Consider the following 115,343-nt stretch of genomic DNA (forward strand, 5'->3'; position numbering starts at 1 on the left):
CACCGTAAACATTCAGCCCTAAACTACCAAAGTCCAATGGAATATGAAAACCATTACTTTTATTCTTTAACCTAAGCAAGTCAACTGTTCATCAAAACCGGTACACCTCAACTGGGCCTTATACCTTTGGTGCCACCAGAAGCCTTGTAATGATAACTGCTGGACTGCAGTGAAGACCAGGCGAGCAACTTGCTGACCGCCACGCCTCTGCTTCGATAAGCACCTACAAGCCCTTGCGCCTCCTGTCGTGGGCATCGCTTTTTTTTAAAAGCTCTGTTTTGAATTCCAGTTCCAGGGCCTGGTTGCCAATAATCTTTTTAAGCCTGGCATTTTCCTCCTGCAAGGCTCTGAGTTCAGGATCAACCTTGTGATACTGGGGTTCTAATAGCGAGGCTCCACCTGCATTAAACTGGCGCTTCCAGCGCTGATATACACTGTGGGACAAATTGTGTTTGCGAAGCGTTTGGGTGATGCCATATTGGTCGGCTTCCCCAATGATCTGTAGTTTCTGCTCAGCAGAAAACTGCCTCCTTGCATTTGACATAATCCTAAATTTAAGTGACTTAATCAATTTAATAAATCACTCCAGCCATTTAGGGGGCTAAGACAGAAGGGAAAGGGAACTAAGATCATGGTACTTGCGGATGAAAAGAGTCGTCCTGTATCCATAGTGATTGCTTCGGCATCCATTCACGAAGTAAAACTGGTGGAGCAGGTCATCGCGGAGCGTGCAAGCAGGCGAAAACCAAGACGCATCACAGGTGACAAGGCCTATGACTCGGATGCGCTGGACAAAACATTGAAAGCAAAGGGCGTTGAACTGAATGCGCCACACCGAAAAGGCAGGCGTAAACCACCCTCGCAGGACAGAAGAAAGCTAAAAGCATACAAAAGAAGATGGAAGGTGGAGCGATTTTTCGCTTGGCTGTTCAACTTCAGGCGTTGCGCCTCCAGATATGAGTACAAAGCCCAAAACTTCAAAGCATTCCTGCTGCTCGCTTCAGCCATTATCCTAATCAGATAATTTTAAGACAACCTCTAAACTGTTATTGAAGCCATAACCTTGGTACTGTTCAACACTTAGAGTGCTCTGTGTAGATGAATAGGTGAGCAAAAAAATTAAATGTAAATCATGAAGGAAATAGCAGAAATAGTTACCGGGCATTTAAGCAGCATCATTGAGTTATTGGCTGCTTTGGTTATATCGGTAGCACTGATCAAGTTTTTGTATAAATATATCAAGCATATCGTTCATCCAAACGAAGGCGTTACCAATCAAACCATACGGATACATTTTGGCAGTGCACTAACGGTTGCACTGGAACTGCTCCTCGCTGCCGATATCCTGGCAACGGCTATTGCGCCAACCTGGGACGATATCGGAAAGCTGGCCGCAATAGCTGTTTTGCGGACTGCATTGAACTACTTTTTGGAAAGAGAGCTCAAGAACAATGAATCAGAAATGAGGAAAGCGAAAGATTGATTACTGTGGTGATTAAACTGTTTGGCGTTAAATGTGAGCGCCTTTTTCAAATTGTTCTATTCCTACTCATCCGTCAAAGATTGCAGGCAACTCACAGGATTGATAACGTGAGTTAGTCATTTCAACCGGTCTTTAGATTCATGCTTATAATTGCCCCAACGAAAATTATCCACACTGTAAATCAACACCAGTCAGAACCTTTTCCTTTTCCCGCTGTTAATTTACCAAACGTGGCTTTAATTTACGCAAAAACGGACAGGGCAATGGAACGGGGAAAGAAGCAATTAGCGATTATTGGCGGTGGCCCTGCGGGTCTTTTTTTGTACAAACGTTTGGTGGCGGCGAATGACACCGATTGGGAAATTCATATCTACGAAAAAGGCAGCCAGTTGGGTGCCGGCATGCCCTACAGCCACGAAGGTGCCAATGATGAACATGTGACCAACGTGTCGGACAACGAGCTACCCGGGCTGGTAACATCGATAGAAGAATGGATCAAGACAGCACCCGAAAACCTGCAGCGGCGGTTTGGTATCCATGCCGGTAATTTCAATGAGTATAAAGTGGTGCCCCGGCTCCTGTTCGGCAGTTATTTGTCGGCGCAGTTTCAATTGCTGCAAGAAAAGGCAGCAGCACAGGGATTGGTCACCGAAGTTTTTTTGCAATGCAACGTCACCGATATAGCGCCCATACCCGGTTCGGAACAACTGGCCGTGCTGACGGCGGCCAACCGGCACATTTATGATGCAGTGATTGTTTCCACCGGTCACAATTGGCCTATCAAACACGAAGGAAAAATTCCCGGCTATTTCGATTCGCCTTATCCACCTGCCAAACTGCAGCAAAAGCTGGCCCACCCAGTGGCCATCCGCGGGGCATCGCTTACGGCGTTCGATGCGTTGCGTACGCTGTCGAGGAAAGCAGGTACTTACCATCGTCGCGACGACGGCATGCTGTCGTACACCCTCAACCCTGAATGCGCTGGATTTAAGATAGTGATGCATTCGCTTTATGGTTTGCTGCCCGCCATCCGTATTCATTTTGACGACGCCAGCCTTTCCCGTGATGCAGGTATTACGGAAGAAGAACTGCAGCAAAACAAGGAAGCCAACGAGGGATTTGTATCGCTGAATTTCCTGTTCGAACGAAATTTTAAAGCGCCGTTCCGCGAAAAAGATCCCGGGTTTTATGACCGGATCAGGGACATGCGCATCGAGGAGTTTGTGGACGCGATGATGGATTTGCGGGAACGACTCGATCCATTTACCCTGTTCAAAGCGGAATACGCCGAAGCCGAAAAAAGTATCCGCCGGCAGCAACCGGTACATTGGAAAGAAATGCTATCGATTTTATCGTTTACGATGAATTACCCGGCCAAACATCTTTCTGCCGAAGATATGTTGCGCCTGAAAAAAGTGCTGATGCCCCTGATCTCGATCGTGATTGCTTTTGTGCCGCAAAGCTCCGCCCAGGAACTGATTGCACTGCATGAAGCAGGCGTACTGGATCTAATTGCCGTTGACCGCGACAGCGAAGTGATTCCGCAGGAAAAGGGCGGCGTTATTTACCGGCACACAGACGAAAGTGGCGCACAGCAGAAAGTATATTACCCCGTTTTTGTAGACTGCATTGGCCAACCACAGCTTTCCTACGACCAGGTGCCATTTCCGGCGCTGCGCAACACCGGTGCTATTTCGCCGGCAAGGCTTCGCTTTCGCAATGTGGAAAAAGCAAAACAACTAAAAGAAGAAGGCACGATGAAGATCGAGGAGGACAGCAGCGGCAATTATTACCTGCCGGTGCCGGGCATTACCATCAATGATCATTTCCAGGTGTTGGACCAGTACGGCGCTTACAATCCGCGGCTCTACATGATGGCCGTGCCTTATATCGGCGGGCTCAACCCCGACTACTCCGGGCTGGACTTTTGCGAAGCCGCATCCCAACGCATCGTGGCGGCGTTGTTAAAAACAGAAGTCGTTGCTTAAATGTTGCGGATGGTTTTTAAAGGGTGTTTGACACCCTTTTTTAGTTGTCGTCTACTTCTTTCGGCGTTACTTCCTGCGGCGCCCATTTGTCCACCGTATCGAGTTTAAAATAACCCAGATGGATCACATCTTCTGCAACATCCGGCGCTGCCGCGTCGATGGCCAGGCTGTATTTCCCTTTCACCGATGCCGGTAAAATATCGCGGATGGCATAAATATCGTCTACATCCACACCGTACTTGTCATCGATGTGGGCATTGGCGCCTTTGAAACCGGTATGGCGAAAAAACGCTGTTTGCTTGGCGGCCTTTACGGCTTCGCCTTTATCCGGCGCCGCCACGATCATTTTATAATGAAATTCTTCGAACTCACCTTTTTTATAGCCCCCCAGGTTTATAAAAAACAGTTGCACGTTGCTGTTATGTTCAGGGTCGGACGTAACGCTAACCGAGTAACCATTGACCAGTGTTACTTCCCGCCAGGCATCAAGGTGCAGGCCCCTTTTTGCCTCCGGCCAAAACTGGAGTACCTGCGGCACCAGGTCGCGGATGGTTTCGCCAATGCCAAAAAATACATCATGCTGTTCGGTGTGTCGTCCGGGTGGCGTGGCACCAACAAGTAACATAAAGAGTTTTGCCATAAATAAGGAAGCGATAAATTTCGGGCCAAAGCGGTAAATGGTTTATATCAATAAAAGTCAACAATGCATTTACACTTGTAGTTCATTTCAATGAGCCCTCGTTTTTCGATTTCAATGCTGTTCTCGAGGAAATTTTACTGATTTCGATTGATCCATAATTCATCAATCCGCATTCAACCATTCCGGCCCCTACCTGTTTCTATTTTGGAGGATCCACGAATGACGATCGTATGGTTTCGCAGGGATTTAAGGCTGCGCGATAATCCAGCGCTGGCTGCAGCGGTGAAAGCCGGTGCAATACTGCCCGTGTATATTTTGGAGGAAGAAAACGGTTGTACCATTGGTGGCGCCAGCAAATGGTGGCTGCATCATTCACTCAAAAAACTTGATGAATCACTTGATGGAAAGCTCCATTTCTTTCAAGGTCGCGCCGAGGTGGTTTTGCCCAAACTGGCAAAAGCAGCCAGGGCAATAGCGGTGTGCTGGAATGATTGCTACGAGCCCCATTTTGTTGCCAAAGACGGGGCGGTAACTACCGCACTGGAACAGATGGAAGTTGCGGTTCACCGGTTCAATGGCACCATGTTGTGGGAACCCAACCAGATCATGAAAAAAGATGGAACGCCGTACAAAATATTTGCGCCGTACCTGCGGGCAGCACTGGCCGAAAAGCCCCCACCACCGCCTGCTGCAGCACCGCGTTCCATTCAATATGCCGATGAAACAACGCCCGGTGCGGTAACCCTGGAAAAACTAAAGCTCATGCCCGGGATCGAATGGTATAAAGGCATTGAAGCATCCTGGGAACCCGGCGAGGAAGCGGCACAAAAACTACTGCGCAATTTTGTAACTAAAAAGCTGCCGCATTATGCTGCCGACCGCAACTATCCTAGCCAGGATATCCTGTCGCGCCTGTCGCCGCATTTGCACTACGGCGAAATATCGCCGGCTACAATTTGGCATGCCATACACAAAGGCACCGGTCACCGCGACAGCGTGCAAAAATTTACCAGCGAGTTTGTATGGCGCGACTTTGCCTGCTACCTGCTGTACCATTTTCCGGAAACCGCGGAAGAAAGTTATAACGAGCGGCTGAAACATTTGGCCTGGAAATACAATGGCCGGCTGCTGCGCAAATGGCAAAAGGGCCAGACCGGCATCCCGATTGTGGACGCAGGCATGCGGCAACTATGGCAAACGGGCTACATGCACAACCGGGTGCGCATGATCACTGCTTCTTTTTTGATTAAAAACCTATTGACCGACTGGCGCACCGGCGCTGCCTGGTTTATGGATTGTCTTGTGGATGCCGACCAGGCAGTGAACACCATGAACTGGCAATGGGTGGCCGGTACCGGCCTTGATGCTGCACCGTTTTTCCGCGTGTTCAACCCGGTGCTGCAATCAAAAAAGTACGACCCCGATGCAACGTACATCACGACGTATGTGCCCGAGCTTAAAGACCTGCCCAAACGATATATCCACGAGCCGTGGTTGCTGCCCAAAAAGATCGCAGAATCTGCAGGTTTCACACCGGGTAAAGATTACCCACTGCCCTGTGTTGATTTGCAGGAGTCGAAGGATGCGGCATTGAAAGCATTTCGGGAAACGAAGCGTTGACTTTATTGAATTGATTACGTGTTTCAATTGGTGAAATATTAGTGGATCGTTTGCCCTTCTTGCAAAGCACCAATGGCATCAAATAAAAGGGCCTGCAAATATGATTATTTGCAGGCCCTTTTATTTTTACGAAAATCTATCGATAGTTAGTTCATTATAAAACCGAATAGGCGGCGCATTTAATACCCAATCCTTTTACCCACGATACTCCGGCACCGATACCGGGTCCAACAATTGGTGAAATAAGGTCACCATCCGTTCGGGTTGTTCCTGGAAAAACGAGCTGCGTATGGAGAGCGGCACCAGTTTTACCGTGGCCAGAAACTCCGAGCCAGCGGAAAATATTTGTTCGTCGTTGAAACGCCCATGTAAGTTCAGGCCCTTTTTGAAAAACGTGGTTTGCGATACGCACTCTTTAAACAAGAAAGCGATCAACATTTCTTGGGTGGGAAACACTAATTGCACCAGCTTCATGGAAAATGTTACTGCAAAAGATATTCCAAGGTGCATTGAATGCAGCGAAAGGGAACATTTTCCAGGAAAATAAGCGCAACTGCCGCGGCAAATGCCGCTAAAAAAAAGACCCTTAACCGGCAATTACATCGGCAGATATATGGAAAACACAGACCCTTCGCCAGGTGTGCTCTGCGCCTGGATAAAACCATTGTGGTTTTCGGCCACTTTTTTTGCGATCGACAACCCCACTCCTGTCCCGGTATATTCCGACTTGCCGTGCAACCGCATAAACATCTGGAAAATGGTTTCCTTGTATGTTTCATCAAATCCAATCCCGTTGTCTTTTACAGAAAATACATGGTAACGAACACCATCTAATGCTGCATCGGATGCGGTTACTTCAATTTTCGGTTGCACACCCGGTTTGCTGTATTTAATCGCATTGCTCAAAAGGTTTTGAAACAATTGCTGCAACTGCCTTTTGTAACCCTGCACCACCGGCATTGGCCCCACTTCAAACACTGCGCCTTTCTCCGCAATGTGCAGTTCCAGGTCTTCCAATACGCGGCTAATGATGTTGTTTACATCAACACTATCTTTTTCGTGCGGCCGCTGGCTGATATGCGAGTATTGCAACAGGTCGTCGATCAGGTTGCTCATGCGCTGCGAAGAACCTTCGATGCGTTCAAACGAACGGCGCTGCACATCGTTGAGGTGTTCGCCCAACTGGTCTTTCAACAAGGATGTAAAAAAGTGGATCTTGCGGATGGGTTCTTTTAAATCATGCGAAGCTGCATGTGCGAACTCTTCCAAATTTTCATTGGAACGTTTCAACTCCGTGATGTTCCGTTCCAGTTGCAATTGCAGTTGCTTCAACTTGGTGTAATCGGTCAGGTGTACAATCACATCGCCGTTCATTTGCACGGCGCCCATCTCATTGTGGATGTTCAGGCCATCAGCCTCGTAGTGATTGTCCCAAAGTTTTGCAACACCAGTGGTAGCAACTTCCTTGATGTATTTGTAACTATCGGTTTGGAAATAGCCGGGAAAGAATTCACTAACCCGTCGCCCTTCCAGTTCTGCAGGTTTTTTACCCGCATAATTGGCATAAGCTTCATTAGTCAACTTGTATTTAAAGTCAACTATTTCACCGCTTTCAATAATGGGCTCCAACACCTGCAACGGCGTGGTAAATATGTTGATGATGTTTTGCAAATAAGCGTACGACGCCATCAGTTGCAGGTGCGCATCCTGCAATTCTTCGGTTTGCTCTTCTACCTGCCGCTCCAGTTCTGCTGCAAACTGTTTTTGCTCGGTAATGTCTTGCACCACTGCCAGCATTTTTAGCGGCTTTTTGTCGGCATCCATCGTCACCGTTCCTTTCAGCCTGATCCAGCGCTCCGTTCCATCTGTATGATAGATCCGTGATTCATATTCAAGGCGCCCATCCTGGTAAGCCTTTTGGTAAGCCTGTTCGCGCAGCACCAGGTCGTCGGCATGCATCTGCAATAAAAAGTCGGTGCGCTTACTGCCCGAGTTTAACCCGAACATGTTTTCGATCCGCGACGAGATCACAACTTCCTGGGTCTGCAGGTCCACTTCTACAACACCCAGCTCACCGGATTCAATGGCCAGTTCCGCCTTTTCATTGGAGTGCTGCATTTGCTGCACCAGCACCACATTATCTGTTGTTTCGGTACAGGTTACAAACACACCCACCGGCTGGCTAAAATCATCCAGCACCGGGCTGTAACTATAGGTCCAGTAAACGTCTTCCATTTTGCCGTTCCGGTAAATGGGCAGTAGTTGATCTTTATACCAGGTGGCCTCGCCGCCGTTCATCACCGAGGCAATTTGCGGCTTAATATCCTTCCATGTCTCGGGCCACACTTCGGCAGCGGGTTTGCCCAGTGCATATGGGTGTTTGCCGCCGTTACCCAAGCTTGGGCGGTAAGCATCGTTGTAAAAGCAAATGGAATCGGGGCCCCAAAAAAGAAACATGGGAAATTTGGAATGGAGCAAAATACCAAGCGTGGTGCGCAGTGTGCCCGGCCACTGGTCGGGTGTGCCAAGCGGGGTATCGGCCCAATCATAAGCGCGGATCAACGCCCCCATTTCACCGCCACCTTGCAAGAAAGAAAAGGTCTTTATCGTGGCTTGCAGCTGCTCCAAATGCTCAAAATATTTTAAAAATAAAAATGAATGTAATGTATTTCCGTCAAGCGTTGGTTCGGCGCAGCGCAAGCCCGGCAATTACACCTGGTTTATAAAGTTTTACCAATATGATTTTTTCACCAATTCTTGTTGAGCAAAATGGCCGGCGTGGCATATTCTGGCTCATTCGATCGACTACCAATTCGCTATTAACTTCTCCATTATTTCTGCTCCACATCGCCTTCTAAAAAGTTCCGCTATCCCACACAAAGGAATTAGCAAAAATCGCCTACATACCATCCGCCATCACAATTCATTATTCGATAATAATAGGATAACTCACCGTTGACACAGGCCGTTTATCTATGGGGTTCAAAATCATTGAATGAAACGAAACCACCTGCTGGCTGCCTGCTCCTTGGCAGTGCTTTTATTTGCCTGTAAAAAAAATGACCTACCGCACAACGAGCCCAAAGAAGACCCTGCAACATTTGCCGAAATCGGCAGCATCGACATTGGCGATGCAGGCGCCGCAGAAATTACTGCCTACGATCCCACCACCCAAAGACTGTTTGTGGTTAACAACAGTTCAGTCAACAAAATTGATGTACTCGATTTTTCAAACCCTGCTGCGCCGGCTTATATCCACAGCATCAGCATGGCGCTCATTGGCGGGTTTGTCAACAGCCTTGATGTAGACAAAGGCGTGCTGGCCGCCGCCGTTGAAGCAGTAAACAAACAGGAACCCGGTAAAGTGGCCCTGTTCAATACCACCACTTATGCGTTGATCAAAACCGTTGCGGTAGGTGCACTCCCCGACATGGTTACGTACAGCCCCGATGGTAAATACATCCTCACCGCAAACGAAGGCGAGCCCTCATCCGATTATTACAACGACCCGGAGGGAACGGTGTCTATTATTTCGGTAAAAGATAATTACGCGGTTACCACCATTGGCTTTGGTGTATTTGCCAAACAACAGGCTGCGCTGGTGGCAAAAGGGCTGCGGGTATTTGGCCCCAACGCCAGCTTTGCACAAGATATGGAGCCGGAGTACATCACCGTTTCCGACGACAGCCGCACGGCATGGGTAACCCTGCAGGAAAACAACGCCATTGCAAAAATTGACCTGCAGGCAAAAACGGTAATCGACATTTTTCCCTTAGGATTCAAGCATTACAACAGCGCAACAAATGCTATTGATGCAAGCGACCGCGATGGCGCCATTGCATTTAACCCGCAGCCCGTTTGGGGCATGTACCAGCCCGATGCCATTGCGTTTTACCTGGCCGGCGGCACGCCCCTGCTCTTCACTGCCAACGAAGGTGATGCACGGGAGTATGATGCTTTTGCCGAAATAAAGAGAGTAAAAGATTTAAAACTAGACGCAGCAGCATTTCCGGATGCAGCCATTAAAACAGATGTACGACTGGGCCGGCTGAATGTGACCAGCACGCTGGGCGATACCGATGGTGATGGCGATTATGATGCCTTATACTCGTTGGGTGCACGCAGCTTTAGCGTATGGAATGGCAACACCGGCGCACAGCTATACGACAGCGGCAACGACCTGGACCGCCGTGCCGCTAATGCAGGCCTGTACGATGACGGCCGCAGCGATGATAAAGGCGTGGAACCCGAAGGCCTGACGATTGGCGAGATCAACAGGCGCCCGGTATTGTTTGTGGGATTGGAACGGGCCGATGCAGTGGCCGTTTATGACCTGACCAACACCGGCACACCCAGGTTTTTGAAAATGCTGCCCTGCGGCGATGCACCCGAAGGCGTTTTGTTTATTAATGCTAAAGACAGTCCCACACGCAAAAGCCTGCTGGTGGTGAGCAGCGAAAACGATGGAGTGATTAAAGTGTACAGTACGAAATAAAGCGATACAGTTAGGCCATTGCAAGAGATAACATTAAAGCAATGATTGCTTAACAATGCGGTAAAATTGGACGCCCAACTTTAACCCATAATTCAAATAAATACTTCTCATTACGATCCCTGTTTCTACAGGGATCTTTTTGTTTTTAAAGTGTATGCAATCTAAAAATGATCCGCAGATATAACATTGTTTTTCTGTAAAAAAAGAAAATTCACATCACTGCTATGGCCGCATCTGCAGGCATTTGAGTGGCGTGAGTACAATGATCACATTGCTTTTTAAACGGCTGTGCTTTACAACAAGTTATGCACAGCCCGTGCAAAACATATTGCAGTCCGCAGCTACTTAAGTCCTTACTTCACTGCCTGATAATTGGTTGCAGGTACCCACAGGTACTGCATTAATAGGGAATCCGGTGCAAATCCGGAACTATCCCCGTAGCTGTAAGCTCCGTTTCTGTTGTTTTCACTTCATGCCACTGCCCCGCTGCGGGTGGGAAGGCGGGAAACAAAGGAGCAAGTCAGAAGACCTGCCAATCGTCGATTTAGTAACAATGCTTTCGGGTGAAAGGCACGGTACTGACGGATTTCCGCACAGCGTATTTTGGTGCACCCAATACGCATGATTGCCGATTTGCACCTTCAGCACTACCCCTTTGCCTGCAAGTAAATAAACCCATTTACCATGCAAGCAAACGACGAATTATTGCTCCGCGAAAACAAAGACCGCTTTGTTATTCTGCCCATCAACTACCCGCAAATTTGGGAGCAGTACAAAAAACACGAAGCCAGCTTTTGGACCGCCGAAGAAATTGATTTGAGCAGTGACCTCAAAGATTGGGAAACACTCAACAGCGGCGAACGACATTTTATTGCGCATGTGCTGGCATTTTTTGCTGCCAGCGACGGAATCGTTAATGAAAACCTCGCCGTGAATTTTATGAGCGAAGTGCAATTGCCCGAAGCCCGCTGTTTCTATGGCTTCCAGATCATGATGGAAAACATACACAGCGAAACCTATGCACTCCTGATTGATACCTACATCAAAGACGCCGCAGAAAAACATCGCCTCTTTCATGCCATCGACACCGTTCCGGCCGTGAAGAAAAAAGCAGAATGGGCCCTGCGCTGGATCACCAATGGCTCATTTGCGCAGCGGCTTGTGGCGTTTGCTGCAGTGGAAGGCATCTTTTTCAGTGGTTCGTTTTGTTCCATCTTCTGGTTAAAAAAACGGGGCCTGATGCCGGGACTCACGTTCAGCAATGAGTTGATCAGCCGCGACGAAGGCATGCATTGCGAGTTTGCCTGCCTGCTTTATAGCATGCTGCAACACAAGCTGTCGCAGGAAGAAGTATATGCCATTATTACCGATGCGGTAGCCATCGAAAAAGAATTTATTACTGAAGCATTGCCTGTTGATTTAATCGGCATGAATGCAAGGCTGATGCAGCAATACATTGAGTTTGTGGCCGACCGATGGTTGTCGGACCTGGGCTACCCTAAAGTGTACAACGCTACAAATCCTTTTGATTTTATGGAAATGATTTCGCTGCAGGGAAAGACCAATTTTTTTGAAAAACGCGTAGGCGATTATCAAAAGGCCGGTGTGCTATCGGGCAAAGACACACAGGTATTTTCTACCGACGAAGATTTTTAAACGCTTTAAAACAACACCATGCTGGTAATAAAAAGAAACGCGAAAAAAGAGCCGGTTAAATTTGATAAGATCACGGCCAGGTTGCAAAAGTTAAGCTACGGGCTCAACCCATTGGTTGATGTAATTGACGTTGCCAAAAAAACTATTGAAGGCGTGTATGATGGCGTGCACACCACCGAGCTCGACAACCTTGCAGCGGAGGTATCGGCATCGCTCACCACAACCCACCCTGACTATGCCACACTTGCTTCGCGTATTGCCGTGAGCAATTTGCATAAAAACACAACAAAGAGTTTTTCAAAAACAATGCAATTGCTGCATGCATACACCGACCGCACCACAGGCAGGCATATGCCGCTGATTGCCGACGATGTAATGGAAGTGATTGCGGCCAACGCCGACCTGCTGGACAGCACCATCATTTACGACCGCGACTATGCCTTTGATTATTTTGGATTCAAAACGCTTGAGAAATCGTACCTGTTGCGCATCAATGGGGCCATTGCCGAACGTCCGCAGCATATGTATATGCGTGTGGCCGTGGGCATCCACAAAAAAGACCTCGAGGCTGCTATGCGTACCTACCATCTTATGAGCGAACGCTGGTACACGCATGCTACGCCAACACTGTTCAATGCTGGAACACCCAAGCCGCAAATGAGTTCCTGTTTTTTGCTGACGATGAAAGACGATAGCATTGACGGTATTTACGACACGTTGAAGCAAACCGCGAAAATATCGCAAAGTGCAGGCGGCATTGGACTGGCCATACACAATGTGCGGGCCACGGGCAGCTACATCAGTGGCACCAACGGCACCAGCAATGGCATCATTCCCATGCTGCGTGTATTTAACGATACAGCACGGTATGTAGACCAAGGCGGCGGCAAACGCAAAGGTGCCTTTGCCATTTACCTGGAACCCTGGCATGCCGATGTGTTTGAGTTTTTGGAACTGCGCAAAAATCATGGCAAAGAAGAACTGCGGGCCCGTGATTTGTTCTTTGCACTTTGGATTCCGGACCTGTTTATGAAACGGGTGGAAGAAAATGGATCGTGGAGTTTGTTTTGCCCACACGAAGCACCGGGATTGGGTGATTGCTGGGGACCGGCATTTGAAAACCTGTACCTGCAATACGAAGCAGAGCACCGGGCACGCAAAACCGTAAAAGCGCAGGAATTGTGGTTTGCTATTTTGGAAGCACAAATTGAAACCGGCACGCCTTACCTGTTGTATAAAGATGCGGCCAACAGCAAAAGCAACCAGCAAAACCTGGGCACCATTAAAAGCAGCAACCTGTGTACCGAGATCATGGAATATACAGCGCCGGATGAAGTGGCGGTGTGCAACCTGGCTTCTATTGCGTTGCCGCGGTTTGTGCAGGATGGCGTGTTCGACCACAACAAATTGTACGAGGTAACTTATGAGGCCACACTCAACCTGAATAAGATCATTGACCATAATTATTACCCGGTGCCCGAGGCACAACATTCCAACCTGCGCCACCGGCCTATTGGCATTGGTGTGCAGGGCCTTGCCGATGTTTTTATCCTGATGCGGTTACCCTTTGAAAGCGACATGGCGCGGTTGCTGAATAAAAACATTTTTGAAACGATCTATTTTGCTGCCATGACAGCCAGCAATGACCTTGCAAAAAAAGAAGGCTCTTATTCAACCTTCGCTGGCTCACCGGTGTCAAAAGGTATTTTTCAATTCGATATGTGGGGCGTTGCGCCAAGCGACCGATGGAACTGGGATAACTTAAGGGCAAGTGTGCAACAACATGGCGTACGCAATTCATTGCTGCTAGCACCAATGCCTACTGCATCCACCTCGCAAATTTTTGGCAACAACGAATGTTTTGAGCCCTATACCAGCAACATGTACACAAGGCGTGTATTGAGCGGCGAGTTTATTGTGGTAAACAAACACCTGCTCAATGACCTGGTGGCATTAGGCCTATGGAACAGCGACATGAAAAACAGGTTGCTCGCTGCAAATGGTTCGGTGCAGGATATTCTGGGCATACCAACCGAAATCAAAGAGTTGTACAAAACCGTTTGGGAAATAAAACAACGTAGCCTTATTGACATGGCGGCTGATCGCGGTGCATTTATTTGCCAGTCGCAATCACTCAATCTTTTTGTAGATGCGCCATCCGCCACTAAGCTTACGTCGATGCATTTTTATGCATGGAAAATGGGCCTCAAAACCGGCATGTATTATTTGCGTACACAAGCGGCCGCACAGGCAGTACAGTTTACTGTAAATAAAAATGCTGCGCAGCAAGAAACAACTGGAACAAGCGACCCGGCCGCAACAGGCGCTACTTGCAGTATGCAGGATGGATGCATAAGCTGTGGCTCCTGATGTTTGTATTAAATTGAAAACGCATTACATGTATTATTAAAATGAACAGCCGCCAAAGGTGCACTTTGTCGGATGTTCATTTTAATACTAAAAAAACTTTCTGCATTTCAATCTATGCATTGGAATTGCATGAATGCGCAGTTCTTGACAACCACCAGTTGCCGATATGTGCATAAACGATCAACGCTATGCCACCGCCTTTCAGCAGCACTTCCGCTGCTTCAGTTGCAACAAAGTTGGCAGCAATCATCATGACCAAACCCAGCGCAAATAAAACAGGAATCACAGGTTTGCGGTGCTGTTGCAGGTAACCACGCCAAATAGCCCAGCCGCCTACAAAAAGAGAGATAAGCAAGGTCAGCAACTCAATCAAAAAATGATGCAGCAACTCGATGTTCCATATGGAAAGGGTACTGAAAAATATGGGCAGCACAATGCAATGCACCAGGCACACCAATGCCGAAATAATCCCTGTTCTGTCGTAAATAGATTTATATGCCGCCATAAATATTAAATCGCATTAAATAATTTCTTTGTGAAACATTGATCAAAATGCTGCTTCGATCAATTCCCTGTTGATGGCCGCCCCGGCCTTCATGCCGGCAGCAACCGCCACAGCCACCGACCGCATTGGCGTGGTGTTATCGCCTGCGGCAAAAACTCCGGGTATGGTGGTTCGTTGCAATTCATCCACATGGATAAAGCATTGCTCCGTGAACGTGCAACCAATTTGCGCCGGTAAGGGTGTGCTTTGATGAAAAGGCAGTCGGGTGAACATCGCCGTTAGTTTTACCGGCGCTGTGTTTTCCAACACCACCTCTTCGATCTTGCCCTTGTTGTGCTGTAGCGCTGTCACTTTGTGCTCGACAATCGCAATGCCATGTTGATTCATTTTCGCCTGCTGTTCCGGCGTTAGTGAGTTGGGTCCATTGGTAAACAATGTTAGGTTGGGCGACCAGTGATGGATGAGGCGGCACAGGTCAAATGCGGTATCTCCATTGGCTAAAATGCCAATGGGCTCATTGCGCACCTCATATCCATGACAATACGGGCAGTGCAGCACAGAAATCCCCCAACATTCCGCAAGCCCGGGAATGTGGGGCATTTCATCCCTGATGCCCGTGGCAAAAAGCAGCTTTTGCGCAATAAAGCGATCGCCGGCCTGGGTCCATACTGCGAAACCCGCATCAAATTGTTGCACTTCGGTCACCAACCCACTGTGCAGCGAAACAGTTGGATAATGCAGCACTTCTGCCCTGGCCCGGTTGGCTATTTCGGCTGGTGTATTGCCATCGTTCGTCAAAAAATTATGCGAATGCGGCGTTTGCCGATTGCATGGTTCGCCACCGTCAATAATCGCTACTCGCCGCATTGATCGTCCGAGTGTTAATCCGGCCGCCAGGCCGGCATAGCTGCCGCCGATGATAAGAACTTCAACCTTGTTTATTTCTGCCATGCCAGGAAAATAGATGATGCTTTAAGATTTGGTTGTAACCAGTACATTCCCTTTTGGGTGTTTTGAGACACGTCGGGAAATTGGTCACGCCGGGTGCGAAGATAACCGAAAATCTATTTTTTGCAACATAGTTGCAAAAAATAGATTTCACAGCGTTTTGCTTGCTTAACAATTACAGTGCATTTACAGGCCCCATTGACCGTTCCCTATAATAGCAAAGTGCACGTTGTTGTTTAGGATCGCAGGAATTGTAATGCTGCTCCAGGTGCGCAAGAAATTGATTGCTGAAGACCACGAGTTGATCAGGACATAGAAGAATCACCTGTCACCAATAAAGGACATGTCAAAACTTGTAAGAAGAAGTAATTAAGAAACGAGTCAATTATCGTACGAGCATCACCGTTCCTTTTTCGTGGCGTACATCAGCGCCCTGCAATTGGTAGGTGCAGGTCCAAACAAATGCAGCAGTTTTATCCACTATGCCTTTATAGCCGCCATCCCAACCCCTGCCCGGCTCATCCGATTCATACACTTTTTGGCCCCACCGGTTGTAGACTGCAAAATGATATTTTATGATATCTCCAAAAATCAGCGGCCGAAACAGGTCGTTGCGGCCATCGGTGTTTGGTGTAAATGCGTTGGGTATGTAAAAACCTTCCATGCACTGCTGTGCTGCGAGGAAAATAGAATCAACACCAGTGCAACCGAACTGGTCGGTCACCTTTAGCCAATAATAACCCGGCTGCTCAATGGTAACGGCTTTACTGGCTGCGCCTGTGCTCCACTGGTAAGTGTTGAAATTTCCGCTTGGACGAAGTGTCAATTTTGAATAGCGGCAAAGCATAGTATCTTTTGGCAGGAATGCGCTGGGTAACGGCACTACTGTTTTGATGGAAACAGAGTCCCCTCCCCTACAGCCATGCTCATCTTCCACAGCCACGGCATAAAAGCCAACCTTACTTACCTGCAATGTGCTGCGGTTGCTTCCGTCATTCCACAGGTACTTGGTGTAGCCGCTTCCTGCATCCAGGGTTCGTGTGGCACCGGCGCATAGCAAACTGTCCCTGTTCAAGTGAACTACAGGTTTTTTATAAAGATCCAGGATTGTTAGCGTATCCGACGATTTACACCCAACTGCATCCCACGCATTGATAATATAATCACCACTGGCCTTAACCACCAGTTCCGGCGTAATGTGGCCTGTGTTCCACTCATAATGGTCAAATCCATTGGCCGCCCGTAGCCTGACCGAATCGCCTGCACAAAAACTGGTATCCCTACCCAGGTTCACTGGCGCTGCATAACGTACCATTACAGTGATCGAATCGGTTGCAAAACAGCCCGGCGCATATTCGGCCGTTGCTTTATACTGCGTGGTAATTGCGGGGAAAGCCAAAGCCGTACGGTCGTCTTTTGCAACAAGGCTTTTCGAAGGCGTCCATTTAAAATTTGTAAAACCAGCGGGCAGGGAGATCTGCACCGTATCGCTGTTGCATTTCAATAGATCCTGTCCTAAATCGAAAGGCACAACAGCGGCTGCTTTAATGTCAATCGTATCCGCAAATACGCGGCCGCAGCCATCCGTAGCTGCAACATAGTACATGCCGGGGGCCTTAACCGCAAAAATAGAATCAGTACTGTTATCCTGCCAGCGATAGCTGGCAAAGCCGGCCCTGGCATTGAGGTGTACCGTGCCGCCCACGCAAATGCTGGTATCGGCACCAAGGTTTAAAGTGGTTGATTGAACTTGCGAAACATAAACCTGCAGGCTATCGAAATAGGTAGTGCACCCGGCAACGAGGCCCGCCTTTATCCAATGTGCACCCTGCTGTTTGAACCGGAATACCGCGGTGGAATCGGTGGTTTGGTGCATTGTAACTTTAGCGGTATCGTATTGCCACATGGGCTGCTGCGTGCAACCCGGGTTGGTTGTAAACCGAACGGAATAATTTACCCCTAACCCGCATACAGAAGCAGCGCCCGCAATTTTTAATTGGTTGCATTCAGGCTTGCTGCTGCACAACAACTCACTCACCACTGGGCCGTACTCAGCGGCCGCAACCCTGATGTCGATATTGGGGCTATTAAACGTTTTCGACACCGGCGTAAAACTGATTGCCCTGGCCTGCGGATCGTGGTCAATGATTGTAGGTGTTGCTTTTGTGTACGTACAAGTGCCCAATGCTCCATCGCTGGTAAACTTCATCAGGAACGGGTTGTCGGAGCTATTGGTGATCAATCTTCCCCAGGCATATACATTGCCTTCGGCACTCACAGCCAGGGAGTGTGGAACATTCCACTGCAACAACTGGTATTGGTTAAATGCAAGTATGTTTAAGGCAGTATCTGCTTTTAATAACACATCCTTGTATCCATTGCCATCAAAATGTCGGCTCCAACCATAAAATAAGCCATCACGCATGGCGCCGGCCCTGAAGATTTCCAGTTGCTCAATGGAGCGTATTTTAATGGGCCGCCCCAGCGTATCAAAGCTGGCCATCATAAAACTTGAATTCCGGTCGCCGCTGTAAATAAAATGGTTGCCTTCTTTTTGTGCAAACCGGCTGTATGCCATACCGCTGCCACTGTTTTGGTACAGGTAGCCATTCAATACATTGCCCGTGGTTTTATCAAACCGAACGGAAATGCTACCGTGCATGTTTCCTTCTGCTATTACAATAAGCGTCGACTTTGTGGATACCGCTTTTACGGTGCCCAGGTTGGTATTTGCATTTGCGCTAAATGTTTTGAACCATTGCGGCGCACCCTTGCTGTCCATTTTATAAACGCTGATCTTGGGTGGCTCCATAAAGCCAACTGTGGAACCGGCCAGGTAATAATTGCCTTCATCATCCCGGTGTATGTCCATGCCATCAAACACGCCGCTGGAATAAAACTCGTTTCCTGCTTGGGGCTCAAATGTGCTGTTCCAAAGAACCTCCAGATTGTCGGAAACCAGTGAGAACGTGTAGCGCCGGCTCCCATTATTCAGCGAGCTGTAGGTCAGCAGCATAATGGTACTGTCGGTCATTTTTCGGGAGATCATCGCAGCATTGCTCATGCCGGTAATAATCTTTACGCCCCTGATAAATGAGCCGTTTTCTGAGAATAATTTCAGTCCCCCTTCGCTTTGAACTTCCGAACCGATGATCCTATCCTGCCGGCCGGTTATTGCAATATGCCTGTTGCCCCGCATCAGGTAGCTTCGTACAACAGCATCTACATAGCTGCCGGAGCGATATGTTTTGAAAAATGATTGGAGGCACTCGTCTTCGATGGTCGCCGGCGGACAATAGTTTTCGCGGCACTTGAATGCCTGGCCCAGGGTAGTGTTGGCTTGTACCAAATTTGTTGATTGCACTCCAATGACTACGGGCACTGATTGCGGTGTAGCAGCAGGTTGGTGTACCCGGCTTATTTCTTCGGAGAAAAGAATGGGCAGTGTATTGTATTGGCAACCGGCCAAAATGCCGGTGCTGTCTGTTTTGATCAACACCAGCGTATCGCCGTTCCGGGTATTTAGGCCAAACAAAAATCCGCCGTCAAATGAGCGGGCGACCGAAGCAATGGCGGCACCCACCGGAACATCGTAGGAGCGGATATGTTCGGGGCTGGTTTGATATGCTGCAAAATGACGGAGGAACAACAGTTTGCCCCGTTCCGGAATAGAAAGGCCCAACACATCGCCGGCATTGTCCATTGCGGCACGTGCCGTAAAATCTATGGGCTCGTTGCCGGGATAGCGATGCTCCGCCTCGGCGCTTTCAGAAGAATAAAAAACATTGCGCAGGAATTTGAACTTACCGCTTCCGTCTTTAATGATGCCCGCAAGCCGGCCCCTGCCGTCGAACTCGGTAATGGCGGTAGCCATCATTTCCTCGCCTGCCCCGTTTACCGTATGTGCCGATGCGACGGCCCCTGTTGTTTTGTACACCCCGATAATCCTTGCTTCCTTTTTACCGTTGCCGGTGCAGTTCGCCGCTAACCCTAAGGTTTCGGAATTAATGCTATGGAAACCGCCAAGGCCAGTCATATCGTTGATCTCGATTTGCTGGCTCCAGCGAACAATGCCATCGCCCTGCAGCATCGCCAGCACCACATCCCGCCCGGCATGTGCCGCCACCGCAATGCCATTTTCACCGAAATAATCCATTGCAAAGGCATCGGGCACAAATGGCAGGGAAATCGTTTTTACCCAATCGGTAGTAAAGTCGCTGCGCAGCTGCGCAACAAAAGCCCTTTTGCTACCATCCCTGAAAACGCCGCCAACGATAACGTTTCCATTCAGCAACGCTTCGCCGCTGGCAATAGCAACATCGGCGCCGGCAATGCGCAGCCTTTGCTGGCTGATGATATCGCCACCGTTGGTCATCTTTACCAGGAGCCCTTCGTGCACACCTGTTGCAGTGGTAATATTTCCAATCATGACAAATTCGCGGCTTGGCAGTGTTTGCAGCTTTTTCAATTCCAGTTTGCCACCGGCGGCTGCAGGAATATTTAGGTAAAATGTAGAGGTTTGGCAAATGGGTGCCTGGCTATTTGCTCCAATGAACAGTAAAAGAAATGCAAGCAACCAGACATAGCAATGCAAAACACGCCGGGAACAGCATTTGATTAATGAGGTAAATACAGCGAAGCAGTAGCGGCCAAACAAGGGAGTTAGCTATTGGTTACCAGATGATATAAGCACAGCAATATAGACAAAATTCGACAAATTCTGCGCCGGGCATCGCGGCGCGGACTGTGCAAATGCTGTTGGCTGCTATCGCATTTATGATTCAATCGTGGTTGGTAAAACCGAAAGTGTATTGCTGTATAGCTGTGGACAATTAGGAAATATTATAGTCCGGTTTTTACGACCTGCAGTTATTTGCCCCTTTTGCATCAAATAAATTTGCAATTGAAAGAAAAGATAAATATCAAACACTGTTGCCTCAACTGGCATTTTTGTAAGCATCGCAAAGGAGTAATCGCTTAAGCCAAACACCTTAGATTTTACACGCATACATCCTTGTTTTCCTTTGCCACATGCAGCTTACACAACTTTCCCACCCCGTGTTATACGGCACAAGCACCCATCATTTTTAAACAAAATTTCCCTATTAATACCGGAAATCTCCCCCTCATTCGGCAGCCGGATTTTATGTTGCGCATGAAATTGTTCGACCTTCGGTCGGCAAAAAAGAGCGCAGAAAATAACCGTTGCAGCCAGCATTTTACAGCAGGCCACTCCGGTACATTTTGATACAAAACAAAGCCTGGCGGTGCGTAGCAAAACCATCCCAGCATCTTAACCAGTTATGAAGAGACATGCATCCGGACTGAGCGGAAGAACATTGATTGGCCTGTTTACGCTCTTGGCGCTTTTTGCGGCAAGCGGGGTACAGGCACAGAGCAAGGCGCCCCAGCAAAAAGCAGCGCAGAAATTTGTACACAAGGCCCCAGGCAACCCCTACCTGCCGCTGTGGGAGCACCTGCCCGACGGCGAGCCCCGGGTTTTTGAAGACCCCGACCGCCCCGGCAAGTACCGGGCTTACATCATCGGGTCGCACGACCTGCGGGTAACCAGCTATTGCGGCCCCGATATCCGCGCATGGTCAGCACCGGTGGAAGACCTGACCAGCTGGCGTGATGAAGGACCCATTTTTACCTACGAAATTGACGGGCAGTGGGACGTAATGTATGCCCCCGACCTGGTGGAGGTAAAACGGAAAGACGGCACCAAGGAATATTACCTGTACCCGCACAGCCGCGGCCCCAACCGCGAGGCAATGGTGTGCAAAAGCAACCGCCCCGATGGGCCGTTTAAACCCATCAACCTTACGGAAGATGGCAAGCGTACGGTTCCCGGCAGCATCCTGGGTTTTGACCCGGCGGTGTATATCGAGTACGTAACTGACCCCAAAGATCCCGACTATGAGATCGGTTTCCGGGCCTACGGCTTCTGGGGTTTCCAGCGTTCGTCGGCTGCGCAGCTCGATCAAAAAACCATGTATTCGATCCGGCCCGGCACCCAGCCCATCAGCTACCTGCTGCCCGCCAGCTCCCGCTATGGCGTGATCCGCGAACCGCAGGGCACGCAATACCCACAGATCTATCCCGGCGAAGACCTGGGCACTTTCAACTTTTTCGAAGCTTCGTCCATCCGCAAAGTGGGCAATAAATATGTAACCGTGTTCAGCGGCTACTCGGGCCCCGAGTATGGCGTGGGCAGCTCCAACTCCACCCTGCGTTATGCTTACGGCGATTCGCCGCTGGGCCCCTGGAAAAGCGGCGGCGTGGTGGTCGACTCCCGTGCGCCGGTGCTAAACAAAGACGGCTCCGCCGTGCAAACGACTTATTCAGGCCACAACACCCACGGCAGCATCGAGCTGATCAACGGCCAGTGGTATGTATTTTATCACCGTCCTCCGCGGGGTTTTGGCTATGCCCGCCAGGCAGTGGTAGCGCCGGTAACTGTAAAATGGGATGAAAAACCGGTGGCACAAGGCGGCACCGTTTCCATCCGTGGCTTTGATCCGTATGCGCCGGACAGCGTTTGGTCGGCTAAAGACAGCCAGGGCCGCGAATACAAAGGCGCCGAGGTAACCTCGGAAGGCTTCCATTTTTACGGGCTTGATCCGTACCAGTATTATTCTGCCGGTTATGCCTCCTATTTGTCCGACAACAGCATCCAGAAAGATTCCTGGGATATTTGGGATAACCACATGCCGATTGAGCAGGTGAAAGCCGGCCACATCATTGGCTATAAATACTTTGGTTTTGGCGGACTGAAAAAAGCGGCGCATGGTTTGAAGGCATTTGAAGGAACATCGAAAGGCGCCAACACGCAGTTCAACCTTTTCTTGACGCCGAAAACCGACAAAAGCTTTAAGGTGTCCGTTTGGTTGGATGGCCCCTGGGACAATGCAACCTGGAAAGGCAAAAAGATAGCCGAGATTGTAGTGCCGGCCAATGCTAAAAAAGAAGTAACCCAGTTTACCGCCGATGTAGCCCAACATGTAGATGGCCTGGATAAAAAACACGCGATCTTCCTGGTGGCCGATGGCCCCGAGTCGGAAGAATTGTTCAACCTGGCCGGTCTTGGTTTTAGCTCCAAGAAAAAGAAGATCGTTCGGCCAGTAGTGCCTACCGTGAGCATCTTGGTAAACGGGCAACCGGTAACCATTCCTGCTACGCCGGTACGTTCAACCAACGCCAATGGCATTGTGGGTTATGATATTTACGAAACAACCTACCAGGTTCCTGCAGGCACCAACGGTGTGCCCAAGGTAACGGCATCATCCAACAACCCGAAAGTAAAAGTATCAGTAACGCAGGCGGAGTCGGCCACCGGCACCGCACAGGTACAGTTCGACTACAACGGTATGGTGAAAACCTACCGGGTGGTGTATAAAAATTAAAGCAACGGCTGCCGCACAGCGGCTGTTGAATCTATTTTAATATGAACAAAAAGAGCGATTCTCCGGAATTGCTCTTTTTGTTTGCCCATACGGCAATGGCTGCATTGTTAACCTTCCGCTTACATGGCACGACTTGTGTCTTTTACCTACAACCAAATGCACCTTCATTTGTAAAAAATAAGTACTGCAACGATTGCAAACAGAATTAATAAATGCCAATCATCCATGCGCATCATTTTATTCATCATAAGCATCTTCATCATGTCCAATGCAGCAGCACAGTTTTCGAAGAAAAGAGCCCTGTTCATCTTTGGCGATCCTAAAAGCGAAACGGTAAAAGAGCAATTGGCGTTGCTGAAAAAAGAAGCGGCCGGCGTGAACGATCGCGACCTGAACATAACAACCGTAGCCGGCGAAGAAAAATGGCTCAAAAAATACGAAGTGGCGCCCGGCACTCCATTTACCATCATCCTGGTCGGTAAAGACGGCGGTGAAAAATTCCGCTCCGAAAAACTGACACAGCCATCTGAACTATTCAATATCATTGATGCCATGCCCATGCGCCAGTCGGAAATGCGCCGCAGCAAAAATGAGCAATAGTTGCATGGTAAAAAACATCTCTATCTAATAGGTTCATCAGGCATCACTCCACGTTTTACAGTACTTTCTCTCACCAAGCAATTTGTCCAAGCGCCCCTACCGTGCAGCTTGCAACCCTTCACGCCGATCGTTATCTTAACCGTTGAACTCCATTGCCCTATTTATTTCAACCGCCGACATAATAGTATTGGTAAACAAAAATTCAATTGAACCCGATGAGCAATGCAACGCAAGATGTGATTTTTATTTCCAACGGTGCAGGTCCATGTGTTGGCATCGCCGGCGGCATGTACCAGACCATTATTTCCGGAGCACAAACAGGCGGCAGCTACGCAATGATCCACATGCAGGTGCCACCCGGCGGCGGGCCTGCACCGCATGCCCACCCGCAGATGCAGGAGTCGTTTTATGTATTGGAAGGCACGGTTGAATTTATAACCGAAAAGGGCAGCCAGCTGGCGCAAAAGGGCGATTTTATCCAGATCCCGCTCAATGGGCCGGTGCATTGTTTCAAAAATAAAGGCAACGAAAATGCACGCCTCCTGTGCACCGTACTGCCTGCGGGACTGGAAGCATTTTTCGAACAGGCAGGCCAGCCACTGGTTGGTGGCGAGCCAAGCCCTGCACCGCAAATGGACGAGGCCGCGCAACAAAGGCTTGCAGCATTGGCCAAACAATATGGGCAAGTATTGTACCCGCCCGATTATTTCAGCAAACGCTGAAACGGCTACACCTTGCCACAGGTAATTTGATATAAAACAATCAACCACCTGCTCAGCAAAGAATTTCCAAACGCAACAAGGGCCGCTCCGCCAGGCGCCATATCACCGTTTACCAACACGCTGAATTATTTGCCCAACTGCTGCACCGCTTTTTGCAGGCCAACGCCCAAGAACAACAGCAGCGGCCCGCCCCTTTTCAGCAGCTGCGCTGCCAGTTAATATCATTGGGTTTTTAGCTAAAATAAGCCCATAAAAAAACGGGTGACTGGCCTAATTTCATGGCGCATTTTCCGAACAATTTTTCTTTATCAAATAGATTGTTTTTCAAATGCTTACCGGCGGTTGTGCAAACAATATTATAATGCAAGCCAACGGCAAAAGCAGGGAAATGCGCATCGGGCTAAAACGTTTGGAACCATCAATAAGCGGCCCGCATCGGGCCCTTTGTGAAATTTACTGACACATGAACATGCTTACCACCTTTTTTCGGATCACCCTCTTGCTCTTATTCATCGGCGTTGCACCGGCCAGCGTACGAGCCCAGAACGGCGACCAGATCCTCGACGGCATTGGCGAAACCGGCATGATAGCACGCTATGTTTTTAACGGCGATGCCCGCGACTGGTCGCGCAACAACCTGCATGCAAAGCTGCAGGGCAGCGGCGCCCAGTTTGTAACCGATACGCGTTTTGGCAAAGTACTATCGCTGCCCGGCGATGGCGGCTCTTTTGTGTCGCTCCCTGCCGAAGCGCTGCAGGACCTGGAGTCGATCAGCATTTCGGGCTGGGTACAACTGCGCTCTGCTGGCACCAGCCAGCCGCTGTTCGATTTTGGCCGCGACGGCGGACAGCATTTTTTTGCCACCCAAAACAGCACCAGTGGGCAGGATGGACTGCAGGCAGCAATTGCCACAGGCAAAGGCCCAGCCAAAGCCGCCGTTGCGCCGCCGCTGTCGCTGAACAAATGGGTACACCTGGCCATTGTAATTGATGTGCCCTCCAAAACACTCACTACTTACGTGGACAGCAAACAGGCAGGTGAAGCAAAAGGCATTGCACTGGAACTGACCGATGTGTTTGGTGCGCAGCCCTCCGATAAGCGTCAATTGTTGATTGGTAAATCCTTGCTGGCGGGCAATGCCAGCCTCAATGCGCTGGTGCACGATTTTCGTATTTACCGGGTGCCCCTGAGCCGGGCCCAGGTAGCCGGTATTTTCAGCAATGCACAACAGGGCATCAACCAGGGAGCCGTAAACACTACAGCCAAAAAAGAAGACGAGCTGCCGAAATTTTCACCAACCGAATCACAACTGTATAATGCTTACTTGGTGGGCGTCTCTGATGTGCAGGTGGAAACCGAAACCGGCCACCTGCCCCGTTTTCCCAGCCATGTTTCCGGCACTTATAAAGGCGGTGTGAAAGGCCCGCAGGTGCGGGTGATATGGCCTGCCGATGTGGACAACACCGCCGTTTTGAAACAGGGCAAATACACCGTAACCGGCCGCGTTGCCGGAACCAGTTTTGCACCCAAAGCAACAGTTGTTGTAAAAGACGCCGGCAAAAAAGCGGCGCCCAATGCAAAGCTCGAAGCATTCCACCTGAGCCAGGTTTCGCTGCAAACCGATGCGCATGGCCACGCCACCAAGTTTGTGCAAAACCGAGACAAGTTTATCAACACGCTGGCCCAAACAGATCCCAATTCGTTCCTGTATATGTTTCGCCATGCGTTTGGCCAGCCGCAGCCCGAAGGCGCCAAGCCCTTAGGTGTGTGGGACAGCCGCGATACCAAGCTGCGTGGCCATGCCACCGGTCACTATCTTACGGCTATTGCGCAGGCCTATGCCGGCACGGGTTACGATAAAAAACTGCAGGAGGCTTTTGCGCAAAAAATGACCTACCTGGTCAATACGCTATACGACCTGTCGCAACTATCCGGCAAGCCCAAACAAGCCGGCGGCACGCATGTGGCCGATGCGAAAGCAGTGCCGCATGGCCCTGGCAAGACCGAATACGATTCGGACCTGAGCGATGCAGGCATCCGCACCGATTACTGGAACTGGGGCACCGGCTACATCAGCGCCTATCCTCCCGATCAATTCATCATGCTGGAACAGGGAGCTAAATATGGCGGACAAAAAAACCAGATCTGGGCGCCTTATTATACGCTGCACAAGATCATGGCTGGACTGATGGATGTGTATGAAGTAAGCGGCAACAAAAAAGCGCTGGACATTGCCAATAACATGGGTACTTGGGTGCATGCCCGCCTGAGCCAATTGCCCAAAGACACACTGATCAAAATGTGGAATACCTATATAGCCGGGGAGTATGGCGGCATGAACGAAGCCATGGCCCGCCTGTACCGCATTACCAAAAACGAGAACCACCTGAAAACAGCGCAATTGTTCGATAATGTAAAGGTGTTTTTTGGCGACACTGCCCATGTGCACGGACTGGCCAAAAACGTGGACCTGTTTCGCGGGCTGCATGCCAACCAGCATATCCCGCAAATTGTGGGCAGCATTGAAATGTACGCCGTGTCGAAGCAGCCGGAATACTACCGCGTGGCCGACAACTTTTGGCACAAAGCCGTGAACGATTATATGTACAGCATTGGCGGTGTGGCCGGTGCCCGCAACCCGGCCAACGCGGAGTGTTTTATCAGCCAGCCGGGCACCTTGTATGAAAACGGTTTTTCGTCGGGTGGACAAAACGAAACCTGCGCCACCTACAACATGCTGAAGCTGACCACCAACCTGTTCCTGTTTGACCAGCGCGGCGAGTTGATGGATTATTACGAGCGGGGATTGTACAACCACATATTGGCATCGGTGGCGGAAAACAGCCCTGCCAATACCTATCATGTACCGCTGAAGCCCGGTTCAGTAAAGCAGTTTGGCAATCCCAATATGACCGGATTTACCTGTTGCAACGGCACTGCCATTGAAAGCAGCACCAAATTGCAAAACGCCATTTACTTCAAGAGCATAGACAACAATGCGCTGTATGTAAACCTGTATGTGCCTTCAACCCTCAACTGGACCGAACGCAACATTACCGTGGAGCAAACCACCAGCTTTCCTAAAGAAGAAGGCACGAAACTAGCGGTAAGGGGCAATGGCAAATTTGATGTGCATGTGCGGGTGCCGTCATGGGCTACCAAAGGTTTTTTTGTACAGATCAATGGCCGCGAACAAAAGTTGGAGGCCAAACCCGGCAGCTACCTCAAGATCAGCCGCAGCTGGAAAGATGGCGACGTGATCTCCATTAAAATGCCGTTCGGCTTTCACCTCGACCCGGTGATGGACCAACCCAATATTGCCAGCCTGTTTTATGGGCCGGTGCTGCTGGCGGCACAAGAGCCAGAGGCGCGGAAAGAATGGCGCACCGTTACGCTGGATGCAGCCGATATCAGCAAATCCATTAAAGGCGATGGGCAAAAACTGGAATTCACTATTGGCGATGTGGTGTTCAAACCTTTTTACGAAACCTACGGCCGCCACTCGGTTTATCTCGATGTGCGATTGAAATAAGCCCTTTGGGCAAAAGGTAAAAAGGGCCGTTGCATTTTAGTGCAACGGCCCTTTTCTTTTTGAGAAAAAAATGCACTCTTCATTCGCCAGCACGATCATGCCGAACTTGTTTCGGCAGCTTCACGATAAGATGCATTTTGAAAAGACGGAAGCCAGTCGTTGAAAGAAGCGTTTAAAGTGAAGAGGTATGCCGAATCAAGTTCCGCATGACATTTACCTGGTGCAAAAACATTTTGCATACAAACTTCTAACGAGGTTTCACTTCCCACACGGGCTTCCCAATCATCCGCCCCAATGAATGTGCAATCTTCCGGATCACCTGGTTGTGCACCTGGTTGCCTGACGGTTCCACCTGCAGGCTACCATTTACCTCCCTGATCGTGCGGTCGCTGTCCAGTTGCTTTTCTATGTCGCCGTTCATAACGGTTACGCGGTACTCGGTGCCTTCGCTTTTTGGTTTACACAAAACCAGCGAGTAATGAAATGCTTCGCAAAACTCAAAACCAATAACAAGAAACCTGCTCATTGTTTATGTTTTAAGGTGATGGAATATTGTTTCGATGCTGGTGGCGAACTGCTTAACGATGGCGGTGCCTGGGCTCGTAAATCAGGCGCATAAACGTGCTGAAGCGCTGGTTTTCGCGGCTGATGGGCACACCTGCCACAATGCCTATCATCAGGTTATCGGCCATGCTTAAGCGCAGTTGCGGACGGATGGTCATGTCGAAATCGCCATGCCCTACTTCTTTGTTGTACTCCACGCCAATAAAGTTGCGGGTGCCCGGTATCATGTAGTGGAAATTGGTGTTGATCTGCCACCTTGTGACTACCCCGCTGTGGTCGAAATGCTGCATAAAATACGGCCCGGTGTACAGCAGCGTATGAACATTATTGCCCCACCTTTTGGCCGCCACAAAAAACGGGTTGTACACGTTGCCGGTCCACAAGGCACCCTTGCCATAATCGGCAAACGGGCTCAACTCAAACTCGTGGATATATCCCAATGCCAGCGAGGTATTGAACCGCTCCGAAACCAGGAACGTGTATTGCCCGGCCAGCTTTAAACTGTTTAGCCTGTTGCGCGGGATCGAATCCTTGTGCGTTTTTCCGTTATTGCGGTAATAAAAAGTAAAAGGCAATTCCACTTCCAGGCCCAGCCTGTCCACTGGCGCAAACTCGTATTCAACCAACGCCGAGTACCGGTCAAAGTCGTTGTTGTCGGTAAGGCCCAGGCCCACGTTCCACTCCTGCTCTCCTTTCCGTGCACCAAGGTCGCGGATGAGGTCAATATACAGGGGCTCGGCGTGCAGCACTTTGGCCTTTTTGCCCTTGCTTTCTGTTTCCAAAATATACAGGCTATCGGTTTGCCGGTTGCGTTGCTGCAGCGTATCCTGTTCCTGTGCGCTGGCATTTACGAACAAGAAAACAAAAAACACGGGAAGCAGGCAGCGCTTCATTTTTCCAAAAAAACACATGTTCAAAGCAGTTTGAAATATGGCTATGGGAGTGTGCAGTGAAGGGCACGCATTGCATCAAGCAGCCGCAAAACGCCAGGCATAAATGCCCAGGCCAATTTGGCTCATGTGATCAATACAGCTATGCATCAACGGCACACTGCGTGGATTATGTTGCAGGCATTGGCCCGCACTAATACTAATGGTGGGGAAAAAGGATCAGGCCGCTTTTGGAGGCGGCGACACGGGGTCTTGGTGCACCGAAGCGTAACTGCTGGTGTAAAAAGAAATATGCGAAGTATGATATGCCAGTGACGGCAATTCGATAGCACTGCGCGGTTGAAAGAACAGCACGATTCCAGAAGTGGTGGAATCTACTTCCTCCTCGTTGCTTTCGGGTACATTATGATCAAACAGGCCTTCCGAAACGAGCTCGTAAACGCTTTCAATGTCATTAACGGAAAGGTCTTCGGTGGGCAGAATAGCGCCCTGCCTGGTGCGGTAAATATCCGGCGGGTTGATGGATATATTGATCATTTGCAGGAGTAAAATCCAGCAAACAAAATGTTGTACAAAGCGTTTTATGTTTTGATACGACCGCACAGGGCAAATATATCGCGATGCATTTTAAGTGTGGTTAATATTGTGTTATACGCAGCTATATAGATGAGTGAAAAATGAATAGAACCATTATCAATAAAAGAAAAGCGCATGGTGGCAAGTTACCGATGCGCTTGTGCTTTTAGTTTTTGCTAATGGCTACTTCCATGATATTTGCCGGGCTTCCTTTGCCCCGCTCGTTGGAAATAAACACCCGCCCCGACGGATCAAAGGTGATGCCCTCGGGCTGCGCAAATTTTGAACCTAGGTCCTGGTCGGCCACAAGTTTGCCCGATCCGTCCACAATTACCAGCCGCGATTTAGGCCCGTCCACCACGTAATAATGACCGGTTTTGGGATGAATGCCCAGCGCTGCCGGCCTAATGCCTTTGCCTTTTTTACCACCGCCATTAGGTATAACCAGCACCGGCTTAGCAGCCAGGCCTTTTGTAGCCAGATCAAAAGCATACACGCCTTTTCCATCCTTGTTGCCCGAAGGATCTTTGTCCTTGGGCGCCAGCAACAAGCGGTTGTTGTTGCGGTCGAACGTGAGGCCTTCTATATTATGGTCGGCCGATAGCGGCGTTTTGTACTCCGTTACTTTGGGCTGTGCGCTGTTGTAATTGGCCACTTCATACAACCTGCCATCCGACCGCACTACATAAGCCGTATTGCCAGCAAGGGTAATGCCCTCATAATCGCCGGGGCCGGCAAACGGGATCTTTTTTTCAACCGTTGCGGCAGCAGTGTTGTATATAAAAATAAATCCATCTTCATCCTGCACGCAGGCAAAGCGGTTGGCGGCAATCCATGCAATGCCCGAAACCTCCCGCAATTCATCGGGCAGGTTCCACTGCTGCACAATGGTTACATCAGCGGCAGCATCAATCTTCTTATTCTTGTCTTCCTTAACATGCAATGCATTGTTGCTCCGCTCCCTGCCTGCTTCACTTGCAAACAAATGCCCGATATCTTTCGAAAAGAACAACAGGAGCGCTGCTGCCAGCACTCCTGTTGTGATCAGCTTCCATTTCATATCTTCCTTTTTAGCCGTATCAATATCTATTCCTGTTCTTATTTTTTATTAATCCCAATAGGCCGTGCTGCTTTTTGCGCCATTTGCATCAAACACCAGTTGCACATCTTTTTTACCCCGCGGCGCTTCCAGCTCTACCTGATAAAAAATGGTGCCGGCTACTTCCACTTGTTCCATATCATCCAGCTCGTAGTCTTTATATTCCGCAGTGATGGCCTGTGCAATTCCTGCAGGCAATTGTGCTAGAGTAAGGTCGTGTTTCTGGCGGGTGATCTTCCCGGTTGCATCCACTTCCACGGTGTATTCCACACTGTCTTGCGTAAACTCCGCTTCGTACATCTTGTCTTTTTTCTCCCAATCTATTTTGGTGGCACCGGCAAATTTGGCCTGCACTGCATTGGTTACAACCGATGGTACTTTATCGGCAGCAATATCCTGGCTGCATGCAGTAAGTGTAATTCCCAAAAATGCTACACAAATTCCTAAGAGCTTCATATCAATTTGTTTTTGTGGTTAAATGATAGTGCAAAGCTCCGGCCCAAATTTGGAAACATTTGGGAATAAGGCGGTGTAAGCGGGTGCAAAAACGTTAAAGAATTTTGAAGAAATATCGCAGCACGATTGATGCTACTTCAATTGAATGGTGAACACATGCAGGCCGGTATATGAATACTGTATGGTATAACCATGCAGGTCGGCAATGGCTTTAAGTATAGCCAGTCCCAGCCCAGTTGAAGCCGCCGATGGATTCTTTTTATAAAACCGGGCAAACAATAAGGTCGTATCCAATGGTGTATCGTCGCCGGTGTTTTCCACTACTACCTTTTTATCGCCAATGCGGATGTGTATGCTGCCCCCGGCGTGGTTGTGCACCAGCGCATTTTTAATCAGGTTGGTAAATAAAATAGTAGCCAGGCCGCGGTTGATGTGCACCACGCAAGGTGCCTCATCTGTTATGGCAATGGTGATATTGCTGAACTGCGCCTGGTCGGAAAAATCCTCCACCAGCTGCCGCACCAGCCCATTTATATCCACCGTTTCGGTATCGTTAAACTGTTTGTTTTCTATGCGCGACAACAGCAACAGCGACCGGTTGAGCCGGGTCATTCGCTCCAAGTGATCCAGCGCACTGCCCAGGAGTTGCAGTTCTTCTTCATTCATGTGGCCCCGGTCTGCCAACGATTCCAGCTTGTTGATGCTGATGGCGAGTGGCGTTTGCAGTTCATGCGCTGCGTTTTCTATAAACTGTTTCTGGCTGTTGTACGCCAGCTTATTCCGGTGCAGCAATGCGGTGATGTTTTCATTGAGCAGCCGGAATTCTTCGATCCGTGTTGGTGCCGTGTTGATATTGCTTTGCGCATCGAGCTGGTACTTTTTTAACTGTTGGAGCAAATGATAAAACGGTTTCCAGATGCGGCCCAGTAAAAATTTGTTTAGTAAAATAATGGAAAGCACCAGCCCGAAAAACAGCCACAACAAAGAGTAGAGCAGTTGCGCCACCAAATCGTCTTCTTCAACCATCGAAGTAATGACTTGCAATTGGTAATAGGCACCATTTTGCCGGAACATAGTGGTAAGCATCCGAACCGGCTCGTTGTCGTCTTCGTTTTGCATGTACAACGAAGTGTCTACATATCGATCGGTAAAGTTGATGCCGGCTGCAGGCGATACCTGCTTAATCGAATACCCGCTTTCCCGAAACTCACTATGCTGCAGTACGGTACTATCAAATGCTGCACGCTGTATAATGAGCTGTTTTTGATTGTCGAGCCCATCGTCGATGCTGTCATAAATTTCGTTGAGCAGCGCAAAATAAAAAATGGTTGCCCACACCGAAATGAGCAACACCAATGCGGCAACAAACCATGCGGTAGTAATGTTTTGCAGCTTCATGCGGTTAGTTTATACCCAATGCCGTACACGGCTTGTATTTCCACTTCGGCACCATGCTCTTTCAATTTTTTACGCAGGTTTTTTATTTGCGAGTACACAAAATCAAAACTGTTGGCCTCATCTATGCGGTCGCCCCACACATGCTCGGCCAGCGCATTTTTATGCACCAGCCTGTTTTTATTAATGGCCAGGTACAGCAACACGTCAAACTCTTTGCGGTTAAAGATCATCGGCGTTTCATCCACTCTCGCCCATCGGTCAATGGGATCAATCAGGAGGTTGTTGAGGGTGATTTGGCTGTTGCCGTTCAGCGTATTGCGCCGCAGCACCGACCGCACCCTGGCGTGCAACTCGGCCATGTGAAAGGGTTTTGCCAGGTAATCATCGGCGCCGAGGTTGAGGCCGGTGATCTTGTCTTCCAGCGAATCTTTTGCCGACACAATGATCACACTGCCATCCTTGCCTTCCCGCTTCAATTGGGCCAGCAGCTCGAGTCCGTTGCCGCCGGGCAAACCTATGTCCAGCAAAATGCAATCGTACTCATACACCATTATTTTATCCAGCGCCGCATCGAAGTTCGATGCTGTTTCCACGGTGTAGCCTTCCTGCTGCAGCGATTGTACCAGCCCGTTGCGCATATCCTGTTCATCTTCGATCACCAGTATTTTCATGACAAGGTTACTGCTGTAAATTTCCAGGCCAGTCTTGTCTGTAGCCGGAATTTTAACCATTATAAAGAGCCCGTCTAATTTTACTCCGTGTTAAAGAAATATTGCCAACTGGAAATTTAGTGGTGCTGCTAAAAGCCATTATAGATGAAATGAATGGTTGTCCCGGCATTCATCGTGGTACACTACTGCGACAATAAACTCTGCCGGCGATAGCAACGAAATACTTTTAATAGATAAGGAGTGGTAATAAGCTCAGAGCTTTATTACCATTGATATAGAAGCATAATTCTTCGTTGCCACAAAAAGGTGCGCAACAGAAAATTGTTAGACTATTCCGCACATATTAAAACGAATGCTCAATTCTTAAAAAATGTTAAAAGGACATTGCATTTCATTACAGGCATAATTGTTGGCAAAGCAGTCCCATTCTTAACCAACCACCAGGTTGATGGCAGGTCAACCGGTTATTTATTCATTTAAAAATCTAACGGTATGAAAAATACGAAACTGGCCTTGTTAGGTCTTGTAATGGCATCTGCAGGTATCCTTTCTTTTGATACTATTCAGAAAGTGGGCATCAAAGGCAAGGTAACCCCGGCCGAAAGTGCAAAGCAGGCCTGGGCCATTTCTGCAACGGATACATTGAAAGCAACAATTACTGATGGCGCTTTCCAGTTCAGTGATGTACAGGAAGGTGTATACCGGATTATTGTAGAGGCAAACGCACCTTATAAGCATGCTGCAAAAGACAGCGTGGTGGTGAAGGCTGCCGAAACTACTGATGTAGGCGAGATCGCACTGCAGCAGTAATCATCCAAAACAAAAGCAGCAGGCAACTGCTGCTTTTGTTTTTAGTACAATAAATAAATCCGGGAAAATTCTTTTCGACTATAAAGCTTCCACTTTTTTGCATCTGCAAAAACCCAATAAGACCTCAACTAGTTATCATAATTTCCTATTATTCTTGCCGCTGTCGCCATTGTAGATGTTTGCATCTGCACACTATCAACCAACGCCCCTTTTGATTGTTCACAGTTCAAGCAGGCATGTGTTTTGCCTACGCTTACCGCAACCTTTTATTTTTTAACCAGAAAGGAATAAATATGAAAAGATTGTTGACCGCAGCATTTGCAGTGGCATTGCTGAGTTGTAATAACGATAGCGCTGAAGGAGATGCAACGACCACCGATACGAGTAGCACAATAATGATGCAGGATACCGCAACGAGCTATCCCGGTGATGATACAACCGCCCTGAACGTTGGCGCCGCACAACCGGTAGATTCTGCCAACAGCCTGCGGGAGCCCATGCCACCCGAGCCCGGCGCCAGCCGCAGCGGCGTGAAGTATAAAATAAACGGCGGCGATACCCAGCAACAACAATAAGGGCACAAAGTTTCGCTAATAAAAAATGTATTATAAAAGCGCATGCAAGGCATCGATCCCTGCATGCGCTTTTGTGCGTTGATGGAATTCTTGCTTCCATTTATTCAGCCAGTAAAAAAACCTTTGGAGCAACGCACAAATTTGTGTGCCGCTACAAAAGTTTTTTAACTGGCTGCTTTCACTCGCCTTAGTCTTCCACTTCTTCTTTCAGCGACTGCATATCGATGACATAACGGAAACGCACCTCGCCTTCCTGCATTTTTTTGAATGCCTTGTTGATGTCCTGTATGGGAATCATTTCCACTTCTGGCATGATGTTGTGTTCGGCGCAAAAGTCCAGCACCTCCTGTGTTTCGGCTATGCCGCCAATAAGCGAGGCCGACAGGCTGCGGCGCTTCATGGCCACTTCCATGTTTACCACAGGCTTTTTGTATGGCCCCAGCAAACCTACCGTAACGATGGTGCCGTCGCGTTTGAGCAGGCTTACATAAGGGTTCACATCAAAGGGATCAGGGATCGTAATTAAGATCAAATCAAACGAAGCCTCGGCTGCCGTCATCGCGTCTTTATCTTCCGACAATAATATGTTGTGGGCGCCCAGTGCTTTTGCTTCGCTTTCTTTTTCCTTACTGGTGGTAATCACCGTAACCGATGCCTCCATGGCTTTAGCCAGTTGCACCCCCATATGGCCCAGTCCGCCGAGGCCCACAATGGCCACCTTGCTACCGGCGCCCACTTTCCAGTGGCGCAGGGGCGAATAGGTGGTAATGCCGGCACACAAAATCGGTGCGGCACGACTGATATCAAGTGCCTCCGGTATGCGCAGCACAAAAGATTCTTTTACCACGATATTGTTGGAATAACCGCCAAATGTGTTGGTGCCATCGGGTTTGATGGGGCCGTTGTAAGTTGCAGTCCAGCCCTTCGGTCCTTCGCAGTATTGTTCCAGTCCATCACTGCACGAGGGGCAGGTGCCGCAGGAGTCGATCATACAGCCCACACCCACAATATCGCCCGCCTTGTATTTGGTTACCGATGCACCGGCACTCACCACCCGCCCAATGATCTCGTGGCCGGGAATACAGGGATACACGGTGTTGTCCCAGTCGTTGGCCACCTGGTGCAGGTCGGAGTGGCACACGCCACAATACAATATATCAATGAGCACCTCGTCGGCGCCGGGTGCCTGCCGCTCAAAATCAATGGGCTTCAGGCGGGTAAATACGGAGTTCTTGACTCCATAACCCCTGCTTTTGATCTGTTCCATGCTTTGTATTTGGTAGAATGAAGCGCACCGTAGGTGCAGGGGTATGCTGTCAAAAATGCGCCCAAGATTACTGGTAATGGGTTAGGCGCATTTTGTTCGATACTACACCAACTTGTGGGCAACAATCATCCAACAAAACGGACCTATTGGGGTGATGGCGGCTGCAATAGTGCCGCAGCTGTTGTGGCAATAGGGCAACAAAACGGGTTTAAGCGGTAGTTGATGCGAAGACGGACAATGGCTTTTAGCTACATGCATTGAAGGCCGCAGCCCGCTATTTTTCACTGTTGCATAATTCCCATCAACTGAAAGACCAACGGAGTTGGTGTCTTTTGGTTTTTATAAAAAAATGTATTGCGTTATTGTGCAGCTTTTGCAACCTGCTGCTCCACCCTAAAAAGCACTATTTGCTTGATCAGTTCGAACGGAATGGGCTGGTTGAGCGGGAACTGCACCGAGCCCCTTCCCTGTTTGTACGGCGCCAGTTCTGCTTTGAATGCCTCGTGGCCGGTTGGCGTGGCGTAAAAACCAATGTGCTTTTTAAACGCAGCAAAATAAACCAGCGCCTTACCGCCCATTTTGTAAGCCGGCATGCCGTACGCAATACCTTCCGTTGCACCAGGCGCATGGGTAGTGATCACGGCCCGCACCTGTTGCAGCAATGCCTGTACCTCATCGTTAAACATGCTGATGTATTCGTCAACCGTTTTGATGTCCGTATTCATGCGTTTCATGGCGGTGTTCATGGTCTCAATGTTTTAGGCTAAGCCCTTTGCAGGCTGGTTACACAATTTTTTTGAAAAAATTTCACGCAACAGATTTCGTTGTTCAGTCACCATCGGCCCAAACGCTATCATCCACTCAATGCCAAGCGGCCGCATAAAACGCCAAAATAATAGCGCATTGTTCTGATTTCAAACCTAGCTGTTTGCTCCAAAATAAAGGGGTTGCAACTGCGACGAAATGAGGGCTGTTTCCGACTACATAGTGGCCGCACTTCACTGCTGCATCCCGTTTACCAATATATAAACACTTGCCGCACCAAAACCTTATCATACAAAAAGGGCACTACCAGCAGGTAATGCCCTTTTTATTTTGGTAAAAATGATAACGCCACTACAGTGTTAGGCCGCTTTTGCTTTCAGGAAGCGGTTTACTTCGAGCCAGTACATAAACGCATCAAACCAACGGTTGCTGGTGCGGTCGGGGTTGCCCAGGCCAAAGCCATGGCCACCGTTTTGGTACAAGTGAAACTCCACCGGGATGCCGGCTTTGTGCCAGGATTCGATCACGCCAAACTGCCCGCGGAACAGGAAGTCGTCGGTGGCAATAACGTTGAACATCGGAGGTGCATTTTTGGGCACATCCACAGGGCCCATGCCGCCATACACCGGCCCGATAAAGGCCAGCTTCATGGTCTTGGAGTTGAGCGTAGCGTGCATGGTGAGTCCGGCGCCGGCCGAAAACCCGATCATGCCGATCCGGGCAGTATCCACGCCCCATTCTTTAGCCCGTTTGATGATCATGGCATAAGCCGCTTCGGCATCGGCCAGCTGGTTCGACAGGTCGAGCTGCTGTGCTGCTGCCGGCGCTGCGCCACCGGCTGGGTTGGGTGTGGCTGCAGGGCGGGGCCGGTTCATCCAATCGGTAAAATCTTCCAGTTTTTCCGGCGTTGGGTGCAAGCGGTATTTAAGCACAAAAGCGGCAATGCCTTTGTCGGCCAGCGCCTGTGCCACTTCCCAGCCTTCGTTACCCAGCGACAGCCAGCGGTAGCCGCCACCCGGCGCCACAATTACAGCAGTGCCATTGGCCTTGCCGGGCTTGGGTAAAAACGGGGTGAGTGTGGCTGCGGTAATGTTGCGGGCCATCGGGTCGCCCCACTGCTTGAACCAGGTTTCCTTGGCGGGCTGGTTGGCCACGCCACCGGTATTGAGCGGAATGGCATTTTTCTCCACCGGTGTTTCCATCGGGTAAATGGTTCCGTCCTGCGCCATAGCCGGTGCGGAAAGGCTCAGCGCGGCTGCTACAACGAGGGCAGCAGCAAAGTTTTTTCTTGTGTACGTCATGAAGGAGGTTTGCAGGTTTGAAGTTTAAAAGTATGGGGTGTTGATGTTAGCAAACGTTATAGGTTCGTGGTCTGCTGGCCGACCTAGTGCGACCGGGTGATGCATTGTTGCTTTTTTTCACATGGCGGCACAAAGCGGAGTTGGCAAACCTGGCAGCGCAATAACGGTTTGTAAAGCAATAGAAACGGCCTATTGTAGTGTGGCAAAAAATGTGAAAAAAGGAGCACAAATGTTGAACGATTCGGTAGTTGAATCTAGTATATAATTCTGGAGGTGGCTTGTAGGCAGGGTTGCTGTTGACTAGCTGAAAAATTTACATCCTTGTCTTGCTCATCATCGGTGTAGTGGTTGCATTTCAATGTTTATAAAATTGATGGCGGCAAATTTGAATTTGCACTGCACATCCCATTGCCTAGCATCTCACCACAAATCCGTGCACGGGCCTCAAGCGAAGATCCCGGGCGGACTAAGAAATTTGGCTAAAACGAGCTTTCAAACACATTAATATCCCCGGCGAACCGGTAAGCTTTCTCCCAAAGAACGCTGAAAGACCGTGGACGATCGTCTCATTCAGCATTGCAAACAAGCACAGCTAAACATTTGTGCTACTAAAAAGCAGCGTCCTTGCCCCGTACATCCTGCCAATAGCGGACTTTTGTTCGGATCCATACCTTAAATTGCTGCCGGCTTGCCAACTCATCAGCAATTGGGCGTGGGCCACACACCAAACCAATACGATCATTGCACTCATTTTTTTTGTAAACCAAGTTCATGAAGCATTTATTTTCTTTCGCCGCATGTGCCTGCCTCCTTTTATTTGCCCCAACCCTTTTTGCACAAGATGCCGTAGTACTGAGCCCCGATAAGCAACTGCAACTGGCGGTATCGGTTGCCGATGGCAAACCGGTGTATTCCGTTACCTATATGGGCAAAAAAATGTTGGACGCTTCGCCACTGGGACTGACCACCAACGAAGGCGATTTCAGCACCGGCATGAAGTACCTGGGCAAGACGGAAAATGTTGTGAATAAAACCTACAGCGAGGAAAAAATCAAAAAATCGCAGGTCCAATACACTGCCAACAAGCTGACCTGCCTGTTTGAAAATGCTCAGCAGAAAAAGATCAGCATCGTGTTCCAGGTAAGCAACAATGATATTGCTTTTCGCTACGAGCTGCCCTCCTGGGGCGAACGCATGGCCTGCGTGGTGGAAAGGGAAGCAACCGGCTACCGGTTTCCCTCCGTTACCACCACTTTTCTGTCCAACATGATGAGTCCCATGACCGGCTTTGCCCGCACCGCACCCAGCTACGAAAGCGGTTATGTTGCCGATGCGCCCATGACCCGTACCAACCGCAACGGGGAAGGTTTTGTATTTCCCGGCCTGTTTCGCGTGGGTAACGATGGCTGGGTGTTGTTGTCGGAAACCGGTGTGAGCAGCCTGTACTTAGCTTCACACTTAAGCGAATACAAAGATGGCTTGTACACCGTCGAATATCCCAATCCAAAAACCAACAACGGCTTTGGCTCGTCTACTGCAGCCCTTGCCCTTCCCGGCGTTACGCCCTGGCGCACCATAACGGTTGGGGCTACCCTAAAACCCATCGTGGAAACCACGATCCCGTTTGACGTGGTGGAACCGCTGTACGAAGCATCGCAAAAATATAAGTATGGAAAATCAACCTGGAGCTGGATCCTGTGGCAGGACAACAGCATGAACTACGACGACCAGGTAAAGTTCATCGACCTTGCCGCCGCCCTGAAATACGAGTACATCCTGATGGATGCGCTTTGGGATAAAAACATTGGCAAGGAGCGCATGAAGGAACTGATCAACTATGCCCGTTCGAAAAAAGTTGAGGTGTTTTTGTGGTACAATTCCAACGGCCCCATTAACGATGCACCGCAGGGACCGCGCAATAAAATGTACACCGCCATTGAGCGGAAGAAGGAAATGAAGTGGCTGCGCGAAGTGGGCGTAAAAGGTTTGAAGGTTGACTTTTTTGGCGGCGACAAACAGGAAACCATGCGGCTGTATGAGGACATCCTATCCGATGCCAATGATTACGGCCTGATGATCATTTTCCATGGCTCTACTTTGCCGCGGGGCTGGGAACGCATGTACCCCAATTTTGTGGGTGCCGAAGCCGTGGTAGCATCCGAGATGCTGGTGTTTGTGCAGGGCGTTCGGGAAACAGAAGCATACAATGCAACCATGCATCCATTTATCCGCAACACGGTGGGCAGCATGGAGTTTGGCGGCGTATTGCTCAACAAGTACCTGGTAAAAAGCAACCAGGGCCGCAACCAGCGCCTCACTACGGATGCATTCCAGTTGGCTACGGCGGTGCTGTTTCAAAACCCGGTACAAATGTTCGGACTGACACCCAATAACCTCACCGATGTGCCCGCTTTTGCCATCGACTTTATGAGAACGGTGCCTACCACCTGGGATGCAACCCTGTACATTGACGGCTATCCCGGTAAGCATGCCGTGATTGCACGGCGCAATAAAGCGCAATGGTATGTGGCCGGAGTTAATGCAGGCAAAGAGCCGCTCAAATTAAAGCTGAACCTGCCTATGCTTGCGGGCAAGAAGGTGCGGCTGTATGGCGATGATGCTAGCAAAGCGGCCATTATGAAAGAAGTAATCGTAGATAAAAACGGCGCAGTGGAAATAGAAATGCAGGCAAGCGGTGGATTTGTGATCAAATAGTATTACGCCTGCGGAATTGGGGGCTTCCAATTGCCATAGGGTCTCGCTACAGGCTGTGCACATGTCCTGCAGCGAAGACCCGGGACGGACAACTGAAAAAAAGCCGGTCTCATTGGTTTGAGACCGGCTTTTATGTTTTTTTAGTCCTGTGGTTAAGGCGATTACTTTTTGACCACCTATTTGCGTTGTTGCTGCCGCACTCCTACCATGGAATAGCTCCGGTTTCGGGGTTGGTTTCTTCACTAAAGTATTGTCCCGTCGGGCCGCTCTGGTCAATGAGGACATACTTCACCACACGGGCCGCGGCGTCTTCAACGGTGCCGGTTCCCTGGTGGTTGTTGAAATCGGTTTTGGTATAGCCCGGGTCCACCACGTTTACTTTAAACGCTGTATCCCGCAGCTCGTAAGCAAGCGTAACGGTGTACATATTCAAAGCCGATTTGGAAGAAGAATAAACAGCAAACTTTGCATGGTGGTAAAACGGCCACGCGGGATTGCTTTGCAGCGATAGCGAACCCACGCTGGAGCTCACATTCACAATCCTTGGCTCGGGGGATTTTTGCAACAGATCAAAAAATGCCTGCGTTACCCGCACCACGCCAAACACATTTGTTTCATACACTTGTTTGAAATTGTCGATGGAAGCGTCCAACGCTTTTTGCGGCACCACACCACTGATGCCTGCATTATTGATCAGCACATCCAGCACCGGTGTTTGTGCACCAATGGTTGCCCGTGCCGCAGCCACCGATTGGTCGTTGGTCACATCCAATTCAATGGCGGTTACATTGTTTAATCCTTCGGCTTGCAATGCCGCTGCGGCTTGCTGCCCGTTTTCCAAACTGCGGCTTCCTAAATAAACATAATAGCCTTGTTGCAACAGTTGCCTGGCCGCTTCCAATCCAATGCTCCTGTTTGCGCCGGTAATCAATACTGTTTTCATTGTTGCTTGTTTTTATTACCGCACAAAAATGGGCTGCGCAAAAATGGAATCGTTTGCCATTTGGCAAAAAGCGGTTTACTGTATATTTTTTCGGATACGGCTGAGCGATGATTGGGTAATGCCCAGGTAAGAAGCAATGTATGCCAGCGGCACACGGTTCACGATGTTGGGATAAATTTCGAGAAACTTCAGGTAGCGTTCGGTAGCGTCCTCGGTTACCAGCGGGCTTCTGCGCTCTACTTTCTGGATTAATGCCTTGGCTACCATGCGGTGTACCATGGCGTCCCAACCAATAATGGTGTTGAGCAGTTCCTGCCAGTCCCTTTTATTAAAACAAAGCAGCGTACAATCGGTAATGGCCTGCACATACGCCGAGGAGCAAATCTCGTTGTCGAAGCTCTCAATGTCGACCACAAGATTGTTTTCGTCGATAAAATACTTGGTGATCTCTTCGCCCTTGTTGTTGTAATAACATACCCGCACCACGCCATCCAGTACAAAACCAACCTGCCGGGAAATCTTGCCTGCTTCGGAAAAATACTGGTCCTTGCGCAGCTCCAGCACAAATGATTTACGGTGATCAGCTCGGTTTGTTGCTGGTTGAGATTGCCAAACTGCAGCACATAATTGATAAAGGCATTCATGATTGCAAGTTAGCCGAAGTTGGGGCTGCCCTATTTGCCATTTGGCAAAAAGTGTGCAAGGCATGATACTGGCCTTTTCCGCCCGGGGTCTCATATGTCCGCCCGGGGTCTTCGCTGGAGGCCTTGTGCATAGCCCTGTGGCGAGACCCCGGGCAACCCACCAGACACATTACTTAAGCGATGAAAACAACGCTGTCAAGTCCGCAACATTTCTAAAGTCAACATCATGTTGGCTCAGGTACCGATCAATCTGCGCCGTCCTGGAAGGAAACGCTTTGGACAGATTCTTTTTCGTAGCCGGTAAATAGCGCCCCTGCGCATCCGCAAAAAAATACTGCGACCGCAGCGTCAACGTTATTTTTTCATTCACCTTCAGGCTGCGCGATACGCCACCGGTGCGGTCGGTTAAATTATCGTAAGCCGAGATGGCCGAAAGCGAAGTGAACTGGTTGTAAGCGCCCATTTTTTCCCGGTTGGTGAGCAGGTACATTTGCCGCTTCAACAATTTTCCAAATGCATGCTCCGCTACCAGTTCATAGTACACCTCCTGGTGCACATAAGCATGTTCGTTGACCAGGATCTTGTTGATGGTTGCCAACAGCTCTTTGCCAATGACCAGCGTATCGCCGTTTGGCCCAATAAACTCCAGGCTGCCACTCAGGTTGTTGTAATTGAGCAGTGCCTCGGTTTCGGTGCCGTTCCGGTACAAAACCTTACCCAGCGCAAATTGCGGGTGCTGGTAAATCTTTTCCGGCGTTAATACCTCAGACACTATTGAGCCGACCGGAATAATGATCTCCGGGGCATTCTGCCCGGCCGCCGCTTTTACCAGCAGCACCAAAGCAAAAAAGAAGTATATTTTCATAAGCCTGTTTTTTTATGGAACGGGTAGTTGGTTGCTTTGCTTAAATATTGTTTGCGCCGGTTTCCGCTGCGGCGTTGTTGGCCGATGCGCTTCATCGCCGCGGGGTCTCGCCACAAGGCTCTGCACAGGCCTGCAGCGAAGACCCCTGGCAGACTGGAATAAAGGGCAACCAAGGCGGCAGGTACCGGCCAGCCAACATTGCAGTAGGCACCCGCCGTTGTTGGTGTGAAGGGATAGCTTATGTGTGTTGGCCCACCAACAACTTTGCGAGCCACTTACCTCCTACACCTTGCTGTTGGTGTTGCTACGCACAGAACTGCGCAGAACACCAACAACGGCGGAAAGAACTCACACACACTGTTGTTGGTGGGCTAAGCTACATGCCTTCGCCTCACACCAACAAAGGCAGCGAACGGCAGGGAACACCTGCAACGTCGGAAACCACCCTTAATTGAGGCCTGTTCTTTCTTTTACATAAGCCCGGAAAGCTTCCACCCCGGCCTCGTTGTGCAAAGCTCTTTTGGGAATGACAAATGCCATATTGTTATCCACGTACAGGTAAAATGCTTTTTTGCTTTCGGTCAGCTTTTTTACTGCCGACCAATTATATCGCCCACTCGCATCTTTATCTGCACACAGTATTTCATGTTCAGTAAAGTCATATTCTTTTACACCCAAAAAAGCCCCGTTTTCAGCCGGGATTTTTCGGGTATTGCGTAAAGGGAAATAGATCAGCGCAGCATAAATAACGCAGTACACCGCCGCAGTGATCAGATTGATGCCAAAATCAAAGTCCGGTTTATCCTTGTTGGAAAAGTACAGCAAACCAATCAGGCAGGCAAGCCCAATAGCTACTGTCTTACCCAGCCTGTTTTGAACGAAATGATGCATCATAAAATCCGAAAAGTCTTGCCGGGTAATTTCAACTTGCAGTTTCATAGTGGTTAAATATTTTTTGAAAGGGGTTTGCCACGTGGTCTCGCCAAAAGGAAGTGCATATGGGCCGCAGCGAAGACCCCTGGGCGAACAAAAAATATGAACAGAGTAGATATTCTAAAGACGTTTCTATTGAACTTCAAGGAAATCGAGATTCAAAATTTTTATCTTTTGCTCCTTAGTACCAAGGGGAATTGACCACCGCTTTTCCATAAAATCGAGAAGAATTAATCCTCTGTTAAGAATATCTTTTGGTGTCCAACTTTCCAACTTACTAATTGCATTTTCTGAGTAAGATCCGAACCGGTATCCTATTTGATTTTTATCATTGTCAACCTTAAGATGGAAACACTTATTCTGCAAACTTGAGTTTTTGGGCTTTGAAAGCGGCAGAAGATTCCCCAAGGAATTGTTTAAAATCTTTCTCTGTTTGAGTGGGTATTTATTAAAATCTTTCTTCCAACAATTTTCTCTTGCTGTCTGTGGATAAATATGCTCAACGGTCACAAAATCTTCCTGCTCTGAATTAAAGCTCCTCCAATCGATTTTAATCTTTTTTGTCTTACTAGATCCTTTCAAAGACAGGTCATATTCGAATAAAAAGTATCGAATTCCACTCCATTCATAAAAGCCTTCGTTTGAAAACTTTTTAGTTACATCCGAAATAAAATCCTTGTCATTCACAATTAAATTTGTTCTCTCTGCTAATTGCTTCTCCAACTCAGCAACACTTAAAGTTCCATTTGTAACCCTTAAGGCAAATAAATTGAGATCCCACAGGGGTATCACATATCGATGCGAATATATATGTACCACGAAGCCAAACCTTTCCAACGTTGTTAGCAACTTAAGCCTAAGATTTTTATTAGGCTTTTTTAAATAGCATGACAAAAGCAGTGGAGCAAAGTGGTTTAAGCCGATTCTAAAAAGCTTCTCTAATAATGCTTTCTCATCATCCTCGTAGTCATTAGATAGTGTTGGGTTATATATATTAAACCATATTTCTACACTTTTCTGTAGACTTTCAATATAATTGTTTACATCCTTGATTGTAAGTTTTCCATCTTCTGAATCTGAAGACTCATATAGGTTTTTTAAATTAAACTTCTTTTCTAAGAGAAAAACCTCATAATTATCTCGATAGAAGTTGTTAATCCTTCTGGCCTTCATAGGACTGAAATCTTCCGCCACATCTACCTCTTCACCAAAATAAATCATATAGTGGTTCATCAAAAAGAAATCATCTTTCAATGGCCTTTCTTTATTTCGACCTAAGAAATGGTAAACCGCCTTCCAAGAATCATTGATTCTTTTACGTAATTGGTTCCGCTCATTTTCATCAGCTTCAAACTTTGTAGACAGGTAAATCAAACGATTCTTAAGCAACTCCAAATTAGAAAGTGGCTTTCCTCTGTTATTCATTGTTTCAAAGGCAATAAAGACATCTATATCTGATGTAATACTATAAATATTAAATAAAAGGCTTTGGGTAATTTTCCTAAAGACAAGCTCCACAGCTTCCTTACTTAATTCTTGTAGCCTTTCTTTAAAATACTCCTTAGCATAAAGAAGATTGTGTGTATAAATGGTTTCTTCTTTCAAATAGCCGCTAGAAGAATTTTCTAAAAAAATTCTTGTTTTTAAAAACTCATAGCTAGGGTTATCCTTTTCATATCCGAAAATGTATGACCGGGAAATACCGCCATCCTTGGAGTCAAAAATGTATCGTTTGCGAATTTCATCAATTGTTGAATAGTTTAGTTTTTCGTCAGACGGAATAATTTCTGTTATTGCTTGAATTAAAATTATAGTCGTAGTAAGCCTTTGCTGGCCATCAACCACATAATAGGGTTCAAAGCTTTTTGAAACAATAATCCAGTCATCATCTGTCCATTTTGAACAAGTTTCCTTAGGCACTTTCTCTAAGGTCAGCACACCAACGTAGTGGTTCTTATCGTCCTCAAGTTGCATTATGTCATTCCAAAAGTCTTTCAATTGCTTTTCTGTCCAAGCATACCCACGTTGATAGTCGGGAATTCTATATAGCCGCTCTGTAAATATTTTAGAGATCGATTGTAGTTGATTATCCATAGTCCGTTACAGTTTTTTATTTATTTAATAGACAAGAATTTAAATACTGGTCCTTCATTTAGTTGCATTATAAATTTTCTAATAAGCCAGTCGCCTTCTATTTTTTACTGCTCTCTTATAAAAAAAGCAAACGACATATATGACTATGTTCCTACTCACCCCAACAACTCCAACCCCTTCTCCTTCTCGCCTTCTTCCCCTTTCACCTCTTTAGCCGTGGTGCCCAAATACTCCGGCAGCCCCATGCCCGCCATATCAAACATATCTTTCAGCGGCGGCACGGCTTTGTAGAGGCCGGAAACAAAGTTGGCCGTGGCGTTTTTGCCATCGCCGCCTCCGCCGTTTTCCCAAACGGTTACCTTGTCTATTTTCAGGTTCTTGATGGCTTCGGTCTGCATCCTTACCAGCTCGGGCAACTTGTCGGAGATCAGCAGCAGCACGGCATCTTTGGGGTTGTTGCCGGCGGCCTTTACAATGCGGTCCAGCCCCTCGGCCTGCTTTGTCAGCATTTCGTACATACCGCGGGCTTCGGCTTCCAGCTTGGCATAAATGGCATCAGCTTCGCCCTTGGCCTTTTCGCGGATGCGTTCGGCCTCGGCCTGCGCTTCAATGATGGCTTTTTGCTTCGCAATTTCTGCACTTACCACAATGTTGGCATTTTGCGCAGCACGTTCCCGCTCGGCACGGGCTTCCTCGGCGCGGCGCTCTGCGGAGTAGGCTTCTTCCAGTGCCCTGGCCGACTGCACTTTTTCGGCGGCAATGGCCCGCTTGTTGGCTTCGGCTTCCCGTTCGCGGCGGTCGGCTTCGGAGGCGGCAATCTGTATGCGGGAAAGGTTTTCGCCCTGCACCGCAATGGCGTTCGCTTCGGCGGTTTTGATCCGCGTATCCCGTTCGGCTTCCACCTTGCCAATCTGCTCGTCGCGTTTGGCCGAGGCAATGATCACTTCGCGGTCTTTAACGGCCAGCGCAATCTGCGAGTCGCGGTCGCGCTGCGTTTCGGCAATCTGCACATCACGGTCTTTTTGCGTTTGCTGGATGATGATGTCTTTTTCCCGCTCGGCCGATGCCTTGCCGGTTTCGCCCACTTTGTCCTGCTCGGCCACGCTTTTCTTGGCTTCGTTGATGGCCTTGGCAGCGGCTTCTTTACCTAACGCTTCTATATAACCGCTTTCGTCCTTGATGTCGGTGATGTTTACGTTGATCAGTTTCAGCCCGATCTTTTTCAGCTCCGCTTCCACGTTGGAGGCCACGTTGCTTAAAAACTTATCCCTGTTGTTGTTGATCTCCTCGATGTCCATCATGGCCACCACCAGGCGCATCTGGCCCAGGATGATGTCGTTGGCCAGCGAATGGATATCGGCAGGCTGCAGGCCCAGCAGGCGTTCGGCGGCGTTCTCCATCACACCGGGTTCGGTAGAGATGCCCACGGTAAACTTGGACGGCACATCTACGCGGATGTTTTGCTTGCTCAGCGCCTTGGTGAGGTTTACTTCGATGGACATCGGCGTAAGGTCCATGAATGCAAAGTCCTGGATCACCGGCCACACAAAGGCGGCGCCGCCGTGGATACATTTGGCACTGAGGTTGCCTTCGGTGCCCTTGCCCACTTTGCCGTACACCACCAGCACCTTATCGGAAGGGCAGCGTTTGTACCGGCTGATCATGGACAGCACGAGGATAAAAATGAAAATTACCGCAACAGCGACGACGATGAGTAGGTAGGACATGTTAGTTGGGAGTTAGTAGTTGATAGTTAGGAGATGGTGGATGATTGATGGTGGATGATGGTTGGGAGTTGGGAGTGATTATTGGATTATTGATTATTGAAGCCAACAGTGATTATTTCTAAACCAATAATTAATAATCAGTAATCAATAATTTCCTCATTCACCATTCACGATTCACGATTGACGGTTCACGTTTCAGGCCGCTTCAGCTCAGCGAGGACGTCACGATCAAAATGCGTTCATTCAGGGTGCTCACCACTTTAATGGGGCGGCCCGAGGCAATGTCGGCGGAGTCGTCGGTCATGGCATCGAGCTCCACCAGGCGGCCCTGCACCTGCACCTGCACTTTGCCCATGCCGCTGCGGCCGGCGGGGATGCGCAGGTAGGTTTCGCCCACCTGACTTACGGCGTTTTTTAGTTGCAGCGTACCGCTTTGGCGCATGCCTGCAGCCCGTTTCATGATGAGCAGCAGCAGGGCCACCATGGCCGTACCGGCCAGCAGCGCAATGAGCACCACCAGCACAGGGTGCAAGCCGGCTTTGTGGGCCGCCAGCCCGCTCCAGCCAAACATGGTAAAGAACACAATAAGGTTGCGCACCGTAAAAAACGAAGTGGCATCACCGTCGGCGTCCCCATCGAAGTCGGAACTGTCGCCGCCAATGAAAAAGGATATGATTGTTTGTACTAAAAACAAGAGGGAAAAAAAGAGGGCAATACACCAGAGGATAAGCTCAAACCCCTGTAACTGAAGCAACCACCTGAGCAGATCGGCAAGCATGTTGTGTGTTTTGGTCTGCAGCCAAGATACTGATTTTTTCAAACCCATCAATAAGAGGCAGAGCGCAAAATAGACGCAGAGCCCAATTGGGCGGGCAAAATGGTTGAAAATTGTTTAGGAAAAAAAGGAAAAATGCAACGATGCAATCACCATTTTGCACAGCTTTGATCCCGGTCTTAATTTAAAATTTGACCCAAAACATTAGCAAATGCAATGTAGAGGGTGATCATATTATTCGTGACACAACGCCATGAAACGCCTGTGTTTCTAATTGCCGAACAATGCTCTGCTGCCCTTCACCACAGTAGTACCAAAGCTCCATCAAGGCGTTATCCCGAGATCAGGCTGTCATTTGATCTCGGGCCTGCTTTTACTTTTTTGCAGGAGCAAAAAAGTAAAAGCAAAAACCAACAACCAAGAAGGACGCTACGCCCTACAACATCCCAAAAATTCCACGACACAAAACAGCAACAATCCTTTATGCGCATCCGCCCCTTTCCCCTACATTTATACAAACCCCCAAAACCCCCATGAACGAAAACCACGAAAAACTCCGCGACCTCTTCAACCGCATACCACGGCGCCACACCCCCGACAACGTCAAAGAAATTTACAGCATTGTAGATGCCTATGAAGACGTGTTAAAAGAACTGGAAGCCGACGAACGCTATGGTGCCGAAGTGAACCCCTTGTTTGATACGCTGGACCCCATCCGCGCCACCATTAAAAAATCGAACGACAACAAGGCGTCCAAAAAAGTAAAAGACACGCTATTCGATGAAGCCTCCGGTGCCCTGAAAGACAGCATCGAAGCCGCCATGCAATTGTAGCGGCCGAAAAGTTGCCCAGTACAAAAATCGACAACGGCCCCTTCAACCAGCAAGCGCTTTCACAAGGCGCTCCGCCCGCCACACATGTAGCGAATCCCCTATTTTTGCGTTCTAATAAATTGACCATTGCCCTTACCCACAGCCGGCACGCAACCGGTTCACTATATCGACCAGCCACACCTGTTGGCACCCTGCCTGCAACAACTGGCACAAAGCAATACCCTGGCCTTTGACCTTGAATTCGACAACAACCGCTATGGTTACGGCGTTACGCTTTGCCTGGTGCAGGTAGCCACGCCGCAGGCCTGCTATGTCATCGACCCGCTTGCCGGCCTCGACCTGGCCGAATTGTACGTGCTCTTTGAACAGCCGGCCATCCAAAAAATTGTGCATGCACCCGGCGAAGACCTGCGCTTGTTGCACAGCCTGGGCTGCTATCCCAAAAACCTGTTTGATACCGAAGTAGCGGCACGGCTGCTCAACTACGAGCAATCGTCGCTAACGGCGCTGCTGCGCGATAAGCTGCAGTTCCAGATGGATAAAAAACAGCAGAAAAGCAACTGGCTGCGCCGCCCGCTGTCGGATGAACAGGTGCAGTATGCCGCCGACGATGTGCTGTGGCTACACCCGCTGAAAGCGTTGCTGGAAAAGGAAGCGGAGGAACGTGGCGTGCTGCCGTATGTGCGGGAAGAACAGGAGCTGCTCAGCACCACCATCCACGGCAATGGAGCCAAAACGAGTTTTTTAAAACCCGCCGACCTGCTCTACCTCAGCCCGCTGGAGCAATACATCACCAACGAGCTGTTGCGCTACCGCGATGAGCTGGCCCGCGGCATGGGCAAACCCGCTTACCAGGTAATGGGCGAAGAGCTGGTGCGTGACCTGGTGACGGGCAAAATACAAGCGCAGGATATTCCGTACGAAACCAGTGTGCATCCCCGCTATCGCAACGGCCGTTTTGCCACGCAGCTGGCGCAGCAGCTACGCCGGTTGAAGGAAGCCGCCGAAGATCAAAACCTGTCCGATGATCCACCGGGCCGGCCGCGGCTCACGCCGGAGCAGCATGCCGCCATCCGCCAGGCAGCCCACGACCGCGACCATCTTTTTGCACCCATCCAGCAGGCCCTCGTGCAGCGTTTTGGACAACACACCACCGTGTTGCTCCTGAGCAATAAAATGGTGAACGATATTGTAAAAGGCGCTATGCCGCTGCGGAATTTGCCGCGGTACCGGCAGCAGTTGATCCGGGAAATTGCAGGCGAGTTGGGATTGGATGTGGGAAGGTATGAGTAGGCGGGTGATGTGATTTTTTTTGAAATATCATCTTTCCAAAAATTCAGCTTGCGTTTGCATTCGCTTAAAAGTTTGCTTTTACTTTTTTGCTCCTGCAAAAAAGTAACAAAAAAGCAGGCCCGAGATCAAATGACAGCCTGATCTCGGGATTGCGCCTTGATGGGGCTTTTGTACTACTGTGGTGAAGAACTGTGGATTATTATTCGGCATTTTAAGCGCATACTGGTTGCACCCATCCAATATGTAAGATTATGTACTCAAACACTTCATGCCTGCTTTCATTACAGCACACAAATACCTTCTTCGGTATTTAAATCAAACACGATTTTCGCCAGCACTGTTTTTGCATATTTGTACCATCCAACTGAACCATTCATGAAAATTGCTACTTACAATGTCAACGGCATATCGGCACGGCTGCCGGTGCTGCTGCGCTGGCTGGAAGAAACGGCACCTGATGTCGTATGCCTGCAGGAGTTGAAAGCACCGCAGGAGAAGTTTCCCGAAACTGCGCTTAGGGATGCCGGTTATACTGCTGCTTGGCTGGGGCAGAAAAGCTGGAATGGCGTGGCCATACTTTCGCGCAACCTGCCCATCGAATCGGTACAAACCGGCCTGCCCGGCAATGATGCCGATGAACAAAGCCGCTACATCCAGGCGGTGGTGGGCGGCATCACCATTGGTGGTTTGTACCTGCCCAACGGCAACCCGGCACCGGGGCCCAAGTTCGACTACAAGCTGGATTGGTTGGCGCATTTCGAACGGCATGCGGCTGCATTGGTACAATCTGATCGGCCGGTGGTGCTGGCCGGCGATTACAACATCATTCCCACCGAAGCCGATGTGTACCGCCCCGAACGCTGGGTGGACGATGCCCTTTTCCGGCCCGAAAGCCGCGCCTCTTTCCAAACACTGTTGCAGCAGGGCTGGACGGATGCCCTGCGTCACTTGCACCCGGGTGAAACCGTCTATACCTACTACGACTATTTCCGCAATGCATTTGGCCGCAATGCCGGCCTGCGCATCGATCATTTGTTGCTCAACCCAAAGCTGGCCAGCCGCCTCACGGCCGCCGGTGTCGACCGCCACGTACGTGGCTGGGAAAAAAGCAGCGACCACTGCCCGGTTTGGATTGAAGTAAAAGATGAGTGAAGAGACGGCTAACAGGAATGCCCAGCCGAAAATTTTAAATAGTTATGCGTTGCGAAAAATAGGGAGTTGGCAATTGTGGCTTTTGAAAAATGTTTGGGATACAGTCATCTAAATGCTTGCGCCAAATACTCACGGTGTTTTCGAAAATGCGCAAGTCCCAACACAAAGGTAATGAAAGTTTGAGCCGGTTAAAATTGCCGAACAATGATCCACTGCCCTTCACCACAGTACCACCACAGCCTAATCAGGGAACTATCCCGAGATCAGGCTGTCATTTGATCTCGGGCCTGCTTTTTTGTTACTTTTTTGTAGGAGCAAAAAAGTAAAAGCAACAACAAGAAAAGGTGTAGCAAATCCGTCCTAGTCCAAGCTTTAGACACACCTTTCCTCCTAAATACTTTATTGCAAAAAACAAGACGGTGCTACGTCCAGAACAGAGTCTTATTCAAAAAAGTAACAACCTTACAATCGCACTGTCCTCGTGCATCGCTTATAATAATCCTGCCGCGGCGCAGGCTGCTGCTGCATTTTAGCTTGCGCCACAGGCTTCTTCCCCAGGCTAATCGGCACACCCAGCGTCATGCCCCACGCCGATGCTTTTGGGTTCATTGCCGTAACCACCGGCTTGCCACCCGACACGCTGGTAACTTCTTCCGACGCCATATCAAACGGACGGGTATAAAACACGGTGAGGGTAAACAGTTGCTGCAGCCCTTTGCCAAAACTTACGCCCATGGCGGGTACCAGCGCCGTGTTCCATGCATCGGCAAAATAGCGGTAGCCATCCGCGTGCCGCACCAGCGTGGGGTTATTGGCCGACAGGTAAGCCAGTGCCAGCGACGGCTGCAGTTGCACATTCCAGGCTTTTTTTGCCGGGGCTTGTTTTGCCAAAACTTTTTTATCGCCGCACGACGGGCGGTAATAACCGCTGCCGCAGCCTTTGCGTTGGCCATAAGTATATGTTTTATTTGCTGAAGGCTTTGCAACGGCGATGGTGCTGCCTTTACCCAACCGTATGGGTTTGCTGGTATACTGGTATCCGGCTTCCATCCGCAGTTGCAGGTCGCCCGCCCTTTTGGGTTTCGCGGCAGCCAATGTGCCATCGTTATGGAACAGGAAACCAACCGGCGCAGGTGCTGTACCTACGTTGATAAATGGGCCGTGCCCGCCCTTAAAACGGATATCGGCTTTTAAGCCGGTCCGCAGGTGTGCGGCTACATGAGCACCGGAAAATGAATTAGCCGCCAGTGAAATGTTCGATCGTTCAAACCCGATCTGCGGCAGCAATGAAAACTGGGCCCATCCGCAAGCCGATGCCAACAGGGCCATGCAGCAAAGTAGCGTTGGTTTCATACACAAGGTTTTCATTAAATTAAAAACCTTGCATCACCAATCATAGCTCATGCGGGCAATAATGGCCAATTTGGGCACAGCGCTGTTGCTCCTTTTTTTACAAAAAACCGGCACCAACGCAATCAACAAAACAGGTGTAACGTAAGGATAAGGGTGAAGTGTAAGGGCACTGGTGCAACGAACAAATGCTGTTGCAATGCACCGTTGAAACCGTACCGAAAAGCAGACAGGTTGAATGCACAACAACCCGCTGCTTCAAGGTATGGGCCTGTTTGTGTGTGTAACTAACTATGGACGGGTATTCAATCAGCGATCACAAAAGTTCAGCACTATACCACGCGCCACAACCAATGCCTGCAAGTTCCGGCTTAATGTGGCGCTGACCGCATTTATTGCATTAGAATAACATTAAAATCTACAGCTTCTTGAGGGTGGATGCGCCTGGCAGGCGGATGGTAAACGTAGTACCCCTGCCTTCTTTGGAAGCTACAGCGATGGTGCCCTTGTGCAGTTTGATGATGCGGTCGGCCAGTGAGAGCCCTAATCCAAAACCCGTTGCCGGCTGTGCGCCACCGGCCCGGTAAAAAGGCTGGAATATCTGGCCTAGTTCCTCCGCTTTTATGCCGGGTCCTTCGTCGTTAATAGTGATGATGATGTATTGCTGCGCCTCTGTTGCCAGCACCACGTTGGCGGTATGCTGCGGCGAATATTTGCATGCGTTGAGCACTATGTTTTTAATGGCGGTAAACAGCAGCGGCTCATTGCCGAACACTAATAAGTATTCTTCTTCCTCGGGCAGGTTTTCAAAATCAATCCGCACGGTGTAGTCGGGGTGAATGGCCGTGGCTTCCGCAGGCAGCCGCAAAATAATTTCGTCCATGCGGATCAGCGTGATCTCCAGCCCGCCGGGGTTGCCCGATGCTTTGGCAAACTCCAGCAGGGCCTGCGTGAGCTTACACAGGTGCTGCACGTCCTGGAAAATGGAGAACATGACGCTGCGGTAACTTTCGGCATCACGTTCACGGCTAAGCGAAATTTCCAATTGGCTGGAAATGGCGGTCAATGGCGTGGACAATTCATGCGATGCATTGGCAATAAAACGGCGCTGCATTTCAAAGCTTTCCTGCAGCCGGTCAAGCAACGAATTGAGCGTGGCCGCCAGCTGGTGCCATTCGTCGTTTGATGCACCGGTATCGATGCGGCGGGCCAGGTTTTGCGCTGAAATATCCCGCACATCATTGGAAATGCGTTTGAGCGGCACCAGCAGGCTGCGCGAAAAAAAGTACCCACTGATGAGCACCAGTATATTGCCCGCTAAAAAACCGGCCAGCAAGATGTTGCCCAGCTGGCGCAGGCTTTCGCGGCCCACACGGTCTTCGGCTGCGGCAAAAACAACAATGTCGCCGCCGCCCGTTTTGTAATGATGGCCTACCGCTTCCTTGCCGCCCGTTTCGTAAAAAATCTTGCCCTTTTGCCGCACCTGTTCTATTTGCGCAGCGCCGATAGCTAACGTATCGCCGGGCACATCGCTGTATTGATACACCCGCTTGTCCTTGCTGTTGTACGCCACCAGTGTTTTATTGGCCAGCGAAATGGTGGTGGCTGCATCAATGCGCTGGATGAGGCTCCTATCGAACAGCTCGTGCTGGCTCAGCAGCCGTGCCGTGGTAATAGCGCGGTTAGTGAGCCGCGTTTTGATGTTAGCAATGCGGGTTTGGTACGAATAATAATAAATGCCCGAGCACATCATGGCCAGGATGGCCAGCACCACCAGCGAAAATATCAGTGTGATCCTTAGGCGTACCGGCATGTTATGAATGATCTTTTAAAATATAGCCCATGCCCACCTGTGTTTCGATGAGGCGGGTATCAAAAGGTTTGTCCACTTTGTTGCGCAGGTAATTGATGTACACATCAATCACGTTGGTATGCGTATCAAAATCAATATCCCAAACATTGATGGCGAGGTCGGCCCGAGATACGACGCGGTTTTTATTGCGCAGCAGGTATTCGAGCAGTTGAAACTCTTTAGCGGTGAGCTGTATTTTTTTACCATCGCGTTTTACTTCCTTGCTTTCCACGTTCAGCTCCAAGTCGGCCGCTTTCAATACCGTACCCGTGGGCACCTGCTGGTTGATGGTGCGTTTGAGCAACACCCTTATTTTCATCAGCAGTTCCCGAAACTCAAACGGCTTAATGATGTAATCATCGGCACCGGCATCGTACCCTTCAATCTTATCATTCAATGCACTCAAAGCCGTAAGCATAATGATGGGTGTGTGCTGGTCGCGGGCCCTGATGCGGGTGCACAACTCATAACCGTTCATGCCGGGCAGGTTGATATCGAGCACCACCAGGTTGTAGCTGCCTTGCTCAAACATGCGCCAGCCAATGTTGCCGTCATACGCCGCATCGGCCTGGAAGCCCGCTTCTTCGAGCCCCATGCGCAGGGTATCGGCAATCTTTTTTTCGTCTTCCACCAACAGTATGCTGCGTTCCTCCATGCACTAAAATTTAAGGTGTATATAATCGTATTGCAAATTAAGCCCCAGGGCTGCTGCTACTCCATTCTAATGTTATTCTAATTTCTTATTAATGCCGGCCTAATACCCCGGTGGTAGCTTCGTGAACGTGATGCAGCAAACATTCAGCAACATATTAATACCGGTTGATTTCACCCAGAATACTGAGGTAGCAATAGCCCGTGCGCTGGATGTGGTGGACAAAAGCGGTGGCACACTGCACCTGCTACATGTGCAGCAATTGTTGTGGCGGCAAAATGCTGCAGCCAACAAACAAATGGCGCAAAAGCTGGCCACATGGAAAGGCTTGCTGGAAGAATCGACACCCGGAGTTACGGTGCACAGCATTTTAAAATGGGCAACCAACGTGCAAAAAAGCATCGTGGCCACAGCAGCAGCCGTTAATGCCGACCTGATTGTGATAGGCAAACGGACGCCGCACAAATGGCCGCGACTCATTGGTGCTGTCAACCCTTCTAAGCTGGCAGCTACATCGGGCATACCGGTGCTCACCGCAAGGCCGGGCTCGCTGCACCAGCCTATTAAAACCATCGTGGTGCCGGTGTCCGATTCGCTGCCCGAAACAAAAATGCAAACGCTTACCGCGCTGTGCGGCAGGCTGCGGCCCATGGTACACCTGGTGGCATTTGGCAGCGGTGCGGCTATTTCAAAAAAAGCCACCAACACGCTGCTCCACCTGTACGAGTGGGTGCAAAAATCCCTGCTCTGCCCGGTTGAATTTACACTGCTGGAAGGCAAGCCGGGGGCAAAACAACTGCTGCGGTTTGCAGCCCGCATTGATGCCGACCTGGTGCTGGTTTACCCCGAAAATGAAACGGGGCTGGATTTCTGGAACCGCCCTATCCAGGATGCTCTACCGGCTCATTCAAAGGTTGAGGTGCTGGCGGTGCGCCGGCCAATTATAACAACAACAGAAAAACAACAACATTATGAATAAACTAACCACCACACTGGGTGCATTGCTCCTGATTACAGGACCGGTGCTGGCCCAAAACATCGAGGATGCGAATAAAAGCCTGTATTACGAACGCTACCAAAGCGCCCGGGATGCGTTTAGCCAAATAACGGCGCAACAGCCCGAAAATGGCGAAGCATGGCTGGGACTGACGCAGGCCTTGCTGGCACAGGACAGCACTGCGGCAGCAAACGGGGCATTGGCTGCTGCGCCACAAAGCGTGGCCGGTCAGCCCATGTTCCAGGTAGCTAAGGGTGCTGCGCTGCTGGATGCCGCTAAAAAAGACAGTGCCACTTACTATTTTGAGCAGGCATTGAATAAAACAAAACAGAAGGATGCTGCCGTATTAAAAGCCGTTGCCGCTGCACACTTACAGGCAGAAGGCGGTGATGCGGCCGTGGCTGCCGACCTGTTGCAAAAAGCCATCAAACGCGACAAACGCGATGCAGCACTGTACACCCTGTTGGGCGATGCGTACCGCAAACTGGGCAAGAGCGGTGAGGCCTTCCAGATGTACCAGGAAGCCATTGCAAAAGATGCTAAACATGCACGGGCACATTACCAGTTAGGCGACATTTTCTTATCGCAGAAAAATGCCGAAATGTATGTGCAGCATTTTGAAAATGCACTGGCCGCAGATCCTAATTACGGGCCTGCGCTGGAAAAACTGTATGCCTACGAATTTGCCCGCAACCCGGCCAAAGCAAAGGAATACTACAACCGTTTCCTGTCCAACACCGATACTTCGGTGGCTAACCAATACGACCTTGCCGACCTGTTGTACCTCAATAAAGAATACAACGAGGCCATTGCCAAAGCAAAAGGTTTGATCGGGCAGGAAGGGGATGCCGTGCAGCCAAGAATCTTCAAACTGATTGGTTATAGCTATGCAGGTTTGAAAGACACCGCTCAGGCCCTGACTTATTTCAACCAGTATTTTGAAAAGGCCCCCGACAGCATGGTGATTGCGCAGGATTATATGGCCATGGGCGATTTTGTAATGGCCGGCAACAGCGCCGATAAAGATTCACTGGCATCGTTATACCTTACCCGCGCCGTAGCGCTGGAGCCCGATTCGGCGGCCCGGTACCAGCATTACCGCAAACTGGCCGATATGGCCGGTGCACGTAAAGCATATGCGGAGCAAGGCAAATGGCTGCAGCAATATTACACCGGTAACAATGCTGCTACCAACCTCGACCTGTTCAATACCGGCCTGGCTTATTTCCGCGCCGAAGACTATGCCATGGCCGATTCGATCTATGGCATGTACACCCAAAAATATCCGGAGCAAAGTTTTGGATATTACTGGCTGGCCAAGAGCAAGGCCCTGCTAGATCCGGAAATGAAAGAAGGCCTGGCGGTGCCCGTGTACCAGCAACTGATTGAAGTGCTGCAAAAAGACACCAGCGATGCAAACTACCAGAAATGGATGGTGGAAGCTTATGGTTACCTGGCGGCATACGAGGCCAACAGCCAGAAAGATTACACCGAAGCCATCGGGTATTTTGAAAAATTGCTGGAGGTAGACCCGGGCAATGCCGATGCTAAAAAATACATCGAGATCCTGGAGAAAGATACCAGCAGTAAATAGCCTTTTTCATAGTGTTTGTTTTTTGGTGGATTTCAAAAATGCCTCCCGGTTGGGAGGCATTTTTATTTGAATACCTTTTTTAATAGCTCTTCTGCTACATGCATGAACCACACCGCGGCTTGTCATGCTGCACTTGTTGCAGCAGCTCACTACCGCTTTTTTTAAAAAAATCTGTACTTTAAATAAACGGGCAAAACTGAACATGGCACTAACTAGCGGTCACCACTAAACGCTCCACCAACAGGTGCAACTTTGGTGCTATAAAATCGGGTGGTGGCGCCAGTGGGTAAGCCATTTGCTGCGGCCGCTGAATGAACGCCGTTTTCATACCGGCATAATGCGCTCCTGCCACATCCCAAGGATGCGCCGTTACCAGCAGGCAATCGTCGGTGGGTACCGCCATTTTTTGCGCAGCCCATTGGTACACTTCGCAGGCGGGTTTGAATTTTTTGATCTCCTCCCCGCTCATTACGCCGTCGAAATAAGAAATCAACCCGGTGCGTTCCATGCGTTCCTGCACCACCTGCGCCGGTGCATTGGTGAGTGCCGCCAGCCGGTAGCCGGCATCTTTCAACGCCGACAAAGCTTCAGGCACGCCATCGTGCAGCGGCAGGTGTTTCATCAGGTGCAGCATATCGTCCACCTCGTGGCCCGGCACTGTTTTGCCCAGGCTTTTGGCACTCATGTGCAGCGTGGCTTTGCAGATGTCGGGGAAGGGGTGAAATTGGCCAACACAATTATCGAGAAAACAGTATTGCATGAGCAGTTCAAACCAAATGGTGAAACCCCGCTTGCTATCCAGTACCGAATTGATGCGGCGCTGGATGTTGCTCATGTCCATCAGCGTTTCATACACATCGAACAAAATGAGGCCGGGTTTAAAATCATCTTTATCCGTTGCCATGTAATGCTGGTAATTTGTTTGTTTATAAAAAAAATACTGCTGGCAAATGATCAATCAACGAGCAAGCAACTACACTTTACGGAACAGCCTTTTCCATAAACGGCCGGCTTTGCTTACCTGCGCCACGCTGTCCGAAATAGTTTCGGCCAGTGAGCCATCTACAAACTGCACATCATCCATTTTTATACCCCGCTCCACCTGCTGCGGGTACAGCATGATAAAGCTGTTGGAGCCAAAATAATTGGACAGGTAATAAGGCAATTTTTCCAGCGAAGGCTGGTACGAAACATGGTCTTTGCGCGACGACACAATCACCAGCAGGTCGTCTTTTTTAACCTCTCGGCTAAAGATGAGAAAGTCGTCCCAGTTGCTGAACGCATGACAGGATATTTTTACTTCTGCTTTCTGCGCCGCTTGCTGATCCTGCAATTCCTTGATGGTTTCGGGAGTGGCAAAAAAGTCAATGGGCAGGCCTGCTTCTTTGGCAATAGTCGTCAGTTTCGAGAACCAGTGTGCAAATCCCGGTTCCAGTTCTGCCTTGATTGTTACCACCACCACCAGGCGCTTGAGTGTATTAAACGGCTGAACCGATTTATAAATAAAAATAGTTTCCGATGTGTGGCGCAAAATGCTATCGGCGGTGGCACCCAAGAAATTGTGCTGGTTGGCCGAACGATGCAACCCGATAATCAGGTCGGTAATGTTTTGCTCTTTCAACGTATAAATAATGCCATTGCTTACATTAACATCAAAACGGGTAAGGGGTAAAATGGTTTGCTCCGTAGCAGCAGCATGATGCACTGCTTTGTCCATCATTTTTTTTGCTATCGTTTTTGTTTTACCGTTATCCGATTCATCGGAAATAATATTCAGCGCATATACGGGCACGTTACTATGACGGGGTTTTAGCATCATGCCAAAGTCAATGAGTTCGGTTACCGTATCAGGATAAGCCAGTGAAATCAGGATCCGTTCATTGCTATCGCCTTCATCGCGGGGAACATTTTCTTCCTGCAATGCCAGTTGTTGTGCAGTACGTTCCACTACAAACGAAGAAATAGTACAGGTAATGAGGATCATAATGATAGTACCGTTCAATACATCTTCGTTCAAAAGCCTGATGGGTTCACCGGTGGGCGTTTCGCCGATGATGATATTATAGCCCACCAACACAATAGCCAGCGTAGCGCCTACCCGGGCGGTGCTCAGCCCATAAATCATACCCCGCTCCAATGGCGACAGCCGAAAAGTTTTTTGCGTCAACAGCGCTGCCAGGTATTTGGTCAAAACGCCCAATACCGTCATTACCGCCGCAACCTTTAATGCACCGAGGCCTTTAAACAACACACTGAAATCGATCAGCATGCCTACACTGATCAGGAAAAATGGTATAAAAAACGCATTGCCTACAAACTCAATACGGTTCATCAGTGCCGAACTGTGTGGAATAAAACGGTTGAGGGCCAAGCCCGCCAAAAAAGCACCGATGATGTGCTCTAAGCCTGCCAGCTCGGCCAGGAATGCGCCAAGGAAAACCATCGCCAGCACAAAAATGTACTGCGAAACCGCATCTTCGAATTTTTTAAAAAACCAACGGGCAATAAGCGGGAACACAAAAAAGATAATGGCGCCAAACACCAGTGTAGAAATTGCCAACTGCACCCAAAACGTAGCATCAATGTCGCCGCGTGTAGTGCCAATTACCGCAGCCAGCACCAACAGGGCCAGGATATCGGTAATGATGGTGCCGCCAATGGTTAACGTAACCGAACGGATGCGGTTGATGCCGTATTTGCTGGCAATAGGGTAAGCCAGCAATGTATGGGTGGCAAACATACTGGCCACCAATATGGCTGTGGGCCAGCTAAAGTTCAACACGTAATAAACGGCTACACTTCCGAGGCCGATGGGCAGCAGGAAGGTAAACAGTCCAAACACCAGACTGGTTATGCGGTTTTTCCTGAACTCTTCCAGGTCTATTTCCAAACCGGCCGTAAACATGATATAAAGCAAGCCCACCGTGCCAAAAAGCACAATGCTGCTATCACGCAGCAACAAATTCAACCCATACGGACCTACAATCATCCCGGCGAGGATCAGGCCGATGATGTGTGGCACTTTGATCTTATTAAACAGGATGGGTGCAAAAAGTATGATGAACAATACCAATGAAAACACAACAACCGGGTTGCTCAGTGGTAACGAAAAATCCAGATCGCTTAATAAATAAATCATTCGGCGGCTTATTTGGTGGAGGCGTCCAGTTGCAGGTTATAAACAATGCGGCAATCTTTTTCACGGATGATTTCACGTTTGCCCTCGATGCGTGTCTTGTTGATTCTTTTCAATTGCACCGACATCTTCACAGGTGTAGTGGCCGTGCCGGTGGCCTGTTCTTCGGTCAGTGTAATAAGGCCGTCGGTAAAGCCGCCTGTGTACACCCGAACCAATTGATCATTTACAAGTGCCCGTGCAATGATGGTGTTTGCCTGTTGCACTATTTCCCACTGCTCGGTCTTTATATCACCCACCGCCGAACCTGGACAGGTGGTTTCGGTACAGGTCATTTGCACATTCCATTTGCCGGCTATATCGGGGTTGGCCATCCAGGCGCTGTCCAATTGTATGGTGCTGTCTGCTTGTATGGTGCTGTCCATTTTTCGTTCTTTCAGCACCAGCAATTCTTCCCTGATGGCCAGCTCCTGTTCGCGGCTGTTCAATGCCCGCTCTTTTTGTTGCACGGCCAGCTCCCTGGCTTGCAGTTCTTTTTGTTTGTTGGCCGATCCACATCCGGCAAAAAGGGCACCGAGACAAATAATACAAAGAAATAGGCGCATAATGATCCAGGTTTAAATATGATACAACAACGGCCATCAAAAGTATTCCAACTGTGAGGCACACAAACGCTCAAGTGTTATTTTAATACTTTTCTAATCAAAAAGGTACTGTAATAAACCTATTTGTTGTAACAACTGAATGTGGTACTTGCAAAATGCAAACCAGTTGGATAGCAAGGTAACCACCATTCAATGCATCAATATTTAATTATAAAAACAATGAGTACGCAATGCGTGTACTTTTCTTGTGACGCAATACAAGTATGCAATAAATGAATTGGATTGAATCTTCATTGTTACAAAAATCCAACGGAATAGTTACATCACCCGCACCAACCTGTCGATACCATTTTTAAAAAAACAACATTGCAGTTGCACCCAGATCCAACCAACATTTTACCAATAAAAAAGAATACATAAAACGCCGCATGCAGCGGCGCTTTATGTATTTTGAATTTGACAGTACACGATTATATACCGATGCTTTGGCTCCATGTATCGGTGCCGGTGTTGCTGTGATCGATGCGCAATCGGTTGGTAACATTCGACACGCCAGCAATGCGTTCCGCAAGGTCTTCGGCGCGGCGCTTTTCTTCCTTGCTGTGCACCTTGCCCGAAAGAATCACCTCGTTGTCCTGCACCTCCACTTCCACGTCCGATGCATCCAGCCTGTCGTCGTCACTCAGCCGGTGGCACACATCTTCTTTAATGCGCTCCTGCGACCGCTGGTAACCACGTGGTCCTTTGCCATAGTGTGGCCCAGAACGATCCACCCGGTCCATATCACGCCGGCGTTCGGCATCGTCATCGCCAAACCAGGAGGACACTTCGTCGCGGGAACGATCCCACCAGCTGCGGTCGTTGCGGTCGTGGCCTTCGCGGTTGCCGGTGTGGTATTGGTTGCGGCCGCTGTTGTAGTTGGAGCCATAGCCTCCGGAATATGGGCGTTGCTGCTGGTTGCCGCTTGCAGCACCATAGCGCTGGCCCCAGCGACTGCCGGCATTATCTTCGTGGCCGTAGCCGTACGCATTATTGCTATCCCGGTCGCGGTACTGGTCGTTGATGTTTTGGCCGCGGTATTGCTGCCCGCCAAACGATGTGTTGCCATACCGGCTGCCTTCGTTGCGGCTGTTGTATCCGCGGTCGTTTTCATACATCCCAAAATCGGGTTGATGCCCGTAGCCGCCCTGCTGGCCCCGGTTGTGGGCACCCGTGTATTCGTTGCCATAATCATTGCCACCCGAGCCGTGGGCTACGCGGTTTTGCTGGCCGGTGCCCCAGCCGCGGTCGTCATTCCAGTCGTTTTGCTGCCCATAGTTCTGATTATCGTGCTCACTGTTCCATTGCTGGTTCCGGGCATTGTAGCCGCTGTTCCGCCATTGATTTTCATGTTCCATAGCAAACAATATTTAAGTGAATAAAAATTATTGCGAGAAAAAACTATGCCTTTTACGCAGTGCGCTGCAAAACAAAATGGCTACGGATGACCCTGTTGTTCCATTACAAAAGACCTTGCGTTGCAGCTGCAACCGATGATGCAACGCAGTAGTATGGAACAATCTTTTTACGCCTGCATATGGCCGCTGCAATTATTGATGGCCTTTGGCTATATGAAAGACCTTTTGTATAAACTGAACAGGGGATTGCTGTTGCTGGTGCTGCTGACCGTGGTGCTTTTTTACGGCAAGCAGATTTTGATCCCGCTGTTCTTTGCCATCATGTTGGCCATGCTGATGGCACCACTGGTGCGCCGGCTCGATGGCAGGGGTTGGAAGCGCATCTTTTCGAGCCTGCTCAGCGTTTTGATCCTGCTCGTGATCTTTCTACTCATCATTGGGATCGTGCTGGGGCAGTTTTCCGGCTTTATCCGCGACATGCCCCTTTTTGAACAAAAAGCCAACGAACTGATCGTTGGGCTGCACCAATACATCGAACGAAAGTTCCGGATACCGGTGGTAGATCAAACCGCATTTTTAAAAGAAGAAACGGCGAACATTGGTGCGTTTGTCCGCGGCTATATGACCGGTGTGCTGCGCAGTTCCGTAGCCCTTGTGGCGGGGCTTATCATTACATTGGTGGTTACGTTCCTGCTGCTTTTGCACAAGGAAAAATATTACGCATTCTTTCTAAAATTTGCCGCCAACGGCAGCAACGAGCAGCGCGAAGATGTGCTCAGCCGCATTGGCATGGTGGCGCAGCATTACCTTACCGGGCGGGCCATTTCCATTATTTTCCTTTTTGTGCTGTATGCCGTTGCCCTGCTCATTATTGGCATCGACAATGCGCTGATCCTGGCCGCGGTGGCGGGCATTTTCAACATCATTCCTTACCTGGGACCCGTGCTGGCAGCGGGCTTCCCCGTGCTGGTGGCGCTTGTTACCGAAACGGGTTACCAGCCGGCAATCTGGGTGCTGATCACCTTTTGCCTGTTCCAGGCGCTGGACAATTACTGGGTCACGCCTTATTTCCTTGGCGGCGAGGTTAGCCTCAGCGCCCTATCGACGATCCTGGCCATGCTGGCCGGCGGTTTCCTGTGGGGCATCTCCGGCATGATCCTGTTTATCCCCATGCTCAGCATTGTAAAAATCATCCTCGACAATATCCCCGGCCTGCAACATTACGGTGCCCTTATTGGCGATACCGGTAACACCCGGCCCACGCAAAATTTAGGCGCATGGTTCCGCAAAATATTTTCCAGGAAATAGCGCCCATCAGCCCAGCTGTATAAAAAGCATTGTGTGCCAAACAGAACGGCATGGTTTTTTACCGTAATACCTCATTATTCACTAACCAAAAATTTGGGTTATGGAAGACAACAGAAATCAAGGCCAAGGCGGCCAAAGCGGAAATCAGGGCCAGCAAGGCGGCAACATGGGCAACCAAAGTGGCCAACAGGGTGGCAATATGGGTAACCAGCGCGGCCAGCAAGGTGGACAACAATCTACCGGCAACCAGGGCGGTATGGGTAACCAAAGCGGCAATATGGGCAACCAGGGCGGCCGCCAGGACGACTCTTCCCGTTCCGGAAGATCGGATGATGATCAAAACCGCAGCGGCGGAAACCGCTAAACGATTGTAAGCTTACAACAGCTTTTCACAAAAATGCCCGGCTGAGCCGGGCATTTTTGATTTGGAATGCGCTTTAGTTAAAACAACAACGTCATGATAGAATGCGGCTGCGACAACGTTTCGGCTGCCTGCCCTTTTACCCAGAGCCGGTACGGCAACGCCTGATCGGTAGTGTTGAGCACCACCACTACCACCTGCCCGTTGGGGTTTACAAAAGCCGTGGTTTGCAGCACATCTCGGTTGGACGAAGCTGCTACTCTTTTGGCACCGGGCTGTATGAATTTTGAAAAATGGCCGAGGTAGTAAAAACTGTTGGTGTAGTGCACCTGGCCGTTGCGGGTATCGGCAATGATGGGCGCATAGCAAAAATTGCCCACGTGGTTGGGGCCGCCCGTTTCATCGAGCAGCACGTTCCAATCGGTCCAGGCTACGGTGCCGGCATTAAAATCGTTCACCAGCGAGGTGCCGTAGCGTTCGCCCAGCGACCAGTCGCCAATTTTGCTAAAATCAAATTTTTCCACCGTGCCTTCGGTAAAAATGAGGTTGGTAGCCGGGTAAGTTTCCTGCACCCGCTCCAGGTTGCCGAATTGCATGGCGCTGCCGGTCCAGGTTTCGTACCAGTGGTAGCCAATGCCCCACACGTATTTTGCAGCCCCAGGATCATCCAAAATGGTGCTGGCACGCTGGTAAATCAGGTCGCGGTTGTGGTCCCACGCAATCAGCTTTTTACCCCGCATGCCGGCCCGGTGCAGGGTGGGCCCGAGGTAGTTTTTGATAAAATCACGTTCTTCTTCGGCAGTAAAAATGCACGACTCCCAGGTTTGTTTGGCCATCGGCTCGTTTTGCACCGAGAGGCCCCACACCGGGATGCCCCTTTTTTCCAAAGCCTGTATGTATTTGATGTAATAGTTGGCCCATGCCTGCCGGTACCCGGGCAGCAGCTTGCCGCCCTGCAGCATGCTCTTGTTGTCCTTCATCCACGCCGGCGGGCTCCACGGGCTTACGTACAGTGTTAGCTTGCCACCCGCTGCAGCCATTGCTTTTTTGATCATGGGCAGGCGGTATTGTTCGTCGTGGGCAATGGAGAATGTTTTCAATTCCTTATCGCCGTCGGCCACATAGGTGTAAGAGCCGCTCGAAAAATCGCAGCTGTGGATGGTGGTGCGGGCCAGTGTGTAGCCAATGCCTTTTGTGGGGTTGTAGTAGGCATCAATGATTTCCTGCTGTTGTGCGGCGGGCAATTTAGCCAGGGTTTCGGCCGAAGCATCAGTAATGGCGCCGCCAATACCAAGGAAGGTTTGAAAAGTTTTGGACGGATCTACAAACACGCAAATCTGGGTTTCCAGCGGCTGGCCAAACGGTGTAAAGGGCACACTGCTGCCTTGCGATAGCCGCTGGTCCGTGCCTTTTGCTGTAGTGTACACAGCCACCTCTTTGCTGGTAAGCGTGTATGGCCGCAACGTTACTTTTTGGGCCCCGGCCGGCCGTGCCAACACAGCCGCCAGCAACAGCGCAGTTCCTAATTTTTCATGCATCCGCTCATTGTTTTAATGTATGTAAATAGGCCTGCACCACGCCAATCAACGCGATTTTTGCGGTAGCGCATTTAAAGGTGTTGAGTAAAAAATGCCGGTGTGGGCCATCCGGGCAAAGCTATCCCGGGCGGTTGTGGCAAAACACGATTAAAGTCAAGGAAAGCAGCCCGCGGGCATGACTTTGAATAGTGCCGGTTTCGCTGTATTTCTTTATCAATAGAAATGCTGGCGACAGCCCGCCGGGCAATGCGCAGCATTTATCCCCAATGCCCTTCCCGCACCATAGCCGCTGGCTGCTCCATGAAATTGTTGTAGTAATTTGCCCCACTAAATGCACCTGCAGATGTATGAAGTTTTTTTCCAGTCGCTGCGTTCAAAAGTTCCGTTTACCGACGAAGAGCTGGAACAGATCAGGCCATACCTGACGCCCAAAAAGCTGCGCAAAAAACAATACCTGCTGCAGGAAGGCGATGTGTGCAAATACGCCTGTTTTGTGGAGCGGGGTGCACTCCGCTCCTACGTGGTGGACGATAAAGGCACCGAACGCATTGTGCAGTTTGCACTGGAAGGCTGGACCATTGCCGACCTATATAGCTTTATTACCGGCGAACCGTCTACGTATAACATCGATGCGCTGGAAGATTCGGAGTTGGTGCTCATCAGCAAAAAAGCACACGAAGAATTGCTGGAAAAAATACCGCGTTACGAAACCTATCACCGCCTACAGATCACCGGCGCATACCTTGCACTGCAGCGCCGCCTGGTGTCCATCACCAACCTTTCGGTGGAAGAACGCTACACCAGTTTCATGAACCTGTATCCCAATATTGCGCAGCGTGTGCCACAGCACATGATCGCGTCCTACATGGGCCTTACACCGGAAACGTTGAGCAGGGTACGTAAAAAACTGATCCGCAGCTAACGAATTTTTACCCGCCTTTTTCATTGATTTAGATCAATGCCATTTCTTGCCCAAACGCAATGGCCCACGCCCTTGTGCCGGTATACCTTTGCGGTATCAATTTAAATAAACAACACCCAAAGAGTATGAAGAAGTTAACCCTTGCACTTTCCGCTTTTGTGCTGCTCACCGCATTTACCGCCACTACCGGCGTATGGAAAAGCGACAAGCCTCATTCGCAACTAGGCTTTACCGTTACCCACCTGGGCATTTCCGATGTGTCGGGAACATTTAATGATTTTGACGTAGAAGTTTCGAGCTCGAAACCCGATTTCAGCGACGCAGCTTTTACCCTCACTGCGCAAGTGGCCTCGATCGATACCCGTGTGGAAGCAAGGGACAATCACCTGAAAAGCGCCGACTTTTTTGACGCTGCAAAATTCCCTACCCTGCAGTTTAAAAGCACCGGCCTTACCAAAACCGGTAAAGACACCTACAAGGTTAAAGGCGACCTCACCATGCACGGTGTAACCAAGCCGGTAACCATGGACCTGAAGTACCGCGGCACTGTAGAAAACCCAATGAGCAAAAAAGCAACTGCAGGTTTCACTGTTAGCGGTGTGATCAAGCGCTCCGACTTTGCACTGGGCAATGGTTTTCCTGCACCGATGATCTCTGACGAAGTACGCATTAAAGCCGACGGCGAATTTGCACAGTAATAAAATATAAAGCATACGCAGCACCGTGTGATGGTTTGATGTAATGGCGTGCTGCGTAGCCTTTATCCTGCTTAAATAATTAGAAACAGAAGTGATGAAAAAGATTTTGAGTCCCGGCAATAATTCCAACACAGTTGATATAGCGCTGTTGGCTGCACGCATCGGCATTGCCGCCCTGATGCTGGTTCATGGCCTGCCCAAGTTGGGCATGTTGTTCTCCGGCGACCCGGTACAGTTTCCGCCCGTGTTAGGCATGAGCCCTGAAATGTCGCTGGCCATGGCCGTTTTTGCCGAAGTGGTTTGTTCCCTGTTTATACTGGTGGGCTTTGCCACCAGGCTGGCTACGCTGCCGTTGATTATAACCATGCTGGTTGCGGTGGTTATGATCCACGCCGCCGATCCGTTCTCGGCCAAAGAGCTGGGCATGCAATACCTGCTGGCTTACCTGGTGCTCCTGTTTGCAGGCCCCGGCCGCTACTCGGTTGACCAGGCCATTTGGGGTAAAGGCACAGCGCCTGCGTTTAGCCCCGCTGCTGCCAACAGCTCGATGCCCGCCTACCGCTAAAAGCTTTGGATGTGTGTTTGGTGAATAAATAACAACCCGCAGCCAGCTATGTAAATTGTATGCGGCTGCGCAGGTTGTAACATTGGTACCCTGTATAAAACGGTTTGTTCATTGACCGGTATCAGCAAATGAAACGCCTGGCCTTTTTGGCCGGGCTTTTTTGTGCCCTGCAGTATTCGGTAGCAAACAATTGTCGCAAAATACAACGCAACAATTTGCCGGGCTTGATAGCTGCCAAGTGTTTTATCCACCCCAATAAAGTGCAATGGCGCAAATAGGTAACCAATTTGCAGTTCTTTTGTTTAACAATTTTGTCAAACAAAAAATTCAATGGCTGTAAAAGATTCCAAAACCGAGCAACTCATCAAGGAAACGGCACAGCAGGTTTTTTTAAAAGAAGGCCGCATGTTGGCCACCACGCAAGACATTGCGGATGCTGCCGGCGTCAACCGCACCTTGCTGCATTATTATTTCCGGTCCCGCGACCAGCTGTTCGATACCGTTTTTGTAGAAGCCTTGACCGAGCTGCGCAGCCGCATACACGATGTCATTGGTTCGCAGCTGGCCTTTGTACCCAAAATTGAAGCGTTGGTACAGGCTTTTCTGGAGGTGTTGGTACAACATCCATTCCTTGAAACATTCATTACGTTGCAGATCAACCAGCAACCAGAGCGGTACGAAGAGTTGTTTGTGCAGCTACCCGGCGGTAAGGAGCGGCTGAAAACTTTTTTAAAAGAAATAGAAAGGGAAATGGAACTGGGCACCATCCCGCAAATGAAGCCCATACAGTATTTCATCAACCTTTTTGCACTGCTGGCTTACCCTCATATTGCCCGGCCGCTGCTGCAAAAAATGTTCGACCTCAGCGATACGGCTTACAAAAAAATATTGCAGGAACGAAAAACAGTGGTGCTGGCGCTGCTATTGCACCAGTACAAAACAAAGGACCAATAAAAAGAACATACAGCAAACACAACAACCAACGATCATGAACAAGCAGGCAACGTACTGGCTGGCCCCACTCCTATTTTTATCACTGGCCCTCACGGCTTGCGGCGGCAACGATCAAAAAGCCGCAGCAGGTGCACCCGGTGCCGCGGGTGCCGGCGAGGTAAAAGATTATCCCGTTATTACCATTGTACCCCAAACCACAACACTATACTCTGAGTACCCGGCCACAATTCAGGGCCAGCAAAACATTGAAATAAGACCCAAGATCGACGGTTATGTCGACCGCATTTATGTAGATGAAGGCGCTACGGTACGCCGCGGCCAGCCCCTGTTCCAGATCAGTGCACCGCAATACGAGCAGGGCGTACGCACCGCCGAGGCCAATATTAAAATTGCCCAGGCCGATGTAAATGCTGCGCAGATGCAGGTAGAAAAAGTGCGGCCGCTGGTGGAAAAAAACATCATCAGCCAGTACGAGTTGCAGTCGGCGCAGTTTACGCTGCAGGCCAAACAAGCGCAGTTGGCGCAGGCCCGTGCCACGCTGGCCAATGCCCGCACCAACCTGGGTTACACGTCCATCACCAGCCCGGTTAATGGCGTGGTGGGCACCATTCCGCATAAAATAGGCAGCCTGGTAAGCAGCACCACGCCGGAGCCGCTTACAACCGTTTCCAACATCGGCAACATCTACGCGTATTTTTCGATCAACGAAAAACAAGCGCTGGAGTTTGCCAAAAACACTAAGGGCGCTACATCCGAAGAGCGGCTGGCATCGCTGCCACCCGTTAGCCTGATGCTACCTAACGGCTCCGAGTTTCCGCAAAAAGGAAAAGTGGAAACCGCCAGTGGCCTTATCAATACCGAAACGGGTTCCATCAGTGTGCGGGCCACGTTTCCCAACCCCGGTAATATTATTCGCAGCGGCAGCAGCGGCGTGGTGCGCATTCCGCAAACCGTCGATTCGGCCATTGTTATTCCGCAAAAATCAACTTACGAAATACAGGGAAAACGTTTTGTGTATGTGCTGGAAAGTACCGGCACGGTACGCAGCGCCGAAGTACAGGTGATGGAAAGCAGCAACGGCAAATACTTTGTAGCAGAGGAGGGCCTCAACCCCGGCGACAGGATTGTGCTGGAAGGCATTGCCACGCTGCGCGAAGGCGCACCCATCAAGGTAAGGCCGGTAAATGTAGACAGCCTGTATCGCAGCCTGCTGCAGTAAATAGTGCGGCTTTAAATGCTGCAGGTTCTCGTTTTTTTTTATAAAAAAACAAACGCTGCAACTGCTTCCGCAAACCGCTTTGATGCAATTGCAATTGCATTGTTTACAAATGCATCAGCGTTACTCTTTTTTCAGACCAACAGTTAAGTAATCATGCTCAAAAGATTTATAGAACGCCCGGTGCTGTCCACCGTTATTTCGGTGCTGATCGTGATCCTGGGCATACTGGGGCTTGTATCGCTGCCCATTTCGCAGTACCCAGATATTGCGCCGCCCACCGTGCAGGTTTCTGCATCATACCAGGGCGCCAATGCCGATGTGGTACTTAACAGCGTGGTGGTGCCGCTTGAAGAACAGATCAACGGTGTGGAAGGCATGACCTACATGACCTCATCGGCCGGCAACGACGGCACCGCCAATATTACCATCAACTTTAAGCTGGGCACCAACCCGGACCTGGCATCGGTGAACGTGCAGAACCGCGTGGCCCGCGCCACCAGCCTGCTGCCACAGGAGGTGACCCGCGCCGGTGTTACCACCGCCAAACGCCAAAGCTCCAACCTGGTGATTTTTTCGCTGTACAGCGAGAACCCGGCCTACGACCAGACCTTTTTGCAGAACTATGCCGAGATCAACCTGGTGCCGCGCATCAAAAGGGTAAACGGTGTGGGTGATGCATCGGCATTTGGCCGGATGGATTATTCCATGCGCATTTGGCTGAAACCTGATGTGATGGCCACTTACGGCCTGGTACCCGGCGACATAGGCGCTGCCCTTGCCGAGCAAAATATTGAAGCGGCCCCGGGCCAGTTTGGCGAGCAGGGACAACAGTCGTTTCAGTATGTGATCAAATACAGCGGCCGGTTGAAGACCACTGAAGAATTTGAAAACATCATTATCCGCTCCGCCGGCACCGGCCGCCTGTTGCGGCTGAAAGATATTGCCCGGTTGGAATTGGGTGCACTGAGTTATGCCTCCACCACCACTACCAATGGCAATCCATCGGTGGGTGTGGCTATTTCGCAAACTGCCGGCTCCAATGCCAAAGAAGTTATTGAAGGCAGTTTGGCAGTGTTGGATGAAGCGGCCAAAACATTTCCGCAAGGGGTAAAATATGTGAACCTTGTCAACGCCAACGATTTTCTTGATGCGTCGATTGAAAAAGTGATCCATACCCTGATCGAAGCATTCATCCTTGTGTTCCTCGTGGTGTTTGTGTTCCTGCAGGATTTTCGTTCCACGCTTATTCCCGCCATTGCAGTGCCGGTGGCCATTGTGGGTACGTTTTTCTTCCTCGGGCTGTTTGGTTTTACCATCAACCTGCTTACCCTGTTTGCACTGGTGCTGGCCATCGGTATTGTGGTGGATGATGCCATTGTGGTAGTGGAAGCCGTTCACGCCAAACTGGACCAGGGTTATACCTCGGCCCGAAAGGCCACGCTTGATGCGATGGATGAAATTTCCGGCGCCATTGTTTCCATTACTTTGGTAATGGCAGCGGTGTTTGTACCGGTAAGTTTCATTACCGGTTCGGCCGGTGTGTTTTATAAACAGTTTGGTTTAACGCTGGCCATTTCCATTATTCTTTCGGCGGTTAACGCCCTTACACTGAGCCCCGCGTTGTGTGCTTTGTTGCTGAAGCCACACAAAGAAGATGGGCATAAAAAGAAAGGATTTTTACAACGCTTTTATGCAGCGTTCAATGCGGCGTTTGATGTAACCACCAGCAAGTACCGCAAGTCGGTTTCGTTTTTGGTAAAACGAAAAGGCATTGCCATTGGCGGACTGGTGTTGTTTGCAGGCTTGTTTTATTTTTTAATGAAAACAACACCCACCGCGTTTGTACCCAACGAAGATATGGGCACGGTGATGAGTGATATTGCCCTGCCGCCCGGTGCATCACTGGAGCGCACCGACGAGATCACGAAAGAGATTGAAAAAATTGCCCGCACCATTCCGGAGGTGGAAAATATTTTGCGCATCACCGGCCGCGGCATGATATCCGGCGCAGGCTCCAACTACGGCATGGTGATCATGCGGCTGAAACCATGGGCCGACCGTAAGGGCAAAGGCCAGGACGTGCAGTCCATCATTGGGCAGATGTTTGGTAAAACCGCCGGCATCCGCGATGCCCGCATTATATTTTTTTCACCGCCTACCATCCAGGGCTTTGGTACCACTGGCGGTTTTGAGTTTCAGTTGCAGGACCGCAGCGGCGGCGATATTGCCCGTTTTACCAAAGTAAGCAACGATTTCTTGGCAGCGCTGAACCAGCGGCCCGAGATCCAGTTTGCATCTACTTCGTTCAACCCCAATTTTCCGCAGTTCCAGATTGATGTAAACGTGGCGCGGGTAAAAGAAGCCGGGCTTACGGTAAACGACATCCTCAACACCATGCAAGGCTATTACGGTGGTGTGTATGCATCGAACTTTAACCAGTTTGGCAAACAATACCGTGTGATGTACCAGGCCGAGCCTTCATTCCGAGCAAATGAAGAAAGCCTGAACAATGTGTTTGTGCGCAATGCCAACGGCACCATGGCGCCCATCACCGAGTTTATTACCATGAAACGGGTGTATGGACCGCAGTCTATTTCCAGGTTCAACCTGTTTACTTCCATTGGCGTCAACGGTTCACCCAACCCGGGCTTTAGCTCCGGCGATGCCATCCGGGCGGTGGAAGAAACAGCGGCGGCGGTGTTGCCGGCAGGCTATGGCTACGAGTTTTCGGGCATGACCCGCGAAGAACTGGCGGCCGGTGGCCAAACGGTATTCATCTTTTTGCTGGTAATCATTTTTGTGTACTTCCTGTTAAGCGCCCAATACGAAAGTTATATACTGCCACTGGCGGTGTTGCTGTCGCTACCCATTGGCCTTGCAGGTGCATTTGTATTTACCTCACTGTTCGACATCAGCAACAACATTTATGTACAAATTACCCTGATCATGCTGGTGGGGCTTTTGGCAAAAAATGCCATCCTCATTGTGGAGTTTGCAGTGGAACGGCGGCGTCAGGGCATGTCCATTGTGCAGGCCGCACTGGAAGGTGCACAGGCCCGTTTGCGCCCCATCCTCATGACGTCGTTTGCGTTTATCCTTGGACTGGTGCCCTTGATGCTATCGTCGGGTGCAGGTGCTACCGGCAACCGCTCCATTGGTACAGGCGCAGTGGGCGGCATGCTGATAGGTACGCTGTTCGGTGTGTTTGTGATTCCCGTGTTGTTCATCATTTTCCAATCGCTGCAGGAGCGGTTCAGCGGGCCGCCCAAACAGTTTGGTGCAACTGACGATGAAGCGGGTACGCCGGCCCCGGTTGCAGCCACATAACACGCAGCCAGCCCATTTATAGAACGCAGTTTAATGATGCATACATGAACAAGAGATTTTTTAATTACATCACTATTTTTTCACTGGCGGTTGTGCTGCTGGCATCGTGCAAAGTGGTACGGCCATATGCAGCACCCAAGGTACAAACCGATGATCTTTTTCGGGGTGCCAACAGCACCGACACCAACAGCATTGCAGCATTTTCGTGGCAGCAGGTATTTACCGATACTACGTTGCAACGCCTCATCAACCAGGGCATCAACAACAACCTGAACCTGCAGATTGCCTATACCCGTGTGCAGCAGGCGCAGGCTTATTATTTGCAAAGCCGTGCGGCTTTTTTGCCAACATTGGCGGGCAATGCATCGGTGTCTGAGTCAAAGCTTTCGGAGGCGCAGGGCTTTGGCATCCGTACCAACGCCACGCAGTTTCAACTGGGCCTTTCATCGGCCTGGGAGGCCGACATCTGGGGCCGGCTGGCCAGCAGCCGCAGGGCAGCGCAGGCAAACTTGCTGCAATCGGAAGCGGCTGCACGGGTGGTGCAAACAGGCATTGTCAGCACCATTGCCAATTTGTATTACACACTGATGGCATTGGACGAACAATTACTCATCACGCAGCAAACGGTGCAAAACTGGGACACTACTGTAGCGGTGATGCGTGCCCTAAAAACAGCAGCCCGCGTAACCGAAGCGGCCGTGGTGCAAAGCGAGGCGCAGCGCTATGCTGCAGAAGTTACACTGCCCGATCTGAAACAACGCATCAGGGAAACCGAGCATGCGCTGAGCATTGTGTTGGGACAAGCACCGTCAGGCATTCCGCGCAATGACCTGGACGAACAACAGGTGGCCAATATGTTGCAAACCGGTGTGCCCGCACAGCTGCTGGCCTATCGCCCCGATGTGCAGCAGGCCGAGGCGGCCTACCGGAGCGCATTTGAATTTACCAATGTAGCCCGCACTGCATTTTACCCGGCACTTACCATTTCGGGCTCTGCAGGGCTTTCGAGCCTTGCGCTGTCCAACTTTTTAGACCCTGCATCGCTGGCGGCCAACCTTACTGCCGGACTCACCCAGCCTATTTTTAACCGACGCCTCAATCGTACCAATCTTATTGTTGCCCAAGCCGATCAGCAGGCAGCATTGCTGCAGTTTAGAAATACACTGCTCACTGCCGGGCAGGAAGTTTCGGATGCGCTGTCGCTGCACGAAACGGCTTTGGAAAAAATGAATGTGCGTACGCTGCAATTGTCGGCGCTGGAGCGGTCGGTGTCGTATTCCATTGAATTGCTGCGCAATGGTTTTGCTGATTACACCGAAGTGATCACGGCCCGCCAAAGTCTGCTGGCTGCACAATTGGGCCGCGTGAACGATCGCCTGCAGCAAATGCAGGCCATGGTCGATCTGTACCGTTCGCTGGGCGGCGGATGGCGTTAAGGTGGGAAAAGGCAAGCCGCAAGCTTCAAGCTGCAAGTGGAGTACTTGTAGCTTGAAGCTTTTTTTTACCCATAAAGTTGGATCAATACTCTCCTCACTCAGGCTGATGACAATCATCCCAAACGAACCTTACGATCAACCGGCGCAATGGCGTAAAAACGGACCTTAGCGGTACTAAATTACTTGTTATGAAAACCATCCTTGTGGCAACCGATTTTTCCGCAAATGCAACCAGCGCCCTTGAATATGCAGCGGCTCTTGCTGCAAAGATCAATACCCGGCTGGTTTTATTTCATGCATACCAACTGCCCCTGCATGCATCCAATACTTTGCTTACCCCGGCCGGCGTAGACGAGCTGGTGGCAACCAATAAAAAACGCCTGGATAAAATTGCGGCCAACACTGCCGAACTGTTTGGCATTGAAGCAGAAGGGCTTTCCCACACTGCACTGCTCACCGATATACTCGATGAAGTGGTAGCAGAAGTGAACGCCGGCCTGGTGGTGATGGGCATGCACATCAACGACTGGGGCGACGAGCTGTTCGGCAACACCACTACTTCGGTGATCCGCACTGCTGCATACCCCGTGCTGGTGGTGCCCGAAGGTGCAAAATATAACAGCATTGGCAAGATCATGTACGCGTACGACAACAGTTGCTTGTCGAGCAGGAACAGCCTGATGTTGCTGAAAGAAGTGGCCAGTAAATTTGGCGCCAGCGTAGAAATATTTCACGTGGATAAAGTGCAGCAGGAAGCTGCCGCAGCCGACCCAAAAGTAGAAGCAGCGCTGGAAAATGTAGCGCACCATTATAAAAGCGTAGCCACTCCCGGCGTGGTGGAAGGCATTGTAAAAGAGGTGGAAACCTTCGGCGCCGATATGCTGGCCGTTGTGCCCGGCAAAAACAATTTCTGGCGGCGAATGGTGCACCAAAGCACTACCCGTGCACTGGCACTGCGGGTGCAGATACCGCTGCTGGTATTGCCTAACGACCCGGTGGTTAGTGCCAATTAATTAGAGCTAAATAAAAGGGGCAACAACCGACGTTTTACTCAGTCGGTTGTTGCCCCTTTTTCTATGTAAAAATGTAGTAAATAACTTTACTCTTCCGATCGGTTGCCCGGCAGCGCTTTGATTTGAATGTTGCGAAAATCAATGGGCTGTCCTTCGCTTTGCAGCGCAATAAATCCCGATTTCAGCGGCTTACCCGGTTGCCACAAAGCCTTATCATAACCATCCACCACGCCGCCACCCATGGTGGGTTTGCTGTATTGCAACACCGTATCGCCATTGATGATGTGCCGGATTAGCGAATCGCCGAGCACAATCAGTTCGGCTTGCACCCATTCGTCCTTATTATAAGTCTTCGAAGTGGAATTAAGGCAGTGCCCATTGTATTGTTTTCCCTTGTACACAATCTCGGTTCCCGGCGAGCACATATTGCCTGTTGGTCGTGGCTTGCCATCACCCAGTCCTGCATAAAACTGCATTTCTACCGATATGGGCCAGTTCTGTTCTTTAAGCATGGTGCGGGGATCCTGCGAATGATACATCACACCGCTGTTAAGAATGGTGTACGATGGTGCGCCTTTTTGCAACTCGCCGGTAAAGCGGTACTCCAGTTTTAGGTGATAATGCGAATAAGGTTGATTGTAATACAGGTGTGCAAACTGGTCGTTGAAATCGCCGTATTGATCGTAGCGCACTTTGATCATGCCATCTTCCGCACGGAATGTATTACCAAAGTTGACACCCGTTTCGTGGTGATGAATCTTTACCGTCCAGTCGTTGATGTCTTTTCCGTTAAACAGTGGCACCCAGCCGGCTGCGCTATTGGTTGTTGCGGCAGCCACAGGCGTGGTGGCGCTTTTTTGTGCCGGGTTACAGGCAGCCATCACGGCGGCAATAGCGCAGGAAAAAAGCAGAGGCTTGGCAGTAAAACGTTTCATATGCAACGGTGGTTTGTGGGTGCCGTTAAAGATATTGATGCAGGTGCTTTTGCCAAGATATTTTTTACCACAACTATTATAGCGGCCCGAACGCATAACCCCTCATCAATCGATGGAGCCAGCTTTCAGCCGCTGTTAAAGAAATAAGAAAAGGAATTTGCGGCGGCAGCCCGGAGCATGAAATACGGTAATTTTCAAAATCTCCCCTGCTTATGTTGCGAACGCTGCTGCTTTTCATGCTCTTGTTCCAGTGTGCTTTGGCCGCTGCGCAGCAGTATAAAATTTTTGGCAAAATCACCAACAACAAACTCGAGCCGTTGGCATTGGTCAGCGTGCAGGTAAAAAACAGCAGGCTCGGTACGCTTTCATCAACAGATGGCGCTTATGCATTGGAGGTTGACGCAGGCAAATACGAACTGGTGTACACCATAGTTGGCTATGCGCCGCAAACCATTGAACTGGTGGTGCAACGCAATACAGAACAAAATGTGATCCTTACCGAAGACACCAAAAGCCTTTCGGAAGTGGTGGTAAAAGGCCGCGCCAAAGACCGGGCAGAAGAGATCATCCGGCAGGTGATCCAGCACAAAGATGAAATGATGGCCGCCATCGGCCAGTACTCGTGCAACATGTACATTAAAGCCGTGCAGCAAGACTCATCTACACCAAAGGTCAAGAAAGGAAAAGCGCGGATTGACACAACGCATATTTCAGCGGAAGCTGCAGCCATGTCCCGCATGGCGATGGCCGAAGTGTTGCTGCGCCTCGACCACGGCGGCGAGCAGCACATTAAAGAGGAACGGCAGGGTGTAAAAAAATGGGGCAATACGGCGGGATTGTTTTACCTGTCGGCAACAGAAGGCAACTTTAATTTTTACAACAACTTGGTTAAAATTCCTTCGTTGTCGCAAACGCCTTTTTTATCGCCAATCAGTTACAGCGGGCTGGTGGCTTACCGCTACAAGACGGTGCGGATTCAACAAGCTGGCAAACATAAAATATTCACCATTTCGGTTAGGCCTACCCGCATGAGCAATGCTACCGTTGAAGGCGAACTCGATGTTTCGGACAGTGCATGGGCAGTGCTGCATACCCGTTTCAAACTGCCGGCTTACCATGTGCCGGAGTATGATTTTTTTGAAGTGGAACAGCACTACGTGCCGATTGCCGGCAAGGCTTTTATGCTCGACCGGCAGCAGTTTACCTACTACGCAAAAGGCGGCAAAAGCAAGCTTTCCGGCCAGACCACGGTGCGGTATTCGAACTACGAATTGAACCGCGTTTTTGGCAAAAAACATTTTGGCAATGAAATCAGCGCAACGGCATTGGAAGCCTACGAAAAAGACAGCAGCTTTTGGCACCAGGTGCGCACCGAGCCGCTAACGCCCACCGAATTGCGTTTTATCCGGTATAAAGACAGCGTGTACCGCGCCACCCACACCAAACAATACCTCGACTCGATTGACAGGAAACTGAACCGTGTGACATTCAAAAAAATCCTTTTTTCAGGACAAACTTTTTTTAACCGCGAAAAGGAACGCACCTGGAACCTGCCGCCGCTGGTTTCACTCATTCAACCATTCAGCTTTGGCGGACTGCGCATACTCCCTTCCGTTAGCTATTCGAAAGTTTACCCATCGCGGAAAAACCTGAACGTGTATGCCAACCTGAGTTATGGGGTACGCAACAAAGACCTGAACGGAAACATTCGTTTTACCCGGATGTACAATCCTTTTAACCGGGGTTATTACCGCATTGGTGTGGGCCGCGATTTCCATTACATCTTCGCCGGCGATGCCTGGATCAACATGCTCAAGCGCAGCAACATTTACCTGAATAATTACCTCAGCGCCCGGCACGGGCTGGAGTTGGCCAACGGCCTTTTCCTGCATGCCGATGCAGAAATTGCATTGCGCCGATCGGTCAGTAATTACAAAACTGTTGCACTTCTTGACAGTACGTTGGGCGATATACTTGAAGACAATAAAGCAATTGCATTTGAGCCATACAATGCGCTGTATGGAACGCTGATTTTGCAATACACTCCGGGCCAGCGCTACATCCGGGAGCCCCGCGAAAAAGTAATTCTTGGTTCCAAGTGGCCTACGTTTTACACAAGTTGGCGCAAAGGCATTCCCAATGTTTTTTCCAGCAAGGTTGATTTTGATTTCCTCGAGTTTGGCATGGAGCAGGAAATAGGACTGGGGCTTGTCGGCAACTCGCGGTACAAGGTGAAGAGCGGCACTTTCCTGAATAAAAATAAATTGGAACTGGTGGACTACCAGTTTCAGCGCCGTGGTGACCCGCTGCTGTTCTTGAATCCCGACGAAGCATTCCAGGCGCTGGATTCTACGTTCCCGGTGTTCAAACGCACCTACCAGGCGCACTATGTTCACGAGTTCAACGGCTTTTTTATCAACCGCATTCCACTGCTCAAAAACCTGCGCCTGCGCGAAGTGGCCGGTGGCGGCTTCCTTGTTGCGCCGGAACGCAACCTGCGTTACGTGGAAGCGTTCACCGGCATTGAGCGGGTGTTCAAATGGCCATTTAATGCAGGTTCGAAATTCAAGTTGGGCGTGTACGTGGTGGGTTCGGCCGCAAACAAATTTCAAAACCCGTTGCAGTTTAAAATTGGTGTTACCAGTTGGGATGCGCTGCGCAACCGGTGGTTTTAGTGAAGCAACGGATTCCGGCTTTTGCTCCATTTTACCTGCATTTGCACTGCTATCTTTGCCGCTATGGACAACTACGCCCTTGCCGACCAGTTTTCGTTACTGGCAAAATTGATGGACATCCATGGCGCCAATTCGTTTAAATCGAAAAGCTACGCCAGCGCTGCATTTGCCATTGAAAAACTGACCGTGCCGCTGGCCGGAATGGCGCCGCAAAAAATTGCCGGCATCAAAGGCATTGGCGACAGCGTTGCACAAAAAATTGTGGAGTTGTTGCAAACCGGCGAACTGCAGGTGCTGCAGGAACTGGTTGCACAAACACCGGAAGGCGTGCTCCAAATGATGGATGTAAAAGGACTGGGGCCAAAAAAGATCAATACCATTTGGAAGGACCTGCACATTTCATCCATTGAAGAACTGGAACAAGCCTGCGCCGAAAACCGCATTGCAACAACCAAAGGATTTGGTGCAAAAACGCAGGAAAAAATTCTTGACTCCATCCGTTTTACACAGGAAAGCCGCGGCAAATTTTTCTATGCCCAACTCGATGCGTTTGCGCTTTCATTTACACAAAAACTACAGCAGGCTTTTCCCGATCATCAACTGGAACTAACCGGTGAATTCAGGCGGCACCTGGAAGTTATCTCCAAACTGGAATGGGTAACCACAGTGCCGCAAACCGAGTTGCAACAACACCTGCAACGCACTAGCCTCGATATTGTTTCGGCAAACGACGCTACGCTGCAAGCCGCCACCGACCAGGGTTTTCCGATGTTCTTTTATTTTGCGGCATCGGACCATTTCGGCACAGTGCTTTTTGAAAAAAGCTGCAGCACCGAATTTTTGGACGCCTGGAAAGCAACGTATTCGCTGTCCAATGCTGCAACCGAACAAGATCTGTTTGAAGCAAGCCAAAAGGCATTTATCGCACCGTTTTTACGTGAAAATAAAGAGCAGGCAACAGGCCCGGTCCCGGCTGCGGAAAGTCTGGTGCAGGTAGCCGATATCAAAGGACTGATTCATGCGCACAGCAACTGGAGCGATGGCGCCCATCCATTGGAAGACATGGCTGCGTCGTTGAAAGATCTGGGCTTTGAATACCTTGTTATTTCCGACCATTCGAAGGCTGCGTTTTATGCCAATGGCTTGTCTGAAGAACGCATTATAGCGCAGCACAAATTGATCGACGACCTGAACCGCCAACTGGCGCCTTTTAAAGTTTTCAAAAGCATTGAATGCGATATCCTGGGCGATGGCACCATGGATTATAGTAACGATGTGCTGGCTTCGTTCGACCTGGTGATTGCATCGATACACAGCAACCTGGATATGGATGAAGACAAAGCCATGCAGCGGTTGTTGGGTGCCATCAACAACCCGCATGTGCGGATGATGGGGCACCTTTCGGGTCGCCGGTTGTTGCGCCGGCCGGCCTACCCGGTCAACTACCCAGCCATCATCGATGCATGCGCCGCAAATGGCGTGGCCATTGAAGTAAACGCCCACCCGGAACGGCTCGATATTGACTGGCGTTGGATTGATGCGGCGTTGCAAAAAGGCGTGCAGCTATCCATTAACCCCGATGCACATACGAAGGATGATTTTGCCAACCTGAAATATGGTGTGCTGGCTGCGCAAAAAGGCGGGCTTACTGCTGCGCAAAATATCAGTTCTTTTGGGCTGCAGGAATTTGAGGCGTGGCTGCGGAGGAAATGAGGGCAGTTTGGAGTTGGGAGTTCGGTGTTGACAGTTGGTAGTTGGTAGGAAATCGTGTTAGGTGAGACTGAGGCGATTTGTGCTAAACGTCATTGCGAGGCGCAGCAGGCATAATTAAGTCGGCGACAACTTGTGCACCGAAGCAATCCCCTTGTACAATGTATTGATACGATTCTGTTTTTGGGTTTAGCATAACGTGTAGATGGAGATTGCTTCGGCGCAATAAACACTAACATGACAAGACACTTGCTGCGCCTCGCAATGACGGCAAATGTTGGCAAAGCAATATCGACTATCAACTACCAACTATTAACTGCCAACTGCCAACTACTCCTCCGTTCCCACAGGCAATGCCACGAAAAACGTAGTACCCACGCCTTCTTCAGTCTGGAACCAGATTCGGCCGCCGGCCTGTTCTACAATGCCTTTACACATGGCCAGGCCCAGCCCGGTACCGGAAGATTTGGTGGTAAAATTGGGCGTAAAAATCTTTTGCTGCATATCGGCGGCAATGCCTTCACCGTTGTCCCTTACCTGCACTTCAATGCCCTCATCGGTGCGTACTTCCACCAGTTCCACTAGGCAAATATCGGCGCTGCCACAGGCTTCCACGGCATTGGTCAGCAGGTTGGTAAACAGGCGGTTGATATGGGTTTTATCAGCACTGATCCAAACCGGGCCAGCCACTGGTTGCCACTGCAATTCCACCTTTGGATTCGATTCAAACAAATGCGTCAATCCATCCAGCACGTCGTGCAAATCAAACAATTCCACCTGCGCATGGCCAATGTTGGCAAACCTCGAAAAGTCGGCAGCAATTTTTGACAGGTGATCGATCTGCTCCACCAGCGTATTTGCCACGCGGGTAGTAAGATCCTGCACATTTGGATGCCCTGCAGATATTGCTTTTTGCAAATACTGGATGCTCAGTTTCATCGGCGTCAGCGGGTTCTTAATCTCGTGGGCCACCTGCCGCGCCATTTCACGCCACGCACCTTCCCGTTCGCTGCGGGCCAACGCTTCGGCCGAGGCTTCCAATTGGTGCACCATTTTATTGTACTGCGTTACCAGTTCACCAATTTCATCCTTGCGGTTCCATTCAATTTCTTCATTGGTTTTGCCCAGCGTAATGGCTTTCATTTTTTCACCAATTACGGAGAACGACCGCGAAATACGGTTGGTGATGAACAGCGCAATGACACCGGCAATTAAAAAGATAAATGCATTGAGGTTGATGATGGTGACGAGGAAGTTGGAAATCTCCCTTTTGAGATCAAGCTGCGAGCCGAAATAAGGAATATTGAGATAGCCTTGTACCACGCCAAACCTGGGCTCCTGCACTGCGGTGTACAGGCTCAGGTAATTGAGGGTGCCAATGGTTTCGCGTTGGGTGTACTGCACCTGCCGCATCCGGCTCATATGGTAGTAAGCCATCGGGTCGATTTTTTCGGACAGTAGCCCCTGGCTGTAGATCAAACCAATGGAGGTAAAGCGCAGCCTGCCCTGCACATCAAATAGGTTTACATTCAGCGAGTGCACCTGCGCCAAATCATCCACGATCCGGCTCAGGATGGCGTTGCGTACCGTATCGTTGCCATTTAAAATACTATCCAGCGGCGCCACACCTTTCAGGCGACGGTCAATTTCATCGCGAATAACAACCGATGTGCGGCTGACACGCTCTTCGTTTTCGCGGTTGTATCGTTCCACAAAAAAAGTAATGGTAGCTACGCCAATAATGAGGAACGAAAGCAGGCTGATGAAGATAATGGTGCCATGCACCTGCGCCCTGATGCTGACTTCCGAAAACAGGTTGACCACCCGCCAGCCATAAATGGCCCGCAGCAAAATGGCTATGAGTTGCAACACGGCAACCATCAACAAAAACGAACAAAACAGGTACGAGAACAACGTAATGCTTTCCAGCCAAGTGTCGCGTTTTTTTGCAATGACCACCATCTTGGTAGTACTTGCCTTATACCACAATTCGTTGTATGGCCCGTTTTGCCGGTACTCTACGTTGCGCACCGGTTTATCGGCTGCTGTGACCGATGTTTTGAACGAATAAATATTAGACGACTGCCGCAAAATGCCACGATTGTACACCGCATATGAATACAGCGGCGAACCTTCGATATCCTGCCGGTTTTTATTGCTGAATAACTCCGGCAAAAAGTTATCGCTAACGTAGCGCTTGGGAATACTGAGGATAAAAAAAGTGCCCAGCAACCCGGCCGAATCCCGCACTTCGCGTTTGGCTAAATACACTACCTGCTCATATTCAGGCTCGTAATAATTCAGGTTGGGAATAGAAGTAGCCTTACTGCGCAGCGTGTAGATATTTTCCAGTTCATCATAGGTGCGGCCATCTTCGTTGTACAACGGATTTTTTGCCGAATCAAACGCATACAACTGTGTTTTATAAGCCTGCCGGTAAGTGGGGTGAAAGTTATCAATGGCAATACTGTCGCGCAGGTGGCTATTTACCCTCGGCACCATAAAGCGGTGATAATTGCGGGTAAAAAAGCGTTCGTCCATGTACGTTAGCGCAAGGCTTACGGTTCGCTCTTGTGTGGGATCGGTGCGGTTATCGAGGCGTTGGGCAAAGGCCTCCATGTGTGCCCATTGCTTTTCTTTATTTTCTTGTAATATAATTGCAGCCAGCGATGCAGAGAAAATAAAGATCCAGAACAGAACACCGGCCAGCGTTACTTTGAAATGATTGATAAACGACTGCTGCCGGCTGAAGAAAAAAGTAAACAGGAGCAGCCAGCCAAGCACCGGGATATGAAAAGACACCGGTGTTTGTCCCGGCAGCAGCGTAAGCCAAACGAGGCCAACAAGCGCCAACGAGAAATAAATAAGATAATTATGCGGTGCGAATGCAGGCATGATAAACCGGAACAGCACCCGTGAAAAAAAGTAGTAGCCCAGCGACAGCATCGCCAACACCACAAAGCCCACCACTGTGTACCGCGACAGGGAGAAAAAGTCCGTCACCTGGAAAGAGATTTGTGAGTCGGCAACCAGCGAACGCACCACGTTGGCCACTTCAAACGTAGCCAGCACCAGCAGCATCAGGGCCGCAGCGCCCACTACATACCGGCGCCAGCCCCGCAGGTAAGGCGGCATTTCTTTATTGGCACCAGTATGCAGCCATGCAAAAATGGAGAGCCAGCAAAAAAAGGTCACGTTGATAAACAGGTCGCCCAGCGATGGATTGAGTGCGCTGGATGCATAAATGCCCGGCCCGAATAAACTGTATTGGTTGAAATTAAAAACACCCGGGAACTGGTAAAAAATAAGCCGGGCTACCAGAAGGCTACCTGACAATAGAGCAACACCCTGAAGCGCTCCACGCCGCCTGGCAATACTACCCGCCACCAGGTGGAGGTACACCAGCAACAGCACCAGGCTGCCCAGGCGCAGGCAAAAAGTAATGCCGTCGGTTTCGGCCTCTGGCGTAAATGCTTTGCGGGTAAGGTAAAAAAGTGTTTGACCGCCTTTGGTCTTTACCGGGAACTCCGTAGGCTCCGGCGCCACTTCAAACTTGGTGTGTGTTTCTTTGTCGTGTGCAAAATGGTTGACGAGGTAATCGGATTGTACATTGTATTTGTACTGCACCAGTATCAGCGCATAGGCCTGTACCTTGTATGCCAGCCCCGGAAGCTCCAGTCTTTTTTTCTGCACCAGGTAATGCCCGTTGGCAAGCCGGTACATTCCGGTGCTTTCCACCATCGCCAGGTTGGGCGATGCAGGCATAACATCCTGCGTATTCCAAAACAACAACTCCTGCCCCGACGGAACATCGGCGTAGAAAAAAACGGCAAAGGGCAAGCGCTGCAGGCGCTCCATGTCTTTTTGCGTTTCGGCCTTTTGCGCCAGCCGGCGCACTAGCGGCGTGTCGGCCAATAGGCGGCCAAATGCCACCTGCTGTCGCTCCAGGTAGTGCTCCAGCTTTTTCTGTTCCAGGTTGGCAGGCGGCTTGCTCCGGAAATAAGTGCCGGAAATAAATGAAAGCACAAACAGCAGCAGCGCTGCCCAAAGCAGGTAGCGTTTAGGCGTGGTGGCCATAAAAGGCTGGTGGGCGGGGGTCAATCTTTTTGGTGTTTGATCTCGTTCCAGATGGCATCCATTTCTCCGAGGGTCAGTTCCGCCAGTTGTTTGCCCTTGCTTGCGGCATGGGCTTCCATGCGGGTAAACCGGTGGATGAATTTTTTATTGGTGACTTCGAGGGCATTTTCGGCGTCCACTTGCAAAAACCGTGCAAAGTTGACCAGCGAAAAAAGCAGGTCGCCGTACTCTTCTTCAATCTTTTTCGGGTCCGCGTCGGCGATGGCTTCGTGCAGTTCGCCTTCTTCTTCTTTTACTTTTTCCCACACCTGCTCTTTTGTTTCCCACTCAAAACCCACCTGTTTTGCTTTTTCCTGCAGGCGCATAGCTTTGATGAGTGCAGGCAAACCCTTGGGCACACCGGCCAGCACTGATTTTTTCCCTTCTTTTAACTTGATCTGCTCCCAGTTGCGTTTTACATCTTCCGCATCGGTTACCTGCACATCGCCATAAATATGCGGATGGCGTGCAATCAATTTTTCGCAAATGCCATTGATCACATCATCGAGGGTAAACTGACCCTGCTCCGCACCAATTTTGCTGTAAAAAAGCAGGTGCAACATCAGGTCGCCCAGTTCTTCTTTAATGCCCTGCCAGTCTGTTTCGGTGATGGCATCGGTCAGTTCGTAAGTTTCCTCCAGCGTCATTTGCCGCAGGGTGTGTATGGTTTGCTTGCGGTCCCACGGACAACCCTCCCGCAGTTCATTCATAATCTGTACCAGCCGCTCAAAAGTTCCGCTTTGTGTGTGCATAGGTTAAATTGTAAATGCCGAATAAATAATGAATGCCAATGCCAGCAGCGACACCACAATGGTGGCCAAAAAATTAAGCACCACGTATTTCGCCACGGTGCGGCCCCAGCCCTGCCCATAAAAACGCTTCATGGCAAACAGCAGGTGCACCGGCCAGGCCAGTGACAGCAGTGTGAACAACCAGGAAAAAATCCGCCAGCCCGATTTTTCTTCCAGCCCGTTTACACCAAACATTATAAGGAGCAAAATAAAGCTGAACACATAGTGATACAGCGTAAACACCGCGTGGTCGAAATAAAACAGGGATTTGTTGCGGCGGTAAAGCAGTTTTAAAATGCCTGCAAAAAATGGCAGCGACAAGAATAAAAGGTAAGGAAACAGGTGCAGTAGTTTATCCACGAAATTTTGCACCATAGCTTCGGTATCGCCACCAAACTGCTGTTTGTAACGTTTCCAGCGGCCGTCCAAACCTTTGTTGAACGAAACAGAATCGGCACCGGAGCCAATGCGGATGATGGAGCTGTCTTTGCGGGCTGCAAATACTTTTCCATCCATTTCCCATTTAATTGGGTAGATCGAATCGTAAGGAACAAAACCACTCGTCATATCGGTTACTACGATGTAGCTGGAGTCCATCAACACACGCAGGGGCTGCAGGCCAGTATCGGCCAGGGTGGTGCCCTGCGCCAGGTATTTACTGGCATAATCAAAACGCTCCACTTTAGATAATTCATTTTGCCCGGTAAAATTTCCAAGGTTGCCGGGTTTGGCAAAAGCAAAAAACAAAAGAAAGAATACCGCCGATGTAAAAATGTACATCCGGATGGGATCGAGATAACTCATGCGCCTGCCCCGCATATATTCGGCAGGCACAAAACCCGGCCGAAACAGCAAGTAGCGCAGGGTATCGAAAAACTTTCCATCGAAATGAAAAATGTCGAAAATAAAATGCTGCACCAGTGCAAAAAAGGGCATGTGGCTGGGCACGTTTTCTTGCCCGCAGCGCTGGCAATAGCGGCCGGCTACGGTGGTTCCACAATTCAGGCAGTTTTTTTCGGTGCGTTCGGGATGGTGCGACACTTGAGAATTCTTTTGTTAAAAATAAAGCCATTTACCACACTTAACAGGAAGCCTTCAATATAGCGGCTGCTATTGGTTAAATTTGCCATCGAAATTTTTACCGGATGAAAGCGTTGCTTTTTGTTACAGGCATTTTAATGGGCACTTTGGCGCAAGGCCAATATTATTACAAAGATGTGGTGGGCACTGCCGAATCTGCTACCATGTTCCGCTCATATACACAGGGGAAAGTGGCCCGCGTGGTGCTTTCATCTTTTGATGCCGACAACACCCGCAACGAAGACCTGGTAGCCGAGCAGCAATTTGATGCAGGCAGCGGCACGCTCAAAACCATTACCCGTTCGGGCATGGATGGCAATGCCACGCTGGTGTCCTATTCCGATGCATCGGGCCGGGTGGTAAAAACAGTGGACAGCAGCGACAACAGCATCAGCACCACTACGTACCAATATGCGGCAGATGGCAAGTTGCTCAATGTATTGTCGGTGTCAACTGATAAGGCCGGCACTTTTTCGGTGCAGGAAGAGCACCAGTGGCAGTGGGATGGCAACCGCATTACCGGCATGCTGCGAATCCGCAATAAAAAGGACACCACCGTAGTCACATTCAAACACGATGAACAGGGAAATATTATTGAAGAACATGCAGAGCGCAATGGCGTAAAACAGGAACCTGTTTATTATTATTACAACGACAAATCGCAACTTACCGACATTGTTCGTTTTAACAACAAGGCCAAACGCTTGTTGCCAGAGTATATGTTTGAATACAACGATGCCGGGCAGGTTATTCAGCGCATTACTTTTCCTACCAATAATTCGGAGTACACCATCTGGCGTTACCAGTACAACGACAAAGGCCTGCGCACCAAAGAAGCCATTTACAACAAGCAAAAACAACTGACGGGTAAAGTGGAGTACAGTTACCAGTAAAGACCTTTGCTATTTGCCTGAAGTAAATAAAATATGGCGCTGACAACTTTCCATTTGTTGTCAGCGCCATATTGTCCTGCGTTTTATTTAATAAAAAACAAAGCGAAGATTTGTAGTTACTCTTTTCTATCTACCGAAAATTGCAAGCCTCCAAACAGGCACTAAAGACGATGTAAACTTTCCATTAAGGCCGGTTATCCACAGGCCCTATTACTTTATGAACATATTGGCTAAAGCCGGGCTTCAAGCGGCTTGCAGCCCTTTTTCGGGCATAATTTTTAATACACATACTGTGTACAAATTATTTATTATTTGTTCCCAACAACAAACTAACTTACTGCAACAGGTTCGTCGAAAACCAACCCGATAGCAGGAGTACCCACCCGGGCTTAAGCCGGAATTTAGAACATTAAACCCTTGTGCATTGAGAGACACAATCATTAACCTGGAAACCGTTAACCCTATAGAGTTCTTTGGCGTAAATAATGGCAAGCTGGATATTTTGAAAAAGAAATTTCCCCTGCTCAAAATTCTTTCCCGCGGCACCCAAATCAAATTGAGCGGTGCGCCGGAGCAGGTGGAAGGCGCCAAAGAAAAAATAGACCTCATTGTTCAATACCTCGAACGGAACGGTCACATGAGCGAAAATTATTTTGAACAAATCCTGGGCGGCGATGATGCCGAAACCGTTGACAACTTTGTGGAGCGCCACCCTGCCGACGTGCTGGTATTTGGTCCGAACGGAAAAACGGTACGTGCCCGCACTGCCAACCAAAAGCGGCTGGTAACGGCCTCCGAAAAAAACGACGTGGTATTTGCCATCGGGCCGGCCGGTACGGGTAAAACCTACACCGCAGTGGCCATGGCCGTACGGGCCCTGAAAAACAAGGTGGTCAAAAAGATCATCCTCACCCGCCCCGCGGTGGAAGCCGGCGAAAGCCTTGGCTTTTTGCCGGGCGACCTGAAGGAAAAGATCGATCCATACCTGCGGCCGTTGTACGATGCGCTGGACGACATGATCCCTGCCGATAAACTGGGATATTACATGAGCACCCGCACCATCGAAATTGCGCCGCTGGCTTATATGCGTGGCCGTACGCTGGACAACTGTTTCATTATTTTGGACGAAGCGCAGAACGCCACCGACCTGCAGCTGAAGATGTTTTTAACCCGTATTGGCGCAAACGCCAAGGCCATCATCACCGGCGATCTGACGCAAGTGGATCTGCCGCGCAACCAGCGCAGTGGTTTGGCCAAGGCAAGCCGCATTTTACGCAACATCGACGGCATTGGTTACATTGAGCTCGACGAAGAAGACGTGGTACGCCACCGCCTGGTAAAAGCCATTCTGAAGGCTTACGACAAGGAAGGCCAGCGCGAATCGGAAATTGAAGAACAGGAAAAGGCAGAACGCCGCCAGTACTTTCGCAAGGACCGCGACGGTGACCACCGGTAATCAGCATTAATTCAGCTTTCGCCAATTATTGATTGGCGGAGACAGCAACTATTCATTTTCTTTGCAGGAATGAAAAGCATCACAAAGGGCTTTTTGTTCCTGCTTTTTTTTGCGGCCTGCAACAGTGCCCCAGATCGCAGCGACACAACCCAGACATCCGAAAACGAAGTAGACGCCGCCCGCAATTTTATTCGCCTGGCACTTGACGGCCGCTGGCGTGATGCCCGTGAGCTGGTGGTAGCCGATACGCTGAACTCGGGATACCTCGATATTGCGGAGCAAAACTATACCCAACGCCTCGACCTGGCCACCCGCAACGGTTACCGCGGCGCGTCCATCATTATTCATTCGGTAAACGAAGTGTCGGACAGCGTAAGCGTGGTGCACTATTCCAACTCGTACAAAAAACAGGAAGACTCGGTGAAAGTAGTGCGCAGCGGCGACCGCTGGCTGGTGGATCTGAAGTATTCCTTTCCGGCCACCAAAGCGGTTAATTAATGAAACCCTGGTTACTGGTGGCGGCAGGTGGCGCAGCGGGCAGTATGTTGCGCTACGCGGTACAACGGCTACTGCCGGCCTATTCATTTCCTTACAATACCTTTGCCGTTAATCTGGCGGGCTGCCTGCTTATTGGCATCCTGTGGGGTTTGCTGCTTAAAGGCAGCATAGGCAACGACGGCCGCCTGTTGCTGATGACGGGGCTTTGCGGTGGATTTACCACTTTTTCGGCCTTTAGCCTCGAAAGCCTGCAACTGCTGCAGCAGGGGCGCATGGTACAGTTCTTTTTTTACGTGGTGCTGAGCGTGGCCCTGGGCCTGCTGGCAACACTTATCGGTTATAAACTTTTACACTAAATGGAAATCATCAACAAATCCACTACCGTACTTCACCCCTGGCATGGCGCCAACCATGGCGACCGGGCACCCCAGATCGTAACCGCGTTGATCGAAATTTCGCAGGGATCGCGTACCAAGTATGAGATTGACAAAGAAACAGGACTGTTGAAACTGGACCGCGTTATTTATTCTTCTTTTCACTACCCTGCCAACTATGGGTTTATACCCCAAACCCTTGGCCTGGATGGCGACCCGCTCGATATCATGATTATGTGCTCGCAGAGCATTCAGCCGCTGTGCCTGGTGGAAGCCAAAGTAATTGGCAACATGCAAATGATTGACAACGGCGAGGAAGATGACAAGATCATTGCCGTGGCCCTGCACGATCCTTCCGTAAACCACATCAACAGCATTGACGAACTGCCCCGCCATTTCTTCAACGAGCTGAAACACTTTTTTGAAGAATACAAGGTGCTTGAAAATAAGGAAGTGCGCATCGACAACTTCCTGAGCCGCGAAGAAGCGTACGAAGTGGTGAACAGTGCCGTTGACCTGTATAAAGAAAAATTCGGGTCGCATTAAAACCACACCAGAAAGTTCGGGGTTGCATTGCCCCGGACTTTTTGTTTACCAAGCACCGCCTGCACCATGCCATTGAACACGAACAGTAACAAAATGAATGCAGAATTGATCCTTCTCCTGGCGCTGATTGGCTTGGCAGCCGGCATGCTTAGCGGGCTTATTGGCGTGGGTGGCGGTATTATTCTGGTGCCGGCGCTGGTGTACTTTCTGAATTACTCGCAACACCAGGCACAAGGCACATCGTTGGGTGTGCTTACCTTTCCGGTGGTGATCATTGCGTTTTTAAATTATTACCGCGATGGTAAAACATCGGGGCACCCGGTGGATATAAAAGTGATCCTGCTGCTGGCCGCAGGCTTTGTGGTGGGCGGTTTTTTTGGCAGTAAAATAGCGTTTAAAATAGACCAGGAGTTATTGAAAAAAATATTTGCAGTGATTCTTTTGTACACTGCATTTACCATGTTGAAATGGGACAAGGCGATTATTAATTTGTTCCGCTAATCATAGTTTATTTTTCTTTTTTATTAAAACAAAATTGCATGCATTTGTTACCAATGCATGTTGCATCTTTTTTTATCATTATTACTTTTTTGCTTGTGCATTTTTATCATCGTTGCATCTAAGCATGTAAACCAGCCCTGCCGGTGAAGCGTACACCTTATCCCGATATGACCGATGCACAACTGCTCGACCGCTTTTATGAAAGTGGCGACCAGTACTGGCTGGGCATACTGCTGGACCGATACACGTTGCTGCTGTTGGGTGTGTGTATGAAGTATTTGAAAAATGCAGAAGAGGCCCGCGATTGTGTGCAACAGATTTTTTTAAAAGTACTCACCGAAGCAGGCAAATACCGTGTTGATTATTTTAAGTCGTGGCTGTACATGGTAGCCAAAAACGAATGCCTGATGCGGCTGCGCAGCAAGCAGGGTAAACAACACAAAGAGCTGGACGAATCGTTCAGTGCCATGCCGCACGAAGGTGAACCAACCGACTGGCTGGCGCAGGAAAAAACACTGAAGCTGCTTGAAGAATCCATCAACGAATTGGCGGCGGAGCAGCGCACTGCCGTATCTTTATTTTACCTGCAAAAAAAGAGTTACCAGCAGATCAGCGAGGCCACAGGCTACACTACCTTGCAGGTGAAAAGTTATATTCAAAACGGTAAACGCAACCTGCGGCTGATGCTGGAACGTAAACTGAAAAAAGACCGAACCTCCTGATGCCGGATAACCTGAAAGACATATGGAACCATTTGCCCGAGGGTGTTAGCGAGGAAACGCTGATGCGGTACCTGCAGGGGCAGCTTTCGGCCGAGCAACAACACGAGGTGGAAAAGCAGTTGCAGCAATCCGATTTTGAAGCCGATGCAGTGGAAGGCCTGCAGCAACTCGACGATACCGGGCAGCTTCAGTCGATGGTGTACCAGCTGCAGCAAGACCTGAAAAAACGCACCGCGAAAAAGAATGCACTCCGCGAAAAACTGCGCATCAAAGAGCAACCCGTTTTGTGGATCTCCATTCTATTGCTGCTGCTTTTGGTGGTCATCAGTTACCTGATCATCCACCGGCTGAACCAGGGATAAAATTCAAAATTCAAAAGTAAAAATTCAAAAAGGGTTCATGCTGGTATCGAAATAAAATTCAACACCACCAACACTTTATTTTGACTTTTGCCTTTTGAATTTTTACTTTCTACTTCACCACATACCGCACACCAATAAACGCCCTGATGCCTTGGTTGGGTGCATACACGTAGGATGGATCAAACGTAAGCCCGTAGGGATTTTCGGCATTGCGCTGCACGGCGCCATCAGCATTATATGTTACCCGTTTATCAAAAGGATCGTTGGCCCGCGCAATCAAAAACGGAAGGTTGCGTGATGGTGTCCAGTTCAATAAATTTTTTACACCGCCAAACATTTCCCACCGCTCCGAAAACCATTTGGTTACCTGTATGTTTTGCAGGCTCCACACGGGGCTGTACGCCGGCCTTGGGTCCGCCGGGCCAGCCAGCGGCAACCGCATTTTGCCATACACATTACCGGTATAATCGAAGGTGAGGCCAGCTTTGGGAACAGTATAGGTTAGCGTCCAGGTACCGCTCCATCGTTCGGCCAGCACGGGCCATGTTTTGTGCAACTTGTCGGCCGCATCTCGTTCCAGTCGGGCAATATCCTGCACCGTTACACCAACCATTCCTTTCAGCCGCTGGTGCAGGTTGATGTTGACATTTGCCGACACGCCCCTGCTGATGGCATGGCCGGGCAGGTTGGCATAGATGATCTTGTTCGGGTCGGTATCATAATCGGGCAGGATCTGGTTGCGGAAATACGAATACCAGGCCGAAACCTCCATGTCGGCGGCTTTGGAACCGGTACGCAGCGGAAAGGCATAATTCAGGTTGATGTTCATGCTTTGCTCGGGCCGCAGCGCTTCCCTTATTTCCACCGTGCGGGCACCGGTAAGCGCCGCATGTTCTTCAGTAAATAAATTAACCACCCTGAAACCGGTGCCGCCATTTAACCGCAACACCGACCGGTCGGTGGTGTTCCATTTTATTGCAAAACGCGGTGTAAAAATGGATCCGTGCACCGGGTGCCGGTCATAGCGCAAACCCAACAACAAGGACTGTCTATCGTTGCGGCTCCATTCATTTTGTACAAAAATTCCAGGCAGCAAATATTGGTCGGGGCGGTTGCCTTTGGTTGTCGTGTCGTAAGTAGCAGTTGAATTGTCGTCGTAATAATTATAGCGTGTGGCCAGGCCTGCCAAAAAGCTGTGATTTTTGCCCAAGGTTTTGTTCCAAATAAGTTGCCCAAACAAAATCCGCTGGTCGCCATTGTACGGCGTAACACCATAAAACGATCGTTGCTGGTGACCGGTTGCCGAAACCTGCAACAATATTTTTTCGGTTGTGGGTAACTGGTAGTTGCCAATCAGTTCCCACCGGTTTGTTTTAATTGCTTCGCCATAAACGCTGTCGCTGCCGGCAAATTTTGGTTGCCATTCCATTTGCCCGCCCCAGCGGTCTTCAAAAAAGTAGCGTGCTGCCAGCGATGCCGTTCTTTGCCCTTTTCTTGCAAAGCTCCACTTATTGAACAGCGAAAAGCGGTGCTGCAACGCCACATCGGTAAAGCCGTCGCCGTTGGCATCCTGCGGGTTGGCATAGCGGTAATAATGCGCACCCAGTATAGCGGTTTGTTTGCCTGCGGCAAACCGAACGCCCAGGTCGGCATTGTGCTCAGCCCAGGAGGTGGTCATCAATTGCCCGCTGAACCGTGGCGCTTTTTCCGGCGTTTTGGTAATGATGTTGATGAGGCCGCCCACCGCCTCCGAACCATACAAACCCGAGGCGGGCCCTTTCACCACTTCCACCCGTTCGATCAGTTGCGTGGGAATGCCAAACAAACCATACACCGTGGAAAGCGCACTTACGATGGGCATGCCGTCGATGGTGACCATGGTGTACGGTCCCTCGAGGCCATTGATATGGATATCGCCAGTGTTGCAGATGCTGCAATTTATTTGCGGCCGCACCCCGTTTACCTGCTGCATGCTTTCGAATATGGAGGGAACCGGATTTTTTTTAAAAAACTGCGGGTGGTACACCTCCACCGCAACCGGGCTGTTGAGGCGGGTTGACAACTTCATTGTGCCGGTAACCACCACGGCGTCGAGTGTGGAGCCTTCGGTTTCGAGTTCAATATTTACCTGTTTTGTTTCTCCGGTATCTACCCTAACTTGTTGCTGAAAAGGAGCAAAGCCCACAGAGCTAACCAAGAGTTGGTGGCGGCCCGGGCTCACTTCCATTGAAAAATTCCCGGCGGTATCGGAAAGCGCCTGGTGTGCCCCCCAGCGTATAGTGGCGCCCACCACGGCACGGCTGCTGTTACGCACCACGCCTTCAATACGGGCCGGTTGCGCCAACAACTGCAACGACCCCAACAGGAGCAGCAAAAAGATCTGGCTTCGTTTCATATACACACAAAAATAGCTGCATCAAATGGCATTCCAACCGAACTTTATTTGGCACACCAAATAAAATTTCAAAAGGCAACTAAACACCTATATCCCGGGCGTTCCGTTTTACTAAAATGGGGCGTTGCGACGACATGAAAACAAAGCGCCTTACTTTTAGGGCATGGTTCATTTTGCCAACTACTCGGAAGAAAACTACCTGAAGGCTTTGTATAAACTGGAGCTGCGCCAGGTAAAAAAAATAACCAACAGCGCCGTGGCCAAAGCCCTGGACCTGAACCCGGCAACGGTGCTGGAGATGATGCGTAAAATGGAACAGAAAAAACTGGTAGAGCTGCTGCCCGATAAATCGATAAAGCTGACCGAAAAGGGTAGCAAAAAAGCACTGCGCACCATCAGGCGGCACCGGTTGTGGGAGGTGTTTTTGGTAAAAAAACTGGGCTTTACCTGGAACGAAGTGCACGACCTTGCCGAGCAACTGGAGCACATCGATTCGGACGAACTGGTGAACCGGCTCGATGAATACCTGGGTTTTCCGCCGTTCGATCCGCATGGCGATCCAATCCCCGACAAGTTGGGCAAAATAAAAAAGCAGGTGGCGGTGCCCCTCACCTCCTGCCAGCAAGGCCCCACTTACCAGGTGCAGCATTTTGCCGAAACCAGCGATGCATTTTTACAATACCTGGGACAGGTGCAGATAGCGCCGGGCAGCAAAATTAAAATAGTGGGTATCAATGCCTATGATCAATCGTACAGCTTGCAGCTGGGGCGGCGCAGTGTGCAGGTAAGCGAAAAGGCAGCAGCCAACATATTGGTACAGCCAGCTGATCATTGAGAAAAATAGAGCGATAAAATGGTGTAAAAGGGGCTTTGTTAACATTTAGTTTGCGACGGCGCATTTAACCCCGGCATTATTTTTCCTTCCAATATCCTAAATGATCAACACCATGAAAAAGTTCATTACCCTTTTGATGACAGCAATGGCCATATCCGGCGCCTTTGCACAATCGGCCGATACGCGGGAAGCCCGCCGCATTTTGTCGGGTGGCAGTTCGCGCAGCTACCCAACCAACGACGGTCGCGTGTACGATAACCGCGGCAATTACCCAACAAACCGGTCGGGCAGCGTTGATGGCATTAACCGGGAATACGACGAAAAAATCCGCTCGATCCGCAACAACCGGAACCTGAGCAACGCCGAGAAGGACCGGATCATCCGCGACCTGGAAAGCCAGCGCCAACGCCGCCTGCAGGAAGTGAGGGGTGACAATAATCGCCGGTATGATGACCGCCGCAACAACAACCGCCGCTACGACCGCAACGACAAGCAGTACGCAAAAAAGCATAAAAATAAAGGGCCCAAGGGCAATAACGGCAAGCACCTGGGATGGCAGAAAGGCAAAGGAAACCCGCACCGTTATGATTAATGCGTTCCATAATTTGACCGAAGTATAAAAAAACCGGCTTATTGTTACAAGCCGGTTTTTTTATTTATTTCCAATTTGCTTATTTCATTTTAAAAGTCTCGAGGAACTTAGTATTGAAATCACCTGAACGGAACCGTTCGTCCTGCATTAGTTGTAGATGAAACGGAATGGTTGTTTTAACGCCTTCAATCACGTATTCGCTCAGCGCCCGGTACATGGTATCGATGGCTTCCTCACGGGTACGGGCAACCGTAATGAGTTTACCGATCATGCTGTCGTAATACGGAGGAATAACATAACCGGCATACACGTGGCTGTCCACCCGCACCCCATGGCCACCAGGCTGGTGCAATACGGTGATTTTTCCGGGGGATGGACGGAAATCGTTGTATGGATCTTCGGCATTGATGCGGCATTCGATGGCATGGAGTTGCGGCTCATAGTCGCGGCCCGAAATGGCTTCACCCATGGCGATCTTGATCTGTTCTTTGATTAGGTCGTAATTGATCACTTCTTCGGTTACGCAATGCTCTACCTGGATCCGGGTGTTCATTTCCATGAAGTAGAAGTTGCGGTGCTTATCCACCAGGAACTCAACAGTGCCCACGCTTTCGTAGTTGATGGCCTGTGCAGCTTTTTTAGCCGCATCGCCCATTCTTTTGCGTAGGTCGGGCGTCATAAACGGCGATGGCGATTCTTCCACCAGCTTTTGATGGCGGCGCTGAATGGAGCAATCCCGTTCGCTGAGGTGGCACACGGTGCCGTAGCGGTCGCCGGCCACCTGGATTTCGATGTGGCGTGGCTCCTCGATGAACTTTTCCATATAGATGCCGTCGTTTTTAAACGCGGCACCGGCTTCGGCTTTAGCGGTGTTGTAGGCACGCTCCATTTCACCATCGCTCCACACTACCCGCATGCCCTTGCCACCGCCACCGGCAGTAGCTTTCAGGATCACGGGATAACCCATTTCCTTAGCCAGAAAGCGGGCTTCGTCGAGGCTTTGCAGCAGGCCCTGGCTGCCCGGGATAATGGGAACGCCGGCAGCGATCATGGTTTCTTTTGCCGTCATTTTATCCCCCATCTTGGTGATCATTTCGGGGGTAGGCCCAATAAACTTGATGCCGTGGTCGGCGCAGATCTGGGCAAATTTTGCATTCTCCGCCAGGAAGCCATAACCTGGGTGAATGGCATCGGCGTTGGTGATTTCCACCGCAGCCATCAGGTGCGGGATATTGAGGTACGACTCAGAACTTTGGTGTTTGCCAATACATACGGCCTCGTCGGCAAAGCGCACATGCAGGCTGTCGCGGTCGGCAGTGGAGTAAACAGCAACCGTTTTAATACCCATCTCGCGGCAGGTACGAATTACCCGGAGTGCAATCTCACCGCGGTTGGCTATAAGAACTTTTTTGAACATGAAACAAATTTGAAAATTTGAAAATGTGACCTTGCGCATCCGGACTGCCGGCTTACCGCTCTCATTTCATTAGTACTGCAAACATAAACACCCGAAGAGCCCAAGGGTGTATGTGGCATGCAGTGTTTGCACAAGGCCCGGAACTTATTTTCGCTTCAACTAATACATCAAAAATTTCGGGCCGATGACCCGATGTAACAGGCAGCAAGCTTTAGGAGCCTTGCAGCAATTTGTTTTGCAAAAAACCGGAACAAATGCAAAAATGGCCCTTTTCTATCTGGGGCCATTCTTTTTTGCTTTTATGCCGGTTCCACCAAAAACAGGGGCTGGTCGTATTCTACCGGAGAGGAATCTTCCACTAGTATCTTCACGATCTTGCCAGAAATTTCGCTTTCAATTTCATTGAACAATTTCATTGCCTCGATGATGCACACCACTTTGCCGGTCGACACTTCATCGCCTACTTCTACAAAGTTGGATTTATCGGGTGACGGGCGACGGTAAAACGTGCCGATCATGGGGCTTTTGATGGTCAGCAGGTTGGATGCTGTTTCGGCCGGTGCAGCGGCTCCGGATGCAGCAGGTGCTGCAATGGCTTGCTGTGCAGGCGCCTGTGGCAAAGCTGCCGGCTGGTATGCGGCTGCAGCCTGGGGCATGGTGGCCATTACCTGCGTAATGTGTTCTTCGCGGTTCTTGATCGATATTTTAAAATCTTTCTGCTCAATACTTACTTCACCTAAGTTGGTTTCGCTGACCAGTCTGATCAACTCCTGTATTTGCTTGAAATCCATCTGTTTCAATTTTGTTATTTTTTGTTAAACAGGGCGGCTAAGATACAAAGAACGGCAAAACCACCTTGTAAAAGATTTATGTTTTAGATGTGTATAGTGTCGACAAAGAAAGCAATCTTTTTATTTGTTGCAACTGACTTTGCTAAGCGGCAACGTGTTACGCGGCTGCACATTTTTTTACTATAAAAAGAATGCCGCAAAGGCGCAGCCACTACCACTGTAAATGTGCGCTCAACACATGCAAAGAAGTTTACGTGTATGCATCGTGGGAAAAACTAAGGCCTCCCGTGAAGAAGGCCTTATTGATATATTGCGCAACATGTGCATCGAACCGATTGCCTGTTGTTGTAGAAATTGACAGGCTTATTTTACCCGCTCTACGTATTCACCCGACTTGGTGTTTACGCGGATCATTTCGCCTTCGTTTACAAACAGGGGTACCATTACGGTAGCGCCGGTTTCTACGGTGGCTGGCTTCAGGGTGCGGGTAGCGGTATCGCCACGCAGGCCGGGTTCGCTGTAAGTTACCAGCAGTACAATTTTATCGGGCAGCTCCACGCTCATGGGGCTTTCGGTTTCGGTATTAAACAATACAGAAACTTCCTGGCCGTCTTTCAGGAACTGTGGTGCGTCGATCAGTTCTTCGGCAATGGCCACCTGTTCAAAGGTTTCATTGTCCATAAAGTTGTAACCGGTATCGTCTTTATACAAATACTGATAGTCTTTGCGCTCCACACGAACAGGGTAAATGTTATCGCCGCTGTTCCAGGTTTTTTCGATGCTGCGTTTGTTATCAACGCCGGCCAGCTTTGCCCACACTTTAGCGGCGGCACGTGCCGTTTTGTTTTCGCCAAACTCGATCACCTTGTACAGGCTTCCGTCCAGCTTGATGATCAAACCACGGCTGATGTCTGCTGTTGTTGCCATAAAATAAATACGATTTAAAAATGATGGGTTTTGCCCATTGGGCGGGCAAAGCTAATGCAAATGTGCAAAAACCGGCGCAGGAAAATAGCAGGCGCCAATACTTTTGGGCCTGCGGCCTGCCCATGCAGCGTAACAACAGCCCTCACCCGCAATTGCTTACTTTCGCAGCTCAGCCCAAACCTGTTGTATATGAAACCACTAGTTGTTTTGTGCCTGTTGCTGGCCTCCTATTTTGCAAATGCCCAGGAAGCAGAAAAGCAGGCCCCCTACCTACGCTTTCCAACCGTGCCGCCGCTGCAGTTGCTGCTGGCCGATAGTGCTGCCAAATATACCAAGGCCGACCTGCCCAAGAAAAAGCCCTTGCTGCTCATGATCTTCAGCCCCGAGTGCAGCCATTGCCAGCACACCGCCGAAGAGCTGGTACAGAACAGGGAAAAATGGAAGGACATACATATTGTAATGTCCACCATGCACCCGCTGTGGCAAATGAACCAGTTTGTGGAAACGTACAAGCTTTCGGGTTATCCCAACCTGGTGGTGGGCCGCGATTTTAGCTATATACTTCCCTCGTTTTACGGCGTGCACAGCCTGCCCTACCTGGCATTTTACAATAAAAAAGGAAGCTTGATCACCGGCTTTGAAGGCTCGATGCCGCTGGAAAAAATACTGGCAACTTTTAAATAATAAAAAAGGGATTGGAAAAATGTGACGCGGCAGATTCATTGAACAGCAATTGCAAATGAAGCCACCGCTAAAAACTTTTCCTTTTTCTTTTTGTTGCTCCTGTGCTCTACATTTTCAATTTACCTTTAACCCCACAAAAAAACATCGCTCATGAAAGTAACTGTTGTAGGTGCCGGTGCCGTAGGCGCAACCGTAGCCGATAATATTGCACGCAAAGAACTGTGCGAAGAACTGGTACTCCTTGATATTAAAGAAGGAGTAGCTGAAGGCAAGGCCCTCGATATGACGCAAACCGCCGCCCTGCTCAACTTTGACACCCGCATTATTGGCAGCACCAACGATTACGCAAAAACCGCCGGCTCTGATGTGGTGGTGATTACTTCGGGCCTGCCCCGCAAACCCGGCATGACCCGCGAAGAACTGATTGGCGTGAATGCCGGCATCGTTCGCGGTGTGGCGCAAAATATCCTGGAACATTCTCCTGAAGCTATTTTCATCATCGTGTCCAACCCAATGGATACCATGACCTACCTGACCCTGCAAGCTACCGGCCTGCCTAAAGAGCGCATCATTGGCATGGGCGGCGCACTGGATAGTGCCCGTTTTAAATGCTACCTGGCGCTGGAGCTGGGCTGCTCTCCTGCCGACCTGAATGCAGTGGTAGTGGGCGGTCACGGCGACACCACCATGATCCCGCTGATTCGCCAGGCTACCTGGAACAGCGTACCCGTTACCAACTTCCTGAGCGAAGAAAAGCAAAAGGAAATTGTGCAAAATACCATGGTGGGCGGCGCTACCCTTACCAAGCTGCTGGGCACATCGGCATGGTATGCACCGGGTGCAGCCGGAGCGGCAATGGTGGAAGCCATTGTACGCGACGAAAAGAAACTGATTACCTGCAGTGTGAAACTGGAAGGCGAATACGGCCAAAACGATATTTGCCTGGGCGTGCCTGTTATTTTGGGTAAAAGGGGCTGGGAAAAAATCCTCGACTTCCAGCTTAACGCGGACGAACAAGCGCTTTTTGCAAAAAGTGCTGATGCTGTACGCAGCATGAACAACGTGTTGCAAACCGTTTAAAAAAACGAACGTCGAAATAAAAAAAGCGAAGCCTTGTGCTTCGCTTTTTTTATTTATTGCTTGCGCTGGTATTTTAAGGAAACGAGTCCCGAATCGTAAGCTTTGCATTCAATCAATTCCAATGGTGTTCGGCTATTTTGCTGTGGAAACAGCAGCTTGCCGCTGCCCAATAAAATGGGATGAACGCTCAACCAAAACACATCTACCAAACCCTGCTCCAGGAAGGCTGCAGCCAGTTCGGCTCCACCAAACAGCCAGATGTCTTTTCCCGGTTCATTACGTATGCTTGCTACAAATGTTTCCGGATCGGTGTTTACTAATGTTGCTTCGGGTGGTGCAGTTTGTAGTGTTCTGGAAAACACGTAGTTCTTCATTTTTGGAAACTGGTCGAGCCCGCCTTCCATGCTGGTCACCAGTTCGTACGATTTTCGGCCGTAGATCACCGTGTCCACTTCTTCAAAAAACTGCTTCATGCCGTAATCCTGGTCGGTAAAACACCAGTCGTATTCGCCGTTGGGGCCTTCAATAAATCCGTCCAGCGTAACCGCCAGGTTCAAAATAATCTTGCGCATGGTTGTTAGGTATTTTGGTTGAAACGGAAATAGAAATGTAACAAAAAGCAAGCTTCAAACGGCACCAACGATTTTTTGACTATTGCCTTTTTACTTTCCCCCTAGTACACCACTAATTTAATGACGCCTGCAACACCATCGTCGCTTTTGATGCGCAAAAAGTACAAACCGGCATTATAACGAGCAGCGACAACCGTAGGTTGGTTTTGCAGTGTCCATCTGGCAATCATTTTCCCTTGCAGGTCGTACATCTCGGCAGTGTATTTCCCGGGCAGTTCGGTAACCAGTGTAAAACTGCCGTTGCGGCTAACCGGGTTGGGATAAGCCATAACGGGAAGCGGCACAAACTGGTACACATCCACTTCTTCGCTGTATGCCGTTGCGCCATTTTGCAACACCAATTCCAGCCGGTAACGATTGATGCCGGACAAGAGCGAACTGTCGGTAAAACTGATGTTCACATCCATGGCAGGAACTGTTTGAATGGTGGCAAAACCCGCCCCTGGAACCCATTGCTGCAGCCGGATTTGGGAAAGACCGTAAAGCGTACCCAGTTGGGCCCGCAGCGTCACCCAGTCCGTGCCTTTTTCCTGTACAAAAAAACCTTTGATATAACAACCTGTTCCCGACCCGGCAATGCTCAATGCAGCGCTGCGTATTCCGGGTTTGCCCGCCACTAGCGGCGCAATGCTATAAATGCGGGACGAGCCTGTAGGCGGCCGGAGCACTACAAAAGTATCCTGCACGGTTGCCAGCGGCTCCATGTAGTGCTGGCCCAACTGGTACAATTGATATCTGCCGTTGCCTGCGGCTTTCCACGTAAGCAGCACCGAATCGGCGCACTGAAAGCCAACATTCAATGCCGTAGTGTTGCTCAACACGAACAACTCAGAAGTAAAAACATTACCGTTGTTTGCCGTCATTCGTACCTGCGCAGGCCCTGCATTTCCGGAGGGCAGCCAGTAGTGATACCCCCGTTCGAGATCAACGTCGGCAGCAATGGTTTGCCACGCTCCTCCTCCATTTGACCACTGCAGCGTTCCTTTTCCCGTTAATGCTGTAGACCACCGAAGCAAAATATTTTCTCCGATCGTAGCGGGTTCATTCGGTGCGGGGTGTGTAAATAAAAAAGCGGCAGCCGTATCGAGCTGCCACGCAATGGCTACGGGCTGTGTGGCGGTTTTAATTTTCGTACCATCCAACACCAACTGGTAAACACCGGCTGCAGGAAAGGCAATACTGATCTGCTCCGTGTTATTGACCGAATCAATACCCCGATCTGCAGGGAGGTTAAGCGAATCGCGGTGGGCCGACAAAACCCAGGGCAGCCACTGCCCGCCGTTGCCGCGTAGCATTGCGTTTACATCATTGATCAACGCGGTTGCTGTATCCACGGCAGCTGCGGTGTCGGTCCAGCTAATGGTGACCTTTATGGAACGTGTTTGCTCCGGAACAACTATAGGAATGGCGATTTGCCCGCCCTTGGAAAGGGTAACGGTACTGCATCGTGCTTCATTCACGGTTTTGATGGCTGCCCAACCATCCAGGCTACCCCAACCGGATTGGTGATTAACACCCGCTTGACCTGAAACTGCACTGTTGATGAGCACCGCTTTCACCAACGCAGCAGTGGGCAATTGGCCGAACTTTTCCCGGTATGCCTGCTGCGCCAAGGCCGCGGTGCCCGATACCAATGCCGCAGCACCCGAGCTGCCGTCTTCACCAAACGCTACAATCTCTGGTTTGATGCGGCCATCAAATGAAGGCCCTCTTGAACTAAGCGTGGGCACCTTTCCAAACGAATCAACAGCGCCAACGGTGAGTACATTTTTGGCGTATTTAAAATTGCCGGTGAGGTTGCCCCGGCCGGCCAGGCCTGCATACGGCCCAGTGCCCGCTGCTGTCCCTGAATTGCCGGAAGAAAATACATGCAACAACGTTGGGTTGTTCCAAACCTGCACATCGTAAGCCATTGCTTCAAGCCCATAGCGGTTTTCCACAATCGTACCGTACGAGTGGTTTTGCACTGAGATGCCCTGCTGCGCAAAAAGCGAATCTGCATCGGGTAGCAGGTTGAAAAAAGAAGAAGAATGAAGCCGTCCTGCAGGTGCTGCACCGGTTGCCTGCGGCGATGAATTGCCGGCACCAGCGGCAATAGTAGCCATCAGTGCCGCATGGGTGGTATTCGATGGCGCTTCTATGGCGGTTAAAAAATAACGGTTGCGGTAGTCAATATCGGAGGTATCAAAAGCCTGTTCTTTAATGGAAAGCCGGATGCCCTGGCCGCGGATGCTGTTATACTGTTGGTGCGCAAAATTAAGGCGGTTCAGCGTCAGGTCCATGCTGCCGGTTGTCACCTCCTCTTTTGGCGCATGGGCCAAGTCGATGTATTGCGCACCCCGCTCCTGTTGTAGCGTCGCAGCTTGTTGCGCCGCCACCCGAACCAGCTGCAGCCCGGCTGGCTCATACGACTGCAGCAACCGGTGTGGCGTTGCCAGCATTTTGCCGGCAGGCATACGTACCACCAGCGTGATGCTGTCTCTGTAGCCGCCTATTTTTTGCCCACCAATCCGCGCTGCTACACCTGCGGAAAGCACGGGCTGTGCGTACAAACCGGTACCACAAAAAACAACACACAGCAGCTCAAAAATTTTGCGGATCATGTTGAGCAATTTAATGCAATAAGGCAGCGTAAAACCACTCGATTTTTTTCGTAATCATACCCGGCGGCCGTTTAGCGCCGATGCCGGCGCACATTATTTCGGAAGCAAATAAATTTTGATGTGTTAAAGAATTGTAAATTGAATTTCACCTTTAGAAAACAAAAAACGAAAAACACATGAAGAAAATGCTTTGCTCCGCCTCAGTCGTTTTAATGCTGATGGCCACAGTTTCATCCTGCAAAAAGGAAACAAAATCTGAAGCCGACGCCCTACCCACCAACGACCTGGCAAAAATTGAAAAACTTGGGTTTAGCACGGAAAACATTAAGAAAGTAGGCAACGATTACCTGGTGGAAGGCGACATTATGCTGAGCGCATCCGACCTGGATAAATCGCCCCAATCGCCCAACATGATTGTGGCCCAGGAAGAGCAATACCGAACCTTTAACGTGGTAAGCGCTACTAAATATCCAACCATCAAAGTTGCCTTGAACAATTCATCTGCAAACCATGAGGCCGCATTTTCCGCGGCGCTGGATGAAGTAATCAGGCGGTACAATGCGCATGGGCTCACCATCAAATTTCAACGGGCAACTACCGGCGCCAACATCAACGTGGTTGCTTTTTACGAAGTAAGCAACACGCTTGGCTCCGCAGGCTTTCCCTCCAGCACCGGCGCTCCATACAACCAGGTGCGTATGAACACTTATCATTACAGTACCAGTACGGGCTCAACTAATGTAAATTATATTGCCACCATCATTGCACATGAAATTGGCCATTGCATCGGCTTCCGTCATACCGATTATGCCAACCGTGCTTATAGCTGCGGCGGCAGGAAATCGAACGAAGGCCAGGCCACAAACGGCGTAGGCGCCGTGCACATTCCGGGCACACCTACCGGCGGCGATCCCAACTCCTGGATGCTGGCTTGTATCGGCGACAATATAAACCGGCCTTTTAATGCAAACGATATTAAAGCATTGAGTTACGTTTATTAAAAATAAAATCCTTGTAAAACAAAAAGCCGTTCCCTCCTGAACGGCTTTTTGTTTTGGACGAGGGCGGAAAATCGAATTGTTGGTTCGTCACCAGGCCACTAGCTGCGTTATATTTCTTTTAACAAATAAAAATTTATAGTAAATTGATGGGTAAACTTTCCTTAACCTAAATCCTCATCACCATGCGAAAAACATCCCATTTGCTGGCGGCCGCCGGCATGGTTACACTGATTGCATTTGGTTGCGCCAAAGATGTAAAAGAACCCGCAGCCGATAACGAAATTCCTGAAGCTGTAATGGCAAAAATTGGCAGCCTTGGTTTTAGCAAAACAGAGGTGCAGCGTACAGAAGGCGGATATTTGGTAGAAGGCGACATTGTGCTGACCGACGAATACCTGAACCAAAACCCCACATCTCCCAACCTGATTATTGCACAGGAAGAGCAATACCGAACGTTCAACACGGTCTCTTCAACAAAGTATCCAACAATTACGGTTAGCGTAAGTGGTACGGTAAGCAGTGCGTTTTCTAAAGCCGTTGATAACGCCATTGCACGGTACAATGCAGAAAGACTGACCATCAAGTTTCAGCGTGTGGCAAGCGGTGGCAATATTGTCATCAGAATGGTGAATACCGGCCAGTATATAGCGTCTGCCGGTTTTCCTTCAAACACTGGCGCGCCGTATTCTGAAATAAAATACGCCAATAAATACAGCGCCTACAGCGATGGTTTTATGACTACAGTAATTGCGCATGAAATGGGCCATTGTATTGGATTCCGTCACACCGACTATATGAACCGTGCTTATAGCTGCGGCAGCGGTGGCAACGAAGGAGCAAGCACCGTTGGGGCCGTTCATATTGCAGGCACACCCACCGGGCCTGATGCAGCATCATGGATGCTGGCTTGTTTGAGCAGCACAACCAACCGGCCATTCAACTCAAACGATAAAAAGGCATTGTCAGTTGTATATTAAAATGAAAGCCCAAAAAAAGCCGCTGTTGTATTTAACAGCGGCTTTTTTTATTTCCAAATCTTAAAACAATACCGGTTCAGTTTTCCCGCAAAGTCAAACGGCGTAGTGGCTTTGGTTATATCTTTTACATCGGCAGACTTTAACTTCTCCACTTCCAATTTAAACTTGGTAAAATTGGTGCTGAAATAAACAACGCCGCCCGGCGCCAGCAGCCGCAGGCAATCGTTGATCAGTTGCGGGTGGTCGCGCTGCACATCCAGGATATCGTCCATTCGTTTGCTGTTGCTAAAGGTGGGCGGGTCCAGCACAACGAGGTCGAAGCTTTCGGGTGGTAGCCTTTTCAGTTCCTGCAGCACATCGGCATGCACCACGCGGTGCTGATTGTATTGGGGAAAATTCAGTTGCATGTTGCGTTGCGTCCAGTCGAGGTAGGTTTTGGAAAGATCCACCGAAACAACCTCCGATGCGCCGCCCGCTGCCGCATACACCGAAAACGAGCCGGTGTAACAAAACAGGTTGAGCACCCTTTTTCCTTTTGCCTCATCCCGCACCATGCCGCGGGTTATGCGGTGGTCGAGGAACAGGCCGGTGTCAAGGTAATCGGTCAGGTTTATCCAAAACTGCAGGCCGCCTTCGCCCACCGCAAACTCGTTGCGCTGCTCGTCCAGCTTTTGATATTGACCCTGGCGGCCTTCTTTGCGCTGGCGCAGTTTTATATAAATATGCTCCCGCAGAATACCCGTTACTTCCGTCATCACGTCGGCACATTGCTCCAGCCACTCGTCGTGCTCTGCATCGGTAAGGTTATGGCGCCGTTTGTACTCCGACACATACAGCGCACCGCCATAGCGTTCAATCAAAAACGGCGCTTCGGGCAGGTCGTGGTCGTAAATGCGGTAGCATTCCACGCCCTGCCGGCCCGCCTGCTTGCTCAGGTGCCTGTACACTTTCTGCAGCCTGTTATAAAACATCAAAATCTTATCTTCCCGTTGTACCATTACTAAAAATATTAGAACTTCGTGGGCTTTTCGTCCCACCAAAAATACTTTACCCGGCGATGTATGCGATTGTAGATATTGAAACCACCGGCGGTTATGCTGCAGCCAACGGCATCATCGAAATTTCGGTGCAGGTTTTTGATGGCGAGGCGGTGATCGAAACCTATGAAACCCTCATCAACCCGGGGCAGGTTATTCCGCGTTATATACAGGCATTTACCGGCATCACCAACGAGATGGTGCAGGATGCACCGCGGTTTGAAGAAGTGGCCCAGCGGGTGTTTACCATTTTGCAGGGCAATATTTTTGTGGCCCACAATGTCAACTTCGACCATTCATTTATCAAAAATCACCTCCAGTTTTTCGGGTATACGCTTAATGTAAAAAAGCTGTGCACGGTGCGTTTGGCACGGCAGATCTTTCCCGGCTTTCCGTCGTACAGCTTGGGTAATTTGTGTCATTCACTGGGCATTGAAGTGGCCGACCGGCACCGCGCTGGCGGCGATGCACGGGCCACGGTGCAACTGTTTAAGCTGATGCTGGCCAACGACACGAGAGGTTTGATCGACGCCAGTTTGCTGCGTCATTCCAAAGAAGCCATGTTGCCTCCCAATGTGCCTAAAGAGCATTTTGCGCAGCTGCCCCACACACCCGGCGTATATTATTTCCACGACCAAAAAGGCAAGGTGATTTATGTGGGCAAAGCCAAGGATCTGCGCAAACGGGTAACGCAACATTTTAGCACCAACAGCGACAGCCGGCAGCGGCAAAACTTTTTGAAAAACACCTACGCCATTTCTTTCCAGGCTACGGCTACCGAGCTGATGGCGGCCATTTTAGAAAGCACCGAAATTAAACGCCTGTGGCCGCCTTTTAATGCTGCGCAAAAAAAGCCTGAGGAGCTGTTCGGCATATTTATGTATGAAGATCAGAACGGCTATATGCGGCTGGCCATTGAAAAAAAACGCAAGAACAGCCATCCCATTTACACATTCCATTACAAAGTGGATGGGCACGGTGTACTGCGCAAACTAATGAGCGAATACAACCTGTGTCCGCGCCTTTGTTTTATGCAAACCGATAATGACGGTTGTGTGGGCATTGCAGAAGGATACTGCCACGGCGCCTGTGAAAAAAAGGAACCGCCGGCGGCATACAACCAACGGGTGCTGGATGCCATTGCATCGCTTACCCGCCGCCCCTCCTACCTGTTGATGGATAAGGGGCTGGACGACGAAGAAATTTCCTGCATCATGGTGGTGCAGGGCGAATTTTTCGGCATGGGATATTTGCCTAAAGATGCCGAGCAACTGGAGCTTGAAGCAGTGAAAGAATACATCAAACCGTATAAAGACAACAGTACCATCCGCATGCTGCTCAGCGCCCACATCAGTAAGTTTCCCGACCAGGTGAAATATTTGTGATTGACGATTTTAGATTGACGATTTACGATTCGGGGTTCCTGCAAATGGAAGGATAACTATGGTTATCGGGTTCCCACAATCGTAAATCCGAAATCGTCAATCGTCAATTGCAAAACGCTACTGCCACGCAAACACCTCAGCCCTGGGCATTAGCTCAAATACATGATGTACTTGTTCGGGCGGTGTTACGAGTTTGCGTTCGCGGATACCGATCCATGCGCCGTCTACCGTGATGGTGGCACAAACGGTGTCGCCGGCCTTCACAATCTGGTGCTGGATGCTCCAACGCGAAAAATCTTCACGGGCACGTACAACCGAAAGTTTGATGCTCACTTCATCGCCCATTAGTATTTCTCTGCGAAAAGTGCACTCTTCCCGGAACAGGATCGGCCCGATGCCCAGTTTGGCCATGGCGGCTGGCGTTAGCCCATTGGCGTTTAAAAACTCCATGCGGCAAAAGGCACCCCAATCATAATACACGGAGTGGCGGAGGTGAAAATTGGGGTCCAGGTCGGACCAGCGGATCTGTACCGCGCGAACAAATTCAGTCATTATTAGCGTTTCGTTTTTAAGCGTTGTATCGGGTCAGCAAAAGGGCAGCGTTTTGTGCTGATGCAGATTGATGTAAACATTGCTGCATCGATTGGCGAAAACAAGGCCTCCAAATATTCACTGCATCAAATTTTTTAACAAAATGCGCCAGCACGGCTGCCCCAGGCTGCAGCGAAATTAGGGGAACCTTTACAAGCGGCTTAGCCGGCAGTCCCTATTTTTGCGGCCTAATTACCTTTTTATGAAGAAAACTTTTGTGGCAGCCTTGCTGCTCACTTCGGCGGCGGCTTTTGCACAAACCAAAAAGCCGGTAACTGCCGTAAAAACCACAGCAGCCAAGCCCGCCGCAAAACCTGCAGCCAAACCCGCGGCAAAGCCGGCATCCCCGGGTGGCCTGAAGTCCATTACCGACTCGGCATCGTATGCCATTGGGGTATCGGTAGCTAATTTTTACCAGCAACAAGGCATGAACGGCATCAACTCGAAGGCGGTGGCGCAGGCAATTGAAGATGTGCTGGGCAAAAAGAAAGTGTTGCTTGATGACCAACAGTGCAACACTGTGATGATGCGGGTGATGATGCAGGCGCAGGAAGGAAAAGCAAAAGGCCAGATTGAAGCCGGGCAGAAGTTTTTGGCAGAAAACGGCAAACGCAGCGGCGTGCAAACCACTGCATCCGGACTGCAATACGAAATATTGAAAGCAGGTACCGGCGAAAAGCCTACTGCAGAAGATACCGTAACCGTGAACTATGTGGGCACGCTGATCGACGGGCAGGAGTTTGACAATTCGTACAAACGCGGCCAGCCAATTTCATTTCCGCTTAGCGGCGTTATCCGCGGATGGACCGAAGGTGTTCAATTAATGCCCGTTGGCTCTAAGTTCAAGTTTTACATTCCTTACGAACTGGGTTATGGCACCAACGAAGCGGGTTCCATCCCTGCAGGTTCTACCCTTGTTTTTGAAGTGGAACTGTTGGAGATCAAGAAAAAGTCTTAGTTCGATTTTGTAAATCAAATTAATAAAAAATGGCGGCCAGTTGGCCGCCATTTTTTATTGTGTGCTCCGGTTGATTAAGGAACGATGATTTTTTCCACTACTGTTTCACCGGTCTTGGTATTGGTTACTTTGATGGTGTAGAAACCGGTTTTCAATCCGCTAATGGCGTGGCTGGCGGTAGTGATGTTGCGGGCCTGCTGCACCACGCGGCCGCTCAGGTCGCTCACCAGTACTTGCTTGGCTGATTCGCCATCGGCAAACACCAGGTTTACATTGCCACCCACTGCTGGGTTGGGGTAAATCACCACGCTGCTCTTTGGTGTGTCGCCCATCAAGGAAACAATGTTGCTGTAGGTCGCTTTGCCGTCCAGGTCAACCTGCAACAAGCGGTACTGCGATACGCCGGGATGCGTGTTGGCATCTTTAAAGCGGTAAGTCAGTGCCTCGGAACTGTTGCCGCCTTCTGCAGCAGAGAATACAAAGGCTACATCTTTCCACTCATTGCCGGTTTTGCGCTGGAGGTAGAAGCCTTTGTTGTTTTGTTCCTGGGCGGTGGTCCAGGTGAGGTCTACTTGTTGTTTGTTGGCTTTGTTGCGGGCGGCGGTGAAGGAGGTGAATTTAACGGGGAGCACGGTCGTTATTAGAATATTTGCCTGATTAGAAACTGGTGCATTTTGCACAAGACAAGCGCCTTGATTGAGATTCAAAGAACTGATATTTGCAAAGCCAACATTCACTGATTTAATTCCAGAGGTCACAAAATCAACATCAACTAAGAATCGTGCTGTACTACCAGGAGCAACTGAACTAATCGCCGTTTTTAAATCAGTTTCAGGAATGTATTTATTTGTAACACTGCTATAAACATACTGATATGTGTTGCCATCAGGTATTTGATCGTTATTGTTATCAACAGCCACTTTCACTATATATGCTGTCGGATCGGGAGCCGTACCATAAACTACATCATTTGTAAATACAACCTCACTTAAAGCCACGTTAGTCGGAGCACCAGCTTTTTCTAAATAAGCCAACCGAATTCGGAATTGGGTTAGAGGGTTGCTAAGTGTTTCAACTGAAACCGGCGTTTGTAATTCTGTAAGCGGATCACCCGAAACAGCAAGACCAGAACAGCAACCACCTGCATTATCTTCAAATTTGGAAGCGTCGACAGTAGGTCCGCCACTCCCATTGTTTAAGGATACGTGCCAAGTAAAGACGCGTGTGTAGCTTAATGTAGGAAGTGTTAGGCCTGTATAGGTTTTTAAAAAACTAAATGGAACAACGAATTCAACACCGTAACCACTTTCTAATAATGATGCGTTGAATAGTTCACCGACATTTACGGTAGGCTGGTTCGACACCTGAACAACACTTCCAGGCATATTGTAGCCATCTGCAAGGCCAGTACTTGGACTGGTCATAGGGTCCCCTAATCCAATTATACTCCCAGCAGCAGCAGGTGATTTCTCTTGATAATAACACATGGTAATTGTTGGGGCAGAATTATTTGTTATTCCAATTCTAACAACAGGCTCACCAGTCCGCATATAACCATCTGCGTTGATATCCATGAAGTAGTAAAAACTCATTTGGGTTGTTCCATTAGCTGGCCTTCTGAAATAGAAGTAAATGTTCGTTTTATCAAATGTGAAAGCGAAATATCTCAAATCTCTAGAACTTGCTTGAGGGTCATCCAAATCAGTACCAACCACATTATTGATCGTTACATCGTCATCATATCCATCTATTTGAACGTTACCAGGGGCAACAGGAGCTAGATATGGATTATAATTCTTGTAAGCATCAGTCCCGACTGCAGTGTAGCTACCTATAATGTGCGTTTGCCAATCCACTACACTGCCATCAACCGAAATAGGAATAGGCCCGGCTAAATCCCCTGAATTACCAGTCCCTGTCCATCTCTTTGTGACAGCATTAGGGTCGCATTGTGCCATAAGGTTTGTCATGACTACTAATGCAAATAAAATCGAGAGTAAAAGTCTTTTCATTTTGCGACAGTTTTAGTTTAAGTAGTGTATAGATGGTGTTGTTAACCCGCGTTTGAGGTTGTTCGCAAAGGAGTAGGAAAAGACGGCTATTGTATAGGATGGCTTGGAACAATAATGTGCATAGCGCACAAGGCAGTTAGCTAGGATCGGGATCTATTGATTGATCGAAATAGTAAAGTGAAATTGTTTAACTGAGGACTTTGGGGGTACGGCTTTTGTACAGAGGAATGATGGAGTAGAATAGATGAGCTAAAGTAATACTCCTTTTCCACATATGCAAGAGCCTGTTAATTTATTTTATCTACACCCAGGCCTCATTTTTGGGGAAAACGTTTGAAAGCAGTTTCTGTTTCTCGGTGTCTACACTTACCATAACATAGTATTAGCGCGGGTTTCAGCACATGGTACAGGCAAAATCACACATCAATGCTGCAACAAGTAGCTAAGGCCGCTGGTGTTTAAAAAGGATTCAATCCTGGCTGTTATGCGTATGGTAATTGTGGTGGAAGAAGCTTTCTAGAGGTAGTGGATGACTTGTAATTCAGACCGAAAGTAAGGCCTTTTTATAATCGGGCACAAAAATGTTTTATTTTTTTACCATATAAAGAAAAAGGCGGTCTGAAGACCGCCTTTGAAGTTGAATAACCAACCTTAAACTATCGCTTCTTTACAACCACTTTTTCTACGGTGACAGCACCAGTTTTGCGGTCGATTATTTTTACGGTGTAAAACCCACCGGCAAGTCCGTCAATAGTGAGCAGTGTGCTCGATACCTCGCGGTATTGTTTTACAATACGGCCGCTGAGGTCGCTTACCAGCACTTCGCGGGTGCCGGGCTCGGAGAACAGCAGGTTGATCTGGCCGCTTTCCGAAGGGTTGGGATAAATGAGCAGCGTACCTACATGGCCAATACCCCTTACTGATTTCACATCGCTATAAGCAAGGGCGCCATCAAGGTCTTCCTGCTGCAAGCGGTATTGCGACACAGCCTGGAAGGTATTGTTATCAGCATATTGGTAGCGGATGGCCGAGTTGCTGTTGCCATTGGGCGCTTTCGAAGGAATATAGGCAATAGTTTCCCAGTTGTTGCCCACTTTGCGCTGGATCTGGAAGCCGGCATTGTTCTGCTCCATCGCTGTTTCCCAACTCAAGTTGATCTGCTGCTTTTTCTGGTTGTCGCGCTGAACGTTGAATGTTTTGAATTTAACGGGCAACGTCGCTTCTTCACATCCCTCCAAGGGAAAACCTTGAACTGTAATGATATCAACTGCACCATTAGCAAGTGGAGAGTACAAAGTAGCTTCAACAAATAAGAAGCTGCCTTTCAAATCCGCCACAGGGCGGAGTTTCGTTGTTACGGCACCTTGGCCAGGAACTAAGATACCAACATTGTCATACAAGCCATCCCCATCATTGTCAAATTCGTTGACCTGCTTATCTGCTGCATCTTTTACTTGGTTGTTGTTGACATCACGGTACACTTTATAGTCAACAAAAAACGGCCGACAGTTACCGGTGTTGTTCAATGTAAT

Annotated in this window: 93 protein-coding genes, 1 pseudogene and 1 riboswitch (1 of these 95 running past the window's edge); of the genes and pseudogenes, 47 read left to right on the forward strand and 47 right to left on the reverse strand. The window is 49.7% G+C overall.

Annotated elements, in window-relative coordinates:
- Nucleotides 1–223: 223 nt before the first annotated feature.
- On the reverse strand, nucleotides 224–544 hold the full coding sequence (locus DRJ53_RS16050) for a transposase (RefSeq protein ID WP_114236685.1): 321 nt from the start codon (nucleotides 542–544) through the stop codon (nucleotides 224–226).
- Between the two features lie 75 nt (nucleotides 545–619).
- Between DRJ53_RS16050 and DRJ53_RS16055 the strand changes: the two are divergent.
- The 3 genes and pseudogenes from DRJ53_RS16055 to DRJ53_RS16065 all read left to right on the forward strand — a co-directional run.
- A pseudogene (locus tag DRJ53_RS16055) lies at nucleotides 620–1,024 on the forward strand (IS5 family transposase); the annotation flags it as partial.
- Between the two features lie 108 nt (nucleotides 1,025–1,132).
- Nucleotides 1,133–1,483 carry a DUF1622 domain-containing protein gene (locus DRJ53_RS16060; RefSeq protein ID WP_114236687.1) on the forward strand — a complete coding sequence of 117 codons (351 nt, stop codon included), beginning with the start codon at nucleotides 1,133–1,135 and terminating at the stop codon, nucleotides 1,481–1,483.
- 263 nt (nucleotides 1,484–1,746) lie between these two features.
- Nucleotides 1,747–3,471 (forward strand): FAD/NAD(P)-binding protein, encoded by a 1,725-nt coding sequence (locus tag DRJ53_RS16065; RefSeq protein ID WP_114236688.1) that lies wholly within the window; start codon nucleotides 1,747–1,749, stop codon nucleotides 3,469–3,471.
- Between the two features lie 40 nt (nucleotides 3,472–3,511).
- Here DRJ53_RS16065 and DRJ53_RS16070 read toward each other — a convergent pair whose 3' ends face one another.
- Nucleotides 3,512–4,096: a DUF1543 domain-containing protein gene (locus DRJ53_RS16070; RefSeq protein ID WP_114236802.1), complete on the reverse strand. Its 585-nt coding sequence runs from the start codon at nucleotides 4,094–4,096 to the stop codon at nucleotides 3,512–3,514.
- A gap of 219 nt (nucleotides 4,097–4,315) precedes the next feature.
- Here DRJ53_RS16070 and DRJ53_RS16075 point away from each other — a divergent pair, with 219 nt between their 5' ends.
- Complete coding sequence (locus DRJ53_RS16075) at nucleotides 4,316–5,731, forward strand: cryptochrome/photolyase family protein (RefSeq protein WP_123893628.1); 1,416 nt, start codon at nucleotides 4,316–4,318, stop codon at nucleotides 5,729–5,731.
- Nucleotides 5,732–5,926: 195 nt separating this feature from the next.
- Here the strand turns inward: DRJ53_RS16075 and DRJ53_RS16080 are convergent, their stop codons facing one another.
- Nucleotides 5,927–6,205 carry a hypothetical protein gene (locus DRJ53_RS16080; RefSeq protein WP_114236690.1) on the reverse strand — a complete coding sequence of 93 codons (279 nt, stop codon included), beginning with the start codon at nucleotides 6,203–6,205 and terminating at the stop codon, nucleotides 5,927–5,929.
- 123 nt (nucleotides 6,206–6,328) lie between these two features.
- Entirely contained in the window at nucleotides 6,329–8,359 is a 2,031-nt protein-coding gene (locus DRJ53_RS16085) for a PAS domain-containing sensor histidine kinase (protein WP_123893630.1), read from the reverse strand.
- Nucleotides 8,360–8,726: 367 nt separating this feature from the next.
- Between DRJ53_RS16085 and DRJ53_RS16090 the strand changes: the two genes are divergently transcribed.
- From DRJ53_RS16090 to DRJ53_RS16100, 3 genes are all read left to right on the forward strand, one after another.
- The gene (locus tag DRJ53_RS16090; RefSeq protein WP_114236692.1) at nucleotides 8,727–10,226 is read left to right on the forward strand and encodes a choice-of-anchor I family protein; all 1,500 of its coding nucleotides are present in this window, start codon (nucleotides 8,727–8,729) and stop codon (nucleotides 10,224–10,226) included.
- Between the two features lie 356 nt (nucleotides 10,227–10,582).
- Nucleotides 10,583–10,777, forward strand: a riboswitch (cobalamin riboswitch).
- 133 nt (nucleotides 10,778–10,910) lie between these two features.
- Nucleotides 10,911–11,882: a ribonucleoside-diphosphate reductase small subunit gene (locus DRJ53_RS16095; protein WP_114236693.1), complete on the forward strand. Its 972-nt coding sequence runs from the start codon at nucleotides 10,911–10,913 to the stop codon at nucleotides 11,880–11,882.
- Nucleotides 11,883–11,900: 18 nt separating this feature from the next.
- Entirely contained in the window at nucleotides 11,901–14,252 is a 2,352-nt protein-coding gene (locus DRJ53_RS16100; RefSeq protein ID WP_114236694.1) for a ribonucleoside-diphosphate reductase subunit alpha, read from the forward strand.
- 112 nt (nucleotides 14,253–14,364) lie between these two features.
- On the opposite strand, the gene DRJ53_RS16105 is transcribed toward DRJ53_RS16100, so the two are convergent.
- The 4 genes from DRJ53_RS16105 to DRJ53_RS21155 form a co-directional block, all read right to left on the reverse strand.
- Nucleotides 14,365–14,757, reverse strand: a complete 393-nt coding sequence (locus DRJ53_RS16105) for a MerC domain-containing protein (RefSeq protein WP_114236695.1) — start codon at nucleotides 14,755–14,757, stop codon at nucleotides 14,365–14,367.
- 42 nt (nucleotides 14,758–14,799) lie between these two features.
- Nucleotides 14,800–15,708, reverse strand: a complete 909-nt coding sequence (locus DRJ53_RS16110; RefSeq protein WP_114236696.1) for an NAD(P)/FAD-dependent oxidoreductase — start codon at nucleotides 15,706–15,708, stop codon at nucleotides 14,800–14,802.
- Between the two features lie 382 nt (nucleotides 15,709–16,090).
- The gene (locus tag DRJ53_RS16115) at nucleotides 16,091–20,134 is read right to left on the reverse strand and encodes a T9SS type B sorting domain-containing protein (RefSeq protein WP_123893632.1); all 4,044 of its coding nucleotides are present in this window, start codon (nucleotides 20,132–20,134) and stop codon (nucleotides 16,091–16,093) included.
- A 345-nt stretch (nucleotides 20,135–20,479) separates the two neighbouring features.
- Entirely contained in the window at nucleotides 20,480–20,713 is a 234-nt protein-coding gene (locus DRJ53_RS21155) for a hypothetical protein (protein WP_123893634.1), read from the reverse strand.
- A 295-nt stretch (nucleotides 20,714–21,008) separates the two neighbouring features.
- On the opposite strand from DRJ53_RS21155, the gene DRJ53_RS16125 reads away from it, so the two are divergent.
- The 4 genes from DRJ53_RS16125 (at nucleotide 21,009) to DRJ53_RS16140 (ending at nucleotide 27,965) form a co-directional block, all read left to right on the forward strand.
- Nucleotides 21,009–23,111 carry a glycoside hydrolase family protein gene (locus DRJ53_RS16125; RefSeq protein ID WP_206609807.1) on the forward strand — a complete coding sequence of 701 codons (2,103 nt, stop codon included), beginning with the start codon at nucleotides 21,009–21,011 and terminating at the stop codon, nucleotides 23,109–23,111.
- Nucleotides 23,112–23,336: 225 nt separating this feature from the next.
- On the forward strand, nucleotides 23,337–23,711 hold the full coding sequence (locus tag DRJ53_RS16130; protein ID WP_114236700.1) for a DUF4174 domain-containing protein: 375 nt from the start codon (nucleotides 23,337–23,339) through the stop codon (nucleotides 23,709–23,711).
- Between the two features lie 215 nt (nucleotides 23,712–23,926).
- The gene (locus tag DRJ53_RS16135) at nucleotides 23,927–24,433 is read left to right on the forward strand and encodes a cupin domain-containing protein (protein WP_114236701.1); all 507 of its coding nucleotides are present in this window, start codon (nucleotides 23,927–23,929) and stop codon (nucleotides 24,431–24,433) included.
- 463 nt (nucleotides 24,434–24,896) lie between these two features.
- Nucleotides 24,897–27,965: a beta-L-arabinofuranosidase domain-containing protein gene (locus DRJ53_RS16140; RefSeq protein WP_206609808.1), complete on the forward strand. Its 3,069-nt coding sequence runs from the start codon at nucleotides 24,897–24,899 to the stop codon at nucleotides 27,963–27,965.
- Nucleotides 27,966–28,212: 247 nt separating this feature from the next.
- On the opposite strand, the gene DRJ53_RS16145 is transcribed toward DRJ53_RS16140, so the two are convergent.
- The 7 genes from DRJ53_RS16145 to DRJ53_RS16175 form a co-directional block, all read right to left on the reverse strand.
- Nucleotides 28,213–28,491: a hypothetical protein gene (locus tag DRJ53_RS16145; protein ID WP_114236702.1), complete on the reverse strand. Its 279-nt coding sequence runs from the start codon at nucleotides 28,489–28,491 to the stop codon at nucleotides 28,213–28,215.
- 52 nt (nucleotides 28,492–28,543) lie between these two features.
- On the reverse strand, nucleotides 28,544–29,440 hold the full coding sequence (locus DRJ53_RS16150) for an HAEPLYID family protein (protein ID WP_206609809.1): 897 nt from the start codon (nucleotides 29,438–29,440) through the stop codon (nucleotides 28,544–28,546).
- 198 nt (nucleotides 29,441–29,638) lie between these two features.
- A complete protein-coding gene (locus DRJ53_RS16155; protein ID WP_123893637.1) occupies nucleotides 29,639–29,956 on the reverse strand; it encodes a hypothetical protein in 318 nt (105 codons plus the stop codon).
- A 205-nt stretch (nucleotides 29,957–30,161) separates the two neighbouring features.
- Complete coding sequence (locus DRJ53_RS16160; protein WP_114236704.1) at nucleotides 30,162–31,055, reverse strand: SdiA-regulated domain-containing protein; 894 nt, start codon at nucleotides 31,053–31,055, stop codon at nucleotides 30,162–30,164.
- Between the two features lie 48 nt (nucleotides 31,056–31,103).
- Nucleotides 31,104–31,550 (reverse strand): PepSY-like domain-containing protein, encoded by a 447-nt coding sequence (locus DRJ53_RS16165; RefSeq protein ID WP_114236705.1) that lies wholly within the window; start codon nucleotides 31,548–31,550, stop codon nucleotides 31,104–31,106.
- 132 nt (nucleotides 31,551–31,682) lie between these two features.
- Nucleotides 31,683–32,948: a sensor histidine kinase gene (locus DRJ53_RS16170; protein WP_114236706.1), complete on the reverse strand. Its 1,266-nt coding sequence runs from the start codon at nucleotides 32,946–32,948 to the stop codon at nucleotides 31,683–31,685.
- Complete coding sequence (locus tag DRJ53_RS16175; RefSeq protein ID WP_114236805.1) at nucleotides 32,945–33,619, reverse strand: response regulator transcription factor; 675 nt, start codon at nucleotides 33,617–33,619, stop codon at nucleotides 32,945–32,947. The genes DRJ53_RS16170 and DRJ53_RS16175 overlap by 4 nt, the downstream gene beginning before the upstream one ends.
- 492 nt (nucleotides 33,620–34,111) lie before the next feature.
- On the opposite strand from DRJ53_RS16175, the gene DRJ53_RS16180 reads away from it, so the two are divergent.
- Nucleotides 34,112–34,429, forward strand: coding sequence for a peptidase associated/transthyretin-like domain-containing protein (locus DRJ53_RS16180; protein ID WP_114236707.1), 318 nt, complete (start codon nucleotides 34,112–34,114; stop codon nucleotides 34,427–34,429).
- A gap of 293 nt (nucleotides 34,430–34,722) precedes the next feature.
- Nucleotides 34,723–35,004: a hypothetical protein gene (locus DRJ53_RS16185; protein WP_123893639.1), complete on the forward strand. Its 282-nt coding sequence runs from the start codon at nucleotides 34,723–34,725 to the stop codon at nucleotides 35,002–35,004.
- A 187-nt stretch (nucleotides 35,005–35,191) separates the two neighbouring features.
- Here the strand turns inward: DRJ53_RS16185 and DRJ53_RS16190 are convergent, their stop codons facing one another.
- From DRJ53_RS16190 to DRJ53_RS16200, 3 genes are all read right to left on the reverse strand, one after another.
- Nucleotides 35,192–36,271 (reverse strand): NAD(P)-dependent alcohol dehydrogenase, encoded by a 1,080-nt coding sequence (locus DRJ53_RS16190; protein WP_114236709.1) that lies wholly within the window; start codon nucleotides 36,269–36,271, stop codon nucleotides 35,192–35,194.
- Between the two features lie 359 nt (nucleotides 36,272–36,630).
- Nucleotides 36,631–37,017 carry an iron chaperone gene (locus DRJ53_RS16195; protein WP_241558584.1) on the reverse strand — a complete coding sequence of 129 codons (387 nt, stop codon included), beginning with the start codon at nucleotides 37,015–37,017 and terminating at the stop codon, nucleotides 36,631–36,633.
- 378 nt (nucleotides 37,018–37,395) lie between these two features.
- Complete coding sequence (locus DRJ53_RS16200) at nucleotides 37,396–38,337, reverse strand: alpha/beta hydrolase (protein WP_114236710.1); 942 nt, start codon at nucleotides 38,335–38,337, stop codon at nucleotides 37,396–37,398.
- Nucleotides 38,338–39,108: 771 nt separating this feature from the next.
- Between DRJ53_RS16200 and DRJ53_RS16205 the strand changes: the two genes are divergently transcribed.
- Nucleotides 39,109–41,052, forward strand: coding sequence for a glycoside hydrolase family 97 protein (locus DRJ53_RS16205; RefSeq protein ID WP_114236711.1), 1,944 nt, complete (start codon nucleotides 39,109–39,111; stop codon nucleotides 41,050–41,052).
- A gap of 202 nt (nucleotides 41,053–41,254) precedes the next feature.
- Here the strand turns inward: DRJ53_RS16205 and DRJ53_RS16210 are convergent, their stop codons facing one another.
- From DRJ53_RS16210 to DRJ53_RS16240, 7 genes are all read right to left on the reverse strand, one after another.
- On the reverse strand, nucleotides 41,255–41,995 hold the full coding sequence (locus DRJ53_RS16210; RefSeq protein ID WP_114236712.1) for an SDR family NAD(P)-dependent oxidoreductase: 741 nt from the start codon (nucleotides 41,993–41,995) through the stop codon (nucleotides 41,255–41,257).
- Nucleotides 41,996–42,070: 75 nt separating this feature from the next.
- Nucleotides 42,071–42,559 carry a Crp/Fnr family transcriptional regulator gene (locus DRJ53_RS16215; RefSeq protein WP_241558585.1) on the reverse strand — a complete coding sequence of 163 codons (489 nt, stop codon included), beginning with the start codon at nucleotides 42,557–42,559 and terminating at the stop codon, nucleotides 42,071–42,073.
- A gap of 249 nt (nucleotides 42,560–42,808) precedes the next feature.
- Nucleotides 42,809–43,504 (reverse strand): hypothetical protein, encoded by a 696-nt coding sequence (locus tag DRJ53_RS16220; protein WP_114236713.1) that lies wholly within the window; start codon nucleotides 43,502–43,504, stop codon nucleotides 42,809–42,811.
- Between the two features lie 447 nt (nucleotides 43,505–43,951).
- Nucleotides 43,952–44,443, reverse strand: coding sequence for a YcxB family protein (locus DRJ53_RS16225; protein ID WP_114236714.1), 492 nt, complete (start codon nucleotides 44,441–44,443; stop codon nucleotides 43,952–43,954).
- Between the two features lie 126 nt (nucleotides 44,444–44,569).
- Nucleotides 44,570–46,531 carry a DUF262 domain-containing protein gene (locus DRJ53_RS16230; RefSeq protein WP_114236715.1) on the reverse strand — a complete coding sequence of 654 codons (1,962 nt, stop codon included), beginning with the start codon at nucleotides 46,529–46,531 and terminating at the stop codon, nucleotides 44,570–44,572.
- A 155-nt stretch (nucleotides 46,532–46,686) separates the two neighbouring features.
- Nucleotides 46,687–48,258 carry a flotillin family protein gene (locus tag DRJ53_RS16235; RefSeq protein ID WP_114236716.1) on the reverse strand — a complete coding sequence of 524 codons (1,572 nt, stop codon included), beginning with the start codon at nucleotides 48,256–48,258 and terminating at the stop codon, nucleotides 46,687–46,689.
- Nucleotides 48,259–48,463: 205 nt separating this feature from the next.
- Nucleotides 48,464–49,036: a hypothetical protein gene (locus DRJ53_RS16240; protein WP_123893641.1), complete on the reverse strand. Its 573-nt coding sequence runs from the start codon at nucleotides 49,034–49,036 to the stop codon at nucleotides 48,464–48,466.
- A gap of 530 nt (nucleotides 49,037–49,566) precedes the next feature.
- On the opposite strand from DRJ53_RS16240, the gene DRJ53_RS16245 reads away from it, so the two are divergent.
- The 3 genes from DRJ53_RS16245 to xth all read left to right on the forward strand — a co-directional run bounded on the left by DRJ53_RS16245 (nucleotide 49,567) and on the right by xth (nucleotide 52,311).
- Nucleotides 49,567–49,866, forward strand: coding sequence for a hypothetical protein (locus DRJ53_RS16245; protein WP_114236718.1), 300 nt, complete (start codon nucleotides 49,567–49,569; stop codon nucleotides 49,864–49,866).
- A 126-nt stretch (nucleotides 49,867–49,992) separates the two neighbouring features.
- Nucleotides 49,993–51,159, forward strand: a complete 1,167-nt coding sequence (locus tag DRJ53_RS16250) for a ribonuclease D (RefSeq protein WP_114236719.1) — start codon at nucleotides 49,993–49,995, stop codon at nucleotides 51,157–51,159.
- Nucleotides 51,160–51,534: 375 nt separating this feature from the next.
- Nucleotides 51,535–52,311, forward strand: a complete 777-nt coding sequence (gene xth, locus DRJ53_RS16255) for an exodeoxyribonuclease III (protein ID WP_114236720.1) — start codon at nucleotides 51,535–51,537, stop codon at nucleotides 52,309–52,311.
- A 462-nt stretch (nucleotides 52,312–52,773) separates the two neighbouring features.
- Here xth and DRJ53_RS16260 read toward each other — a convergent pair whose 3' ends face one another.
- From DRJ53_RS16260 to DRJ53_RS16270, 3 genes are all read right to left on the reverse strand, one after another.
- On the reverse strand, nucleotides 52,774–53,664 hold the full coding sequence (locus DRJ53_RS16260; protein ID WP_123893643.1) for a hypothetical protein: 891 nt from the start codon (nucleotides 53,662–53,664) through the stop codon (nucleotides 52,774–52,776).
- Between the two features lie 415 nt (nucleotides 53,665–54,079).
- Nucleotides 54,080–55,474 carry a HAMP domain-containing sensor histidine kinase gene (locus DRJ53_RS16265; protein WP_114236722.1) on the reverse strand — a complete coding sequence of 465 codons (1,395 nt, stop codon included), beginning with the start codon at nucleotides 55,472–55,474 and terminating at the stop codon, nucleotides 54,080–54,082.
- 1 nt (nucleotide 55,475) lies between these two features.
- On the reverse strand, nucleotides 55,476–56,168 hold the full coding sequence (locus DRJ53_RS16270) for a response regulator transcription factor (RefSeq protein ID WP_114236723.1): 693 nt from the start codon (nucleotides 56,166–56,168) through the stop codon (nucleotides 55,476–55,478).
- Between the two features lie 130 nt (nucleotides 56,169–56,298).
- On the opposite strand from DRJ53_RS16270, the gene DRJ53_RS16275 reads away from it, so the two are divergent.
- Complete coding sequence (locus DRJ53_RS16275) at nucleotides 56,299–57,144, forward strand: universal stress protein (protein ID WP_114236724.1); 846 nt, start codon at nucleotides 56,299–56,301, stop codon at nucleotides 57,142–57,144.
- Nucleotides 57,137–58,756, forward strand: a complete 1,620-nt coding sequence (locus DRJ53_RS16280) for a tetratricopeptide repeat protein (protein ID WP_114236725.1) — start codon at nucleotides 57,137–57,139, stop codon at nucleotides 58,754–58,756. Before DRJ53_RS16275 ends, DRJ53_RS16280 begins: the two co-directional genes overlap by 8 nt.
- A gap of 208 nt (nucleotides 58,757–58,964) precedes the next feature.
- Here the strand turns inward: DRJ53_RS16280 and DRJ53_RS16290 are convergent, their stop codons facing one another.
- From DRJ53_RS16290 to DRJ53_RS16305, 4 genes are all read right to left on the reverse strand, one after another.
- The gene (locus tag DRJ53_RS16290) at nucleotides 58,965–59,660 is read right to left on the reverse strand and encodes a haloacid dehalogenase type II (protein WP_123893646.1); all 696 of its coding nucleotides are present in this window, start codon (nucleotides 59,658–59,660) and stop codon (nucleotides 58,965–58,967) included.
- A gap of 69 nt (nucleotides 59,661–59,729) precedes the next feature.
- Entirely contained in the window at nucleotides 59,730–61,895 is a 2,166-nt protein-coding gene (locus DRJ53_RS16295; protein ID WP_206609810.1) for a cation:proton antiporter, read from the reverse strand.
- Between the two features lie 8 nt (nucleotides 61,896–61,903).
- Complete coding sequence (locus DRJ53_RS16300; protein ID WP_114236728.1) at nucleotides 61,904–62,497, reverse strand: hypothetical protein; 594 nt, start codon at nucleotides 62,495–62,497, stop codon at nucleotides 61,904–61,906.
- Between the two features lie 470 nt (nucleotides 62,498–62,967).
- Nucleotides 62,968–63,894 (reverse strand): BON domain-containing protein, encoded by a 927-nt coding sequence (locus DRJ53_RS16305; RefSeq protein WP_206609811.1) that lies wholly within the window; start codon nucleotides 63,892–63,894, stop codon nucleotides 62,968–62,970.
- 153 nt (nucleotides 63,895–64,047) lie between these two features.
- Between DRJ53_RS16305 and DRJ53_RS16310 the strand changes: the two genes are divergently transcribed.
- Together DRJ53_RS16310 and DRJ53_RS16315 are read left to right on the forward strand one after the other, a co-directional pair.
- Nucleotides 64,048–65,202 carry an AI-2E family transporter gene (locus DRJ53_RS16310; protein WP_162303903.1) on the forward strand — a complete coding sequence of 385 codons (1,155 nt, stop codon included), beginning with the start codon at nucleotides 64,048–64,050 and terminating at the stop codon, nucleotides 65,200–65,202.
- Nucleotides 65,203–65,302: 100 nt separating this feature from the next.
- Nucleotides 65,303–65,566, forward strand: coding sequence for a hypothetical protein (locus tag DRJ53_RS16315; RefSeq protein WP_114236730.1), 264 nt, complete (start codon nucleotides 65,303–65,305; stop codon nucleotides 65,564–65,566).
- Nucleotides 65,567–65,643: 77 nt separating this feature from the next.
- Here the strand turns inward: DRJ53_RS16315 and DRJ53_RS16320 are convergent, their stop codons facing one another.
- The gene (locus DRJ53_RS16320) at nucleotides 65,644–67,101 is read right to left on the reverse strand and encodes a glycoside hydrolase family 30 protein (protein ID WP_114236731.1); all 1,458 of its coding nucleotides are present in this window, start codon (nucleotides 67,099–67,101) and stop codon (nucleotides 65,644–65,646) included.
- Nucleotides 67,102–67,444: 343 nt separating this feature from the next.
- Here DRJ53_RS16320 and DRJ53_RS16325 point away from each other — a divergent pair, with 343 nt between their 5' ends.
- From DRJ53_RS16325 to DRJ53_RS16365, 8 genes are all read left to right on the forward strand, one after another.
- Nucleotides 67,445–68,023: a Crp/Fnr family transcriptional regulator gene (locus DRJ53_RS16325; protein WP_114236809.1), complete on the forward strand. Its 579-nt coding sequence runs from the start codon at nucleotides 67,445–67,447 to the stop codon at nucleotides 68,021–68,023.
- A 125-nt stretch (nucleotides 68,024–68,148) separates the two neighbouring features.
- The gene (locus DRJ53_RS16330; RefSeq protein ID WP_114236732.1) at nucleotides 68,149–68,721 is read left to right on the forward strand and encodes a YceI family protein; all 573 of its coding nucleotides are present in this window, start codon (nucleotides 68,149–68,151) and stop codon (nucleotides 68,719–68,721) included.
- Between the two features lie 94 nt (nucleotides 68,722–68,815).
- Nucleotides 68,816–69,286, forward strand: coding sequence for a DoxX family protein (locus tag DRJ53_RS16335; RefSeq protein WP_114236733.1), 471 nt, complete (start codon nucleotides 68,816–68,818; stop codon nucleotides 69,284–69,286).
- 330 nt (nucleotides 69,287–69,616) lie between these two features.
- The gene (locus DRJ53_RS16345; RefSeq protein WP_114236735.1) at nucleotides 69,617–70,240 is read left to right on the forward strand and encodes a TetR/AcrR family transcriptional regulator; all 624 of its coding nucleotides are present in this window, start codon (nucleotides 69,617–69,619) and stop codon (nucleotides 70,238–70,240) included.
- Nucleotides 70,241–70,274: 34 nt separating this feature from the next.
- A complete protein-coding gene (locus tag DRJ53_RS16350) occupies nucleotides 70,275–71,459 on the forward strand; it encodes an efflux RND transporter periplasmic adaptor subunit (protein WP_114236736.1) in 1,185 nt (394 codons plus the stop codon).
- Nucleotides 71,460–71,612: 153 nt separating this feature from the next.
- Nucleotides 71,613–74,786, forward strand: a complete 3,174-nt coding sequence (locus tag DRJ53_RS16355; RefSeq protein WP_114236737.1) for an efflux RND transporter permease subunit — start codon at nucleotides 71,613–71,615, stop codon at nucleotides 74,784–74,786.
- Nucleotides 74,787–74,830: 44 nt separating this feature from the next.
- Nucleotides 74,831–76,222: an efflux transporter outer membrane subunit gene (locus DRJ53_RS16360; RefSeq protein ID WP_114236738.1), complete on the forward strand. Its 1,392-nt coding sequence runs from the start codon at nucleotides 74,831–74,833 to the stop codon at nucleotides 76,220–76,222.
- Nucleotides 76,223–76,410: 188 nt separating this feature from the next.
- The gene (locus tag DRJ53_RS16365) at nucleotides 76,411–77,235 is read left to right on the forward strand and encodes a universal stress protein (protein WP_114236739.1); all 825 of its coding nucleotides are present in this window, start codon (nucleotides 76,411–76,413) and stop codon (nucleotides 77,233–77,235) included.
- 86 nt (nucleotides 77,236–77,321) lie between these two features.
- Here DRJ53_RS16365 and DRJ53_RS16370 read toward each other — a convergent pair whose 3' ends face one another.
- Nucleotides 77,322–78,170, reverse strand: coding sequence for a 3-keto-disaccharide hydrolase (locus tag DRJ53_RS16370; RefSeq protein ID WP_114236740.1), 849 nt, complete (start codon nucleotides 78,168–78,170; stop codon nucleotides 77,322–77,324).
- Between the two features lie 212 nt (nucleotides 78,171–78,382).
- Between DRJ53_RS16370 and DRJ53_RS16375 the strand changes: the two genes are divergently transcribed.
- Together DRJ53_RS16375 and DRJ53_RS16380 are read left to right on the forward strand one after the other, a co-directional pair.
- Complete coding sequence (locus tag DRJ53_RS16375; protein WP_114236741.1) at nucleotides 78,383–80,845, forward strand: DUF5686 and carboxypeptidase regulatory-like domain-containing protein; 2,463 nt, start codon at nucleotides 78,383–78,385, stop codon at nucleotides 80,843–80,845.
- Between the two features lie 63 nt (nucleotides 80,846–80,908).
- Nucleotides 80,909–82,558: a DNA polymerase/3'-5' exonuclease PolX gene (locus DRJ53_RS16380; protein WP_114236742.1), complete on the forward strand. Its 1,650-nt coding sequence runs from the start codon at nucleotides 80,909–80,911 to the stop codon at nucleotides 82,556–82,558.
- Between the two features lie 327 nt (nucleotides 82,559–82,885).
- Here DRJ53_RS16380 and DRJ53_RS16385 read toward each other — a convergent pair whose 3' ends face one another.
- From DRJ53_RS16385 to DRJ53_RS16395, 3 genes are read right to left on the reverse strand one after another with little or no spacing between them, the layout of a single operon-like run.
- Nucleotides 82,886–86,656, reverse strand: a complete 3,771-nt coding sequence (locus tag DRJ53_RS16385) for a sensor histidine kinase (protein ID WP_123893648.1) — start codon at nucleotides 86,654–86,656, stop codon at nucleotides 82,886–82,888.
- Nucleotides 86,653–87,423 (reverse strand): nucleoside triphosphate pyrophosphohydrolase, encoded by a 771-nt coding sequence (gene mazG, locus DRJ53_RS16390; RefSeq protein WP_114236744.1) that lies wholly within the window; start codon nucleotides 87,421–87,423, stop codon nucleotides 86,653–86,655. Before mazG ends, DRJ53_RS16385 begins: the two co-directional genes overlap by 4 nt.
- Nucleotides 87,424–87,426: 3 nt before the next feature.
- Nucleotides 87,427–88,398, reverse strand: coding sequence for a DUF3667 domain-containing protein (locus DRJ53_RS16395; RefSeq protein WP_123893650.1), 972 nt, complete (start codon nucleotides 88,396–88,398; stop codon nucleotides 87,427–87,429).
- 209 nt (nucleotides 88,399–88,607) lie between these two features.
- On the opposite strand from DRJ53_RS16395, the gene DRJ53_RS16400 reads away from it, so the two are divergent.
- The 8 genes from DRJ53_RS16400 to DRJ53_RS16435 all read left to right on the forward strand — a co-directional run bounded on the left by DRJ53_RS16400 (nucleotide 88,608) and on the right by DRJ53_RS16435 (nucleotide 93,894).
- Nucleotides 88,608–89,435, forward strand: a complete 828-nt coding sequence (locus DRJ53_RS16400) for an RHS repeat domain-containing protein (protein ID WP_114236746.1) — start codon at nucleotides 88,608–88,610, stop codon at nucleotides 89,433–89,435.
- 424 nt (nucleotides 89,436–89,859) lie between these two features.
- Entirely contained in the window at nucleotides 89,860–90,891 is a 1,032-nt protein-coding gene (locus DRJ53_RS16405) for a PhoH family protein (protein WP_114236747.1), read from the forward strand.
- Between the two features lie 69 nt (nucleotides 90,892–90,960).
- Nucleotides 90,961–91,389: a hypothetical protein gene (locus tag DRJ53_RS16410; protein WP_114236748.1), complete on the forward strand. Its 429-nt coding sequence runs from the start codon at nucleotides 90,961–90,963 to the stop codon at nucleotides 91,387–91,389.
- Nucleotides 91,389–91,745, forward strand: a complete 357-nt coding sequence (crcB, locus tag DRJ53_RS16415; RefSeq protein WP_114236749.1) for a fluoride efflux transporter CrcB — start codon at nucleotides 91,389–91,391, stop codon at nucleotides 91,743–91,745. The genes DRJ53_RS16410 and crcB overlap by 1 nt, the downstream gene beginning before the upstream one ends.
- Nucleotides 91,746–92,309, forward strand: a complete 564-nt coding sequence (locus DRJ53_RS16420) for an inorganic diphosphatase (protein WP_114236750.1) — start codon at nucleotides 91,746–91,748, stop codon at nucleotides 92,307–92,309.
- A gap of 93 nt (nucleotides 92,310–92,402) precedes the next feature.
- On the forward strand, nucleotides 92,403–92,810 hold the full coding sequence (locus DRJ53_RS16425) for a sulfite exporter TauE/SafE family protein (protein WP_114236810.1): 408 nt from the start codon (nucleotides 92,403–92,405) through the stop codon (nucleotides 92,808–92,810).
- Nucleotides 92,811–92,953: 143 nt separating this feature from the next.
- On the forward strand, nucleotides 92,954–93,532 hold the full coding sequence (locus DRJ53_RS16430; protein ID WP_241558586.1) for an RNA polymerase sigma factor: 579 nt from the start codon (nucleotides 92,954–92,956) through the stop codon (nucleotides 93,530–93,532).
- Entirely contained in the window at nucleotides 93,532–93,894 is a 363-nt protein-coding gene (locus DRJ53_RS16435; protein WP_114236752.1) for an anti-sigma factor, read from the forward strand. The genes DRJ53_RS16430 and DRJ53_RS16435 overlap by 1 nt, the downstream gene beginning before the upstream one ends.
- Before the next feature lie 109 nt (nucleotides 93,895–94,003).
- Here the strand turns inward: DRJ53_RS16435 and DRJ53_RS16440 are convergent, their stop codons facing one another.
- Nucleotides 94,004–96,289 (reverse strand): TonB-dependent receptor, encoded by a 2,286-nt coding sequence (locus tag DRJ53_RS16440; protein ID WP_114236753.1) that lies wholly within the window; start codon nucleotides 96,287–96,289, stop codon nucleotides 94,004–94,006.
- Between the two features lie 163 nt (nucleotides 96,290–96,452).
- Here DRJ53_RS16440 and DRJ53_RS16445 point away from each other — a divergent pair, with 163 nt between their 5' ends.
- Together DRJ53_RS16445 and DRJ53_RS16450 are read left to right on the forward strand one after the other, a co-directional pair.
- On the forward strand, nucleotides 96,453–97,124 hold the full coding sequence (locus tag DRJ53_RS16445; RefSeq protein WP_114236754.1) for a metal-dependent transcriptional regulator: 672 nt from the start codon (nucleotides 96,453–96,455) through the stop codon (nucleotides 97,122–97,124).
- Between the two features lie 112 nt (nucleotides 97,125–97,236).
- Entirely contained in the window at nucleotides 97,237–97,716 is a 480-nt protein-coding gene (locus tag DRJ53_RS16450; RefSeq protein ID WP_123893652.1) for a hypothetical protein, read from the forward strand.
- A gap of 79 nt (nucleotides 97,717–97,795) precedes the next feature.
- Here the strand turns inward: DRJ53_RS16450 and accC are convergent, their stop codons facing one another.
- From accC to efp, 3 genes are all read right to left on the reverse strand, one after another.
- Complete coding sequence (gene accC / locus DRJ53_RS16455; RefSeq protein ID WP_114236756.1) at nucleotides 97,796–99,133, reverse strand: acetyl-CoA carboxylase biotin carboxylase subunit; 1,338 nt, start codon at nucleotides 99,131–99,133, stop codon at nucleotides 97,796–97,798.
- A gap of 299 nt (nucleotides 99,134–99,432) precedes the next feature.
- Complete coding sequence (gene accB, locus DRJ53_RS16460; RefSeq protein ID WP_114236757.1) at nucleotides 99,433–99,924, reverse strand: acetyl-CoA carboxylase biotin carboxyl carrier protein; 492 nt, start codon at nucleotides 99,922–99,924, stop codon at nucleotides 99,433–99,435.
- Nucleotides 99,925–100,287: 363 nt separating this feature from the next.
- The gene (gene efp / locus DRJ53_RS16465) at nucleotides 100,288–100,851 is read right to left on the reverse strand and encodes an elongation factor P (protein WP_114236758.1); all 564 of its coding nucleotides are present in this window, start codon (nucleotides 100,849–100,851) and stop codon (nucleotides 100,288–100,290) included.
- A gap of 189 nt (nucleotides 100,852–101,040) precedes the next feature.
- Here efp and DRJ53_RS16470 point away from each other — a divergent pair, with 189 nt between their 5' ends.
- On the forward strand, nucleotides 101,041–101,535 hold the full coding sequence (locus tag DRJ53_RS16470; RefSeq protein ID WP_162303904.1) for a TlpA family protein disulfide reductase: 495 nt from the start codon (nucleotides 101,041–101,043) through the stop codon (nucleotides 101,533–101,535).
- Nucleotides 101,536–101,685: 150 nt separating this feature from the next.
- Nucleotides 101,686–102,615 carry a malate dehydrogenase gene (gene mdh / locus DRJ53_RS16475; protein WP_114236760.1) on the forward strand — a complete coding sequence of 310 codons (930 nt, stop codon included), beginning with the start codon at nucleotides 101,686–101,688 and terminating at the stop codon, nucleotides 102,613–102,615.
- A gap of 53 nt (nucleotides 102,616–102,668) precedes the next feature.
- Here mdh and DRJ53_RS16480 read toward each other — a convergent pair whose 3' ends face one another.
- A complete protein-coding gene (locus DRJ53_RS16480; RefSeq protein WP_114236761.1) occupies nucleotides 102,669–103,187 on the reverse strand; it encodes a dihydrofolate reductase family protein in 519 nt (172 codons plus the stop codon).
- A gap of 101 nt (nucleotides 103,188–103,288) precedes the next feature.
- Nucleotides 103,289–105,850, reverse strand: a complete 2,562-nt coding sequence (locus DRJ53_RS16485) for a S8 family serine peptidase (RefSeq protein ID WP_123893654.1) — start codon at nucleotides 105,848–105,850, stop codon at nucleotides 103,289–103,291.
- A 176-nt stretch (nucleotides 105,851–106,026) separates the two neighbouring features.
- On the opposite strand from DRJ53_RS16485, the gene DRJ53_RS16490 reads away from it, so the two are divergent.
- The gene (locus DRJ53_RS16490; protein ID WP_114236763.1) at nucleotides 106,027–106,851 is read left to right on the forward strand and encodes a M57 family metalloprotease; all 825 of its coding nucleotides are present in this window, start codon (nucleotides 106,027–106,029) and stop codon (nucleotides 106,849–106,851) included.
- Between the two features lie 182 nt (nucleotides 106,852–107,033).
- Nucleotides 107,034–107,828: a M57 family metalloprotease gene (locus DRJ53_RS16495; RefSeq protein ID WP_114236764.1), complete on the forward strand. Its 795-nt coding sequence runs from the start codon at nucleotides 107,034–107,036 to the stop codon at nucleotides 107,826–107,828.
- A 47-nt stretch (nucleotides 107,829–107,875) separates the two neighbouring features.
- Here the strand turns inward: DRJ53_RS16495 and DRJ53_RS16500 are convergent, their stop codons facing one another.
- Nucleotides 107,876–108,826, reverse strand: a complete 951-nt coding sequence (locus tag DRJ53_RS16500; RefSeq protein WP_241558587.1) for a class I SAM-dependent methyltransferase — start codon at nucleotides 108,824–108,826, stop codon at nucleotides 107,876–107,878.
- A gap of 59 nt (nucleotides 108,827–108,885) precedes the next feature.
- On the opposite strand from DRJ53_RS16500, the gene DRJ53_RS16505 reads away from it, so the two are divergent.
- Nucleotides 108,886–110,250, forward strand: coding sequence for an exonuclease domain-containing protein (locus DRJ53_RS16505; RefSeq protein ID WP_114236765.1), 1,365 nt, complete (start codon nucleotides 108,886–108,888; stop codon nucleotides 110,248–110,250).
- Nucleotides 110,251–110,367: 117 nt separating this feature from the next.
- Here the strand turns inward: DRJ53_RS16505 and DRJ53_RS16510 are convergent, their stop codons facing one another.
- The gene (locus tag DRJ53_RS16510) at nucleotides 110,368–110,802 is read right to left on the reverse strand and encodes an acyl-CoA thioesterase (protein ID WP_114236766.1); all 435 of its coding nucleotides are present in this window, start codon (nucleotides 110,800–110,802) and stop codon (nucleotides 110,368–110,370) included.
- A gap of 241 nt (nucleotides 110,803–111,043) precedes the next feature.
- On the opposite strand from DRJ53_RS16510, the gene DRJ53_RS16515 reads away from it, so the two are divergent.
- A complete protein-coding gene (locus DRJ53_RS16515; RefSeq protein ID WP_114236767.1) occupies nucleotides 111,044–111,799 on the forward strand; it encodes a BamJ family beta-barrel-assembly machinery protein in 756 nt (251 codons plus the stop codon).
- Nucleotides 111,800–111,873: 74 nt separating this feature from the next.
- Here the strand turns inward: DRJ53_RS16515 and DRJ53_RS16520 are convergent, their stop codons facing one another.
- Nucleotides 111,874–113,811 carry a T9SS type A sorting domain-containing protein gene (locus tag DRJ53_RS16520; protein WP_114236768.1) on the reverse strand — a complete coding sequence of 646 codons (1,938 nt, stop codon included), beginning with the start codon at nucleotides 113,809–113,811 and terminating at the stop codon, nucleotides 111,874–111,876.
- Between the two features lie 656 nt (nucleotides 113,812–114,467).
- Nucleotides 114,468–115,343 carry the 3' portion of a T9SS type A sorting domain-containing protein gene (locus DRJ53_RS16525; protein WP_114236769.1) on the reverse strand. The gene runs 747 nt beyond the window's last position, so the window shows 876 of its 1,623 coding nt (coding positions 748–1,623); its start codon lies off the right edge, out of view — the gene reads right to left on this strand; its stop codon occupies nucleotides 114,468–114,470.

Origin of the sequence: Paracnuella aquatica, assembly GCF_003332885.2 — a bacterium.
Lineage (GTDB): Bacteria > Bacteroidota > Bacteroidia > Chitinophagales > Chitinophagaceae > Flavisolibacter > Flavisolibacter aquaticus.

Coding starts and splice junctions, on each gene's coding strand:
- DRJ53_RS16305 (WP_206609811.1), bottom strand. CDS start 63,894: ATGGAACATGAAAATCAATGGCGGAACAGCGGCTACAATGCCCGGAAC.
- crcB (WP_114236749.1), top strand. CDS start 91,389: ATGAAACCCTGGTTACTGGTGGCGGCAGGTGGCGCAGCGGGCAGTATG.
- DRJ53_RS16095 (WP_114236693.1), top strand. CDS start 10,911: ATGCAAGCAAACGACGAATTATTGCTCCGCGAAAACAAAGACCGCTTT.
- DRJ53_RS16235 (WP_114236716.1), bottom strand. CDS start 48,258: ATGTCCTACCTACTCATCGTCGTCGCTGTTGCGGTAATTTTCATTTTT.
- DRJ53_RS16185 (WP_123893639.1), top strand. CDS start 34,723: ATGAAAAGATTGTTGACCGCAGCATTTGCAGTGGCATTGCTGAGTTGT.
- DRJ53_RS16220 (WP_114236713.1), bottom strand. CDS start 43,504: ATGAAAATATACTTCTTTTTTGCTTTGGTGCTGCTGGTAAAAGCGGCG.
- DRJ53_RS16245 (WP_114236718.1), top strand. CDS start 49,567: ATGAACGAAAACCACGAAAAACTCCGCGACCTCTTCAACCGCATACCA.
- DRJ53_RS16330 (WP_114236732.1), top strand. CDS start 68,149: ATGAAGAAGTTAACCCTTGCACTTTCCGCTTTTGTGCTGCTCACCGCA.
- DRJ53_RS16375 (WP_114236741.1), top strand. CDS start 78,383: ATGTTGCGAACGCTGCTGCTTTTCATGCTCTTGTTCCAGTGTGCTTTG.
- DRJ53_RS16480 (WP_114236761.1), bottom strand. CDS start 103,187: ATGCGCAAGATTATTTTGAACCTGGCGGTTACGCTGGACGGATTTATT.
- DRJ53_RS16105 (WP_114236695.1), bottom strand. CDS start 14,757: ATGGCGGCATATAAATCTATTTACGACAGAACAGGGATTATTTCGGCA.
- efp (WP_114236758.1), bottom strand. CDS start 100,851: ATGGCAACAACAGCAGACATCAGCCGTGGTTTGATCATCAAGCTGGAC.
- xth (WP_114236720.1), top strand. CDS start 51,535: ATGAAAATTGCTACTTACAATGTCAACGGCATATCGGCACGGCTGCCG.
- DRJ53_RS16200 (WP_114236710.1), bottom strand. CDS start 38,337: ATGACGTACACAAGAAAAAACTTTGCTGCTGCCCTCGTTGTAGCAGCC.
- DRJ53_RS16060 (WP_114236687.1), top strand. CDS start 1,133: ATGAAGGAAATAGCAGAAATAGTTACCGGGCATTTAAGCAGCATCATT.
- DRJ53_RS16440 (WP_114236753.1), bottom strand. CDS start 96,289: ATGAAACGAAGCCAGATCTTTTTGCTGCTCCTGTTGGGGTCGTTGCAG.
- DRJ53_RS16520 (WP_114236768.1), bottom strand. CDS start 113,811: ATGAAAAGACTTTTACTCTCGATTTTATTTGCATTAGTAGTCATGACA.
- DRJ53_RS16190 (WP_114236709.1), bottom strand. CDS start 36,271: ATGGAACAGATCAAAAGCAGGGGTTATGGAGTCAAGAACTCCGTATTT.
- DRJ53_RS16400 (WP_114236746.1), top strand. CDS start 88,608: ATGAAAGCGTTGCTTTTTGTTACAGGCATTTTAATGGGCACTTTGGCG.
- DRJ53_RS16210 (WP_114236712.1), bottom strand. CDS start 41,995: ATGAAAACAGTATTGATTACCGGCGCAAACAGGAGCATTGGATTGGAA.
- accB (WP_114236757.1), bottom strand. CDS start 99,924: ATGGATTTCAAGCAAATACAGGAGTTGATCAGACTGGTCAGCGAAACC.
- DRJ53_RS16470 (WP_162303904.1), top strand. CDS start 101,041: ATGAAACCACTAGTTGTTTTGTGCCTGTTGCTGGCCTCCTATTTTGCA.
- DRJ53_RS16240 (WP_123893641.1), bottom strand. CDS start 49,036: ATGCTTGCCGATCTGCTCAGGTGGTTGCTTCAGTTACAGGGGTTTGAG.
- DRJ53_RS16135 (WP_114236701.1), top strand. CDS start 23,927: ATGAGCAATGCAACGCAAGATGTGATTTTTATTTCCAACGGTGCAGGT.
- DRJ53_RS16395 (WP_123893650.1), bottom strand. CDS start 88,398: ATGCCCTTTTTTGCACTGGTGCAGCATTTTATTTTCGACATTTTTCAT.
- DRJ53_RS16170 (WP_114236706.1), bottom strand. CDS start 32,948: ATGAAGCTGCAAAACATTACTACCGCATGGTTTGTTGCCGCATTGGTG.
- accC (WP_114236756.1), bottom strand. CDS start 99,133: ATGTTCAAAAAAGTTCTTATAGCCAACCGCGGTGAGATTGCACTCCGG.
- DRJ53_RS16435 (WP_114236752.1), top strand. CDS start 93,532: ATGCCGGATAACCTGAAAGACATATGGAACCATTTGCCCGAGGGTGTT.
- DRJ53_RS16260 (WP_123893643.1), bottom strand. CDS start 53,664: ATGAAACCAACGCTACTTTGCTGCATGGCCCTGTTGGCATCGGCTTGC.
- DRJ53_RS16325 (WP_114236809.1), top strand. CDS start 67,445: ATGTATGAAGTTTTTTTCCAGTCGCTGCGTTCAAAAGTTCCGTTTACC.
- DRJ53_RS16515 (WP_114236767.1), top strand. CDS start 111,044: ATGAAGAAAACTTTTGTGGCAGCCTTGCTGCTCACTTCGGCGGCGGCT.
- DRJ53_RS16485 (WP_123893654.1), bottom strand. CDS start 105,850: ATGATCCGCAAAATTTTTGAGCTGCTGTGTGTTGTTTTTTGTGGTACC.
- DRJ53_RS16165 (WP_114236705.1), bottom strand. CDS start 31,550: ATGAAGCTCTTAGGAATTTGTGTAGCATTTTTGGGAATTACACTTACT.
- DRJ53_RS16510 (WP_114236766.1), bottom strand. CDS start 110,802: ATGACTGAATTTGTTCGCGCGGTACAGATCCGCTGGTCCGACCTGGAC.
- DRJ53_RS16125 (WP_206609807.1), top strand. CDS start 21,009: ATGAAGAGACATGCATCCGGACTGAGCGGAAGAACATTGATTGGCCTG.
- DRJ53_RS16310 (WP_162303903.1), top strand. CDS start 64,048: ATGGAACAATCTTTTTACGCCTGCATATGGCCGCTGCAATTATTGATG.
- DRJ53_RS16050 (WP_114236685.1), bottom strand. CDS start 544: ATGTCAAATGCAAGGAGGCAGTTTTCTGCTGAGCAGAAACTACAGATC.
- DRJ53_RS16175 (WP_114236805.1), bottom strand. CDS start 33,619: ATGAAAATACTGGTGATCGAAGATGAACAGGATATGCGCAACGGGCTG.
- DRJ53_RS16065 (WP_114236688.1), top strand. CDS start 1,747: ATGGAACGGGGAAAGAAGCAATTAGCGATTATTGGCGGTGGCCCTGCG.
- DRJ53_RS16320 (WP_114236731.1), bottom strand. CDS start 67,101: ATGCATGAAAAATTAGGAACTGCGCTGTTGCTGGCGGCTGTGTTGGCA.
- DRJ53_RS16495 (WP_114236764.1), top strand. CDS start 107,034: ATGCGAAAAACATCCCATTTGCTGGCGGCCGCCGGCATGGTTACACTG.
- DRJ53_RS21155 (WP_123893634.1), bottom strand. CDS start 20,713: ATGCGTGTAAAATCTAAGGTGTTTGGCTTAAGCGATTACTCCTTTGCG.
- DRJ53_RS16110 (WP_114236696.1), bottom strand. CDS start 15,708: ATGGCAGAAATAAACAAGGTTGAAGTTCTTATCATCGGCGGCAGCTAT.
- DRJ53_RS16490 (WP_114236763.1), top strand. CDS start 106,027: ATGAAGAAAATGCTTTGCTCCGCCTCAGTCGTTTTAATGCTGATGGCC.
- DRJ53_RS16445 (WP_114236754.1), top strand. CDS start 96,453: ATGGTTCATTTTGCCAACTACTCGGAAGAAAACTACCTGAAGGCTTTG.
- DRJ53_RS16280 (WP_114236725.1), top strand. CDS start 57,137: ATGAATAAACTAACCACCACACTGGGTGCATTGCTCCTGATTACAGGA.
- DRJ53_RS16225 (WP_114236714.1), bottom strand. CDS start 44,443: ATGAAACTGCAAGTTGAAATTACCCGGCAAGACTTTTCGGATTTTATG.
- DRJ53_RS16070 (WP_114236802.1), bottom strand. CDS start 4,096: ATGTTACTTGTTGGTGCCACGCCACCCGGACGACACACCGAACAGCAT.
- DRJ53_RS16420 (WP_114236750.1), top strand. CDS start 91,746: ATGGAAATCATCAACAAATCCACTACCGTACTTCACCCCTGGCATGGC.
- DRJ53_RS16425 (WP_114236810.1), top strand. CDS start 92,403: ATGAATGCAGAATTGATCCTTCTCCTGGCGCTGATTGGCTTGGCAGCC.
- DRJ53_RS16265 (WP_114236722.1), bottom strand. CDS start 55,474: ATGCCGGTACGCCTAAGGATCACACTGATATTTTCGCTGGTGGTGCTG.
- DRJ53_RS16360 (WP_114236738.1), top strand. CDS start 74,831: ATGAACAAGAGATTTTTTAATTACATCACTATTTTTTCACTGGCGGTT.
- DRJ53_RS16345 (WP_114236735.1), top strand. CDS start 69,617: ATGGCTGTAAAAGATTCCAAAACCGAGCAACTCATCAAGGAAACGGCA.
- DRJ53_RS16335 (WP_114236733.1), top strand. CDS start 68,816: ATGAAAAAGATTTTGAGTCCCGGCAATAATTCCAACACAGTTGATATA.
- DRJ53_RS16500 (WP_241558587.1), bottom strand. CDS start 108,826: ATGGTACAACGGGAAGATAAGATTTTGATGTTTTATAACAGGCTGCAG.
- DRJ53_RS16080 (WP_114236690.1), bottom strand. CDS start 6,205: ATGAAGCTGGTGCAATTAGTGTTTCCCACCCAAGAAATGTTGATCGCT.
- DRJ53_RS16140 (WP_206609808.1), top strand. CDS start 24,897: ATGAACATGCTTACCACCTTTTTTCGGATCACCCTCTTGCTCTTATTC.
- DRJ53_RS16380 (WP_114236742.1), top strand. CDS start 80,909: ATGGACAACTACGCCCTTGCCGACCAGTTTTCGTTACTGGCAAAATTG.
- DRJ53_RS16450 (WP_123893652.1), top strand. CDS start 97,237: ATGAAAAAGTTCATTACCCTTTTGATGACAGCAATGGCCATATCCGGC.
- DRJ53_RS16230 (WP_114236715.1), bottom strand. CDS start 46,531: ATGGATAATCAACTACAATCGATCTCTAAAATATTTACAGAGCGGCTA.
- mazG (WP_114236744.1), bottom strand. CDS start 87,423: ATGCACACACAAAGCGGAACTTTTGAGCGGCTGGTACAGATTATGAAT.
- DRJ53_RS16295 (WP_206609810.1), bottom strand. CDS start 61,895: ATGATTTATTTATTAAGCGATCTGGATTTTTCGTTACCACTGAGCAAC.
- DRJ53_RS16145 (WP_114236702.1), bottom strand. CDS start 28,491: ATGAGCAGGTTTCTTGTTATTGGTTTTGAGTTTTGCGAAGCATTTCAT.
- DRJ53_RS16115 (WP_123893632.1), bottom strand. CDS start 20,134: ATGATTGGAAATATTACCACTGCAACAGGTGTGCACGAAGGGCTCCTG.
- DRJ53_RS16150 (WP_206609809.1), bottom strand. CDS start 29,440: ATGTGTTTTTTTGGAAAAATGAAGCGCTGCCTGCTTCCCGTGTTTTTT.
- DRJ53_RS16090 (WP_114236692.1), top strand. CDS start 8,727: ATGAAACGAAACCACCTGCTGGCTGCCTGCTCCTTGGCAGTGCTTTTA.
- DRJ53_RS16160 (WP_114236704.1), bottom strand. CDS start 31,055: ATGAAATGGAAGCTGATCACAACAGGAGTGCTGGCAGCAGCGCTCCTG.
- DRJ53_RS16355 (WP_114236737.1), top strand. CDS start 71,613: ATGCTCAAAAGATTTATAGAACGCCCGGTGCTGTCCACCGTTATTTCG.
- DRJ53_RS16300 (WP_114236728.1), bottom strand. CDS start 62,497: ATGCGCCTATTTCTTTGTATTATTTGTCTCGGTGCCCTTTTTGCCGGA.
- DRJ53_RS16410 (WP_114236748.1), top strand. CDS start 90,961: ATGAAAAGCATCACAAAGGGCTTTTTGTTCCTGCTTTTTTTTGCGGCC.
- DRJ53_RS16180 (WP_114236707.1), top strand. CDS start 34,112: ATGAAAAATACGAAACTGGCCTTGTTAGGTCTTGTAATGGCATCTGCA.
- DRJ53_RS16365 (WP_114236739.1), top strand. CDS start 76,411: ATGAAAACCATCCTTGTGGCAACCGATTTTTCCGCAAATGCAACCAGC.
- mdh (WP_114236760.1), top strand. CDS start 101,686: ATGAAAGTAACTGTTGTAGGTGCCGGTGCCGTAGGCGCAACCGTAGCC.
- DRJ53_RS16270 (WP_114236723.1), bottom strand. CDS start 56,168: ATGGAGGAACGCAGCATACTGTTGGTGGAAGACGAAAAAAAGATTGCC.
- DRJ53_RS16205 (WP_114236711.1), top strand. CDS start 39,109: ATGAAGCATTTATTTTCTTTCGCCGCATGTGCCTGCCTCCTTTTATTT.
- DRJ53_RS16100 (WP_114236694.1), top strand. CDS start 11,901: ATGCTGGTAATAAAAAGAAACGCGAAAAAAGAGCCGGTTAAATTTGAT.
- DRJ53_RS16155 (WP_123893637.1), bottom strand. CDS start 29,956: ATGATCAATATATCCATCAACCCGCCGGATATTTACCGCACCAGGCAG.
- DRJ53_RS16195 (WP_241558584.1), bottom strand. CDS start 37,017: ATGAACACCGCCATGAAACGCATGAATACGGACATCAAAACGGTTGAC.
- DRJ53_RS16505 (WP_114236765.1), top strand. CDS start 108,886: ATGTATGCGATTGTAGATATTGAAACCACCGGCGGTTATGCTGCAGCC.
- DRJ53_RS16370 (WP_114236740.1), bottom strand. CDS start 78,170: ATGAAACGTTTTACTGCCAAGCCTCTGCTTTTTTCCTGCGCTATTGCC.
- DRJ53_RS16315 (WP_114236730.1), top strand. CDS start 65,303: ATGGAAGACAACAGAAATCAAGGCCAAGGCGGCCAAAGCGGAAATCAG.
- DRJ53_RS16130 (WP_114236700.1), top strand. CDS start 23,337: ATGCGCATCATTTTATTCATCATAAGCATCTTCATCATGTCCAATGCA.
- DRJ53_RS16290 (WP_123893646.1), bottom strand. CDS start 59,660: ATGGCAACGGATAAAGATGATTTTAAACCCGGCCTCATTTTGTTCGAT.
- DRJ53_RS16350 (WP_114236736.1), top strand. CDS start 70,275: ATGAACAAGCAGGCAACGTACTGGCTGGCCCCACTCCTATTTTTATCA.
- DRJ53_RS16275 (WP_114236724.1), top strand. CDS start 56,299: ATGCAGCAAACATTCAGCAACATATTAATACCGGTTGATTTCACCCAG.